Here is a 113,569-nt window from a genome sequence, read left to right as displayed (position 1 = left end):
TCGACGCGCTGGAACTCCTTGAGGTCGGAGTATCCGGTGGTGGCCATCGATTTGCGCAGGGCGCCGATGAGGTTCGCGGTGCCGTCGGCCACGGGTGCCGGGCCGTACAGGATCTCTTCGAGCGTGGCGACCTGTTCGATCTGCACGCGACGCCCGCGAGGCAGCTGCGGGTGGTGGGCCTCGGGGCCCCAGTGGTGGCCGCGGCCCGGGGCGTCGGTGGCGCGGGCGAGCGCGACACCCAGCATGACGGCATCCGCCCCCATCGCCAGGGCCTTCACGACCTCGCCCGAGGTGCCCACGCCGCCGTCGGCGATAACGTGCACGTAGCGGCCGCCGGACTCGTCCATGTAGTCGCGGCGCGCGCCGGCGACGTCGGCGACGGCGGTGGCCATCGGCGCGTGGATGCCGAGGGTCGCGCGGGTGGTGGATGCCGCTCCCCCGCCGAATCCGACGAGCACACCCGCCGCGCCGGTGCGCATCAGGTGCAGCGCCGCGGTGTAGGTGGCGGCGCCGCCGACGATCACCGGGACGTCGAGGTCGTAGATGAACTTCTTGAGGTTCAACGGTTCGGCGACGGATGACACGTGCTCGGCCGAGACGGTGGTGCCGCGGATCACGAACAGGTCGACGCCGGCGGCCACGACCGTCTCGTACAGTTCCTGGGTGCGCTGCGGGGTGAGCGAGCCCGCGACGGTGACCCCGGCCTCGCGGATCTGGGCGAGTCGGTCGCGCACCAGCTCGGGCTTGATCGGCTCGGCGTACAGCTCCTGCATGCGGCGGGTGGCGTCGGCGTCGGCCAGGCCCGCGATCTCGACCAGCAGCGGCTCGGGGTCGTCGTACCGGGTCCACAGGCCCTCGAGGTCGAGTACGCCCAGGCCCCCGAGCTTTCCGAGCATGATGGCGGTGGCGGGGCTGACCACCGAGTCCATCGGCGCGCCGATCACGGGGATGTCGAACTGGTACGCGTCGATCGACCAGGCCGTCGAGACGTCCTCGGGGTTGCGGGTGCGCCGCGAGGGCACCACCGCGATGTCGTCGAACGTGTACGCGCGGCGCGCGCGCTTCGCGCGCCCCAGCTCGATGTCCATGCTCACCCCTCCACCCTACCCGGGCGCCCGGACGCGGCATCCTGCGCCGGCGGCGCCCCGGCCGCCCGCGCACGACGGACCGCGGCCGAGGCTCGGTCGTCATGGGCCTGCGGCCCTGCCCGGCCGCCCGCGCCGTCCGCGCACTGCGCGGCAGGCGGACCCGATGGCGACTGCTCAAGCCACTCACAGGGTTCGGAGGATCACGCCTACCTCGGACGATTCCGCCCAGATCATCCGAAGAAGCAGGGATGCTCCGAACCCTGGGAACCGATCAGCGCTCACGCCGGGGGGCTTCTCGGGCTGCTGGCGCACCACGCGGCATCCCGAGCCGTCCGCGCACTGCGCGGCAGGCGGACCCGATGGCGACTGCTCGAGCCACTCACAGGGTTCGGAGGATCACGCGTACCTCGGACGATTCCGCCCGGATCATCCGAAGAAGCAGGGATGCTCCGAACCCTGGGAACCGATCAGCGCTCACGCCGCGCGGTGCAGACCGGCCGCGACAGCACGCCGGATGACGCGCTCCACGCCGGGCCAGTCGTGCACGACCTGGGCGTAGCTGAAGCGAAGCACGGTGTATCCGCGCAGCTGCAGCTCGGCATCGTGGGCGATGTCCTTCGTGCGCTGTGCGCTCGAGGAGTGGAACTCGTATCCGTCGATCTGCACGACGAGGCGCTCACCCACAAGCATGTCGACCGGCCGCCCGGCGAGCATCACCTGCTGCCGCACGCGCAGGCCCCACCGGCGCAGCGGCTCCACCACGAGGGTCTCGAGACCCGAGTCCGACAGCCCCATCACACGCCCGGCCAGGTCGCGGGCGGCCACCGTCGTCCACGGCAGGCTGCACAGGTACTCTGCGGCGAGCCGCTCGATGCGGGCCGCCGACTCCCACAATACGAGCGCCGTGTCGAACGGCTCACACATCGCGATGTGCGCGAGGGCATCTTCGACACTGCCCAGCAGGCTGCGCCCGCCCATCGGCATCATGGGCTTGGCCCAGTGCAGCACGCCTGGCCAGTCCGCGCCGAGCCTCGCCGACCCTGCGCGAGGATGCAAATGGAGGTGGATGGCGCTGCCCACACCTTCGGGCATCCACCACCCACGTCGCCGCGCCAGCGTGGTGCACGTGATTCTGCCCCCGGCGCGGGCGGCGGTGACCAGCTGCTCATCGGCGTCTGGCAACGCGAGCCATGCGCGGCGGATCAGCTGCGCACACCCCGCGCGCACGAATGCGCGCAGCAGAGCGAGCGCGAAGCCCGCGCGCAGCAGCTCGTCGCGGTGAGCGACGCCGCCGCGGGAGCGCAGCCATCCGGCGAGTTCGTGAAAGGTCTGCATGCGTGCAGTCTGCTCGTGCGCAGCACCCACCATGGCCGCGGAGAGCACATCCGTGGACAACTTGTGCGAGAGGTGCGCTGTGGAGGCGGCGAGTGTCCCCATCTCCACGCGCAGACTTCGGAGCATCCCACGAACTTCGGATGCCACAGCCCACAACGGTCCGAGATCCGCGCGATCCTCCGAACCCTGTGAGCCCCGGGCGCGATGCGCCCCGGGCGCGATGCGCCCCCGCACCCGGTGTGCCCCGGGCGCGGTGTGCCCCGTACGCGGTGAGCCCGGGGCGGCGAGTGTCCCCATCTCCACGCACAGACTTCGGAGCATCCCACGAACTTCGGATGCCACAGACCACAACGGTCCGAAATCCGCGCGATCCTCCGAACCCTGTGAGCCCCGGACCGGTGTGCCGCGGGCGCGGTGATCCAGGGGCCCAGGGGCGGGGTGCGCCCCGGGCGCCCCGCGCACGACGGACCGCGACCGGGGCTCGGTCGTCATGGGCCTACGGCCCTGCCCGGGTGCCTAACGCTTGTAGTTGGGTGCCTCGACCACGATCTGCACATCGTGGGGGTGCGACTCTTTGAGCCCTGCGGCCGTGATCCGCACGAACTTGCCGCGCTGCTTGAGCTCGTCGACGGTGCGGGCGCCGACGTAGAACATCGACTGCCGCAGCCCGCCGATCAGCTGGTAGACCACTGCGGCCAGCGGGCCGCGGTACGCGACCTGGCCCTCGATCCCCTCGGGGATGAGCTTGTCGTCGCTGGGCACGTCGGCCTGGAAGTAGCGGTCCTTGGAATACGAGGTCTTCTTGCCGCGGGTCTGCAGCGCACCCAGCGACCCCATACCGCGGTACTGCTTGAACTGCTTGCCGCCCTGGAACACGATCTCGCCGGGGGCCTCGTCGGTGCCGGCGAACAGCGACCCGATCATCACCGAGTCCGCACCGGCGACCAGCGCCTTCGCGATGTCGCCGGAGTACTGCAGCCCGCCGTCGGCGACCACCGGCACGCCGGCCTCGCGCGCGGCGAGGGATGCCTCGTACACAGCGGTCACCTGGGGGACGCCGACGCCCGCCACGATGCGGGTCGTGCAGATGGATCCCGGGCCCACGCCGACCTTGACGGCATCCACCCCCGCGTCGATGAGCGCCTGCGCGCCCTCACGGGTGGCGACGTTGCCGCCGATCACGTCGACGTCGGCGAACGACGGGTCGGCCTTCAGGCGCGTGACGATGTCGATGACTCCCGCCGACTGTCCGTTCGCGGTGTCGACCACGATGACGTCGACGCCGGCGTCGCGCAGCGCCTCGGCCCGCTCCCACGCGTCACCGAAGAACCCGATCGCGGCGCCCACGCGCAGCCGCCCCTGCTCGTCCTTGGTGGCCAGCGGGTACTTCTCGCTCTTGTCGAAGTCCTTGATCGTGATGAGCCCGGCGAGCTTGCCGTCGTCGTCGATCAGCGGCAGCTTCTCGACGCGGTGCTTCGCGAACGTCGCGATGACCTCGCCGGCGCTGATGCCGACCGGCCCGGTGATCAGCCCCTCGCTGGTCATCACGTCGCGCACCTTGGTGGTCTGTCGTTCGAAGCCCGACACGAACCGCATGTCGCGGTTGGTGATGATGCCGACCAGGCGTCCCTCGTCGTCGACCACGGGCAGGCCCGAGATGCGGTATTGCGCGCACAGCGCGTCGACCTCTTCGATCGTCGCATCGGGGGTCGTCGTGATCGGGTCGGTGATCATGCCGGATTCGCTGCGCTTGACCTGGTCGACCATGCCGGCCTGCTCGGCGATCGACATGTTGCGGTGCAGGATGCCGATGCCGCCCTGGCGCGCGATGGCGATCGCCATGCGTGCCTCGGTCACCGTGTCCATCGCCGCCGACAGCAGCGGCGTGGCGACGGTGATGCGCCGGGTCACCCGTGAGGACGTGTCGGCCTCGCTGGGGATGACGTCGGTGTGCCCCGGAAGCAGCAGCACGTCGTCGTAGGTGAGACCGACGAAGCCGAACGGGTCGGGCTGTTCCATGAAGGCTCCTCTCGCGCCCGGCGGCGCGCTCTGACGCGATGAGCGGCGAAAGCCCCGGGCGCAGACAAGCCGGGCACGCCGCCGTCCTCAATTGTAAACGCGACGCGCCCGGGCGAATTCCCGGCATCCACGCGTTCGCAGGCCCCGCGATCGCACGCCGTGACGGGGCCGCCCTGGTCACGAACTGTGCACGTTCGTGACCCGGATGTAGGAGAACGACCCCTCGGGGGGCTACGCTCGGACCGTCACGCTGGGCGGCGCCGGATCCCGACGGCACCGCGACGGACTCAATGTGGAGGTTGCGTGAGACACAGGACAGCGGCGCTTCGCCGACCCCGAAGATGGCGCGTCCCCCTGCTGGGAACGGCGGCTGCGGCACTGATCGTGCTGGCCGTACCGGTGGGGGCGGCGATGGCACAGCAGACGCCGGGCGCGACGGCGGGCACGGCCGTGCATGCGGCACCGGCCGTGGTGACGCAGGTCGCGGCGGCGACGGATGCCTCGAGAGCGGCGACGATCACGCACCGGGCACCGACGGACGAGAACGCGCCCAAGACCGACTTCTACTTCGCCGGCAGCATCAAGTTCGACGACAAGCCGCTTGAGGGCGTCGTCGTGAAGATCAGTGGCAACGGGTTCGAGTCCGAGACCAAGACCGACGCGAACGGCCGCTGGAAGCTGTATGTGCCCGAGAAGGCGAAGTACACCCTGACCGTCGACGAGTCCACCCTGCCCAAGGGCGTCATCGTGGCGGGCGAGTCGGCGTCGCAGGAGGTCGAGTTCGGACTGACGAGCACCAAGATCGTCAACCTGTTCCTCGGCAAGGGCGAACGCGTCACCGAGTCGATCTGGGCGCAGCTGCTCTCGCGCGGGGTGCAGGGGCTGAACTTCGGCCTGCTGCTGGGCCTGGCGTCGATGGGCGCGGCCCTGATCTACGGCACCACGAAGCTGGCGAACTTCGCACACGCCGAAATGGTGACCTGGGGCGGCCTTGTCGCCTTCATGGCCACCGGGATGTGGGGCCTGCCGCTGTGGCTGGGCCTGGTGCTCGCGGTCGGCGGCGGTGGGCTGCTGGGTCTGGGCATGGATGCCGGCCTCTGGCGGCCGCTGCGGCACAAGGGCCTGGGCACCGTGCAGGTGATGATCGTCAGCATCGGCCTCTCGCTGGCGCTGCGGTACTTCTTCCAGTTCCTGGTCGGCGGCGGCACCATGCAGCTGCCCGGTGCGAGCCCCGAGCCGTTGCACTTCGGTCCCATCTCGCTGTCGTACATCGACCTGATCAGCATGGGGGTGAGCCTGGTCGCGATCCTCGCGGTCGCCTACTTCCTCACCCGCACCCGCATCGGCAAGGCGACCCGGGCCATCTCCGACAACCCGCAGCTGGCCGCGGCATCCGGCATCGACGTCGACGGAGTGATCCGCATCGTCTGGGTGCTGGCCGGTGTGCTGGCGGCGACCTCGGGCATCCTGTGGGCCTACTACCGTCCCGGGGTGAAGTGGGACATGGGCGTCCAGATGCTGCTGCTGATCTTCTCGGCGATGACCCTCGGCGGACTGGGCACCGCGTTCGGCGCCCTGGTCGGCTCGATCATCGTCGGGGTCGCGATCGAGGTGTCGACGCTGTGGATCCCGTCGGATCTGAAGTACGCGAGCGCACTGATCGTGCTGATCATCATCCTCCTGGTACGACCGCAGGGTCTGCTCGGGCGCAGGGAAAGGCTGGGCTGAGTCATGGATTGGGGAAGCATCTTCGGCAACACCGCCGTCTATCTGGTCAGCCCGGTCACGATCGCATACGCGCTGGCGGCGACGGGCCTGGCCGTGCACTTCGGCTACGGCGGTCTGCTCAACTTCGGTATGGCCGCGTTCATGGCCGTCGGCGGATACGGCTATGCGATCTCGGTGCTCTCGTTCGGCCTGCCCTGGTGGCTGGGCATGCTCATCGGTCTTGCCGCCGGGGCGCTGTTCGCCCTGATCCTGGGCATCCCGACCCTGCGGCTGCGCGCCGACTACCTCGCCATCGCGACGATCGCGGCGGCCGAGATCGTGCGACTGCTGCTGCTCACGCAGGTGTTCGAGAAGTGGACGGGCGGTTCGGCGGGCCTGGCCGGCTACCACGCCGGGTTCCGTTCGGCGAACCCGTTCCCGCCCGGCACGTACGGGTTCGGCCCGTGGACGTTCAACCAGAACGAGCTGTGGGAGCGGGTGTTCGGCGTGATCCTGCTGGCCCTGGCGATCCTGCTGGTGTGGGCGCTGATGCGCAGCCCGTGGGGCCGGGTGCTCAAGGGCATCCGCGAAGACGAAGACGCGGTGCGCTCGCTCGGCAAGAACGTGTTCGCCTACAAGATGCAGTCGCTGGTGGTCGGCGGTGTCATCGGCGCGGCCGGCGGCATCGTGTTCGTGCTGCCGTCGGCGGCGGTGCCGGGCAGCTACTCGACGTCGCTGACGTTCTTCCTGTGGACGATCCTGCTGCTGGGCGGTGCCGCGACGATCTTCGGGCCGACGCTGGGCACCCTCATCTTCTGGGTGGTGTTCGCGTTCCTGGGCAACCTGCTGCCCGACCTGGCCAGTGCCGGTTGGCTGCCCATCTCGTCGTTCCAAGCCGCCACGATCCGCTTCATCCTGGTGGGCATCGCGCTCATGCTGCTGGTGATCTTCCGGCCGCAGGGCATCCTCGGTGACAAGAGGGAGATGACCTTTGTCAAGTAACGAGCCACGCAACGAGCCACGTGACGAGCAGAACGTCGAGCGCTCGAACGACGAGCCGACCGGCCTACCCGCCGACGACGTACCGGCCGCGACCGAACCGGCCCCGGCCGAACCGGCCGCGACCGAGCCGGCGGCCACGACCAGTGGCATCCACCGTCCCAAGTCGACGGGACTGGCCACCGGCGAAGCCGCACCCGGTGTGCCGAAGAAGGACCCGATCCTCGTCATCGACGGCGTCACCCGCCGCTTCGGCGGACTCAACGCCGTCGACGTCGAGCACCTCGAGATCCCGCGCGGCGCCATCACCGCCCTCATCGGCCCCAACGGTGCCGGAAAGACGACGCTGTTCAACCTGCTGTGCGGGTTCGACCGGCCGAACTCCGGAAACTGGTCGTACGACGGCCGTCAGCTGGCGGGCGTCCCGTCGTTCAAGGTCGCCCGCATGGGCCAGGTGCGCACGTTCCAGCTGACGAAGGCGCTGTCGCTCTTGACCGTGCTCGAGAACATGAAGCTCGGCGCCCGCGACCAGACCGGCGAGCGGTTCTGGACGTCGCTGCTGCCGTTCGTCTGGCGCGGCCGGGAGCGCGAGATCGAGCAGAAGGCGCGGGAGCTGCTGGCGCGGTTCAAGCTCGACACCAAAGAGAAGGACTTCGCCGCATCCCTCTCGGGCGGGCAGCGCAAGCTGCTCGAGATGGCACGTGCGCTCATGTGCGACCCCCAGCTGGTGATGCTCGACGAGCCGATGGCGGGGGTCAACCCGGCGCTGACCCAGTCGCTGCTCGGTCACATCCTCGAGTTGAAGGATGCCGGCACCACGGTGCTGTTCGTCGAGCACGACATGCACATGGTGCGGCACATCGCCGACTGGGTGGTGGTGATGGCCGAAGGGCGCGTGGTGGCCGAGGGTCCGCCCGACGAGGTGATGACCGATCCGGCCGTCGTGGACGCCTACCTGGGCAGCCACCAGGACGTCGACCTGGGCGTGGTCACCGGCCGTATCGAGGGTGAGTTGAACACGTCGGCGATCAACCTGCTCGAAGAGATCGAAGAGGTGCGCGAAGAGTCGGCCGAGGGTGGGGATGCCACGGCCGGCGCGGATGCGCGCGATGAGGCATCCGACACCGGGCCCGAGGCATCCGGAACCGACGCGAAGGGGGGCCGGTCATGAGCGACGCACAGCCGGTGGTGGAACTGAGCGACGTGCACGCCGGGTACCTGCCGGGCGTGAACATCCTGAACGGCGCGAACCTGGTGGCGCATCAGGGCGAGCTGGTCGGCATCATCGGCCCGAACGGCGCCGGCAAGTCGACGCTGCTGAAGGCGATCTTCGGGCTCGTGCAGGTGCGCTCGGGCGACATCCGGGTCAACGGCGAGAGCATCGTCGGGCTGAAGGCCGACAAGCTGGTCGCCCGCGGGGTGGCGTTCGTCCCGCAGACCAACAACGTGTTCCCGTCGCTGACGATCGCCGAGAACCTGCAGATGGGCCTGTTCCAGAAGCCGAAGGTCTACGCCGAGCGGCTGGAGTTCGTGACCGGCATCTTCGCCGAGCTGGGCGGGCGGTTGAACCAGCGCGCTGGCTCGCTGTCGGGCGGCGAGCGGCAGATGGTCGCCATGTGCCGCGCGCTGATGATGGACCCGTCGGTGCTGCTGCTGGACGAGCCGTCGGCGGGTCTGTCGCCGGTGCGCCAGGACGACGCGTTCATCCGGGTCTCGGACATCAACAAGGCCGGGGTGACCACGATCATGGTGGAGCAGAACGCGCGCCGCTGCCTGCAGATCTGCGACCGCGGCTATGTGCTCGACCAGGGCCGCGACGCCTACGAGGGCACCGGCCGCGAGCTGCTGAACGACCCCAAGGTCATCGGCCTGTACCTGGGCACGCTGGGGGCGGACGCCGCCTGAGCCGGTCTCGGCCACGAACGAGGGATGCCGCGGGCCCGCGGCATCCCTCGTCGCTTGTCCGTCGCCGCCCGCCGCCCGCCCTCGTCATCTTTGTGTTGTCGTGCCGCTCGTGCCGACGTGCCGACGCCACCGGGCGCCCCGCTACGTGTGGGAGTCCCCCGCGCGAGAGCGCACCGGGAACGCGCCGCCACGCGTGCGACTCCCCCGCGCGCGCGACCCGGGTCCGCGTTCCCCGCGCCACCCGACGCAAAGGGCCCCGGGTCGCCCCGGGGCCCTCGCGTGTGCGGTCAGATCAGTTCTGCCGCGTGTAGGTGTTGTCGGCGTTGTACTTGAAGATGCCGATCACGGCGCCGTGAGGGTCGCCCTTGTCGTCGAACTTGCTCTCACCGGAGTATCCGACGTAGGCCGGGGTTCCGCCGTCGGCGAGGATCTTCGCGCATTCGCTGAAGCTCTTGCACTCCTTGCCGTCACCGGTGCCGCCCGAGACCTCCTGCATCTTCGCGGCCATGTCCTTGCCGACCGTGGACTTCGCGTCCAGCGCCGACAGGGCCATCAGCACGACCGCGTCGTAGGCCTCGGCCGCGTAGGTGAAGTCCTTCAGCTCCGAGTTGCCCTCGCCCTTCCAGAACGTCTGCAGACGCTGCTGGAAGTCGTCCGACAGCGCCGGTCCGGGGCGGGTGCCCTGGGCGCCTTCGAGCGAGACCGGCATGTCCTTCTTGTTCGAGTAGTCCACGGTGTTGCCGTCGACCAGGTAGAAGCTCGACGCCTTCAGACCGGCGTTCACCAGCAGCGGGCCGATCGTCTTGAACTGGTCGAACGAGACCACCGCGACCGCGTCGGGGTTGGCCGCCTTGATCGTGGACACCTGCGAGTCGAACTGCGCGTCACCGACGTTGAACGACGCCTCGGCGACGACCTTGCCGCCCGAGCCCTCGAACGTGGTCTTGATCGCGTCGGCCAGACCGGTGCCGTACGGGTCGTTCTGGTAGATGATGCCCAGCGACTCGTGACCGTCTTCGGCGATGAGGTTGCCGAGCGTCTCGCCCTGCAGCAGGTCGCTCGGTGCGGTGCGGAAGAACAGGCCGTTCTTGCCGGGGAAGTCGGTGAAGTCCGGCGACGTGTTCGACGGCGACACGGTGAGGATGCCGGCCGCGACGTTCCCGTCCAGGATCAGCTTGGTGACGCCGGATGCCGCGGCCCCGACCATGCCGGTGATGCCGGCGCTGCGCAGCTTGGTCACCGACGTCTCGTACGCCTTGGTGTCGGTGTCGCCCTCATCGGCCGAGGTGTAGTCGATCGTGATGCCGGCCTTGGCGTCGTTGACCTCCTTGACCGCCAGTCCGACACCGGCCTCCATGGGCGGGCCGAGGAACGCCAGCGAGCCGGTCTGCGGCAGCAGCGACCCCATCTTCAGGGTGAGTTCGGTGGCCGGCCCCTTGTTGCCGCTGTTCGTGTCGCTCGGGTTCGACGAACCGCTGCACCCCGCCAACACGACGGCCGCAGCGCCTGCAAGCGCGATCGCGGCGATCGCCTTGCCGCGGCGGAAGCCATTCAATCCGTTCATGGTGCTCCTTTGCTTGAACGTGGTTGTGCCACAGTGGGTGATCCCACCTTATGGGAGGTGGCGCGGATCATCACCGAACCCGTATATCGGTGCGCTAACGATCACCGCGGGCGGGAACCCACGGTCACAATCGCCGCGTCGGGTGCGTGCCCGCGGCGCGCGTTCGGCGCGCACCGAGGCAACGGATGCCACCGGCCGCGCGCTCACGCGCAGGCTGCGGCATCCGTCACCGCACGTCGCGCGCTCACGCGAGCTCGGCGACATCCGTCACGCCGCGGGCACGGCGTGCGTGCCGCAACGAGTCGACGGTGAGCACGACCAGCGCCACCCACACCAGGCCGAAGCCGATCCACCGTTCCAGGGGCATGTCTTCGTGCAGGATCGCGGCGCCGGTGATGAACTGCAGGATCGGTGTGAGGAACTGCAGCAGCCCGACCAGACTCAACGGAGCCCGGCGGGTCGCCGCGGCGAACAGCAGCAGCGGGATCGCCGTCACGATCCCGGCCAGGGCCAGCAGCACACCGTGCAGCGGACCGTATGCCGCGAGGGTGATGCCCGAGGTGGCCGACACCCAGACGAGCACAGCCACCGCGACCGGGGTCAGCCACGCGGTTTCGAGGGTCAGCCCACTGACCGCGTCGACCGAGGAGCCGACCCGGTTCTTCGCGAGACCGTAGAGCCCGAACGAGAAGGCGAGGGCCAACGCGATCCACGGCACGTGGCCGTAGCCGACGACGATGACCACGACGGCGATCAGCGCGATGCCGATGGCCGCCCACTGCGCGGGGCGCAGACGCTCGCGCAGCACCAGCACGCCCAGCAGCACCGTCACGATCGGGTTGATGAAGTAGCCCAGGCTCGCCTCGATCACGTGGCCGGTGAGCGTGCCGATGAGGTAGACCGTCCAGTTGACGAAGATCAGCACACCGGCAGCGGCCGTCCAGCCCAGCAGCCGCGGCTGTCGGACGATGCGTGCGAGCGCTGCCCACCCGCGGGTCACGGTGAGGGCGACGATGCAGAAGACCAGCGACAGCAGCACCCGCCAGGCGACGATCTCCCACGGGCCCGACGGCAGCAGTGCGAGGAAGTAGAGCGGGAACAGCCCCCAGAGCAGGTAGGCGACGAACGCGTAGACCCCGCCCGTCACCGTCTCGTTGCGCTGCGTCACCGCACCAGCCTAGTTGCGCCCTCCCCCGCCCATCCGCGCGTGTGACGCTGCACGGTTCAGCACGATCCGGGCGGTCGCCTGCTGCCCGTCCGCGCCTGGAAGGCGTGGCCCACACCGGCCATGCCATCTCGGGCGGGCGCCCGCGCGGGCACGACGCGTGACCGAATCCACGGGCCAGTCATCGAGACCGGGCAGGCGCCCACGCGGGCACGACACGGCCCGGGCATGACGAAGGGCCCGGATGCCAGGCATCCGGGCCCTGTCACACGATGGGTTCAGCGAACCACGACCGCCAGCACGTCGCGGGCCGAGAGGACGAGGAACTCGTCCGCGCCGAACTTCACCTCGGTCCCACCGTACTTGCTGTACAGCACCCGGTCGCCGACGGCGACGTCGAGCGGAACACGGTTGCCGTTGTCGTCGATGCGACCCGGGCCCACCGCGACGACCTCGCCCTCCTGGGGCTTCTCCTTCGCGGTGTCGGGGATGACCAGGCCACTGGCCGTGGTCTGCTCGGCCTCGACCTGCTTGATGACGATGCGGTCCTCGAGCGGCTTGATGGAAACCGACACGGTCTACCTCTTCCTTGTTGAGACTGAAGACTCGTTAGCACTCTGACGTGCCGAGTGCTGATCCCAGTTTAGGCATGCGTTGGCACTCACGCAACGCGAGTGCCAATCCGTGCGCCGCCCGTACCCTGGACTGATGGAGATGCGCGAGCTGACCGCCCTGCTCACCGCCGACGGACTGCGGCTGCTCGACGAGCTCGGGCCGGTCACGAGCACCACCGACGCCGCACGCGCGGTGTCGCGGCTGCGCGCGGCCGGGCACTCCCCCGACCTGGTGTCGGCCGTGGTCTCACAGGCGCGTCTGCGCGTGAAGGCCGCCGCGAAGTTCGGGGACTTCACCGACCGGATGCTGTTCACCCGGGCCGGCCTCGAGCAGGCGACCCGGCTGGTGGTGGGTGCGCACCACGCGCACCGGATGCGTGCCGCCGGCATCGGGCGGGTCGCCGACCTGGGGTGCGGGATCGGCGGCGACGCCCTCGCGTTCGCGGCGGCCGGGCTGCAGGTCGACGCCGTCGATGCCGACGAGGTCACCGCGGCGATCGCCGCGTACAACCTGGCGCCGTTCGCCGACACCGTGACCGTACGCCAGGGAACCGCGCAGGCGCTGCTGCCGGTGCCGCGGCCGCAGACGGCGACGGGTGCGCGCGGCGCGCACGCGTTCGGGGGCGACGAGCGGGGGCAGACTGAGGCATCCGCTCTCTCGGACGTCGACGCGATCTGGCTCGACCCCGCCCGCCGCACCGCCGGTCACAGCGAGACGGCGCGGGTGGGCGCCGACGACTACACGCCGCCGCTGGACTGGGTGTTCGCGGCGGCGGCGCAGTATGCCGCCGGCATCAAGCTCGGCCCGGGCCACGACCGCGACGCGCTGCCCGAGCACGCCGAGACGCAGTGGGTGAGCGCGGACGGCTCGGTCACGGAGCTCGTCGTGTGGACGGGCCGGCTCGCGCGCCCGGGAGTGCGTCGGGCGGCGCTGGTGCTGCGCGGCGACACGGCGCACGAGCTGACCGCATCGGACGACGCCGCCGACGCCGACGTGCGCGAGCTCGGCGCCTACCTGCACGAACCGGACGGGGCGGTGATCCGTGCCCGGCTCATCGGCGAGGTGGCGCGGCAGCTGCAGGGCGGGATGCTGGATCCGCACATCGCGTACATCACCGGCGACACCGCGGTGACGAGCCCGTTCGTGCAGTCGTTCCGCGTGCGCGAGACGCTGCCGGTCGGGGCGAAGGCCCTGTCGGCAGCGCTGCGGGCCCGTGGCATCGGCACGCTGGAGATCAAGAAGCGTGGCGTCGACGTCGACCCGGCGGCGTTGCGCCGCACGCTCTCGCTGCGCGGTGACGAGGCGGCCACGCTCATCCTCACGCGCGTCGGCACCACGCGTGTGGCCGTGCTCGCCGACCGTGTGGGCTGAGCGCGCGGGCTGACCGTGTGGGCTGAGCGCGTGGGCTGACCGTGTGGGCTGAGCGCGTGGTCTGACCGCGGGGTCGGCAGTTCTGTGACCGGCGCTGCGGCTGAGCCGGCTCACTCGAACGTGCTGAGCCGGCTGGTTTGCGCGGGCCGAGCGCGCGGCCCCGAATGGGCTGAGCGCGCCGCCTCGAACGTGCTGGGCCGGCTCACTCGAACGTGCTGAGCCGGCTCACTCGAACGCGCTGAGCGCGCCGTCTCGAACGTGCTGAGCGCGATGACTCGAGGGATACCGAGCCGGCTCACTCGAACGTGCTGAGTTGGCTCGCCGTCCAGAGCAGCCAGCCGGCGCTGTAGACCAGCGACAGCAGCGACAGCGCGAGCGCCCAGCCGGCCACGGCGCGACTGTCGAGCGGGCGGCGCAGCGCGATGATCGAGAGCACCACCCCGACGATGCCCACCGGAAAGCCCCATCCCACGAAGAACGACGCGGCCAGGGCGACGACCGCGGCGGCCAGTGCCCAGCCCGACAGCACGTGCCGCGGTTGCGGCTCGGGCTCGGCCCAGACGACCTCGCGCAGCGGTTCGGGCTCTTCGGACGGCCCGAGATCCACCTCGGGCAGGTTGAGGGGCGCCGTGGGCAGCCGCTGGAACCCGCCGCGGTGCTCCCCCGGGATCGCCGGGGCGGCCACCCCCAGGTCCACGTCGGGCGACGGCGGTGCGGTGTCGACACGAGGGGCGGATGCCACCGGCCCGGGCTCCGCCGTCGCGCGCGGCGGGTCGGCAGGTGCCGCACCTCGCGACGAGCCGGCGGCTGCGCCGTCGCGCGACGAGGCGGCAGGTGCGGAATCGCGCGACGAGGCGGCAGGTGCGGAATCGCGCGACGAGACGGCAGGTGCGGCATCACGCGGCGAGGCGGTGGGTGCGGCATCGTGCGACGAGCCGGCATCCGGTGCCGCCTCGTCCGGCACCGGTGTACCCCGCACGGTCTCGTCGCGCGCGCTCATGCGGCGGCTCCGGCATCCTGCCCCGCCACCTGGATCTCGGTGACGGGCAACGTGGAATCGGCGCCGAAGGCGAGCGTCGACGGGGCACGCCCCGAGGTGATCAACTGTGCGGCGAGTGCGGCGATCATCGCGCCGTTGTCGGTGCACAGGCTCAGCGGCGGGATCCGCACGGCCACGCCGGCGGCCGCCGCGCGCTCGAGCGCCACCTCGCGCAGCCGCCGGTTGGCGATCACGCCCCCGCCCAGCAGCAGCCGCGGCACGCCGAACCGCGCACAGGCGTCGAGCGCCTTGGTGACCAGCACGTCGACCACCGCGTCACGGAAGCTCGCCGCGACGTCGGCGACCGGCACCGGCTCACCGGCGGCCTCGCGCTGCTCGATCCAGCGCGCGACCGCGGTCTTCAGCCCCGAGAACGAGAAGTCGTAACGGTGCGCCGCCATGTCGGACGCACGCGAGAGCCCGCGCGGGAACCGGATGGCGGTGGCATCGCCCGACGCAGCCGCGCGGTCGATCTCGGGACCGCCGGGGTACGGCAGGCCGAGGATGCGCGCGACCTTGTCGAACGCCTCACCGGCCGCGTCGTCCATCGTCTCGCCGAGCAGTTCGACGTCGGTGGTCAGGTCACGCACCAGCAGCAGCGAGGTGTGCCCGCCCGAGACCAGCAACGCCACGGTCGGGTACTCGATCCGATCGCCGGTGAGCACATCGGCAGCGATGTGTCCGACCAGGTGGTTGACCGCGTACAGCGGCGTGCCGAGCGACACGGCGAGGGCCTTCGCGGCGCCGACGCCGACCATGAGCGCGCCGGCCAGGCCGGGGCCGGATGTCACGGCCACCGCGTCGAGGTCGGCCAGCGGGAGCGGGCCGTCGAGGCCGAGCGCCGAGCCCGCCTCGGCGAGTGCCGTCTCGATCGCCGGCTGCAGCGCCTCGAGGTGGGCGCGCGCCGCGACCTCGGGGATCACGCCGCCGTAGCGGGCGTGCTGCTCCATGCTGCTGGAGATGGTGTTCGACAGCAGGGTTCGGCCGCGCACGATGCCGATGCCGGTCTCGTCGCAGCTGGTCTCGATGCCCAGCACCAGCGGTTCACGCATCGCCCGTCACCTCCGTCTGTGCGCCTGCGGGCCGCGGCGCGCGGTCCGTGGCATCCCGCACCCCACAGACTTCGGAGGATCGCGCCATGTTCGGATCCTTCTGCCCGGACCGTCCGAGGTTCCCGGGATCCGTGGCATCCCGCACCTCACAGGCTTCGGACGATCGCGCCATGTGCGGATCATTCTGCCCGGATCGTCCGAGGTTCGCGGGGTCCTCCGAACCCTGTGCGTCGTCGGGGGCCGCGGAGGCCGCGGGACCCGCCGAGGCCGCAGAACTCGCCAGGTCCGGGGGAACCGCGGGACTCGCCGAGGCCGCAGACCCCGCAGACCCCACCGTGGCAACGAAACGCGCGGCTTCGGCGCGTGCGCGCAGGTCGGCCTGCATGACGATCGCGTCGACGTCGTCGGGCTGGTAATAGCGCGGGCGGCGCCCGACCTCGCGGAACCCCTCGGAGGTGTACAGGGCCTGCGCCACCGAGTTGTCGGCACGCACCTCGAGGAACAGGTCGCGCACCCCGCGGCGCGCGGCCTCGTCCATGAGCGCGGTCACGAGCATCCGCCCCCAGCCGCGGCCACGGGATGCCTCGGCCACCGCGATCGTCTGGATGTCGCCGTCGCGGGAGCCTGACACGGCCCGCAGGCCGGCGTATCCGACGAGTTCACCGGCATGGTCGACGACGAAGTAGTGGCCGTGCGGCGACGCGAGCTCGTCGCGCATCATGCGCTCGCTCCAGGCGTCGGTGGGGAACGACGCGTGCTCGAGTGCCATGATCGCGTCGAGATCGTCGGGCGTGGCGGCGCGCAGGCGGGCACGCTCGTGGGGGTCGGGCATCCGTGCGACCACCGGATCGGCGGCGTCGTTGCTGGGCGCTGTCGCGGAGCTCGCCTCGCCCGCGTCGCTGTCGGGCATCCGTGCAGCAGCCTGGTCGTCGATGCCGCTGTCGGGCATGCTTGCGGACCTCGGCTCGCCGGCGGTCATGAGGCGACCCGCTTGGGTGCGGACGGCACGGCGACATCCGGCGAGCGCAGGTACAGGGCGTCACGGGGTCCGATCTCGCGGCCGGCCGCCCGTGCGCGCGCGGCGACGAGCGCGAGCATCGCGGCCGAGGCCGTACGCGCGTCGTGCCGGCGGGCGCCGAGACCGGCCAGCACCTCGTCGATCTCGTCGCGCGGGGCGAGGGCGGGTCCTGTGACGCGGACGGGCAGGCCGTCGTCGTCGAGCCCGTCGTACACCGAGTATGCGTCCTCGCGGCGGCGCGCGTCGGTGACCACCGCGAACCGGGTGGCATCCGTCGTCTGCGTGAGCGCGTCGTGCAGCAGCGTCTCGAGCGCGATCGCGTCGTGGCTGACGACCGAGACGACCGGGATGCCGCGGCCCAGAGCGAACGCCCGCGCCGCGGCGATGCCGATCCGCAGCCCGGTGAACAGGCCCGGGCCCATGCCCGCAGCGACACAGGTCAGCTCGTCGGATTCGGGCACCTCGGCACACACCTGCTGCAGGAGGGTTCCGACGACCTCGGCGTGGCCGAGCGGGTCGGTGCTGTCGGCCTGCGCACGGATCACACCGTCGTCATCGATGATCGCGACGCTGGTGCCGAGCGAGGTGTCGATGCCGAGGATCACACATGACAGGGTAGTCGGCGGCGCCGCAGCCTCGGGCGCGGGCCGGACCGTCGGCTCGGGTCATGCCCCGTGGCGGGTGATCGTCACGGTCCGCGGGTCGGGCGCGTCCTGATCCTCGGGATCCCAGTCCGGCAGCGCACACGCCGAGTCTGCGCCGTGCCCACCGGTGGCCCGCTCGATCTCGACCTCCCACCAGAGCTCGCGCAGACCCTCGGCCATGCCGCGGCCCCACTCGACCACGACGACCGAGCCGTCCACGTCGATGTCGAGGTCGTCCAGCTCGGCGGCCGATCCCAGCCGGTACGCGTCGACGTGTACGAGCGGCGCACCGCCCACGAGCGACGGGTGGGTCCGCGCGATCACGAACGTGGGGCTCTGCACCGGGCCGCGCACCCCGAGCCCCTCGGCGATGCCGCGGGTCAGTGTGGTCTTGCCCGCCCCGAGCGGGCCCGTGAGCACGACGAGGTCCCCGGCCGACAGCATCCCGCCCATCGTGCGGCCCAGTCGCTCCATGTCAGACGCCGACGCGACCTCGTGCCGCCCGGCCAGGGTGTCCAGGCCGCTCACGTCCGTCCCTCCCGGCCGCTCACCGTGCGCCCTCCGGGCCGCTCACTGGGCACCCTCGGTGCACGAAACTCCTCCACATCGCATGCGCGATGCGCGAAAACGCCTCGATCCCGCGCTCCGGGCACCGGATCGGAGGAGTTCTGCACGCGCCGGCCCAGAGCCCCGGCGACGCTCACGCCGAGCCCAGAGCCGCCCACACCGCGACCGGCGCGACTCACGACGCCGCCTCGCGGCGCGGCACGCGCGGTCCGATCCGGGTGACGATCTCGTAGTTGATGGTGCCCGCGGCATCCGCCCACTCTTCGGCCCCCGGCACACCGAGCGTGGCGTCGCCGAACAGCACCGCCTCGTCGCCGATCTCGACCGGAGTGTCGCCGACGTCGACGATGAACTGGTCCATCGCGATGCGGCCCGATACCCGGAACCGCCGCCCCCGGATCACGACCGGGCCCGCGCCCGACGCCTGCCGCGGCACGCCGTCGGCGTATCCGATCGGCACGAGCGCGAGGGTGGTCTCGCGCGCGGTGCGGTAGGTGTAGCCGTACGACACGCCCTGCCCGGCGGGCACGCGCCGCACCGCGGCGACCGCGGCGCGCACCGTCATCGCGGGCCGCAGGCCGAGGTCGGCCGAGGTGCGGTCGTCGAACGGCGACAGTCCGTAGACGCCGATGCCGAGGCGCACACAGTCCAGACGGGTGTCGGGCAGGTCGATGGCGGCCGCGGTCGCGGCGATGTGGTGCAGGCGCGGCGCCAGTCCGGCGGCGGATGCCGCGGCCATCCCCTCACGGAACCGCGCCAGCGCGGCGAGGTCGTCGGCGTGCGAGGTGTTCGACAGATGGCTGAAGAGGCCCTGCACGCGCAGCCGGCCGATGCGTTCGAGCCGCGCGGCCTCGGCGAGGACGGCCGGCGCGTCGGCGGGTGCGATGCCGTTGCGCCCGAGCCCGGTCTCGAGCTTGAGGTGCACGGTGACGGGCCGGTCGGCGGATGCCGCAGCCGCCGCGCGCTGCAGTTGGTCCATGTTCGAGATGCCGAGCTCGATGCCGTGGGCGGCCGCCTCGTCGAACGCCGTCCCGGGTGCGTGCAGCCACGCGAGGATGGGAGCGTCGATGCCGCCGCGACGCAACTGCAGCGCCTCGTCGATGTCGGTGACGCCCAGCCGCGACGCCCCGCCGGCGAGCGCGGCGGCGGCCGAGCGCACGGCGCCGTGCCCGTACCCGTCGGCCTTGACGACGGCCATCACCTCGACTCCGAGCATCCGGCGCAGGTGCCGCACATTCGCGGTGATCGCGGCGGTGTCGATGACCGCTTCGCGCAGCACGCCGGGTGCGAGCCGGCTCATGCGTGCCTCCCGACGTCGGAGGATCGCGCGAAGTCCGGAGCATTCCGTTCAGATCGTCCGAGGTTCGCGACATCCTCCGAACCCTGTGAAGCCGTGCCAGCCGCGGCGGCCGCGCCGGGGCGGTCCGCCATTGTGCCGGCGGCGCCGGCGGCATCCGCCGCACCCGCGGCATCCGCGGGATTCACGGCACCGTCGGCATTCACGGCAGCCGCAGCATTCACGGCACCCGCGCCTGCCGCACCCGTCGCCTCGGCGACCACGTAGGCGATCGCCAGGCCGGCATCGTGCGACATCGACAGGTGCAGGATGTCGATGCCGCGCGAGGCGACGACGTCGGACGTCGTCCCGCACAGGGTGAAGCCCGGCTTGCCCTCGGGGTCCGACACGATCTCGATCTCGGTCCAATGCACGCCGTCCGAGCCGCCGAGCGCCTTGATCAGCGCCTCCTTCGCGGCGTACCGGGCGGCGAGCGAGCGGGCGGCGAGCGGGCGCTCGCCCGGCGCGAACAGGCGCGTGAGCAACCGCGGAGTGCGTGCGAGGGTGCACTCGAACCGCGCGATGTCGACCAGGTCGACCCCGGTGCCCACGATCATCCGGACTCCCCTCGCGCCGCGGCCGCGGCATCCTCGATCTTACGTGCCGGGATGCCACGCACCCGGCGCGCGCGGCGAGACCGATGCGGGCGTGCACGGCCGCGCGAGACCGCAACCGGTGAGTCTCCACGGCCGCGCGGGACCGAGACCGATGCGAGCGCGCACGGCCGCACGGGACCGTGACCGGCGGGTCTCCGCTGCAGCGCGAGACCGCGACCGGCGAGCCTCCACGGTCGCGCGAGCGTGACGCGGGCCGGCTCCCATGACCTTGCAGAGCCCGTGCCCGATGACCCTGCGGAGCGCGTTACCGGGCAGTCGCGCGCCGTCCCCGCACGGAACCGTGGCCGGCGAGTCTCCATGGCCGCGCAAGACCGAGACCGACGAGTCTCCACGGCCGCGCGAACCCGACGCCGGTCGTCCCCATGACCCTGCGGAGCCCGTTACCGACCCTGCCGAGCCCGGCACCGGGCAGTCGCACGCCGGCCCCCGGCAGTCGCACGCCGGTCCGGCCGGTCGGACTACTCGACGGTGACCGACTTGGCGAGGTTGCGCGGCTGGTCGACGTCCAGGCCCTTCGCGGTGGCCAGGCCCATGGCGAAGATGTGCAGCGGCACGACGGCCAGCAGCGGCTCGAACAGGGGACCTGCCAGGGGGATGTGCAGCACCTCGTCGGCGAACGGCAGCACCGCGGCATCCCCCTCTTCGGCGACCACGATCACCCGGGCGCCACGGGCGCGGATCTCTTGGATGTTCGAGACCACCTTGTCGTGCAACTGCGCCGAGAACACCGGTGAGGGCACGATCACGAACACCGGCTGCCCCGGCTCGATCAGTGCGATCGGTCCGTGCTTGAGCTCGCCGGCGGCGAAGCCCTCGGCGTGGATGTACGAGATCTCCTTGAGCTTGAGTGCGCCCTCGAGCGCGATCGGAAACCCGACATGGCGGCCGAGGAACAGCACCGAACGGGTGTCGGCCATCCAGCGGGCGAGCTGGGTGACCCGCTCCTGCTCGCGCTCGAGGATCCACGAGATCTTGCCCGGCACCGCCTCGAGCTCGGCCACCTGCTGCGCCTGCACGTCGGCCGGCAACGTGCCCCGCACGCGCCCGACATGCAACGCGAGCAGGTAGAGCGCGGTGATCTGCGCGACGAACGCCTTGGTCGAGGCCACGGCGACCTCAGGTCCGGCGTGCGTGTAGACGATCGCGTCGGACTCGCGCGGGATGGTCGCGCCCTGCGTGTTGCAGATCGACAGCGTCTTGGCGCCGCGCTCGCGCGCGTACTTCACGGCCATGAGGGTGTCCATGGTCTCGCCGGACTGGCTGATCGAGACCACGAGCGTGCCGGCGTCGAGCACCGGGTCGCGGTAGCGGAACTCGTGCGCCAGTTCGACGTCGACGGGCACCCGCGCCCACTGCTCGAGGGCGTACTTGCCGACCTGACCCGCGTAGGCGGCGGTGCCGCAGGCGATGACCACGATGCGATGGATGCCTCGGAACAGCTCGTCGAGGCCGTCCAGCTCGGGGATCGCCACGGTGTTCTCGCGCAGGCGTCCGCGCAGGGTGTTGGCGACGGCATCCGGCTCTTCGGACACCTCTTTGGCCATGAACGACGGCCAGCCGCCCTTCTCGGCGGCGGCGGCGTCCCAGGTCACCTCGAACGGTTCGACCTCGACCTCGCCGCCGTCGAAGTCGGTGACACGGACGCCGTCCGGGGTGATCGCGACGATCTGGTCCTGCCCGATCGCCAGGGCGCTGCGGGTGTGCTCGACGAATGCGGCGACGTCCGAACCGAGGAAGTTCTCGCCTTCACCCAGGCCGATCACCAGCGGCGAGTTTCGGCGGGCGCCGACCACCAGCCCGGGGTGGTCCTCGTGCATGGCCAGCAGCGTGAACGCGCCGTCGAGGCGGTTCACGGTCGCGCGGAAGGCGGCCTCGAGGTCGTCGCCGTTGCGGTGGTACTCGCGGGCCAGCAGCTGCGCGGCGACCTCGGTGTCGGTCTCGCTGGCGAAGACGGCACCGTCGGATTCGAGTTCGGCCTTGAGCTCGGCGAAGTTCTCGATGATGCCGTTGTGGATGACGGCGAGCTTGCCGTCGTCGGCCAGGTGCGGGTGCGCGTTGCGGTCGGTGGGGCCACCGTGCGTGGCCCAGCGGGTGTGCCCGATGCCCGTGGTGCCGTCGGGCAGCGGCGTGCGCGCCAGGTCGTCACGCAGCACGCTGAGCTTGCCGGCGCGCTTGCGCATGCCGAGGGTGCCGTCCTCGCCGATCACGGCGATGCCGGCCGAGTCGTAGCCGCGGTATTCGAGGCGGGCCAGCCCCGACATCAGGATGTTCTGGCTCGGGCGCGAGCCGACGTAGCCGACGATTCCACACATGGGCTCAATGCTACGGAGCGCCGATTGCGAGGGAACTGAACAAACGGATGCCGCGGGCCTGCGCCCGCGCCGGAGGTATGACCACGGGTTGGAGCACGAGCCGACGCCCGAAGAAGAAGCGGGGTCCTTGGAGAAGAGCCGTCGGGGACGGACCGGACTCACAAGGACCCCTGCCCACGCTCTCTGACGGGAACCGGTTGGGGTCGGTCCAGGTCATGCGCTGCTTGGGACAGCCGAGGACTGCGGGCACTTCATCTTATCCGACGACACATGACGCATCGGACGCCGAGATGATCACTTTTGGGGCTACCGCCCGCGCGCAGGATGTGCCATACTGCACCAAAGTCAGCTGTCTTCGGACGGTGTGGACCTCGCTCGTCGGGGTCTTCGGGACGGAAACCACCCGATTATTGGGAGTCGGTGTGGGGGTCTCTGACTGATCGTTGGGGACGCGGGACGCGAGTTCCGCGATGATCGGCGGATATCCGCTGCTTGGGGAACTGGGGACATGTTCAAGAGACGCTTCGTCGTTTCGCGCGTTCGCGCACGCATCAGCCGCACGACAGGTCGCAGGGCGCACAGATGAGCTCCGCGGCGCTCGACCTGAACGGATCGAGCGCCGCCGGCGCCCCTCGCACGATGCCGTTGCTCGCACAGCGGCTGACGCGGGAGCGTCGACACCGTGTCGGCATGGGGGCGACGGATGCCGTCGTCATCGCATGCGCGGCCGGTGCGGCGGCGTTCGTGTCGACGACCGACCCGGCGGCGATGCCGCCGGACGGTCGGCTTGTGGCGGCGGTGCTCGCCTGCGCCGCCTGGTGGGGCGCGCTCGTCCTGTTGCGCGGGCGTGCCCACCGGCGGGGAGCGGGTGAACGGTTCGAGACCGTCCCGATCGTGCACGCCACGATCATCGGCATCGCCGTGTTGGCGGTGGCGCAGCAGTTCACGCCGGAGCCGCTGTTGCGCCCGCACCTGCTGGTCACCGTGCCGGTGGGCGTGGCCCTGCTGCTGGCCACCCGCGCCGTGCGGGTGCTCGTCGAGCACACCCGTCAGGATGCGGCACTGGCCCCGCGGGCACTGGTCACCGGGCCTGCCGGGTGCGTCGCCGACACCGTGCGTGCCCTGCATGCCGATGCCCGGTTCGCCTTCAAGATCGTCGGCGTCGCCGTCGACGGCGCCGGTGCCGAGCTGGTGGTCGACGGCCACCGCCTGGCGGTGCTGGGGGGAACCGGGGCGGTCGCCGACCTGGCCCGGCGCCTGAGCGTGGACACGGTGATCGTGGCCGGCGGCATCGACGACGCCGAGCGGTTGCGCCGGCTGCGGTGGAGCCTCGAGGGCGCGGCGGCCGACCTGGTGCTGGCCACCCGCCTGGCCGACGTCGACCGCAAGCGCATCGACTTCGACCGCACACATTCGCTGGCCCTCACCCACGTGGCCCTGCCGACCTACGACCGGTCGACCCGGCGCGCCAAGCGCGTGCTCGACGTGGTCGTCGCCGCGATCGCGCTGGTACCGGTCGCACTGCTCACGCCGGTGATCGCCCTGTGCATCACCCTCGACAGCCCGGGCGGGGTGTTCTTCCGCCAGAAGCGCATCGGGCGTGACGGCGTGGCGTTCGACATCCTGAAGTTCCGCACCATGACGGCCGATGCCGAGCGTGACCGGACGCGGCTGCTCGAACGCAACGAGGGCGCCGGCCCCCTGTTCAAGCTCAGGGACGACCCGCGCATCACCCGCGTGGGTGCGGTGCTGCGCCGGTTCTCGCTCGACGAGCTGCCGCAGTTCTGGAACGTGCTGCGCGGCGACATGAGCGTCGTGGGGCCGCGGCCGCCGCTGCCCGACGAGGTGGCCGCGTACGACCCGGACGTGTTCCGTCGGCTGTACGTGCAGCCGGGCATCACCGGGCTCTGGCAGATCTCGGGCCGCAGCGACCTGTCGTGGGAGCAGAGCGTGCGGCTGGACCTGCAGTACGTCGAGAACTGGTCGCTGGCGACCGACCTGACGATCATCGCCCGTACGGCCGCCGCCATGGTCCGTCCGAGGGGGGCGTACTGATGTCGCGCACGACGATCACCCGCAACCCGCTGTACCACCGGCGCCACCCACTGCCCGCTCCCCCGGCGCCACGGTCCGACCCGGCGGCTCTCGACGAGCTGCCGCGCATCCTCATCGGCGGCACCCCGGTGCATCTGGTCGACGAGCGGGGTGCCCGCCGCGTCATCGCCCGCGCCATGCACGACGTCGACGGCCCACCGCTGGGCGTGTGCTCGGTCAACCTCGACCACGTGCACCACTTCGCGCACACCGCCGACCGGTTCGACGGTGCCGGGCCGGTGCGCTGGCTCGACCTCATCGACGGTGCCCCGGTCGCCGCGCAGGCGCGCCGCATGACCGGCACCGCGTATCCGCGGCTGGCCGGCAGCGACATCATCACCGGCATCCTCGACGACCTGGCGGTCGCCGGACTGTCGCTCGGGGTCGTGGGCGGCGGCGCCGAGGTGACCGGCCCGTTGCGCGAGCGGCTCGCCGCCGGCTGGCCCGGGCTGCGCTTCGCCGGCCACTGGACCCCACCTCGCGCCCAGCTCGAGTCGGCGGCGGGATGCCACGACCTCGCCGCCGACGTGCGTGCCGCGCGCGCGAACGCCGTGCTGGTGTGCCTGGGCAAGCCCCGGCAGGAACGCTGGATCGCCGAGTACGGCGCACTCACCGGCGCCCGGGGGCTGTTCGCGTTCGGGGCGGTGGTCGATTTTCTGGCAGGACGGATGTCACACGCGCCGCGGTGGGTGGCCGCCGCGCACGCGGAGTGGTTGTGGCGGCTCGCGCTCGAGCCTCGTCGTCTCGCACGGCGGTACCTCGTCGAGGGACCGCCCGCCTATCTGGCCGTGCGGGCGTCAGGCGCCTCCCCCAGCGAGCGCGGGCCGTCCACATGACGGTGTGTCCGCCCCACCCCCCAGTCTCGGGGCGGGCACATCGGGGGGTCCGGACCCGGACCCCCATGGGCGGGGGTCGGGTGTGGGGACGCCGGACCTCCCGCCCCGGGGGACAAGTCCCCGGCAGAAGGAAGACAGGGTGATCATGGACGGCACGGCAGCCAACACGGCGACCTTTCTGCTCGAGAACGCCGACCTCGACGCACCGGCGTGGATCGAGCACGGTCGCACCTGGACATATCGCGACGTGCATGCGGCCGCGGCCGACATCGCCGCCCGGTTGCGGGGTCGGCGCCTTCGACCGGGCACACCGGTGGGGCTGTATGCCGGCAACGGCCTGTTCTGGATCGCCGCCTATCTTGCGGTGTTCGCCGAGGGGCTGGTGGCGGTGCCGCTGGCCACGACGCTGGGTGCCGACGAGGCCGTGCGGCGTGCGGTGTGGGCGGGATGCCGCGTGCTGGCCTGTGGGCGGACGCAGCGCTCGGGCCTGGCCCGGCTCGCCGACGCCGCGGGACTGAGCGTGCTCGGCGAGCCCGACGCGTTCCCCGCCCGGCATGAGCCCGACCCGATCGACACGCGGGGCCTGCCCGAGCCGGCCGATGTGGGGGGTCTGCCGGCTGCGGCGGATGCGGCATCCGCTCGCCTGCACCCGGTGCCGGTGGATCAGGACGCCGACGCCGCCTATCTGTTCACGTCGGGCACGACCGGCACGCCGCGGGCGGTGCGCATCACGCATGCGAACCTGCGGGCGAACACCGAGTCGATCCTCGCGTACCTGCCGCTGACCGCGGCCGATCGCACCCTGGTGGTGCTGCCGTTCAGCTATGTGTTCGGCGCGTCGCTGCTGCACACGCACCTGCGCGCCGGGGCGGCACTGGCCCACCAGGCCTCGGCGGCGTACCCCGAGACCGTGGTCGACAGCCTGGCCGACTTGCAGTGCACCGGCTTCGCGGGCGTGCCCGCGGTGTTCCACGCGCTGGTGCGCAACAGCACGTTCACCACCCGGTCGCTGCCGGCACTGCACATCGTGCAGCAGGCGGGCGGGGCGCTCGCCCCGGCGGTGGCCGATGAGCTGGTGCAGGCGCACCCGCAGGCACAGCTGTTCGTCATGTACGGCCAGACCGAGGCGACCGCGCGGCTGTCGTATCTGCCGCCCGCCGAGCGCACGGCGCGCCGCGGATCGATCGGTCGTGGCATCCCGGGCGTGCAGCTGCGGGTGGTGGATGCCGGCGGCCACGACGTGCGGCCGGGTCAGATCGGCGAGATCATCGCGCGGGGGCGCAACATCTCGCCCGGCTACCTGCGCGACCCGGAGGCGTCGGCCCGCAAGATGGGCGACGGCGTGCTGCGCACGGGCGATCTGGCCACGGTGGACGACGACGGCTACATCTATGTGGTCGACCGGGTGGAGGACTTCATCAAGTCGTGGGGGCACCGCGTGGCCAGCACCGATGTGGAGGCCGCGGCGATGGAGCTGGCCGAGGTGGTCTCGGCCGTCGCCGTCGGGGTGCCCGACGAGCTCGCCGGCGAGCGCATCGAACTGGTGGCGGTGCTGCGGGACGGGTCGCAGCTGGACGAGCAGACGGTGCTCGCGCACTGCCGCCGCAGGCTGCCGCGGCACATGGTGCCCACGCGCGTGCGGCTGGTCGCCGAACTGCCGCTGAACGCCAACGGCAAGGTGCTCAAGCGCGCGGTGCGCGAACTGTGCCTGGTGCCGGGCCCGTCCGGCGCAGCGGTGACTGCCCTGGATGTGTCTGCCGTGGGGGGATCATGACGACCGTCATGCGGCGTCGTTCACGTCGGTGGCCGGTGGTCGCTGCGGCGGCGGTCGTGGCCGCAGCCGCCGCATTCTGGATGCTGGAGAACCCGCCCATGGACACCGTGTCGCCCGATCCTGCCCCCGTCGGCGAGCTGACCGTCGTGTCGGGCCAGCGCGTCTTCTTCGGCCATCAGTCGGTCGGCGCCGGCATCGTCGCGGGGCTGGCGCAGCTGTCGGCCGGCGCCGACCCGGCACCGGTGCTGGTCGAGACCGAGTCGGTGCCGCCGGTCGGCGACGGGTTCTTCGCACACGCGTACATCGGCCGCAACGGCGACCCGCTGGGCAAGATCGACGCGTTCCGCCGGGTGATCGAGGGCCCGCTGGGCGCGCGACTGGATGCCGCGGTGCTGAAGTTCTGCTACGTCGACATCACCGCCGACACCGACGTGCAGGCACTGTTCGATGCGTACGCCGAGGCGATGGCCCAGCTGCAGGCGGCCCACCCGCACATCCGGTTCGTGTACACGACGGTGCCCCTGACCACCGATCGCTCGTTCACCGCGAAACTCAAGGCCGCGCTCGGTCGTGACGACCAGGCCGGCCCCCGCGACAATCAGGCGCGGGAGCGGTACAACGCGCTGGTGCGGCAGCGGTACGGCTCGACCGGGGCGCTGTTCGACATCGCCGCCGTCGAGGCGACGCTCTCGACGCACCCGGCGGTGCGCACCGATGCCGCCGACGACTACGCCGTGCTCAACCGCGCACTGGCTGCGGACAACGGCCACCTCAACGAGTTGGGCGCCCAGCTGGCGGCGGCCGAACTGGTGCGGGTGCTGGCCCGGGGCTGACCGTGCCGGATGTCACAGGAGTTCGGGCGGTGCCGGCCACGGCCGTCACGGGGGTGCGGGCGACACCGGCCATGGCCGTCGCCGGAGCGCGCTCGACACCGGCCATGGCCGACACCGGAGCGCGCGCGACGCCGGCCGCGATCATCGCCGGGGTGGGCGTCGACCTGGTCGCGGTGGACCGGTGGCGCCGGCTGGTGGGCGGCGGAATCGTGCGGCGCTGGTTCGATGCGGTCGAACGGGACCGGTGCCGGGCCGCGCCCGACCCGGCGCGGGCGTTCGCCGAGGTGTTCGCGGCCAAAGAGGCGGTGTTCAAGGCGCTGCCGCTGAGCGGCTGGACCGGCGCGGTGCCGTGGCGCGACATCCACATCGCCCCGGCGGGCGTGCGCGTCGACGGCGCGCTGGCCGCCGCCTGTGCGCCGGCGCATGTGCAGGTGCGGGTGGCCACCACCGCCGGCGTCGCACACGCGTTCGCGATCGCGGTCTCCCCCTGAGATCGACGGCCTGGGCGCCCAGGCTCCCCTACAGCGGCGACGATGACCCGGCGCGAGCAGGAGCCGCATCGACGCGCACGTCGGCGACGCTGCACCCGGCTGACCCGGCGCGACCGGCGCCGCGGCCGCCGCTCACCCGGCAGACACCGGTTCCGCCGCCACGCCCGCCACGGCGCCGGCCAGCACGGGCGGGGTGTGCAGGTAGGCGGTGGTGCGCCGCTTCTGCCGGATGTCGCGCAGCACCCGTTCCACCTGCACGTCGGTCAGCCCGGTCGCCGCGGCGATCTCGGGCACCGGCACGTCGTGGTTCAGTCCGTACAGGCACAGGTCCATGCGCGGGTACGGCAGCGAGAAGTAGAACTCCTCCTGCGACTGCGGCAGTGAATACGTGTCGGTGGTCGAGGGCCGGGCCCGGATCGCCTCGGGCACGCCGAGGTGGGCGGCCAGTGCGTACACCTGCGTCTTGTACAGGTGGGCGATCGGCTTGACGTCGGCGGCGCCGTCGCCGAGCTTGACGAAGAACCCCTGGTCGTATTCGAGCAGGTTGGGCGTGCCGGCCACGAACCGGTTGAGCCGGTCGGCATGGCTGTACTCGAGCATCTTGCGCACCCGTTGCTTGAAGTTCGTGGCGGCGACGATCTCGAGGTATGCCGCGGTGGTCAGCCGGTGCGTCGACTGGGTGCCGTCGGGCGCCTGGATGACCACCGAGAAGATCCGGTAGGCATCCGAATCGGCCACCGGAGGCAGCACGATCTTCGACGCATACCCCGCTGCGTATTCAGGCGCGACCTGCCGGATGGCATCATCACGGCGACGGTATGCCCCGCAGGCTTCGAGGATGCCGGTGATGTCTTCGATGGCCGATTCCACGCCGAGCCAGTCGGTCAGGCTCGTGCTGTAGCCGAGCGTGTCGTCCGAAGATTCCCGTTCCGGCATATGCAGGCAGAACACCCCGTCCGGCCCGAACGCGCGCACGCACAGCGCGGCCACCACGCTGGAGTCGATGCCGCCCGAGACGCCGAGGACGGCGCCCTTGCGCTTGAACCGGCGCGCGCTCGAGCGCAGCACGTCGACGATGCGCGCGGTCTCGGCCTCGCAGTCGATGGCCAAGACGTCTGGACCGAAGGTCATGTCGGCTTTCCTTCCGTCGGGATCCGTTCAGATCCGTTCCGAGGTCCCCGCGCCCACCAGGTCGTGGACCACGAGCGGCTCCGGCGGCGCCGGTGCCCGGTACGGCGCGTCCAGCAGCTCGGTCGCGAGCAGCTGCGCCGAGGCGACCGCGACCATCCTCATGTTGTCGGTGTTGCTCAGGCCCCGGCCGCCCGACCGGCGGCACTTGGCCACCAGCGCCGCGACGACCTCGGGGCGGAACACGCCCACCCGTCGCAGCGCGGCCTCATCGAGCAAGTCGGCGAACCACCCCGCACCGCCGCCGAAGAAGCTGCTCGCGTCGGGCGCCCGGTACGGCTGCTTGGGCCGATCCCTGATCTCATCGGGGACGAGGTCGGCGAACGCCTGTTTCAGCACGTGCTTCTCGTGAAGGCCGAGCATCTTCTGCCGTGCGGGTATCCGCGCCGCCGCCTCGACGACACGGTGGTCGAGGAACGGGAACCGACCCTCGACCGAGTGCGCCATCAGCATCCGGTCGCCCTGCGCGGCCAGGATGTAGCCGGGCAGCAGCGTCGTCATCTCGAGCCACTGCGCCTGCGCGAGCGGGTCCCACCCGGCACCGCGGGCCGCCAGGCGCGCGGCGACCTCGTCGGTGCCGGCGACGGATGTCACCGCCTGCGCGGCGACGTCGGCGGTGAGCATCGACTGCAGCACCGCGGTCGAGCGCCATCGTGGCCGGTGCGAGCGCGCCGGGTCGGCGGGGTCGTGCCCCTGCCCGAAGAACGCCTGGGCGAACGCCGGGGCGGCGGCGGGGTTGCGTACCATCCACGGGTAGAGCAGGCCGAGCGCCGTGGCCCGGGCCGGCGAGCCCGGGTCGCGGGCGACGAAGTCGCGCACCCGCGCCTCGCGGAAGATGTCATACCCGGCGAGCACCTCGTCGGCGCCCTCACCGGTGACGACGACCTTGTACCCGGCGCCGTGCACCAACTGCGACAACAGGTACATGGGTGCCGGCGCCGTGCGCAGTAGCACGGTCTCGGCATGCCGCACCACGTCGGGGAACACCTCGCCGATCTGGTCCGCGGTCACCGTCACCGACTCGTGCACCGTCCCCAGCCGCCGGGCGATGCGCTCCTGGTGGGGGCCCTCGTCGAACTCGGCATCGGCGAACCGCAGCGAGAAGGTGTGCAGGTCCACTCCCGACATGCCGGCGATCACCGATGCGGTGACGGCCGAGTCGATGCCGCCCGACAGATATGCCCCGACCGGCACATCGGAACGCGCGAAGCGCAGGCCGGTGGCATCCGTCACCGCCTGGCGCAGCCGGTCGATGTTCTCGTGCAGGTCCTGGTCGGGCTCGGTGCCGCGGTCGGGAAAGTCCGGCGACCACCATTCCTCGACGTGCATACCGTGCTCGTCGAGGCGCGCCCAGCAGCCGGGGGGCAGCTGGTGCACGCCGTCGAACACGGTGCGCGGGGCCAGCGGGGCCCACAGCGAGAGCACGTCGCAGATGCCGGCGGCGTCGAAGCCGCGGGGCACGTCCGGGTCGGTGAACAGCGCCTTGACCTCTGAGGCGAACAGCACCCGCGCACCGGCACGGGTCCAATACAGCGGGCGCACCCCGAGCCGGTCGCGCGAGAGCACCAGCGCGCCGGCCGGGCGGTCCCACAGCGCGATCGCCCACTGCCCGTTGAACCGGGCGAAACACCCCGATCCCCACTGCTCCCAGGCGTGCACGATGACCTCGGTGTCGCTGCGGGTGCGGAACACGTGCCCGTGCGCGGCGAGTTCGGCGGCCAGCTCGACGTGGTTGAAGATCTCGCCGTTGAACGCCACCCACACCGTGCCGTCTTCGTTGCACAGCGGTTGCGCGCCGCCGCCGGTGTCGACGATCGCCAGCCGCGTGTGACCGAGCAGCACCCGCTCGTCGCGGTAGCATCCCGACCCGTCGGGGCCGCGGTGTGCCAGGGCGCCGACCATGGCGAGCCCGGCCGCCAGGTCGGGCACCGCGTCGGGCGAGTAGACGCCCGCGATGCCGCACATCAGCCCGCGCCCACCTCGGCCACCGCGCGGGCGAGCGTGTCTGCGACCCTCTCGCGCGTGCCCAGGTGCGCCGCATCCAGGCACCGCTCGTCGAGCGTGATGCCCAGTGCGTCTTCGACGAAGACCGCGACCTGCACGGCCGCGGCGTCGGCGTCCGCGGTGCCCGGTGGGCACAGCAGGGCAGCCTCGTCGACGATGATCCCCAACTCCGGTGACACGATTCCCCTCTCGCATCAACGATCGATGATGAGTACATTAGGCCCTTGACCGGGTTTTCACACCTGGTTCTGGCAACCGCGCTGAAAAGGGGACACATCGTGGGTGCAGACGTTTCGCAGCGCATCGAGGGCTTCATCCTCGATTCGCTGCTGTTGGGGGACACGTCACGGATGCCGGGATCCGGCGATTCGCTCATCGAGAGCGGCGTGATCGATTCGACGGGAGTGCTCGAGCTGATCGAGTTCCTGGAGCAGGAGTTCGACATCGCGGTCGACGATGCCGAGACCGTTCCGGCGAACCTGGACTCGGTCGACAACCTCGTCGCCTTCGTGCAGCGCAAGTCGGGCTGACGTGTGCGGGCAGCGCGCGCGGCTGCCGGTGACGGTGCCGTCGGCGCCGGGATGAGTGCGCCGTGCACACCGCAGGGTTCAGCCCGACGGGCGCGGTCGACGTGGCCGCGATCGTGGTCACGTACGACAGCGCCCGGCACATCGATGAGCTGATCGGGTCGCTGCGCGACCAGGTCGGCGTGCGCATGCGGGTGATCGTGGTCGACAACGCCTCACGCGACGACACCGTGGCCCGGGTGCGCCGACACGCCGACGTGGTGTGTCTGGACTCGGGTGGCAACCTCGGGTACGCGGCGGGCGTCAACATCGGCATGAGCGCCGCAGGCGACGCCCGCGCGGTGTTCGTGGTCAACCCCGACGCCGTCGTGCGGCCGGGCGCGGTGCGCACGCTGCTCGACGCGCTCGACGCGGATGCCGGGCTCGGCCTGGCGGCACCGCGGCTCGAGGATGCCACCGGCCGCACCACGATCTCACTGTTCCACGAGCCGACCCCGGGCCGGGCGCTGGCCGACGCGCTGCTCGGGCCGGTGTGGCAGGCCAGGCCGCCGGCGTGCACCGAGTGGGAGCGCCGTGCGGCCGCCTATGACCGGGCGCACGACGTGGACTGGGCGTCGGGGGCGGCGCTGATGGTGCGCGCCGCGGCGGCCCGGTCGGTCGGCGAGTGGGACGAGGGGTTCTTCCTGTACAGCGAAGAGACCGACTTCTGCCGTCGGCTGCGCGACCAGGGCTGGCGCATCGGATACGTGCCCGACGCGAGGGTGCGGCACGACCAGGGCGGCTCGGGCTCATCGCCCGATCTCGACGCGCTGATGGCGGTGAACCGGGTGCGCTACCTGCAACGGCACGCACCGGGACGCGCCGCCCTGTACCGGCGCATCGCCCGGCTGGGTGCGCTGCTGCGCGGGCGCAACCCGGTGCAGCGGCATGTGGCGGCGGTGCTGCGCGACCCCGCCGGCTGGGCGCAGCTGCCCGCGGCGACATGGCACCCGGCGGCGCCCGGCCCGGTGGCGACGGCGAGCGACGCGGCAGCGCACGACACGGCGGCGGCCGCGGCGCACGACACGGGGTCGGCGACGGCAGACGACACGGCGGCGGCGCATGACACGTCGTCCTCGGACGGGCTCGCGGCGTCGGCCGCGCCCGGCCACGACACCGCGGCGCCGGGCTCGCGGCCCGGGCCGGTGGCATCCGTCATCGTGCCGGCACACGACGAGGCCGACGTCGTGGGCACCGGGCTCGCCGCACTCGCCGGTGCGGTCGCGCACGGCGCGCTCGAGGTGCACGTGGTGTGCAACGGGTGCACGGATGCCACCGCCGACGCCGCACGCGCGGTGCCCGGCGTGATCGTGCACGAGCTGGCCCAGGCGTCGAAGACCGCCGCACTGAACGCCGGCGACGCCGCAGCCGTCGCGTGGCCGCGCATCTACCTCGACGCCGACGTCGTGCTGCCGGCGGCGGCGGTGCCGGCGTTGGTGCGGGCACTGAACCGGCCCGGCGTGCACGCGGGCCGGCCGCGGTTCGAGTACGACACGACGTCATCCACCTCGCTCGTGCGCGCGTACCATCGGGCGCGGATGCGGGTGCCCGCGCTGTCGCAGGCGCTGTGGGGCGCGGGGGTGTACGCGGTGACCGCGCACGGCCACGCACGCATCGCGCCGTTCCCGCCGGTGATCGCCGACGACGTGCACGTCGACCGGGCGTTCGCACCGGGCGAGAAGGCGATCGTGGCGACGGCGCCGGTGCGGGTGAGCGCGCCGCGCACGCCGGCGGCGCTGCTGGCGGTACTGGCGCGGGCGCGCCGCGGCCCGAGCCAGCAGGGCGTCGACACCGGGCGGGCCACGCTCTCGGCGCTGCTGCGCACGGTGCGCGGTCCGGTCAGCGGGTGGGATGCCGCGGTGTACGCGGCGTTCACGCTGCTCGCGCGCCGTCGTGCCCGGCGCACCGCCGGCACGGTGTGGGAGCGCGACGACACCACCCGGATCGCGCGATGACCGGGCCCGTGCCGGGCGCTCGACCGGCCCGGCGCGGGGTGCGGCGCACGGGGCGGGGCACAGCGCGGCGCACCGTGCGGCACGGGATGCGGCGCACGGTGCGACGCACCGTGCTGATGCTCGCGGTCGCGCTGGCGCTGCCGGCGTGCACGGCCTCGCCGCCGACGCCGGCGCCCTCCGTCACGTCGCCGCGCGTGCCGGGTACCGGCCCGCCCGACACCGGTGGCACGTCCGGGCCCCCGGCATCCGGCCCCGCCCCCTCGGTGGCCGACCTGCCCACGCTGCCGTGGTGGGGAGGTCCCGCGTACTATGCGGCGTTCCCGAAGGCGGTGGCTGCGGGCTGGACGGCGCCGTCGTTCTTTCCGATCGCGGTGTTCTACGGGCGGCCGTCGCATTCGGCGCAGCTCGCGGCCGTCGGCATCAACACGTTCCTCGGCGCCGAGCACGAGCCGGCGGCCCTGGCCGACGCCGAGGCCGCCGGCGTCTCGATCATCGCGCCGCTGGAGTGGACGGCCGCCGAGATCGGCGACAGCCGTGCCGTCGTCGGCTGGCACGTCAGCGACGAGTGCGAGATGGGGCTGAGCGACTGCACCCCCGACTGGACACACGACAACGGTGAGCAGGGCCGGCTGGCCGCGCAGCGCCGCTACGTCGAAAACGCGCGCGGACGGCACGACGGACGGTTTGTGCAGGCGAACTTCGGCGCGGGGGTGCTCGGCACGTTCTGGGCGCCCACCACGATGGCCGACCACGTCGGGCTGGTGGATGTCACCAGCGTCGACGAGTACGCGTTCACCAGCCCGCACGTGCGCGAGCTGGTGGCCGGCTCGCCGTACTGGCCGACGGGCGTGCCGCCCGGATCGGCGCGGGCGTACGGCTGGATGCAGGACCGTATGGAGCTGTTCGCCACCCCGCCGGCGTCGAAGCCGAACTGGGTGCTCGTCGAGACCGCACGCCCCCTGCTGCGCGAAGCGGATGCGGTGACCATCCGCCCCGCGCAGATCTCGGGCGCGGTGTGGAACGCGCTCATCCACGGCGCGGCCGGGGTCGCGTACTTCCAGCACAACGACGACCCGCGCTGCGGCATGTATTCGCTGATCGAGTGTGGCGCGCAGCTGCGCCAGGCGGTGGCGGCGATCGACCGCGAGGTCACCGGGCTTGCGCCCGTGTTGAACTCACCGTCGTACGAATGGACCTTCGGCGAGGGCCTGGACACCGCGCTCAAACATCACGACGGGTACGCCTACGTGCTGGCGATGGCCACCGCAGGTGGCGGGCAGCGCACGTTCCGGTTGCCGCCGGGGGTGGTGGGCACCACGGTCGAGGTTGTCGGCGAGCACCGCACCGTGCCGGTGCGTGACGGGGTGTTCCGCGACCGGTTCGCGACGGCCGACACGCATCACGTCTATCGGGTCGCGGCGCGCTGACCGGCGGGCACCGCGCCGGGCAGCCGGTGCGTGCCGCGGGGTGGGCGGTCGGCGTCGACGATCGAGGCCCGCACCGTCGTCATCCAGTGGTCGGCACCGGCGATGGCGCGCAACGACCCGGCCGCACCCAGCACCAGGAACAGCACTCCGGCCGAGATCGGGAACGAGAGGCCGTCGAACCCGGCGAGCATCACCGCGGCGGTGGTGCACGCGGCGAACAGGCCCTGCCCGATCACCCGCACGTCGGCCTGGTCGCTGATCCGGCGGGCGCGCAGCGCGCTCCACGCGCCGCCGATCACGAGCCCGGCGAACGCGATCAACCCGAGAAAGCCGCTGTCGACCGTGGTCAGCACCCACTGGTCGTCGAAGATGTAGTACCGGGGCAGGAACGTGCCGAAACCCGACCCGACGATCGGTGAGACCGCGATGAATCCGGGCACCCGTTCGAGCCCGTTGGTGCGTGAGAGGGCGCTGGGATCGGTGGCCACCCCGGTGAACATGGCGAGCATCGTGCGCACCAGCCCCGGCCGGGCCAGGACGGCGCCGACGGCGAGCACGGCGATGCCGGCGACGAGCCGGTGGCGCACGCGCCGGTCGAGCCCCGGCAGCACGGCCAGCAGCGCGGCGGCGAATCCGAGCAGGGCGGTGCGGGATGCCGACACCAGCGTGGCCACCGAGATCACGGCCGCACACGTCCAGGCCGTGACCCGGCCGCGTGCGGTGTGCAACGCGGCCAGGGTGAGCGCGATCGGCACGGTGACCCCCAGCAGCATCGCGTATTCGAGGGGGTGCGTGGCGGTGCCGGCCGCACGGGTCAGCGCCCCGCGGCTCTGCACGCCGCCCTCTTCGCTGGGCGAGAACCCGGGCAGGCTGAGCTGGTCGATCCACGACCGACCGGTGAAGGTCTGCACCAGCCCGAGCAGCGCGACCACGGTCACCGCGACGACCAGCCGGTGCAGCAGGGCGCGCAGGTCGCGCATCGTGCGGATGCCGTCCATCGCGACGAACATCACCCCGCCCCACGAGACCAGCTTGACCAGCGCGGTGGTCGCGGGGCTGATCTGGTCGGCGGGTTGCCCGCGCAGCACCGCGGCGGCGTAGCTGATCAGAGCCACGACGACGAACGCACCGAAGGCGAGCCGCAGCGGCTGCCATGGTGAAGGCACCGGCCGCGGTGCGGCCTGCAGTTGGTGCACGGTCCACCACAGCGCGAGGAACAGGCCCCACAGCTGTGCGGGGCGTCCGAGTGAGCCGAGCGGAGTGATCACCAGGTTCGACGGGATCGCGCACAACAGCACGAGGTACACGGTCAACCCGCTCAGCGCGTCGAACCCGCGGCGCGTCGCCGGCGCCGCCTCGATGACCGAGCGCGGGGCAAACACCGTCTCGGTCATCTCAGGCCCCGGACTGAACCCGGTCGCGCGCGGGCTGGTCTTCGTGCGGCGTGTCGTGCTCGGTCTCGCTGCCCTCGCGCCTGGTCTCGCTGGTCGCGGGCTTCGTCTCGTGCGTGCTCCCGCGCTTCGTCTCATGCGCGGTCTCGCGCTTCGTCGCCGGCTGCGTGGCCCCGCGCTTCGTTGCCGCAGGCGTGGTCCCGCGCTTCGCATCGCGCGTGGTCGCCCGCTTCGCATCGCGCGCGGTCGCCCGCTTCGCCTCGCGCGTGGTCGCCCGCTTCGTCTCGCGCGTGGTCGCCTGCTTCGCCTCCGGCGTCGTCTCGCCCTTCGTGTCATGCCTCGTGTCGCGCTTTGTGCGGCGCGGAGCATGCGGCGCGGCCGACTCGTCACCCGCGGGCGCCGTCTCATCGGCCGCGGCACCGCTTTCGGCATCCCCCGCGGGCGCCGCCCCGTCCGCCGACGCCGTCTGTTCGGCGGGCGCAGGCCCGTCCGCCGATGCCGGCTCATCCGCGGACGCATCGGTCTCGTTGACGGATCCGTGCGCGTCGTGCGGTGCGGTCCCCTCCCCCGCCACGTCAGGGGCCGAGGCCCCGTCGACGGGTTCGGCAGCGGGCTCGGCTAAGGCGACCGTATCCACAGCTCCGCCCGAGGCCGTGGCATCCGTCGCCTGGTCGGCATCGTCGGTCACCACAACAGGCACACTCGCCGTCGCGTCGGCGTCACCGGTCACCGCAGCCGACACACTCACCGTCGTGCCGGGACCACCGGTCACCGGCGACGCGGCATCCGTCGCCGCGTCGGCGTCACCGTCCCAGGCCACCACGAGTTCGTCCTCGGCCGCGACCACCGTGCCCGGCCCGGCGATGCCCTCGCGCCGTGGGCGGCGTCGGCGCCGCCTGCTCAGTCCTTCGACCGCGGTCGGCACCACGACCGCGAGCACGACGCCGGCCACCCCCACGACACCGGCGATCAGCAGCCGGGTGCGCTGGACGGCGGTGCCCTTGACATCGACCGAGAGGGTGGCGGCGGTGATGCGCCGGTCGACACCGAGCCCCTCGTCGGCCTGCAGCCGTTCGAGCGTCTCGCTCACATGGTCGACGGCCTGCGTGAGCATCGATGCGGCCACCGCATCCGACGGCGACGACACGGTCACGACGATGACCGGGCTGGATGTCGTCGGGTCGCGGTCGATGGTCACCTCGGTGCCCGGTGCGGCGTCGCCGACCGCATCGAGGAACGACTGCGATGCCGACGCCCGGGTGAGCACGTCGGCGACGCTGCTCAGACCCGACAGGTACAGGTACGGATTGCCCTCGTCGGGCACGCTCACCTTGTCAGGCAGCAGCACCACGGTGGCGGTGCGCTCCCAGGTCGGATGCACCGTGACGAACGCCCCCAGCGCCAGGCCCACGGCGACGGCCAGCAGCGGAACGGTCAGGTACCAGCGGCGCACCAGCGTGTGCACGACGTCCATGAGCTTCACGAGATCACCGCCCCGGTCGGGCGTTCGGCACCCGGGTCCATCCCCGTCGCGGCCCCGCGTCCGCCGCCCGACCCCGTCCGGCGCTCAGCCACGCTCAGCACCGGACGCTCCGCCGCACTCCGCACCGGGCGCTCCGCCGCGCCCCGATCGCCGCCGTCCACCCCGCGCCGCGCCGACAGGGCACGGGCCGCGCGGTCCCACGTCACCGCGGCCCACCCGGCGACGAGCGCGGTCGCCGCCGCCAGCGCGCCGAGCGCGAGCAGTCGCTGCGTGCCGCCGGCGCCGATGTACTCGATGCGCGTCGACAGCGGCAGCACGCTGGGTGTGATGCGCCGGTTCGCGGGCACGCCGTGCAGGTCCTGTTCGCGGGCGGCGACCGCGAACACGTTCTGGATGGTCTCGTCCTGGGTCTGCTGCACCCACTCGCGGGTGTGTCCCACGATCGAGACGACGATCTCGGCGCGGGTGTAGCTGATGCCCCACTGCCCGCCCGCGTTCGGCACGCTCACCTGCACCTGCTGCCGGGCACCGGCCCCGTACAGCGGGGCATCGGCGGCGGCGTACCGCTCGACCGGACGCCCGTTGTTGACCGCCTCGCCCACGGCGAGCGCGAACGCGATCACGTCCTCGTCGGCGACCCCGTTGTCGGGTTCGATGATCCGGGCGCCGGGGAACGCGAACGCGATCACCGGCTCACTCGAATACACCCCGCCCGATGCCGACAGCCAGGCGAACAGCATCCCGCCCGACGCACACACCACCACCACGACGTACCATCGCCGCGCCAGCGCCCCCAACAGATCAGCCAGCGTCATCGCCTGCACCTCCGGACCCCCAACAACCGTTTCGGTGACTGCGCTCACGTTACCGCGACTTCGGCCCCTGCACACCGGGGGGTCGCTGAGAGTGCGCTGGTGTGCCATGATGGGCCGCACACCGGTATGCACTGGGGACGAGCATGACCTGGGATCTGTTGGGGACCTGGCGCGCGCTCACGGCGAAGCCGCCGCGCGAGCTGTTGCGCCGTGCCGTGGCGCGCCTCGGCGAGCGGCTGGACGTCGCCGGGCTGGGCATGCCGCTGCGCAGCGACGACATCGCCGACTCGGCCGCCGTGCCGGCCGGTCGCGGCGAATGGATGCCACACCCTGCCGGCGCGGCCCCCCGGGCGGCCTGGGTGGTGATCCCGCCCGGCCCGGGCTCGGGCGGGCACACCACACTGTTCCGGATGATGCGTGCGGCGCAGGCGGCGGGTTTCGCGAACACGCTCGTGTTCTACGACCCGTTCGGGTCGGACTTCGCCGCACGGGCGGCGATCGTGCGCCGGGCATGGCCGTGGCTGCAGTGCGAGATCCGCCCGATCGGTGCCGACCTTTCCGGCTACGACGTGGTGGTGGCGTCGTCGTGGCCGACCGCGCACGTGGTGGCCACGCGGCGCCTGCGCGGCCAGCCGGCGGTGTATTTCGTGCAGGACTTCGAGCCGTACTTCTCGCCGCGCGGCACCGAGTACGCGCTGGCCGAAGACAGCTATCGGCTGGGTCTGCGGATCATCGCGCTCGGCGACATGGTCGCCGGATGCCTGCGCGACCAGACCGGTGCGAACTGTGACGTCGTTCCGTTCGGATGCGACCGCGACGTGTACCGGGTGCTGCGCCCCGGTGCGCCCCGGCGCGGCGTGGTGCTGTATGCACGCCGGGGCACCGATCGGCGTGGATACCCGCTGGCGGTGCGTGCGCTCGAACGGTTCCACCGGCTGCGGCCCGACGAGCCCATCCACGTGTACGGCGATGCGCCACGCGACCTGCCGTTCCCGGTGATCGCGCACGGCGGGCTGACCCCGGCAGAGCTGAACACCCTGTACAACCACGCGGTTGCGGGCATCGCCCTGTCGTTCACGAACATCTCGCTGGTGGCCGAAGAGATGCTCGCGGCCGGCACGATCCCGGTCGTCAACGACTCGCCGCTTGCCCGCGCCGACCTGCACCACCCGCACGTGGCGTGGGCGCGACCCACCGCGGCGGCGATCGCGACGGCCCTCGCCGACGTCGTCGACCGGGCGCGCGCCGACCCGGCTCTGGCCGACACGGTGGCCGCGCAGGTGACCACTGCATCGTGGGATGCCACCGGCGCCCGCGTCGCCGAGATCCTGTGCGACGAACTCGCCCGGGCCGGACGGGCGGCGCGACCGTGACCGTCGACGAGCCGACCCTCACCAGGCGGGCCGTGCAGGGTGCGGCGTGGAGCGGGCTGAGTTCGATCGTGCTGAGACTGGGCAGCCTGGTGGTCGGCATCGTGGTCGCTCGCATCCTCACCCCCGACCAGTTCGGGGTGTTCGCGGTCGCCCTCACAGTGCAGTCGATCCTGATGACGCTCGCCGACCTGGGGCTGTCGGCCGATCTGGTGCGCACCGACGAGCCCGCCCGGCTGGGTCCCACGATCGCCACCCTGGGCCTGGTGACCGGGGCGATGACGACGGCGCTGGCCGTGGGCACGGCGCCGCTGTTGGCCTCGGCGCTGGGCAGCCCCGAGGCATCCGGCGCCATCGCCCTGCTGTCGGTGACGCTGCTGCTGGCCGGGGCCGGGGTGGTGCCGTATGCGCTGCTGCTGCGCCGGTTTCAGCAGCGCGAACTGTTCGCGATCGGTGCGGCCGATTTCGTCGTCTACACGGCGGTGACACTGCTGCTGGTCAGCGTCGGGTGGGGGGCGCTGGGCCTGGCGGCCGGGCGGGTCTGCGCGCAGGTGGTGGCGCTGGTGCTGCAGTTCGTGATCGCCCGCGAGCGGCCGAGGTTCGGCATCGACCGTGCGCTGGTGCGCCCGATCCTCGCCTTCGGCGTGCCGATCGCGGTGGCGAACCTGATCGGCTGGGGCCTTCTGAACGTCGACAACATCGTGCTGGCGCGCATGGTGGGCGTGACCGCGCTGGGCTACTACGTGCTCGCGTTCAACGTGTCGAGCTGGCCGATGAGCGCGCTGTCGCAGGTGGTGCGGTCGATCGCGCTGCCGTACTTCTCGCGCACCGACGACGGTGGGGCGGGACTGGCGCGGGTGACGGCGGCGGGCTGGGCGCTGGCGCTGCCGGCCGGGGCGGTGCTGGCCGCGCTGAGCGGCCCGGTGATCGCGGTGCTGTACGGCGAGAAGTGGATGCCGGCGGCCGCGGTGCTCGCGGCCCTCGGGCTGCACGGGTCGTTGCGGGTCGTGTTCGACATCGCGACCGGGTACCTCTACGCCCGCGGCCGGTCGCGGGCGGTGCTGTGGATCCAGTTGCTCTGGCTGGGGGTGCTGTTGGCGGCCCTGATCGTCGCGGTGCCGCGGTGGGGCATCGCCGGGGCCGGGTGGGCGCAGGTCGCCGTGGCGGCGGTGGTCGTGCTGCCGGCGCACCTGATCGCGCTGCGCGCGGCGGGCGTGCGCCTGGGTCCGTTGCTGGCTGAGGCCGGGCGGCCGACGCTGGCCGCGGCGGTCGGAGCGAGCGCGGCGGCCGTGCTGTGCACAGTGCTGCCGCACACCACGGGTGCGCTGATCGGGGCGGTCGCGGTGGGCGCGGCGGTCTATGCCGCGGCCATGGCGCCGTGGGCACGGCGGCAGGCACACACGCTGCGGGGTGCGCGATGAGCGCCCGGGCCACCCGACGAGGCGCGCGATGAGCGCCCGGGCCACACGACGAGGTGCACCATGAGTGCCCGGGCCACACGACGAGGTGCACCATGAGCGCCCGGGCGACGCTGCGCTGGGCGCCGTGGGCGGTGCTGACCGCGGTGACCGACGCCCTGCCGCCGCGCTGGCGGTTCGGGCATTGGACCCGGCTGCTCGGCCTGCTCACCCCGCGCGGCGGCCTGCCCACGGTGCCGCGGGCGACGGCCGAGCACGCCGATGCCGCCACGGTCCAGAGTGCGCCCGCGGGCGCCGTCGCCCGGGCCGGTGACATCCCTGGATGCCTGCTGGTCGCCGGCGCGCTCGACACAGGCGGCGTCGAAACGGTGGTCGCCGCCCTCGCGCGCGGCCTGCCCGCGCACGGCGTGCCGGCCGACGTCGTCTGCACGACCGGCGGGCGGGTGGCCGACGACCTGCGGGCGGCCGGAGTGCGCGTCGACGAGCTCTCCGTCGCCGAGCTGGCACGGCGGCTGAGCCGGCATCCGCCCGCCGCCGTGCAGCTGCACCGCATCGACGAGGCGCACCTGCAGGCGCTGGCACCGCTGGCCGAACGCACCGTGCTGGTGCTGCACGCGGTCGAGTCGTATTTCCACGACGAGATGTGGGCGCAGCTGTGCGCGTTCGCCGCGCGGGCGGCGGGCGTGGTCGCGGTCAGCGACACCGTGCGCGAGTTCTTCGCCCCGCGCCTGGGGTCGGCGTCGATCGAGGTCGTCGTCAACGGGGTGGCCGAGACGGGCCGACGGATGCCGCGGGCCCCCGCCCGCGCGCGCATCACCGCGGCCACCGGCATCCGGTTCGCACCCGATGACATCGTGGTGGTGGGTCTGCAACGGTACAGCGACCAGAAGAACCCTGCCGGGCTCGTCGATGCGTTCCTCGCGGCGGCCGAGCAGGAGCCGCGGCTGCGGCTGCTGCTGGCGGGGGCACCCGACAGCGGGCTCGAGGTGCGCCGCGCCGAGGCGGTGCGCCGTGGTCATCCCGCCGGCGCCCGCGTGCACCTGCTCGGCGACAGCGACCCGGATCTGCTGCTGGCGGCCGGGTCGCTGTATGCGCTGGACTCGTTCGCCGAAGGCGGCCCGGTGTCGGCGATCGAGGCGGTCGCCGCCGGCCTGCCGGTCGTGCTCTCGGACGTCGGGCTGGCGCGGCGGCTGGTGACCGACCCGCGGCTGGGCCGGGTGGTGCCCCGCGCGAACACCGGGTTCTCGCAACGCGACATGGCGCGGCAGCGGCGGCGACGGCACCAGTCCAACCGCGACGCGTTCGCCCGCGGCATCCTCACCGTCGCCCGGGAATGCCCCAGCCCGCACGGTCTCGCACTCGCCGCGCAGTTCACGCGCGAGCGCATGATCGCCGCGCACGCCGCCGTGCTGACCGCGGCCGCACGGAGGCGGGATGCCGAGCCCTCGCGCTCGGGTCGGGACTGACCATCGCGGGCCGGGCCCGTGGCATCCGGAATCTGCCCCTGTTGCCGGCGACGGATCAGGACTACGATGCGTGCATGCCGTGTGTGGGGCACGGCGGTTGGGGATCGGCCGCGAGAGCGCGCCGCTGAGAAGCACTGGTTGGGGACGCCGTGTTCGCTTCACGATTCATCATGCGGGTGCTCGCCGTTCTGGCGCCGCTCGCGCTGGGCACTGCGGTGCTCGCGGCGCCGCAGCCGGCCGCTGCGGCACCGTTCTGCCTGCACCGGTCGGTCACGATCGTCGCGCACGAAGACGACGATCTGCTGTTCGCCAATCCCGACATCCGGCACGACCTGGACGGCTGGGCCTGCGAGACCACGGTCTATCTGACCGCCGGCGACGCCGGCGAGCAGGCGGCGTACTGGCAAGAGCGCGAGCTGGGGCCGGTGGCCGCGTACTCGTCGATGCTCGGCGTGTCGGAGTCGGCGTGGACCACCGGGGCGGCGACGTACGCCGGGCACACCGTGACCACGCGCACCAGCCCGGACGGCCGGGTGACAACCGTGTATCTGCGGCTGCCCGACGGCGGCATCTCGGGCGCCGGGTTCGACAGCACCGGCGATGTGTCGCTGATGAAGCTGTGGGACGGCCGGATCGGCTCGATCGCGCCGCTGGACGGACGCGCCGCCTACACGTCGGCGTCGCTCAGCGCCACGCTGCGGGCGATCGTCGACGGGGTGCAGGCGCGCATCGTGCGCATCCAGGATGCCCGCGACGGGCAGAACGAGCACTCCGACCACACCGCCGCCGGCTGGTTCGCGTTGCAGGCGTTGAGCGGGTACACCGGAACGGTCATCTCCTACCGCGGGTACGGGGCCGAGTCCGAGGCGGCGAACGTGTCGGGCCTGGACCTGACGCGCAAGGTGCAGGCCGTGCAACGGTACGCGACACACGATCCGCTGCTGTGCGACGAGCCGGCCACGTGCGACACCGGCATCGTCGCCACCTGGACCCGCCGTCAGTACACCGCGCCGCTGCCGGTGCCGCTGCAGCCGGTGCCCGGCCCGGCACCGTACAACGGGCCCGACCTGGCCCGCAACGCGCGGGTGACGGCGTCGTCGCAGGCGCCCGGGCAGGCGGCGACCGCGGCGATCGACGGGGTCGCCGCCGGGTGGCCCGTCAACGGCGGTGCGGAATGGTCCTCCGCCGGCCAGCGGGCCGGCGCCTGGCTGCAACTGACCTGGGCCGGCCCGCAGACCATCGACCGGGTGTACCTGTACGACCGGCCCAACGGCTCCGACCGCGTGACGGGCGCGATGCTGACGTTCTCGGACGGGTCGACCATCAGCGTGCCGGCACTGAACGACAACGGCGACGCGACGATCGTCACGTTCCCGGCGCGCAGCGTCACGACGCTGCGGATGACGGTGACCTCGGTCAGCGCGAGCACGCAGAACATCGGTCTGTCCGAGATCGAGGCGTATCACGGCGACCCGACCCCGGTGGTGCCCGAGCCCGACCCGGTGCCCGGCCCGGCACCGTACGACGGGCCGGACGTGGCCCGCAACGCGCTGGTCGCGGCATCCAGCGAAGCACCAGGACAAGGCGCCACCCGCGCGATCGACGCGGTCATCTCGGGATGGCCCGCCAACGGCGGCGCGGAATGGTCCTCCAACGGCCAGCGCGCCGGCGCCTGGCTGCAACTGACCTGGACCAGCCCGCAGACCATCGACCGGGTGTACCTGTACGACCGGCCCAACGGCAACGACCGCATCACCGCCGGCACCCTCACCTTCTCCGACGGGTCCACCGTGCCGGTACCGGCGCTGAACAACGACGGGTCGGCCACGATCATCACGTTCACCTCGCGCACGGTCACGACACTGCGACTGTCGATCACCGGCACCAGCAGCACCACCGAGAACATCGGCCTGTCCGAGATCGAGGCGTATCACGGCGACCCGACCCCGGTCGTGCCCGAGCCCGACCCGGTGCCCGGCCCGGCACCGTACGACGGGCCCGACGTGGCGCGCAACGCGCTGGTCGCGGCATCCAGTGAAGCACCCGGACAAGGTGCCACCCGCGCGATCGACGCCGTCATCTCGGGATGGCCCGCCAACGGCGGTGCGGAATGGTCCTCTGCCGGCCAGCGCGCCGGCGCCTGGCTGCAACTGACCTGGACCAGCCCGCAGACCATCGACCGGGTCTACCTGTACGACAGGCCCAACGGCAACGACCGCATCACCGCCGGCACGCTCACCTTCTCCGACGGGACCACCGTGCCCGTACCCGCCCTGAACAACGACGGGTCCGCCACGATCATCACATTCCCGGCGCGCACGGTCACAACGCTGCGACTGTCGATCACCGGCACCAGCACCACCACCGAGAACATCGGCCTGTCCGAGATCGAGGCGTATCACGGCGACCCGAGCGGGACGGCGGCCGCCCAGTCCCGCAGCGCCGGGTCGGCGACGGGGGCAGGGACAACGAGAGCAGGGACGGCGGGGACGGGTGGGGACGAGTCCGGAACGGGGGGCGTGGGCGATGCGCCCGCTCCGTCGAGGTCTCCCGTCCCCGTCGTTCCGGTCACGCCACCGGCCGAGCCCGCGCCGACCGTCACGCCGACCGCGCCGACCGTGTCGGCTCAGGGCCGCACCCCGGACGATGTCACGCCGACCCCCGGCACAGCAGCGGGCACGGCCCCGGGCGGCACCCCCGCGCCGGCCCCGGGCACCGGCGGCTGAGTGACATGGCCGAGTTCTGGTTCGACCACGTCGGCGTGCAGGTGCGTGACCTCGAGGCGGCGGCGAGTGCGCTCGAGACGCTGTTCGGCTACCGGCGGGCGACCCGGCCGGTGACGAACACGCGTCATGGCGTGCGCGGCATGTTCCTCGAAAAGCCCGGCGCGATGCCGATCAAGCTGATCACGCCGGTCGATCCGGAACGCGCGGACGGGCGTTACGGCACACACCACCTCGCGTTCCGCACCGACGACATCGACGCGGCCGTCGCAGCGCTGCGCCAGGGCGGGGCGCGTCTGCTCAGCCCGCCGCAGCCGGGCGAGATGTTCGACGACGAGCCCATCGCGTTCCTGTATGCGGCCGGCACGAACGTCGAGCTGGTGACCACCCGCGACTGGCGCGACCGGGTCGGCGCGGACGAGGACTGATCGTGCGCCGCCGGCTGCCCGTGGTCGTGCTCGCGCTGATCGCGGCGAGCCTCGCCGGCTGCGCGCCGGCCGCCACCGCGCCCGACCCGCCGACGCCGTCGGCCACACCGGCCACCGCCACGCCGGCGCCGCCGACCGATGCCGAGCTGGACGCACTGGTGCGGGTGCGGGTGCTGTTCGGTCACCAGTCGATCGGCATGAGCATCCTCGATGCGGTGCCGGCCCTGTTCGCCAGGGCGGGCATGCCCGCACCGCAGATCGCCGACGTCGCGTGGCCGCAGGTGCGCGACACCGCCGATCCTGCGTTCGCCCACGCCTGGATCGGGGCCAACGGCGACCCGCTCGGCAAGATCGACGACTTCGCGAGCATCTTCGACCGGCCGCTTGCCGACTCGGTCGACATCGCGCTGATGAAGCTCGGCGCCGTCGACATCACCGCGACCACCGACATCCGGGCCGTCTTCGAGGCGTACAGCACCACGATGGACCGGCTCGCCCGCGAGCACCCGGGCACCGTCTTCGTGTATGCCACGGTGACCCTCACCACGCAGGGCGACGAGGGCCGCCCGGTCGCCGCGTCCGAGGTGGGCGCGCCACCGGCGACGCCGCCGGGAACGGGCACCGACAACGCCCGGCGCGAGCAGTACAACGCGCTGGTGCGCGAGCGGTACGGCGACACCGGGCGGCTGTTCGACATCGCCGATCTCGAGTCGCGCCTGCCCGACGGGCGCGTGCTCGCGGCCGAGCAGGACGGCGTGCGCTACCGGGTGATGAACCCGGCGGTCTCGTCCGACGGCCTGCATCTGAACGCGGCGGGGGCAAGCGCCCTGGCCACCGCGCTGCTCGACCTGCTCGGCCCGGTCGCCGAGCGGCTGGTCGCCGCGCGCTGACATCGCGCTGCCGCGGGTCGGGGTGCGGTGACGGATGCCGCGGGCCCGGGCGTCATCGCGGTGACCCGGCGCTGCCGCGGGTCAGGCTGGGGTGACGGATGCCGCGGGCCCGGGCGTCATCGCGGTGGCATCCGGAACCCGAGCATCTCGCTGTTGTCGTAGTTCTGCGCGATCACCCGGCCGGGGTTGCCGGCGACGAGGCTGCCGGCATCCACGTCGCGCGAGAGCACGGTGCCCGCCGAGATCGTCACCCCGTCGCCGACGGTGATGCCGCCGGTGATGATCGCGCCGGGGCCGATCCAGACGTTGTCGCCGATGGTGGGCACGGTGTTGTCACCGCCGGCGACACCCTGCCCGATCGTGACGTTCTGATGCACGGTGCAGTTCGCGCCGATGACCCCCTCGCCGATGACGATGCCGGTCTGGTGCATCACCAAGAAGCCGGGCCCGATCTGCGCGTTGCGGCTGATGTGCGCGCTGTCGATGTGGCTGACCCAGCGGTCCCACAGCCGGTGGACGATGACGGCGAGGGTGCCGAGCATCCGGCGCCGCATGCGCAGCCGGCGCGCCCACTGCCCGAAGCGGTGGCAGGCCACGCAGTGCAGCTCGGAGCTCAGCGCCGTCAGCCGCAGGCGCGCGAGCCGCGACGGGTGCGGGCCGAGCCGGATGGCGAAGGCCTTGTGCAAGTCGAATGCGAAGTCCCCCACGACTCCCCCTTCATCCGGCGACATGCGCCGAGATGCGATCGATGAGTGCCGCCCGCTCGGCGAGCGTGAACGATTCGGTGGACTGGATCGCGACGGCGACCTGCCCGGGGCGGAACCCGTCGGCGAAGGCCGCGACCCCGGCGGCGGTCGACAGGTCGTAGAACCAGCCGGCGTGGGCGAGATCGTCGTCGGTGGCGGTGTGACCGGATGCCTCGGGCCCGACCACATGGTCGACATACGCGCCGTAGAGGATGTACTCCGACAGCGCCGGGCATCGCGCGACGGCGAGGTCCCAGCGCGCTCGCGCGTGCAGGCAGATCCGGCCGTGCAGGCCGATCACCGCCGAACGACGCCAGGTGATGAGGTTGCCGATGTAGTCGGCACCGAGGTAGCCGCCGCCGGTCGGCTCGGCACCGAGGTAGCCGCCGTCGGTCGGCGACGCCGTCGGGCCCAGGCCGAGCAGGGCGGCGGCGGCGCGGTGCCAGCGCAGGTGCATCGCACTGTCAGCGGTGGCGCCGGGCACCCGGTACAGGCGGGTGCGGCCGCCGGGAGCGAGCCGTTCGAGGGTCAACGGGGCGACCAGTTCGATGTCGCTGTCGGCGAAGACGATCGTCTCGGCACGCACGTATCCCGGGACGGCGAGCTTGGCGATCTGCTGCACGATCCACCCGCGGGCGGGGCCGGCGGGTGTCCACCACATCTCGCGGATGCGTCGCTGCCATGGTCCAACGTGGATGCGCTGCGGCAGTGGCATCCGTCGGTACCCCGGCGGCAGCACGTCTTCGAGAGCGACGATGCGGCGCCGGTCGGTGACCAGCGGCGTGAAGCGCGGCACGTCGACGCGCGGCAGCACGAGCACATGCTCGATGCGGTCGTCGAGATACCGGTCGGCGCTGCGGCACAGCGCCGTGGCCAGGGCGAGATCGCCCCGATAACTGATGGTCACCATCGACGCCTGCGGCGTCCCCAGATCAACCACGCGTCACCTCGTCCCCAACTGTGACTGCGTCTTCCCCAACGGCACCGTCCCACGGGTGCTTGCGTCCAGCGTGGCACAGGACCACCCGGCGGTCAACGGGTGCGGGCCCGCAGCATCCGGCCCGCGTCAACGGGTGCGGGCCCGCGGCAACCGGCCCACGTCAATGGGTGCGAACCCGCGGCATCGCGACCCCAGCGCGAGCCTGCAGCATCCGACCCACGTCAACGCCTACGAGGCCCAGACCCGCCTCACAGCGCGGGCCGCGGCATCCGGCCCGCGTCAGAGTTTGCGCAACTGCACGTGTTCGACCGCGTGGTCGGGCCCCTTGCGCAGCACGAGCGTTGCGCGGTGGCGGGTGGGCAGCACGTTCTCTTCGAGGTTGGGCAGGTTGATCTCGTTCCAGAACCGCAGCGCGCGGGCGACGGCTTCGTCGTCGCTGATGTCGGCGAAGACCTTGAAGAACGAGTTCGGGTTGCTGAACGCGCCATGACGCAGGGCGAGAAAGCGGTCGACGTACCAGCGCTCGATGTGCGCGGCATCCGCGTCGACATAGATCGAGAAGTCGAACAGGTCGCTGACCGCGACGTCGTTGGGGGTGGGCGGCGGCTGCAGCACGTTGAGCCCCTCGACGATGAGCACGTCGGGGCGGCGCACGGTCACGCGCGCGTCGGGCACGATGTCGTAGCGCATGTGCGAGTAGAACGGGGCACGCGCCTCGGCGGCGCCGCTCTTGATGTCGATGAGGAAGTCGACGAGGGCGCGGCGGTCGTAGGACTCGGGAAAGCCCTTGCGGTCCATGAGGCCGCGCCGTTCGAGTTCGGCGTTCGGATAGAGAAAGCCGTCGGTGGTGACCAGCTCGACGCGCGGCGTGTCGGACCATCGGCTCATCAGCTCGCGCAGCAGGCGCGCGATGGTGGACTTGCCGACCGCGACCGATCCGGCCACGCCCACGACGAACGGGGTGGTCGAGTCGTCGTCCTGCAGAAAGTGCGCGGTGTCGGCGCCGAGCCGCTTGGTGGCCGTGGCGTACAGGCTCAGCAGGCGGCTCAGCGGAAGGTAGACGTCGCGCACCTCGGCCAGGTCGAGTCGGTCGCCGAGCCCGCGGATCTGCACGACCTCGGTCTCGGTCAGGGGCTGGGCCATCCCCGCCGCCAGGCGCGCCCATTCGGCGCGCGGGATCTGGCGGTACAGCTCCGGCGCCTCGGTGTCGGTGCTCATCTCGGGAGGCATCGCGATCATCGTAGCGGTCCGCGGCTTTCGTGCCCGCGCCGGGTTCTCGGCGGTGGAGACGGATCAGGCCGGACCGGTTCACCGCCCGAGGAATGCCGGCGTCTCGCGAGCGATGCTCGCCGCGATGCCGATCTTGCTGTCCTCGGTCTGCCAGAGCAGAGCCTGCTGCTGGAGCTCATGCTCGAGAACCGATGCCAGCTCGTCGCGGATCCGTGCGCGCAACGTGGCCTTGATCGCCCGTACCGCCAGTGGAGCCTGCGCGGCGATGGCCGCCGCGAACGCGATCGCCTCATCCAGCACGTCGTCTTCGGCGACCACACGGTCGGCCAGGCCGAGAACGTACGCGCGCCGACCATCGATGCGTTCTGCCGCCAGGAGGAGTTCCGCGCCGTGCTGCGCACCGACGATGTGAGGAAGCGTGACGCTCAGCGCGAAGCCCGGGTGGAAACCCAGCGCGGCGAAGTTCGCGTGCAGCCGTGCGTTCTCGGCGACGACCCGGAAGTCGGCGGCGCAGGCCAGCCCCAGTCCCCCTCCCACCGCGGCACCTCTGACCGCAGCGACAAGCGGCACAGGGATGTCGAAGATCCTCTTCGCCTGACCGTAGAACGCCCTCGCGCCCGCCACCCGCTCGGCACCCAAACCCTCTGCCGCGAAATCCACCCCTGCACAGAAGTGCTTGCCGCCACTGTGCAGCACGATCGCCCGTACCGCCCCATCCGTGCTCAGCTCGACCAGCGTCTGCGCGAGATCTTCGAGCGTCGCCGGATCGACGAAGTTGGCCGGTGGCACATCCATCTCGACGACGGCGACATGTCCGCGACGGAACGTCGTGATGGCGGGGCTCATCGTCCACCCTCCCGTGCGATGAGGCGGGCGACATGTCCGACGGCGTCCCAACCGATGTGCTGTGCCGAAACGGAGTGGCCACGGGTGAGAGCCCGCCAGGAGTGGATGAGTCGCGCATAGTGGGCGAGCGGGTACTCCATGGTCATGCCGATCGCACCATGGGCCTGGTGGGCCGCGGCCAGCGCGAGAGCGGCATGATGATCGACGACGAGATGGGTGGCGCCGATCTCGAATGTGGCACCGCGGTGGCCGCCGGCGGACGCGAGTCCGGCAGCTCGCTCGACGGCGATGCGGGTGGCGACGGCGGCCTGTTCCACGGTGACCAGGTGCTGTGTGACCGCCTGGAAAGCGGCGATGGGCTTGCCGAACTGTGTGCGCTCACGGGTGTAGCGGTGAGTCAGCGCGGCGATGGCTTCGAGCGCGCCAGCGATCTGTGCGGAGCGCAGCAGAGAGTGACTCAAGCGCGCCGGCCAGTCGGTGTTCACCGCGGTGGCATGATGTACCGCCACAGTGCTGATCGGCTGGCCGGCAAGATCGGCGTCCGCCCCAGAGGTGCCGACCGTGAACTCGCCTGGCGCAGCGACGATGATGGTCGGTTCGGACCCCGTGGTCACGACGCCCACGAACCCTGCAGCGTCCTGGGCCCACGGCACGTCGTGGAACAGGCCGTCCGCGTGGCCGTCGACGACGCGTACGTCATCGCGCCGGTCTCCCGGCGAGAAGGCGAGCGGATGCGCCGTGACATCCAGCCCACAGGCGGCGAGTGCGCTCGAGGCCAGAATCGTCTCAACGATCGGTGCGCGCACCTTGTGCTTGCCGACGGCGAACGCGATGGCCGCCTGGTCGGCGACCGTTCCACCCGCGCCGCCACACGCCTCGTCGATCCCGACTCCCAGCAGGCCCATCTGTCGGGTGAGGTCCCACACCGCGTCCGGCGTGCCCGAGAAGGCATCGTCCAGAGCGTCTGTCAGGTCCGCGTCAGCCACGATCATTCTTCAAGTCCTTTCCGATGATGCTGCGCAGGATCTCGTTCGTCCCGCCGCGGATCGTCCATGAGGGCGAGACGAGAATCGCCTCGGCGAGCAGAGCCTCCCGAGCATCCTCGCTGTGGAGCCGCGGCATGCCGGGGAAGTGCGCGGCCATACGTGCAACGCATTCCTGCTCGAATCGCGTGGCCATCTCTTTGACCAGCGCGGCCTCGGCAACAGGGCTCTGCCCGTGATCGACCATTCGCGCGATGGAGAGCGCCATCTGGCGGAACGACCATGCTCGGGCCACGATCGAGCCGAGCATCTCCTGCTGGGCGAAGGCGGAATGGCCGTCGTCGCCGTCGACGCCGAGGCGACGGGCCCAGTCCTCCAGCAGCGGCATGACCGACATCCACCGATCCACGCCGCCGCGCTCGAGGGCGAGCTCTGCCGTGTTCTGACTCCAGCCTCGCCCCTCCGCCCCGAGAAGCCGATCGGCTGGGACGAAGACGTCGACGAACGACACTTCACAGAAGTCGGCTGACCCATCGATGAACTCGATCGGGCTGATCGTGATCCCGGGCGAGCCGGCATCGATGATGAACTGCGTGAGCCCCTCATGCCGATCCGGACTGGTGCGCAGCAAGGCGATGATGTGGGTTGCGTGCGTCGCACCGGTCGTCCAGATCTTCGTCCCGTTGACGAGCCAGCCGCCGTCCACGCGTTCGGCCCGGCTGCGTACCGAGGCGAGGTCGGATCCGGAATCGGGTTCGCTCATGCCGATCGCGAAGCTCAATTCGCCCCGAGCGATACCGGGCAAGAACTCGCTCTTCTGGGCCTCGGTGCCGAAAGCCGCGATGTTCGGGCCGGACTGTCGGTCCGCGATCCAGTGGTACCCGACAGGGGCTCCGCGTGCCAACAGCTCTTCGACGACGATCAGCCGCTCCACGGCGGAACGGCCCCCGCCGCCGTACTCGACCGGTAGCGACATCCCCAGCCAACCGCGCGCCCCAAGGTCGCGCGAGAATGCGGGGTCGCTGTCGCCGGCGAGCCCGAGACCCACGCGATAGGTGCCCGGAACGAGCCGCTCGTCGAGGAACGCACGCACGTCGGCGCGCAGGCCCAGCTCTGCCTCGCTGAGTTGAGTGGGAACGAGACGCATGATGATCCTAACAATATTTTTTCACTTCGTTGCTATATTCTTACCGCAACGTACATTATTTGCAAGGAGCACATGCCGATGCCCGCAGCAAGCGACGACCGCACCTACGCCGACCTCATCCATGCGGCCCTGACGCGTTTCGATGACCGCATCGCCTTCATCGCCGACAGCGATCGCCTGCGGTACCAGGACGTGCGCCGCCTGATCGAGCGACAGCGAATCGCCCTGCGCGATGCCGGTGTCACGCCGGGGATGGGTGTCGCGCTGCTCGCCGGCAACCACCCCGAGACGTTCATCACGTTCGCCGCGATCATCCTCGAGGGCGCGAGATACACCGCACTGCATCCGGAGTCGTCGCTGGAGGACCACGTGCGATGCCTGGAGTTCGGTGAGATCGACGTCGTCTGCATCGAGACACCACGCTTCTGCGACACCGCACGGCAGATCACCCAGCGCTGGAACGGCGTGGTCTGCCCGATCGAACCCGCCGGGCGTGCGACGGCACTGCGCGACTCCGCAGGCTTGCGGCTGAGCAGGCCCCATCCGGCGCTGATGACCGACATCTGTCATCTGGGCTTCTCGGGCGGCACCACCGGCCTTCCCAAGGGCATCGCTCGTTCCCACCGCGTGTTCGTCACCAACGCGCTCTACAGCGCGATCGAGTGGGAGTGGCCGGAGGAGCTACGGTTCCTGGCCTGCACGCCGATGTCGCACGCAGCCGGCGCCATGATGGTGCCCATCTTCCTTCGCGGCGGCACCGTCGTGACCATGGAGAGGTTCACTCCCGACGGCTTCTTGCACACCGTGCGCCGCCATGCGGTGACCTCGACGTTCATCGTGCCGACGATGCTGTACCGCATCCTCGATCATGAGACGTTCTCACCGGTGGATCTCGACAGCGTGACGACCATCATGTACGGCGCATCGCGCATCTCACCACAACGGCTCGCCCAAGCCGTCGAGCTCTGCGGCCCACGGTTCATGCAACTGTACGGGCAGTCGGAAGCGCCCAACCTCATCTCCGTCCTGCGCCGGGAGGATCACACCACGGAGCGGCTCGCAAGCTGCGGTAGACCGACCGCGTGCGCGGACGTCCGCATCTTCGGACCCGATGGCAGCGAGGCCGCACCCGACGAGGTGGGCGAGATCTGCGTGCGCGGCCCCATCGTGATGGACGGCTACTACCACATGCCGGAACTGACCGCGGAAACCCTGGCCGGAGGGTGGCTGCACACGGGCGACCTGGGCCGCTTCGATGAGGACGGTTTCCTGTACATCGTCGACCGCAAGAAGGACATGGTGGTCACCGGCGGCCTCAACGTGTACGCCTCCGAGGTGGAGGACGTGCTCAACGAGCATCCGCACGTGCAGATCGCCTCGGTCGTGGGCGCGCCCGACGACGACTGGGGCGAAGCGGTCGTCGCTTTCGTCGTGGTCACCCCGGGCGAGCACGTGGAGGCCCAGGAACTCATCGAGCTCGTCAAGACGCGACGCGGGTCGGTTCAGGCGCCCAAACGGGTCTACGCGGTCGACACACTGCCGCTGACCCCGTTGGGCAAACCCGACAAGAAGGCACTGCGCCAGCTGGCTACAACCCTCGCGCAACCGTGATCGGCGGGATGCCGTAGTCGCGGAACTCCGCGGGGATGTACACGCCCCAACGGTTGTACCAGCGACCATCCTCGGTCGGCCAGGTGTTGGCCGGCCGGTGAGGGTCGTAGATGTGCTCCATGTCTGTATAGAGTTCGACGACCGAGCCACCAGGTTCGGCGAAGTAGGTCGCGATGTTGTGACCGGCGCCGTGACGCACCGGCCCCCACAATGCGCGCCTGCGCGCGGCATCCAGCCGGTCGTTGAGCTTGCCGAGTTCGACGATGCTCTGGGCCTGCCACGCGTGATGGTGCATCACACCACGGCCCTTGCCGAGCGCGATCCCATGATGCTCGGCATTGCACCGCAGAAAGTACAGCTCTCCGTCACCGATGACGTCCGACACCATGAAGCCGAGCACGCCCACCAGAAAGTCGCGCATACCGACGATGTCGGCGGCATGCAGATTGATGTGCCCGTAGCGGTCCGGCCCGAAGCCCAGTGCGGGCTCGACCGACTGCGGCATGTCGAGGTAGATCTCGAAGACGAATCCATCGGGGCCCACGAACGTGAATCCACGCCCGAGGCCCGCTTCAATCGGCTCGTCCGCAACGATCGGAAAGCCTGCCTGCGCAACCCGATGGCGTGCTTCGTCAAGGGCGTCTTCATCGGCGGCGACCAGCCCGAAGCGGTCGACACCGTTGCGATCGTCCTCGATGTAGATGAGTTCATGGTGGTTGCGGTTGGCCGAGAGGAACGTCGTGCCGGCGTCCTCCCCCGTGACCCGAAGACCCAGCATCCGGGTGGCCACGTCGATGGATGCCTGCGCGTCACTCGAGCGCAGTGCGACATGACCCATCTGTCCGATCAGACAGCGATTCATGGTGTCACCTTCCGTCAGAGTCGTTCCAGAACCATGGCGTTGGCCATTCCGCCCGCCTCGCAGATGGCCTGCAGCCCGTATCGATGCCCTTCCCGCTGCATCCGGTGCACCAGCGAGACCGCCAGTCGCGCACCCGAGCAGCCCAAGGGATGCCCCAGGGCGACGGCGCCGCCTGATGGATTGACGCGGTCCAGGTCGGCGCCGGTCTCGGCCTGCCATGCCAGCACGACCGAGGCGAACGCCTCGTTCACCTCGAAGGTGTCGATCTCGCCCAGGCTCAGGCCCGCGCGACGCAGCACCGCGTACGTGGCGGAGATGGGCCCGGTCAGCATCAGCACCGGGTCCACGGCGGTCACGGCCGACGAGTGCACGCGCGCGAGCGGCTTCCACCCCTTCCGGGCGGCGATCTCGCCGGTGGTCACGAGCAGCGCAGCAGCGGCGTCGGAGATCTGGGAGGAGTTCCCGGCGGTCGTCACCCCGCCGTCGCTGAAGACAGGGGTCAGCTTCGCGAGGGCTTCCATGCTGCTGGAACGGCGGACGCCTTCATCGGCCACGACGCTCTGCCCGCCGGTGCTGATCGGCACGATCTCGTCGGCGAAGTCTCCGACGTCTTGGGCACGTGCCGCGAGGTTGTGCGAGCGCAGCGCGTACTCGTCGATCGCCGACCGCTCCAGATGCCAACGTGCGGCGATCATGTCCGACGCCTCTCCCTGCGAGAAGGATGCCCCGGGGTAGCGCTGCGCGACCCGGTCCCCCCGGGCCTGCCCCGGACCGCGGTCGCGCGTCGACCCCATGGGAACGCGGCTCATCGATTCGACCCCACCCGCGACCGCGATGTCATACTGGCCCGCGATCACCCCGGCGGCGGCGAACGCGAGCGCCTGCTGGGATGAACCGCACGCCCGGTCAATGGTCACTGCCGGGATCGAATCGGGCCAGCCCGCCGCCAGCACGCTCTGTCGACCGACATTCGAAGACTGCTCACCGACGGTGGTGACACAGCCCCAGACGACGTCGTCGATCGTGACCGGGTCCAGGTCCACGCGCTGCGCAAGCTCTGTCAGCACGTCTGCTCCGAGGTCGACGGGATGCATGCCCGAGAGCGCACCGTTCCGCTTGCCGATCGGGCTGCGGACGGCCGCGACGATGACGGCTTCACGCTGCATGCTGACCACGCTCCTGTTCATCGTCGACGAACCATGTGCCGATCTTCTTGCTGACTGCTTCCGCCTCTGCGGCGGTGAACACCGCCGCGACGAAGCGGTCCGGGCGAACGAGGACCCAAACCGCGACTTCGCCCGCCGGCACCGGCGGCAGCGGATCGGAGACGACGATGTCCCCGTCGTGCACCGCACGCGAGGTCTCAGCGCGCAACCGCAGATACGTCGCGCCGAGCATGTGCACGAGGTCGGTGATCGTCGGTGGCACGTCGACACGCGCCGCGCTGCTGATCTCCAGCAGCGACCACCCGACGCTCAGCGCATCGTCGAAGCGCGCGTCGGGGCTGGCGAGCGCGTACTGCGAGACAGGAAGGCCGAGCATTCCGGCGTAGGGCGGGCGTCTGGCTGTCGTGGTGGCTACCACGCATCCCTCGATCAGCCGCGGTGGTTTCATGAACCTCATCTGCGTGACCCAGATCCACAGTGGCGGAACGATCTTGAGTGATCGCAATGCGATGTCGCGGAGTCGTGCGACGGTCGGGTTGACCACCATGACGACCTTGCCGATGCGCACGGATGTGGCGATCATCTGCTTCACGTGTCGACGGCGCTCCACCTCATACGTGTCGAGCAGGCTCTCATCGGCTGCCCCCGTCACGACCGCCGCGAGCTTCCACGCGAGGTTCGCGGAGTCGCGCAGCCCGGAGTTGAGCCCTTGCCCTGCGAACGGCGGCATGAGGTGGTAGGCGTCGCCGCTGAGCAGCACGCGCGCCACGCGCAGATGTCGGGCGATGCGCTGCTGCGCCACGTACACGCGGGCACGGCGGACCTGGTCTTGCTTCAGATCACGGAACGGCGCGAGCAGAGCCTTGATCGTGGCGAACTCGAGGAATCGCTCGTCGTCTTCGCCTTCGTGCAGCATGACCTCGTAGCGGCAGCGGCCGTGTACACCCGGGGCGACGACGACCGGCCGCACACCATTGCAGTGAAGCTCGGCGAACTGCTCGTCGTGCGGATCGTCGACGACGTCGTAGCACACCCAGCGTTCCTTCTGCGTGCTGCCGTCGAGCGAGATGCCGAGGGCCTTTCTGATGCCGCTGCGACCGCCGTCGCAGCCGACGACCCATGACGCACGAATGAGCTCGTCGCCACCTGGGCCCGCCAGCGCCAGGCGAACGCCGTGGGCGTCTTGATCGCGCAACGTCGCCTCGGTGCCGAATCTGATGTCGATACCGAGTTCTTGTGCGCGCGCAGCGAGCAACTGCTCCAACTGGGGCTGATCGAACACCGACTTTGCCGGGAAGCCATCGGGAGTGGGTTGCGGCAGGATTTCGGTCAGAACACGCTCATCGACACCGAAATACCGGTGTCCGACATCCATCCGCAGCTCCGGGACCAGACGGTCCAGTATCCCGAGCTGCTGACAGATGCGCAGCGACTCGCCGGAGATTCCGACGGCCCGCGGCTCGTCGTACGTGGAGTGGTTGCGCTCGACGATCAGCGTGCGCACACCGTACTGGTGCAGCAGGATCGCCAGCACCAGGCCGGTCGGTCCCGCGCCGACGACGGCGACGGCGACGTCGACGTCGACGTCTCGATCGGTCGCCATCATTCGTCGGCTTTCGCAACCGTGTTGCAGAGGAGCCCGATCCCGCCCAGTTCGACCTCCACGACATCGCCGACAGCGAGCAATGCAGGCGGGTCCATGAATAGGCCGACACCGCCCGGGGTGCCGGTGACGATGACGTCACCGGGGCGCAGGGTGGTGAACCGCGAGACGTATTCGATGATCTCGGGAATCGAGAAGACGAGGTCGCCCAGCACGGCGCTCTGCCGCACCTCGCCGTTGACGCGGGTCTCGAGCGTGATGGCGTCGATGTCCTCGATGTCCTCAATGTCCACCATGTACGGCCCCATCGCTCCGGTCGCATCGAAGTTCTTGCCCGCGGTCCACTGGGTGCTGTGCCGTTGCCAGTCCCTGACGCTGAAGTCGTTGTACGGTGTGACACCGACGATGTGGTCCCACGCCTCTGATGCCGGGATGTGCTTTCCCGTCTTCTTGATCACGACGGCCAGCTCCCCCTCGTAGTCGAACATCGTGGTGTTCTCAGGCAGCCGAGCGTCGACCTTGTGACCGATCTGCGACTCCGCGAAGCGAGTGAACAGCGGCGGCCAGGTCGGCTTGATCCCGGCTTCGGCCTGATGATCTCGGTAGTTCGCGCCGACACAGATGATCTTGTCAGGATTCGGGATCGTCGGGTCGAAGTCCACCTCGTCCACACGCACGTTGGGCGCGTCGTCGGGGATGGAGCCCAGAAGACCCTGCTCGATGGCGGCGCGCAGCGAAGGCGCAACCCCGGCACCCGCCGGCCCGAGCACCCGCAGTTCGTCCCCGGCGAGGGCGCCCCAGGTCTGCACACCCGAGGGGATCGTGAACGTGGCGTATTTCATGCTTCTCCAATCGTGGCCATACTACATTTTAGCACTCAAAATGCACTATCAAGCGTTTGATATACTACTTGTTATGAAGAGCGAAACGTCGAACCGCGGCGTCAGGGCCCGGGAAGAGCTGCGCAACCGGATCCTTGATGGCGAGTGGCCGCCGGGCACCCGCCTGCAGCCGGCGGCCCTGGCAGCCGAGACGGGATGGAGCACGACCATCGTGCGGGAATCCCTGACCCACCTGGCAGGCGAAGGACTGCTCGCCGTCCGGCCGAACCGCGGCTTCTTCGTCACCGATCTGTCGTTCGACGAGCTCAAGTGGATCACCGAGCTGCGCTGCCGCACCGAAGACATCGCGATCACCCTGGCCGTGGAACGCGGCGACATCGCGTGGGAGTCGCAGCTGATCGCCATCCATCACCAACTCGAGCGCACGCCCACCCATGGTCCCGGTGAAGCCGGCCTCAGTCTGGAATGGCAGAACGCCCACCGCGCGTTTCACGCTGCTCTTCTGAGCGCGTGCGAGGTCGACAAACTGTGCGAGGTGGCCTCGAGCCTGCGTGACTCCACGATGCTCTACCGGCGATGGTCCGCGCCCACCGAATCGCGAAGGGATGTGGGTGCCGAGCATCGGGAGATCCTCGCCGCGGTGCTCGACCGCGACGCACCGCGCGCCAGTCGCCTGCTTCGCGAGCACTACGAAGCGACGCTGGCACAGATGCGCGACGCCGCCGTGACGCAGCATGCGACGCGTCACGGCGAGGCCTGAGAGCCGAGGTACGCCTCAATCACCTCGGGATGGGTGCTGACCTGCGCAGGTGTGCCCTGTGTGAGCAGCGTGCCGAAGTCCAGCACGACGATCTGATCTGCCACGGACATGATCAGCTTCATGTCGTGCTCGATGATGACTTGAGTGCAGGTGCCGGTGTCGCGGATGAGCCGCATCGTGTCAGCCATCTCAGCCGTCTCTTCGTCGTTGAGGCCCGCGACCGGCTCGTCGAGGAGGAGCAGACGTGGATCGGTGACCAGCGCCCGGGCGAGTTCCACCCGCTTCTGAACCCCGTACGGCAGTCCGTGTACTTCCTGGTGCGCGACATCGCCGATGCCGAGAAAGTCGAGTGTGTCCAGGCACACCCGGCGGTGCGCCCGCTCTTCTCGCATCGCTCCGGGGGTGCGGAGCATCGATCGGATCTGCGCGGCCCGAAAACGCAGGTGTCGTCCGACGAGCACGTTCTCGAGCACGGTCATGTGCGCGACGAGCTCGAGATTCTGGAACGTGCGCGCGACCCCGTGACGCAGCAGCTCGTAGGGCTTCAGTGCCAGGACATCCACCTCTGCGGACCGTCCCCGGATGGTGACATCGCCGGCATCCGGCGTGTACACGCCGGTGATCACGTTCAGCAACGATGACTTGCCCGCACCGTTCGGCCCGATGATGGCGGTGATGCTGCCGGCACCGACCGAGAACGAGACATCCTTGAGGACCCGGTTTCCGCCGAACGAGAGACAGACGCCGTCGATGTCGAGGCCGACGGCGGTCATTGCATCCATGGCAGCCTCTTTCCGTCGTGCGCCGTCGCGGGGGTGGTGCCGGCCTTCAGCAGGTCTTCTTCACGCTGTGCGAAGTAGAGGTCGGTGAGGATGCCGCTGTCCGCGATTTGGCGCGACTCCCCCTCCGCGCGGATCCGTCCCCTCTGCAGCACGTACATGTAGTCGGTGATCTCGACGGCGACCGCGGCGTTCTGCTCGACGAGCAGCATCGACAGACCCTCTTCGCGCAGTCCCGCAAGCACGGCCTTCACCCCGTCGATGGCGACCGGAGCGAGGCCTAGGCTCGGCTCGTCGAGCACGAGCAGCTTGGGTTTGCTGGCGACCGCGCGTGCGATCGCCACCATCTGCTGCTGGCCGCCCGAGAGAAGCCCCACCGGCGTCGACAGGCGCTCGGCGAGCATCGGAAAGTGCGCGATCGCGTTCGAGATCGCGGACTTGCGCTCGCTGCGGGCAAGCGTGGCGGCGCCGGTGGCGATGTTCTCCAGGACCGAGAGCTTCGTGAAGAGCCTCCGGCCCTCCATCACCTGGGCCAGTCCCGAGCGCACGACCTGCGTCGGCTTGCCCACCACGGTTCGCCCGAAGACCGTGATCGCACCACGGATGAGGCGACCCCGGTGGATCGGGAGCAGGCCGGTGACGGCGCGCAACAGGCTCGTCTTTCCCGCGCCGTTCGGCCCGAGCAGTGCGACCGCCTGCCCGGACCGAACGCGCAGCGACACATCGTCCAATGCGCGGATCGACGTCCCGTATCTGACCGAGATGTCATCGACGACCAATGCCGACTCGCTCATGGTGGGTCAGCGCTTCGCTTCGGCGTTGTACTTGTCGACCAGGGGTGACTGCGTCCAGTCCTGGACCACCTTCAGCCCACCGAGCGTGTCGGCGTCGGCCTTCACGATCAGATCGGCCTGATCCGGCTCGGTGGGGATCGCGCTGGACGGGTCGAATGCGTACTTCGCGGGTCCGAGGCCCTGCGGGTCGATGCTGAGCGAGGCGATCGCGTCACGGATGCCGCCACGGGTCAGGTGGTCGCTCTTGATCGCATCGATCATCGCGTTGGTGAAGAGGTAGGCCGCCTGCCAGCCCAGAAGTGCCGGCGGATTCTCAACCTGGTCGGGGAAGTCCTTCTTCAGCTGATCGGCCGCTGCTGTGAGGTTCGCTCCGCTCTGCGAGAGCACCGGTCCCCCATAGACCATGGTGACCTTCTGCTGGAACGCATCACCGATGGGCAGCGAGAACACGGCGGGGATGAAGGTGGGCTGAAGACCGAGCCATTCCCAGTCCGCACCGGCTGCCTCGGCGGCCCCGAAGATGCTGAATGTCGACGCTCCGGACGAGGCCATCAGCACCACGTCGGGGGCGGCCTTCCGGATGGCGGCGAGTTGGCCGCTGAAGTCTTTGTCCGTCGGCGCGAACGACTGAGCGGCCACGACGTCGTATCCGAGCTGGGAGGCACCCCACTTCAGCGCGGCGAGCGCTCCTTCGCCATACCCGCCGACCTGGTAGATGATGCCGATCTTGAAGTCCTTGTGGCCGAGCTCGTTGACGTAGTAGTCCATGAGGTTGATCACGCTGACGTCGTATGTGGCACCCGTGTAGTAGACGCCGGGACGGGCGTCCTGGCGGCTGCCCGGGTTGGCGACGACCAACAGGCAATCCGACTGGGCCTGCTCGGCGATGGCGCCGGTGGTCAGACCTCCGAAGCTGAGCGGGATGCCGGCGACCTCCGAGTTGAGCTCACGGTAGGCCGAGATGGCCTTCTGCGGGTCGTATTGGGTGTCTTTGACCGTCACGCTCAGCTTGCGGCCGCCCAGCTGTTCGGTCAGGTTGTCGTTCGCCCAGTCGATGTACGCCTGCGCACCTTGCGCAAAGGGCACGCCTCCCGCGGCGAGGGGGCCGGACAGGTCGGACAGCACGCCGAGCTTGATCTCGCTGTCGGAGATTCCGACGGTGCTCGCGCATTCTGCCGACGTCGATTCGCCGCCTGCAGGGCCGGCGTCGACGTCGGTGACGCTACCGCACGCGGTGAGGAGAAGTGCAGCGACGCCCACGAGTGCGGCGAGCTTCACGGTCTTCGTGGGGTTCATTGCATGGTCCTTTCCGGGACGGTCTGGTGACGGGCGAGAGCGCGAGTCGCGCGGCGGACGAGGCCGGCGAAGCCGCCGGGTTCCACGATCATGACCAGGACCAGCGCGAACCCGTAGATCACCGAGGTCAGCTGTTCGGGTGACAGGCCGTCGCTCGACGGGCCCTGCGACACGAACGGGATCCATTCGGCGAACAGGTCGACGATCTTGGGGAGGACGTACAGAATGGTCGTCGCGACCACGACCGCGTACACCGAGCCCAAGCCGCCGAGCACCGCGACGGCGAGCAGGTTCACCGACATCAGCAGGTCGAACTGCTCCCATGACACGTACGAGGTGGTCACGGCGAGGAGTCCGCCCGCCAGTCCGGCCAGCGCGCTGGAGTAGATGATGGCGACCGAGCGGTAGAGCTCGGGATGGATGCCGAACGAGCGCGCCATCAGCGGCGACTCTCCAATGGTGCGCCAGGCGCGCCCGGTGCGCGACTGAAGGATGTTGACGGCCGACCAGGCGACGAGCAGCAGCACGACGGCGGTCACGATGAAGAACAGCTGCGTGGATGAGAGGGTCACGACTCCGATGCGCAGCGGACGCATCAGTTCGAGGCCGAACAGCGACACCGACCGCAGTTGCACGCCTGCCGTTCCCCCCGTCCAGGGGGTGGCGATGCGGAAGATGTGTTGAGCGAGGAATGCCAGGCCCACCGTGATGATGGCCATGTAGATGCCCGTGAGACGACTCGCGATCGGCGCGACGATCAGCCCGACCGCCATGCACGCACCCGCGGACAACAGCAGCGACAGCGAGAGGTCGAGACGGGCGACATTGTTGAAATACGCCGTCGTGAACGCTCCGACGCCGATGAAGGCGGAAGCACCGATGTTGACGATCTTCAGCGGCCCACCCAGGATGGAAAGTCCGATGGCGGCGATTCCGAAGACCATCGCCGTGGTGACGGCGGTGAGGATGGATGCGCCGGCGACGGCCAAGACGACGGCAAGCGCAAGCGCGCACACGAGCAGCATGCCGTTGTGGTTGGCGATCGGTTTGAACACGCGTGTTGCTCGATTCACACCCGCACCAGATCCTTACTTCCGAAGAGGCCGGCAGGGCGCAGCAGCAGCAGAACGAGCATGAGTGCGTAGGGCAGCACGAGCTGATAGCCCTCACCGAGCCACGCGACCTGGGTGGTCGCCGCCAGCGCCTCAATCAGCCCAATGGCCAGACCACCGATCACCGCACCCTTCAGTGAGTCCATCCCACCCAGAACGACGGCCGGCAGGGCGCGGAGCGCCCAGCTGAAGTTCGACGGGTCGATGGTGCGCGGCGATGCTCCCACCAGCACTCCGGCGATCGCCGCCAGCACCGCAGCGATGATCCATGCCAGCGCGAGGTTCCGCTTGGACGAGATCCCCTGCGCCTGTGCAGCCTCCGGATCCTCGGCACAGGCGCGCATGTGCAGACCGAAGCTGGTGCGACTGATCAGCACGCCGAGAACGATGAGGACTGCTGCCGTGATCCCGATGATCCACAGGTCAGCCTGCGCGATGCTCACCCCGGCGATGCCGACCGGCGCCGACCAGGGCGCTCCGACATCGTGCGTCGTGAGCACCCACTTGTGGTTGGCTTGGATCAGCGAACGGATCGCCAGGTCAAGCCCGATGGTCGCCACCACCAGCGCATCGGGAGACGCCCCCACAAGAGGCAGCCCGACGAACCGGAACGCCAACCACCCCAGCAACCCGATGGCGGCGGCAGCCAGGAAGAACGCCGCCCAGAACGGCAGCCCCAGTCCTGTCGCCCCCAGCTCGAGGGCGATGTAACTGCTGAGCAGCATGAACGCGCCGAGCGCGAGATTGATCGTATGGGACGCCTTGAACACGAGCGCGTACCCGTACGCGAGCAGCGCGTAGACGCTGCCGATGGCGAGACCGGCGACAAGGACGCTGATAACGAAGCTCATGTCGTTCGCACCCTCCCGCGAATGTCCTCATCGACCGTCGATCCCTCGACCTGAAAGTACGTTACCTGCATGGTAATGCATTCGTCAAGTCAGAATATATTGCGATTATCTGGCCGCTCCGCCCACTCATCGCGGCGCCGGTGTCGATGTGTCCTCGGCAGGCCACAGCGGTTGCCGGCAGCCGACGACTCGCGGGATGCCCGCCCCGAGCCACACGCCCTGCCGCCCCGCATCCGGCCCGTCGCCGACGCCCCTAAGCTGTGCGCATGCCCACGCGCGCGTTCCACGACGGCGATGCCGCCATCCCGCCCGCCGCGCCCGGCACACCCGAGCGGGTGATCGTCGTCGGTGCCGGCATCGCCGGCCTGACCGCGGCCAATGCGCTGCGCACCGCCGGCATCGACTGCGTCGTCGTCGAAGCGCGCGATCGCATCGGCGGCCGCCTGCACACCGTCGACGTGGGCGCCGGCATCGCCGATCTCGGCGGCTCGTGGATCCACCATCCCGGCGGCAACGTCATCTCGGACTGGGTCGATTTCGCGGCAGTGCCGTGGGTGCCCGACACGACGGCATCCGCGTTCGCCGGATACGACATGGCCGATCGCCGGCCGCTCACCGCCGACGAGCTCGAGCTGGCGTCGTATGCCGCGCTTGATCCGGTCGCGGCGCTGGTCGAGATGGATGCCGCAGCCGCACGCCCCGACCGTTCGGTCGCCGCCGTGCTCGACGAGTACCTGGCCGGCCGCCCCGATGCGCCCCGGCTGCGTCAGATCATGGCCGGCCTGATCGAGCAGGACGGTGCGGCGCCGCTGGACGACATCTCGGCGCGCTGGGCGTTCTCGACGAGCGCCCTGGTCGGCGATGTGGTCGACAACGTGCCCACCGGCGGCTATCGCAGCGTGCTCGCCCCGCTCGCCGCCGGGGCACCGGCGATCCGGCTGCGCTCCCCCGTCCGCCGCATCGCGCAGAGCGCCGACGGCGTCGAGGTCACCGGCGACGGCTGGGCCGAGCACGGCTCGCACGTGATCGTCACCGTTCCGCTGGGCGTGCTGCGCGCGAAAGCCGTGGAGTTCTCTCCGCCGCTGCCGCTCGCCCACCGCCGGGCGATCGAGAGCACCGGGTTCTCGAGCATGGAGAAGGTGGTGCTCGCGTTCGACGAGCCGTTCTGGCGCGGCCGTGGCATCCGTCACGCCGTTGTGCTGCCGGCCGACCGGCGCGAGGCATCCGCCTGGGCGTGGGATTTCGGCCTCGGGCCGACGATGATGTTCCTCGTCGCGCAGAGCGCGACCGCCTCGGCCTGGCGCGATCCGCGCGGCTGGGCGCTCGCGCAGCTCGAGGCGCTGTGCGGGATGCCGGTGCCCGACCCCGTCGAGGTGGTCGCGACCGATTGGCTGCACGACGAGTTCGCGCGCGGCAGCTACGCGCACATCCGGCCGGACCGCACCGACGCCGACATCGACATACTCGCCATGCCCGCCGGGCGCGTGCTGTTCGCGGGTGAGCACACCAGCCGCGCCCGCCTCGGCTATGCCGACGGCGCGATGTCGAGCGCGCTGCGCGAAGCCACACGTCTGCTCCGGATGCCTCAGGTCGAGCTGACCGCGCCGTAGCCGGGCGCCGCCGCATTACGCTCTATCCGTGCGCCTCGGAGTCCTCGACGTCGGATCCAACACCGTCCACCTGCTGCTGGCCGATGTGCGCCCGGGCGGCCGCCCACTGGCCACCACGAGCGAACGTTCGATCGTGCGGCTGATGCGGTTTCTCACTCCTGAGGGTGCGATCAGCGACGAGGGTGTGCGGGCGCTGACGGATGCCGTCACCCGGGCACGCGCGGTCATCGAAGACGACGACGTGGACGAGCTGCTGGCCACGGCGACCTCGGCGCTGCGCGACGCGGCCAACGGCCCCGAGGTGATCGCCCGGCTCGAGGGCATCCTCGGGCAACCGCTGCAGGTGCTCGACGGCGAGTCCGAGGCCCGCCTGACGTTCCTGGCCGTGCGGCGCTGGTTCGGCTGGGCGTCGGGGCGCATCCAGCTGTTCGACATCGGCGGCGGCTCGCTCGAACTCGCGGCCGGGCCCGACGAACTGCCCGAGTTGGCGGCATCCGTCCCGCTCGGCGCAGGCCGCATGACGGTCCGGTTCCTGCCGCACGACCCACCGGGAGAGGATGCGGTGGCCGCCCTGACCGCGCATGCCCGCACGACGCTCGCGCCGGTGGCCGAACGGTTCGCGGCCCTGGGCCGCCCGGATCACATCGTCGGCTCGTCGAAGGCGATCCGGTCGCTGGCGCGGCTGGCCGGCGCCCCGATGCCGGGCTGGAGCGGCACCGAGCGGATGGTGCTGCCGCGGACCGCGCTGGGCGCGTGGATTCCGCGGCTCGCGCGGATCCCGGCATCCGCCCGCCAAGAACTGCCGGGAATCACACCCGAGCGCACCTTCCAGATCGTGGCGGGCGCGGTCGTGTTGCACACCGCGATGCAGATGCTCGGCGCCGAGGCGCTCGAGGTCTCGCCGTGGGCGCTGCGCGAGGGCGTGCTGCTGCGCTACATCGAATCGCTCAGCTGGACCCCGCCCACGCGCTGACCCCGCCGGGTGCCCGTGCACAGTGCTCGTGCACAGTGCTCGTGCACAATGGCGGGGATTCTGGACGACACGCCGTGACAGCCGCGCCGCGCTCGGCGTGTCGCCGGAAATCCCCGCAGTTGTGTACGCGGTGGATGTCGACACGGACACTGCGATGACTGCCCGGCGGCCCGCGCCCCGGCGCCCCTACGCCGGAAGGGCCAGGTGCTCGCGCACCACGTCGGCGAGTTCCCCGGCCACCGCGGCGGCCACGTCGGGGTCGGATGCCTCGACCATGACGCGCACGAGAGGTTCGGTGCCCGAGGCGCGCAGCAGCACCCGGCCGCTGTCGCCCAGCCGCGCGGTGGCGGCGGCGACGGCGGCCGCCACGGCGACGTGCCCGACCTGGGTGCGGTCGACGTCGCGCACGTTCACCAGAACCTGCGGATACACCGTCATCACCGACGCGAGCTCGGCCAGCGAGCGCCCGGTCTCGGCCATGCGCGCCAGCAGGTGCAGCCCGGTCAGCAGCCCGTCGCCGGTGGTGGCGAACTCACTCATGATGACGTGGCCGCTCTGCTCACCGCCGAGCGAGAACCCGCCCTCGGTCATCCGCTCGAGCACGTAGCGGTCGCCGACGGCGGTCTGCTCGACGCGGATGCCCTGCGCGGCCATCGCGCGGTGCAGTCCGAGGTTGCTCATCACCGTGGCCACGAGCGTGTCGTCGGCGAGCGCCCCGCGCTCCTTCATGGCCACCGCCAGGATCGCCATGATCTGGTCGCCGTCGACGATGGCGCCCGAGGCATCCACCGCCAGGCACCGGTCGGCGTCGCCGTCGTGCGCGATGCCGACGTCGGCACCCAGCCGCACGACCGCTTCGGCGAGCGAGTCGAGGTGGGTGGATCCGACGCCGTCGTTGATGTTGATGCCGTCGGGGTCGGCGCCGATGACGGTGACCTGTGCGCCGGCGTCGCGGAACGTCTCGGGCGAGACGCCCGAGGCGGCGCCGTTGGCGCAGTCGAGCACGACATGGATGCCGTCGAGCCGGTGCGGCAGCGACTGCAACAGGTGCACGACGTAGCGGTCTTCGGCGTCGGCGAAGCGACGGATGCGCCCGACGTCGGCACCGGTGGGCAGCAGTTTGGGCCCCGACAGCGCGGCCTCGATGCGCTGCTCGACGATGTCGGGCAGCTTGACGCCGCCGCGGGCGAAGATCTTGATGCCGTTGTCGGGCGCCGGGTTGTGCGAGGCCGAGACCATGACGCCGAAGTCGGCGTCGATCGAGCCGACCAGGTATGCGGCGGCGGGGGTCGGGATGACGCCCGCGTCGAGCACGTCGACTCCGGATGCCGCGAGCCCGGCTGCGACCGCAGCCGAAAGGAACTCACCCGAGACCCGCGGGTCGCGGGCGACCACGGCGCTCAGCCGCCGGCCCTCGGCCCGACGCGCCTCGGCGGTACGGCCCTGGCCCAGGACGACAGCGGTCGCCTGGGCCAGGGACAGTGCGAGATCGGCGGTGAGGGGGCCGTTGGCCAGCCCCCGCACCCCGTCCGTGCCAAACAGCGGCATCGAGACGGATCCGATCAGCGCTTCGAGTACTGCGGGGCCTTGCGGGCCTTCTTGAGACCGGCCTTCTTGCGCTCCTTGACGCGGGCGTCGCGCGAGAGGAAGCCGGCCTTCTTCAGGGTCGGGCGGTTGTTCTCGACGTCGATCTCGTTGAGCGCGCGGGCGATGCCCAGGCGCAGCGCACCGGCCTGGCCCGAGGGGCCGCCGCCGTGGATGCGGGCGATGACGTCGTAGGCGCCGGTGAGGTTCAGCACCGTGAACGGGTCGGTGACCAGCTGCTGGTGCAGCTTGTTCGGGAAGTAGTCCTCGAACGTGCGGCCGTTGATGGTGATGGTGCCGGTGCCGGGCACGAGTCGCACGCGGGCGATGGCCTGCTTGCGGCGGCCGACGGCCGAGCCGGGCACGGTGAGCACGGGGCGGGGCGCCGCGGCCTCGGCGGCGGCGTCGGGGGTGCTCTCGGTCGAGTAGGTGGTCAGTTCGGTGTCGTTGTTCGCCACGAGTGTGTCCTTAGTGTCTGCGGCGCTTACTGGGCGACCTGGTCGAAGATGTACGGCTTGGGCTGCTGCGCGGCGTGCGGGTGCTCGGCACCGGCGTACACCTTGAGCTTCGACAGCTGCTGGCGGCCCAGGCTGTTCTTGGGGAGCATGCCCCGAACGGCCTTCTCGACCGCGCGGACGGGGTTCTTCTCGAGCAGCTCTTCGTACGAGACCGACTTGAGTCCGCCCGGGTAGCCCGAGTGGCGGTAGGCGATCTTCTTCTGCAGCTTCTGGCCGGTCAGGGCGACCTTGTCTGCGTTGACGATGACGACGAAGTCGCCGGTGTCGATGTGGTTCGCGAAGGTCGGCTTGTGCTTGCCACGCAGAAGTGCGGCGGCGTGCGAGGCCAGGCGGCCGAGCACGACGTCAGTGGCGTCGATGACCAGCCATTCGCGCTGGATCTCGCCAGCCTTGGGGGTGAAAGTGCGCGTCACGTTAGTGCTGCTTTCTGATCGAACGGAGACGTTCGTGAATCCCGCTCCGGGGTGGTTCTGCGGTAGTCCGCCGAACACGCCAGTGGAGGGCTCACGTTCGCAGTGCGCCGGCAGGGCGACGCACCAACAGCCCAGTCTACGACACGGGGATGCCACGACCAAACGGCGAACGCCGGACCGCGCTGGCCCGGCGTTCAGCAGGTGAGGATCAGGGAAGCTCGCTGCTCTTGTGCTCGTGGCGCGAGCGGTGCATCGGAATGCCGATGGCAATCGAGCACAGCAGGATCCCGGCGACGAAGATCAGCGACTGCCAGCCGTCGACGAACGGCGCGTAGCCGAAGCATGCGAAGCCCGCCACGAAGAGCACGAAGCAGAGGATGAACATGCGGATCCTTCCCAGGAAGTCTGTGCGACCCTCCCAGGCTACCGCGTCCGACCACCCCACGCGAACGACGTGGGTGTCAGGATGCCGTCGCCATGCCGCCGTCGTCGGCCCCGGCTTCGTCGTGGCCGGGGTGCACCATCCGTGCGGTGATGAGGATCGGCAGGTGATCGGACTGCCCCTGCGGCAGGGTGCGGATGCGCTCGATGTCGAACCCGACCGACGTCGCGAAGTCGTAGTGACCGCGAAAGTAGCGGTACCGGGTGTACGTGCGGGTGTCGCTGAGGGTGAGCTCGTACCCCTGCTCGCGCACCTTCTGCCCGAGGTTCTCTTTGAACACCGGGTAGTTGTAGTCCCCCACCATCAGGGCGGGAAGGCCCGGTCCGATTTCCCGCAGTTCGGTCAACGCGGTGCGGATCTGGTGCCGGCGCAGTCGGTTCAGTGCGGTCAACGGGGCGGCGTGGAACGAGGCCACGATCAGATCGCGGCCCTGGTCGATGTCGTGCAGCCGCACCCCGAGCATCCGTTCTTCGGCGGGTTTGAGCACCCGGTCGTGCAGCGACTTCTTCAACGAGATCGAGCGCACCTCGAGGGGGCGGTACATCTCCATGCGAAAGTAGACCGCCAGCCCCAGCCGGTTGCGATGTGTCACGTCGGCCAGCCGCAGACCCGCGATCTGCCCGGGGATGTCAGAGGTGTCGCACTCCTGCAGACACAGCAGATCGGCGCCGTGCCCGTCGACCAGATCGGCCAACTCGGTCGCGGCGCGATGCTTGCGTAGGTTGTACGAGATGAGCTTCATCCTGCCAACCAGGGTAGACCGCAGCGGTTATGGTCGGGCTGAGCGCGACGGTCGCGGTCACGCGCGGATACGACGGCGCCCGTGTCGCAGCCCCGCTACGGGTGGGGCATCCGTCGCCGGCTGTGCAGCCACTCGATGAGGGCGACCAGCAGCATGCCGACGCACGCGCCGGTGAGGTTCGCGACGATGTCGAGGATGCTCGGCGTGCGCCGCCCGTCCATCAGCGACTGCACCGCCTCGATCGTCACCGTGGCCGTCAGCACGATCGGCACGATCAGGTAGCGGTGCGTCATGATGAGCATCAGCAGCACCCCGAACGGCACGAACAGCGCGATGTTCGCCGAGAACTCGATGCGCCCGTACGTCAGCCATGGCACGTGCCGGGTGATCCACCGCAGCAGCGGCCCCTTGCCGCCGTCGACATGTGTCGGCCAGAACGCGACCAGCGCCAGCGCGACGATGTACACGACCAGCCAGGTGTGCGCGTCGCGCACCCGCCGGCGACCGGATGCCACGCCACGAGCCACGATCGTCAGCCTATCGAGCGGGTCGTCGAGCCGAACGCCCGGGTTCTAGGCGGAAGCGCAACACCTCGTAGGTTGTGGTTGTTCACGCCGACGACCGGAGGGTTGCGCTTCCTTGACCACACATTACCGTCAGCTGACTCTTGAAGACCGGATCGAGATGCAGCAGCTGCACGATCGAGGTTCCTCCAGCGGAGATCAAACGGTGGCGCAGCCGTGCTCGTCGGGGCAGACGCCTCAGCGGGAAATGCGCAGGGTGCGCACCTCGAACGGGCGCAACGTGAGCGGCACCTCGCACGATGCGTCCGAGCCCGACCACGCGCCGGAACCCGCGGCATCCGCCACGGCGGCAGCTGCGCCCGCACCAGCACCCGGCGCACCAGCAGCCGCGCCCGCCCCGGCACCCAGCGCGCCCACGGCCGCGCCGGCCGCCGAGCCCGTTTCGGGCAGGTCGTCCTCGATGAGTGAGACCTCGCGCACGCCGGTGCACGCCATGTGCACCGTCAGGACCCCCGCGGCACGCCGGCCGAGCGCCTCGTACACGCGCACGATGACATCGCCCGATCGGTCGGCGGCGAGCTTCACCGACGATACGACGAGCCCGTCTCCGGCCACATGAACCAGTGGTGTCACCTCGTGTGCGCCGCGCACCACGGTCGACGGCGTGTTCAGGCGCAGCCCCTCCTCGGTCGCGAGCGCCACGTCGGCGCCGACCACCAGACCCGCGGTGATCTCGTGCACGCCGTGGTCGGTCTCGGGATCGGGAAAACGCGGCGCCCGCAGCAGCGACAGCCGCACCGTCGTGGTCACCCCGTCGTCGGTGGCATCCCGTGTCGTGTCGTACCCGTACACCGAGTCGTTCACCAGCGCGACGCCGAAGCCCGGCTCCTGCACGAGCACATACCGGTGCATCGACGTCTCGAACTTGGCCGCCTCCCAGCTGGTGTTCACGTGCGTCACCCGCGACTGGTGCCCGAACTGCGTCTCGGCCACGGTCGCCGCCGCGAACACGTCGAGCGGGAACGCGAGCTTGAGCAGCTTCTCGGTCTCGTGCCAGTCCACCCGCGTGCGCAGCACCACGGTGCGCGCATCGGGTGCCAGCTCGATCGTCTGCCGCACCGTCGACTGCGAGAACGCCCGGTCGACCTGCACCCGCGCCACGCCGTCGTCCACGCTCGCGCGCATCTCGGCGACCTCGTCGAGGTCGGTGACGCGGTTGCGGTAGAAGCGGTCGATGTCCCAGGCATCCCACATGTTCGGAAAGTCCTGGTGCAGCTGCAGCAGGTTCGCCGCCTGCCCCGGCGCGATCGCCTCGCGCCCGCTGGCCACGTCGACCGCCGAGGTGATGAGCCCTTGCCCCGAAACCGTCACCCGCACGTGCGCGTTCTCGAGCACCCAGCCGTCCCCGACGGGGGTGAGGGATGCCACGCCCTGCGGCGCGGTCACCCGCCGGGCGCCGAGCGCGCCCGACGCGTCTGCCGTCGCCTCCTGGCCGCCGCTCAGCGCGGCACGCGCGGCCGGACCGTCCGCCCCGGCCGACTCGCCGCCGGCCCGACCGTCGTTCAGCGCGGCCCGCGCGCCCGCCCAGCCCAGCCCGGTCGGCACGAACTCGAGCGCGACATCGCCCTCGCCGGCAAGGGCCCGTCGTGCGGTGTCGGCGAGCGCCCACGCGTCGGCCAGCACCTGCGACAGCACCGCCACCGCCTCGCGATGCACCCACGCGATCGAGGTGCCCGGCAGGATGTCGTGGAACTCGTGCAGCAGCACCTGCTCCCACAGCCGGTCGAGTTCGTCGTACGGGTACTGCGCACCCTCGCGCACGGCCGCGGTCGCGCACCACAGCTCCGCCTCGACCAGCGCGTGCTCGGCGCGGCGGTGCAGCGCCTTGGTCTGGTGCTGGCTGGTCAGCGTGCCGCGGTGCAGCTCGAGGTACAGCTCCCCCACCCACACCGGCGCGTCGGGAAGCTCGGCGCGGGCCCTCTCGAAGAAGTCGTCGGGCTTCTCCCAGGTGACCGTGGCGCTGCCCTCGAGGTCGCGCACCCGCTTGGCCCGCGCGGTCATCTCGCGGGTCGTGCCGCCGCCGCCGTCGCCCCACCCCACGGGTGCGATCGAGCCCGATGCGGTGCGCGACTCGGCGAACTGCCGCGTCGCCAGCGCCAGTTCGGCACCCGACAGTTGCGAGTTGTAGGTGTCCATCGGCGGAAAGTGCGTGAACACGCGCGACCCGTCGATGCCCTCCCACTCGAACGTGTGGTGCGGAAAGCGGTTGCGCTGGTTCCACGAGATCTTCTGCGTGAAGAACCACTCGAACCCGGCGCGGCGCATCAGCTGCGGCAGCGCCGGCGAATACCCGAAGCTGTCAGGCAGCCACACGCCCCGGCAGCGCATGCCGAACTCGCGCTGGAAGAACCGCTGCCCGTACAAGAACTGCCGCACCAGCGACTCGCCGGTGGGCATCACGGTGTCCGATTCCACCCACATGCCGCCCAGCGGCACGAAGCGGCCGGATGCCACGGCCTGGCGCACGCGCTCGTACACCTCGGGTCGATGCTGCTTGATCCAGGCGTACTGCTGGGCGCTCGACATCCCGTACACGAACTCGGGTTCGTCGTCGATGAGCGACGCCATCGACGAGGTGGTGCGCGCGACCTTGCGGATCGTCTCGCGCACCGGCCACAGCCACGCCGAGTCGATGTGGGCGTGGCCGATCGCGCTGACGTGGTGTGCGCTGTGCTCGGCGGGCGCGGCCAGAACGTCGACCAGGCACGCCCGGGCGGCAGAGGCGGTCTCGGCGATGCGCTGCAGGTCGAGTTCGTCGAGTGCGTCATCGAGGGCCTGCAGAATGCGCATGCGCCGCGGCCCGGTCTCGGGCAGCTGCGCCTGCAGTTCGAGCAGCACGTCGAGATCGGCGGCCAGCTCGAACACCTCGGGGTCGAACACCGCCAGGTCCATATGCCGCACCCGGTACAGCGGCTCGCGCGACGCGGTGAGCACGTCGCCCTGCTGGGTGGGCAGGAAGGGGTGGTAGTCCAGCAGCACCGGGTTGGCGGCCGCCTCGAGGTACAGGTCGACGAGTTCGCCGCCGTCGGCGGCATCGGTCACCGGCAGCCACTGGTTGCGCGGGTTGAGGCTCTTGATCGGGGTGCCGTCGGGACGGTACGCCAGCGCCTCGCACTGGAACCCGGTCATGTTCACGTCGAAGCCCAGGTCGACCAGCGCTTCCACCCGCCGGCCCGCCCACTCCGCCGGCACCTGCCCGGTCAGCCGGAACCAGGTGGTGCTCCAGGCCGGCCCCCACGGCGTGCCGACCTCGAACGGGCGGTACTCGGCCGCCAGCGCCTCGGCGGGCGGGATCGGCTCGCCGTCGACGTCGTGCGCGCTCACATACAGCGGCACCCGTGCGGGGTGGACGGCGGGGCGGACCCGCTCGTTCAGGACGCGGGTGACGCGTCCCACGGTCAGCGCGGCGTCGTCGTGCATGGCACTTCCTTCGGCGGATCGGGGGCCACCGCCCTCATGGGCGGCGGCGGATCGGGCCCGGGGTCGCTAAAGCGGTATAGCGGCCGGTACGGTGAGTCTATGCCACGAGCCAAACGCGTCACCATCGCCGACATCGCGCGGCTGGCCGGCGTGTCGCCGGGTGCGGTGTCGTTCGCGCTGAACGGGCGGCCGGGCGTGAGCGAGCAGACCCGGCAGCGCATCCTCGAGATCGCCGCCGCGCAGAACTTCCAGCCCAGCGCCGCCGCCCGCGCCCTGGTGGGCTCGCGCACCGACGTGATCGGGTTCGTGGTGAACCGCCCGGCCCGCACCCTGGGGTCGGAGGCGTTCTTCGCCGACCTGATCGCGGGTGTGCAGCAGGCCCTGGCCGCGCACCGGGTCGCGCTGCAGCTGGTCGTGGTCTCGTCGCTGGCCGACGAGATCGCCACCTACCGGCGCTGGCACAGCGCGCGCCAGGTCGACGGGGTCATCGTCATCGACCCCCGTGACGACGATCCGCGGCTGCCGGTGCTGACCGGGCTGGGGCTGCGCAGCGTGGTGATCGGCTCACGACCGGCGCTTTCGGGCGAGCCGCCGGCGATCTGGCTCGACGACAAGCAGGCCGCGCATGCCCTGTTCGATTACCTGGTCGCGCTCGGTCACCGCGACATCGCGTACGTGTGCGGCCCCGAGGACTTTCAGCACACCCGGCTGCGCATCGACGTGCTGGCCGGTCTCGCCGCCCGCGGGGTGCGGGCGCGCACCCGGCCGACCGACTATTCGCCGGCCGCGGCCACCGGCGCCACCCGCGCACTGCTGAGCGATGCCGAGCCCCCCGCGGTGATCGTGTTCGACAACGACGTGATGGCGATCGCGGGGCTGCGCGTGGCCCAAGAGATGGCGGTGCGGGTGCCGCAACGCCTGTCGGTGGCATCCTTCGACGACTCGGTCGTCGCCGCACTCGTGCGGCCCGCGCTGACGTGCCTGACCCGCGACACGTTCGGCCTCGGCGAGCAGGCGGCGACGTTCCTGCTCGAGCAGATCGAGTCGGGCACGGCCCTGCTCGACCGCGCCGGGCCGACCCCCCAGCTCACCGTGCGCGAGAGCACCGCCGCGCCGGGCTGAGCAGCACCTGCTCAGCCGTCGACGACGGTGTTCACCGAGCGGTACGCGAATCCGCCCGAGACGTCGGGCCGCACCAGCTCGTTGATGCCGCGTGCGGCGAGGGATGCCTCATCCTCGGCCGTGCGCGAGGTGACCAGGGCCGGGTCCACGCCCGCCGTGCACGCGTCGACCCAGGCCTGGAACACCGGGCCGCCGGGTGAGAGCGCCCCGCGGCTGATCGGAACATCGTCGGCGTCGACGGGCACGACGATGCCGAGCGTGCGCGCCGGCGCCGGCTGCGGCGTGCGCAGCTCGGGCACGATCTGGGCGAACCGTCGCCCGATCGGCTTGACCGAGCGGTCCGCGCCCAGAAGGCCCAGGGTGTGCTCGAGCTCGGGAAAGTCGGCGAGGTCGCGGCTGACGTCGTGCGAGCACCACCAGGTCACACCCCACAGGTTCTCGGTGCGGCACGCGGCGCGCACCGTCGCCTCGAGGAAGTCGGGCGCCTCGTCGGCGGTCAGACAGTTGGCCGGCGCCCCGACCTCTTGCAGCCAGACCGGGCGGTGCGGGTCGGTCGCGAACGCGCGCGACAGCTCGATCAGGTACTCGGCGTGCCGGTCGGATGCCACCGACCGGCCGCCGTAGCGTGCCGCGGTGCCGTTGAACACCCACGAGTGCACCGTGGTGGCATCCCCCAGCCGGGCCGCGTGGGTCGGGGTGAACCCGTGCCCGTCGAGGTACCAGACCGCGTCGTATTCGCTGTGCACGTGCAGACGTCCGGGCGCGGCCCGGCCGGCGGCATCCAGCAGCGTCACCAGCCACCGCGCCGCCTCGTCGGGCGTGACCGGCCAGGGCGAGGGGTGCGTGCGGGCCGAGAACTGGTCGAGCTCGTTGCCGAGGGTGAGCCCCAGGAACGTGGGCGCGTCGGCCAGCCGCGTGCCGAGGCGATGCACGAGCTCGGCCTGGGCGGCGAGCGCGGCCGGGTCGGTGAACATGTTGGTGTCGTGCCAGCTGCCCAGCCACGCCGGCACGAAGTCGAAGCTCGACAGGTGCCCCTGGATGACGTCGACGGTGGCGTCGAGGCCGAACTCCGCAGCCACGTCGACCACGCGGCGCACGTCGTCGAGCGCGCGGTCGCGGATGAGGGTGCGGTTCGGCTGCAGCAGCGGCCACAGCGGGAACAGCCGCACATGGTCGAGGCCGAGCGCCGCGAGCGGCTCGAAGTCGCGGCGCACGTCGTCGAGGTCCAGATCGAGCCAGGCGTGCATCCAGTTCGTCGCCGGGGTGTAGTTGGCGCCGAACCTGACCTGCCGGATTCGGGGTGTTGCGGGCGAGACGGCGTGTGGCATAGTAGGAGCACTATAGCGTTTTAGTCAGCCCTGACGTCAACGCCCTGGTACTTCGAAGGAGAATGTCCATGAAGATCCGATCGACGCTCGCCGTGGGGATCGCGGCCGCCGCGGCCCTCGCCCTGACCGCCTGCACCGGCGGCACGGCACCGGGCCCCGCCGACAGCGGACCCGTCGACACCTCGGCAAAGCTCAGCGGAAAGGTCAGCTTCCAGACCTGGTCGCTGAAGAACGAGAAGTTCACCCCGTACTTCGAGAAGCTGATCGACCAGTTCGAGAAGGACCACCCCGGCGTGACGATCGACTGGATCGATCAGCCCGGCGACGGCTACCAGGACAAGATCCTCAGCCAGGCCAACTCGAACACGCTGCCCGACGTGCTGAACCTGCCGCCCGACATCGCCTACCCGCTGGTGGCGGCCGGCAAGCTGCTCGACCTGAACGCCGCCGACCCCGACCTGAAGAAGGTCTACAACCCCGGCGCCTGGGACGCCTACAGCAACTTCACCGGCGTGAAGGGCACCTACGGACTGCCCTGGTACCTCGGCAGTGACGAGTCGTGGTGGAACCTGCAGCAGCTGGCCCCGTACGGGGTGACCAAGGACTCGCTGCCCGACACCACCGACGGCTGGCTCGACCTGGCCAAGAAGGTCGCCACCGAGTCGAAGGGCAAGGTGCAGCTGGTCTCGTCGATGCCCGGGCTCGACACGTTCGTGTCGGCCGGCATCCCGATCATGGACAAGGACGGCGCGTTCGTGTTCAACACGCCCGAGGCCGAGCAGATCGTGCAGAAGTACGCCGACGCGTACAAGGCCGGCGCCATGCCGCCCGAGGCGCTGACCGGCAGCTACGCCGGCAACGCCGAGATGTACCTGCAGGGCAAGGTCGCCTACACCAGCGGCGGCTCCGGCTTCGCCGGCGACCTGCGCACCAAGGCCCCGTCGCTGCTCGAGCACACCGTGGCCACCGCGCGTCCCGGCATCCCGCCCCTGTTCGTGCAGGGTGTGAACGTGGCGGCCGACTCGAAGAACAAGGCCGCGGCGCTGGCGTTCGCCGAGTACGTGACCAACGAGCAGAACCAGGTCGACTTCGTCAAGATCGCCGTCGGCTTCGCCCCCGGCACCGCGCAGGGCACCGACCAGGTGGTCGCCGAGGTCGGCAAGGACCTCGACCCGGCTCAGGCCGACGCGATGAAGATCATGTTCGACGCGCTCGACAAGGCCCAGGCCACCCCGTACCAGTGGACCGGCGCGATGACCGACTATCTGAACCAGCAGATGGCGCTCGCGATCCGCGGCGACGTCACGCCCAAGGCAGCGCTCGACAAGATCGTCGCCTACGCGAACCAGAACCGCATCGACAAGTGAGCATGAGAACACCAGCACCCGAAGGAGGCGATCGATGAGATCACACCGCTGGTTCACCCCCTGGCTGCTGCTGGCTCCGGCCGTGCTCTGGGTGCTGGTGTTCTCGCTCTGGCCGTTCATCAACACGGTCGCGCTGAGCTTCACCGATGCGCGGCCGCTGCGACCGGCCACCCCGGTCGGATTCGCCCAGTACGAGCGGCTGCTCGGCGACGAGCAGTTCCGCTACGCGCTGATCACGTGCCTGGTCTACGTCGTGGTGTGCGTGCCGCTGCTGACGATCCTGCCGCTGCTGCTGGCGCTGCTGGTCGAGAAGAACATCCCCGGCATCGCGCTGTTCCGCACCACCTACTACTTTCCGGTGATCGCCTCGGCCGTGGTCGTCGCGCTGATCTGGAGCTGGATGTTCGACTCCAAGGGCATCATCAACGAGACCCTGCAATGGATGGGCATCGTCGACAAGCCGATCGCGTTCCTCGTCGATCGCTGGTGGCTGCTGGGCTGCGCCATCCTGCTGACCGTGTGGAAGGGCCTGGGCTACTACATGGTGGTGTACCTGGCGGCCCTGGGCAACGTGAGCAAAGACCTGCACGAGGCGGCGATGCTCGACGGCGCCGGCGGTGTGCGGCGCTTCTTCAACGTGACCATCCCCGGGGTGCGCCCGGCGATGCTGCTGATCTCGGTGCTCGTGGCCGTCTCGGCGATGCGCGTGTTCACCGAACTCGACATCCTCACCCACGGCACCGGTGGCCCCGGCGGTTACGACATGTCCATCGTCATGCTGATCCGCCAGGTGGGGGCGGGTCTGAACGGCAACCTCGGCTACGCGGGGGCGATCAGCGTGGCACTGTTCCTGCTCACGCTCGTGCCGCTGGTCGCGATCGCCCTGCTCAACCGTGAGAAGAAGGCGAAGGTGCCGGCATGACCGCCGTGACCGAGCAACCCGTGCAGCCCGTCCGGCGCGACCGCCGCATCCGCCGCAAGGGCTCGGGCGATTTCAGCAAGCCGACGCTCGGCGGTCTGATCGTGCGGTACGCGCTGCTGCTGGTGATGCTGCTGATCGTGATCGGCCCGTTCGTCTGGCAGCTGTCGACGTCGTTCAAGGGCCCGGCCGACGACCTGTACATCTTTCCGCCGAACCTGATCCCGACCGACCCGACCATCCAGAACTACAAGACCGTCAACGACGTCATCCCCGTCTACCAGTACGCGTGGCACTCGCTGCTGGTCGCGGTGGGGTCGGTCATCACGAACGTCGTCCTCTCGGTGTTCGCCGGGTATGCACTGGCGTGCATGCGGTTCCGCGGAAAGTTCATCGCCCTGGGCATCCTGGTCTCGACCATGCTGCTGCCCGGTGAGGTGACCATCACCGCGAACCTGCTCACCATCAACGCCCTGGGCCTGGCCAACAGCCTGTGGGGCGTGTTCCTGCCGGGTGCGATCGCCGCGATGAACGTGCTGCTGATCGCCACCGCGTGCCGCATGATCCCGCGCGACGTGCTGGATGCCGCGACCGTCGACGGCGCCAGCACCTGGCAGCGCATCCGGCACATCGTGTGGCCGAACGTGCGCGGCATGGCCAGCGTCGTGGCCATCTTCACGTTCATCGGCCAGTGGGACGACTACCTGTGGCCGCTGATGGTGCTCACCGACCCGAGCAAGTACACGCTCACCGTCGGCATGGCCTACCTCAACAGCAACTTCTCGCCCGACCCCCGCCTCATCGCGGCCGGCACCATGGTGGCGCTGATCCCGATCATCGTGTTGTTCTCGGTGCTGCAGCGCTACTTCTTCCGCGGCGTGCAAGAGGGTGCCGTCAAGGGATGACCCCCGAGCGCCCGGCCGTGCTCCGGCCCGCCTCCGGCCCGGCCGACCCGCCGTCGTCACGGCCGGGCGCCGGGGTGCTGGGCGGGCAGGTGTTCGCGTTCCGGTTCGATCCGTCAGCCGGCGTGCAGCGGATGCCCGTGCCCGGTCTCGAGCACATCACGGTCGCATCCGACACGGTGCTGCACTGGGCGTTCTACGCCGACGGGCCGGCGGCAGTGCACGCGCCGTACGCGGGCCTGGCCGTCACGATCGACGTCGAGTTCGACGACGGGTCGTACCTGTCGGCCGACGACCGGGTGCGCGACCGGTACGGGTTCGCCATGGGCGCCGCGGCGCAGTTCGACGCGGCGTGGGCGCTGCCCGAGCAGTGGAACGCCGACACGGTCTCGCTTCAGCCGTGGGCCGGGCGCACCGGTCGGGTCATGGCGGTGCTCGGCGCGCCCGGACTCGCCGTGGCCGCGGGCGTTGAGGTGGCGGGCGCGCGGGCGAGGGGCGCTGAGGCTGAGTCAGACGCGGGCGCCGAGGCGACGGGTGCTGAGGCGACGGGCGCTGAGGCCAGGGGCGCTGAGGCCAGGGGCGCTGAGGCCAGGGGCGCTGAGGCCGCGGGCGCGGAGGCTGAGCCAGACGCGGGCGCTGAGGCGGACGAGGACGCTGAGGCGGACGGGGCCGGCGCCGTCGAGGGTTTCGTCGAGGTCGTCGTCGGCCGCCGCGCCGACACCGCGCAGCTGACCCCGGCCGAGCGGGTCGACGCCCGGCGCGGCACCCATGCCGGGCCGCGCTTCTCGCGCGGCAACACGATCCCGGCCGTCGCCGCACCGCACGGCTTCTGCTTTCTCACACCGGCGACCGACGCGTCCGACACCCGGTGGCCATACCGCTGGTCGGTGCACGACGACGACCGCGGCCGGCGGTTGGAGGCCCTGCAGTTCTCGCACCAGCCGAGCCCGTGGATCGGCGACCGGGGCGTGCTGCAGCTGCGCCCGTTCACGCCGTCGGACGCGTCCGACGCACTGCCCGTCGAGGCCGCCGCGTCGGGCGCAGAACGGCCCGTCCTCGGCCCGCCCCACGCGGTCGATGCGCCACGGATCGTTCCCGGCACAGAACGGGCGCATCCCTTCGTCTACCAGGCCCACCTGCGCGGCGGCGTGCGGGTGCGGATGACCGCGACCACGCACGCCGGAGCCTTCGAGGCCGCGGCGGCTGCGGCATCCACCCCCGTCGGATTCACCGTCACGACGCCCGACGGTGCCGGTGGCTTCACCGCACGTGACGGCCGGCACTTCGACGGCTGGGTGCCCGAGGGCCCGGCCGACTGGGGTGCGGCGCCGCGCACGTTCTTCGCCGGCGTCGTGCACGGCGGCACCGTCGACGCCGACGGGCGGATCCGCGGCACCGGCCGCGTCGAGGTGCGCATCGCACAGTCGTTCCTGTCGATCGCGCAGGCCCGGCAAACGCTGGCGCAGCAGATGCCGGATGCCGCGGGCTTCGACGCACTGCGCGACGGACTCCACGCGCAGTGGGATGCGCTGTTGGGCGCGGTGACCCTGCCGCCGCTGGAGGCGGCCGCCCGGCCGTGGCGGCAGCTCGCCGACGACGAGGCGCGCGCCCAGCTCGCGAGCGCGCTCTACCGGCTGCACCTGTACCCGAACACGATGTCGGAGAACACCGGCACGGCCGCCGCCGGGCGGCTGCGCTTCGCCGACCCGATGGTGCCCGCAGCCGGGCACCACGGCGAGCGCACCGGCGCCCCGGTCGCCGACGGCGAGCTGTACGTCAACAACGGGTACTGGGACACCTACCGCACCGCGTGGCCGGCGCTCGTGCTGCTCGATGCGGCCGGCGCCGGCCGCATGCTCGACGGCGTGCTGACGCAGTGGCGCCGCGGCGGCTGGATGGCCCGGTGGAGCGCTCCGGGATACGTCGACTCGATGGTCGGCACCTCGAGCGACCAGATCTTCGCCGACGCCGAGCGCTGGTCGGTGGCGTTCGACCACGACGCCGCATTCGCCGGCGCCTGGCGCAACGCCTGCGAGCCCGCCGACGACCCCCGCCGTGGGCGCAAGGGCATCGCCCGGGCGCGGTTCACCGGGTACGTCGCCCGCGACGTGCCCGAAGGCATGAGCTGGAGCCTCGAGAACGCGATCTCGGACGCCGCCATCGCCCGCTTCGCCCGGCGACTGGCCGACCGTGGCGGCGCCGACGCGGCACGGTACGACGCGTTCGCCCGCTACTTCGACAATCGGGCCCGCTCGTACCGGCTGCTGTTCGACCACGTGCACGGGTTCTTCCGGGGGCGGGATGCCGCGGGCCGGTTCGGCGATGCACCGTTCGACCCGCGGGTGTGGGGCGGCGACAACGTCGAGACCAACGCGTGGGGCATGTCGGTCGCGGCCGTGCACGACGGCGCCGGCCTCGCCGCACTGTACGGCGGTGCCACCGGTCTGCGTGCGCATCTGGACCGGCTGTTCGCCGAGCCCGAGACCGCCGATGCGGCGTTCGCCGGCGGCTATGGCACGGTCATCCACGAGCAACGCGAGGCGCGGGCGCTGCGCAGCGGCATGTGTGCGATCTCGAACCAGCCCGCCCACCACATCCCGTGGATACACGTGCACGGTGACCGGCCGTGGCAGGCCGGGCAGACCGTGCACGCGCTGGCACGCCGGCTGTTCACGGGCGCGATGATCGGTCAGGGCTTTCCCGGCGACGAAGACAACGGCGAGATGAGCGCCTGGTGGCTGTGGGCGGCGCTCGGCCTCTACCCGCTCGAGCTCGCCTCGGGCGAGCTGCGCATCGGCAGTCCGCTGTTCGACGACATCACCGTCCGTCGCGCGGGCGGCGGCAGCCTGCGGGTGCGTGCGCACCGGGCCGGCCCCGACGCACACCTGCTGGTTCGGGCCGCGCTCGACGGCCGGGACTGCGACCGGCCGGTGCTGCAGGTCGACGCGCTCACCGGTGCGGCCGGTGGTGACGACGCGGCTGGCGATGACGCGGGTGCGGCGGGCGACGCGCCCGGCCCCGATCACGTGCTCGAGCTGTGGTTCTCATCCGACCCCGACGAGGTGGCCGCGAGCCCGCTGTGGGCTGCGGCGGACGAGCCGGTCACGGCGTGGCATCCCGACCTCACCGGCACCGGCGGGCATCCGCTCGACCTCGCGCACACCGTGCTCTTCGACGACGGCGCCGCACCCGATTCCGGGCCGGGTTCGGCCGTGTCGCTGCAGCCCGGCGACACGGCCGGCTGGCGGTTCGCCGCGCCGCGCACCGTCACCGACGTCACCGTGACGGCGGCGGCGGATGCCACGGCCGACGCGCTCACGTGGCAGGCCGAGGCATCCGACGGCCACTGGCGCGACATCGCCACCACCCACCGTGAGCTGCTGATCCCCGGCCGCACCACCCCGTTCCGCCTCGCCGAGCCGGTCACCGCGCACGCCGTGCGCGTGCGTGCGACCACGGCGGTGACGCTGCGGCAGCTCGAGGTGTTCGCCCTCGACGAGCCCTCCCCCACGACCCCCCACCCCACCTGCAACGACGCACGAAAGGAACAGTCCCCATGACCACCCTCCCCAGCCCGCAGCACCGGTGGCGGTTCGCCGCCGTGGCCGCAGTGAGCATCGCGGTCGCCGCACTCGGCGCTCCGGCCGCCGCCTCGGCCACCACCGATCCGGCCGCCGCCTCGACGGCCGGATCGGTCGCCGCGCACGGGCACCACGACCCGACCCCCGCGCCCGGATCGACCGACCCGAAGCGCGTCGTGTACGTCGAGGTGAACAGCAACGACATGGCGAACGTCGCCGACTACACGCTCGCCGGCACGACCCGGCCGGTGTTCGACATGGCGATGATCTTCGCCGCGAACATCAACTACGACACGACGACGCACGCGGCGTACCTCTCGTTCAACGACCGCGTCACCGAGACCCTGGACGACGCCGAGCACCAGATCCGGCCGCTGCAGAAGCACGGCACGAAGGTGCTGCTGTCGGTGCTGGGCAACCACCAGGGCGCGGGCTTTGCGAACTTCACCTCGCAGGCGGATGCTGCGGCGTTCGCCGACCAGCTCGCCGACGCCGTGCACACCTACGGGCTCGACGGCATCGACTTCGACGACGAGTGGGCCGAGTACGGCAAGAACGGCACGGCGCAGCCGAACGGCACGTCGTTCGCCTATCTGCTGGACGCGTTGCGCGACCGACTCGGGCCCGACAAGCTGATCACGCTGTACGACATCGGACCGGCGTACCAGACCACCGACTGGGCGGGCACCGGTGCCGCGGCAGACCTGGACTACGCGTGGAACCCGTACTACGGCGCGTGGCTGCCGCCGCAGCTGCCCGACATGAGCCGCGCCCAGTTCGGCGCTGCGGCCGTCGATCTCACCGCCACCCCGCAGAGCGCGTCGGCGGCGCTGGCGCAGCGCACGGTCGACGAGGGCTACGGCGTGTATGTCACCTACAACCTCACCGCCGGCGACCACTCCGACTACCTGTCGGCGATCACCGAGCCGCTGACCGGACACGCCACCGCCTACAAGGCGCCGTGGTACGACGTGTCGGTGTCGACGCAGGCGACCTGCACCGGCCACTCGGTGAAGCTCAAGACCCGCGTGGCCAGTGCCGAGCGGGCGAAGCTGGATGTCACGGTCACCTCGTCGTTGGGCAGCCGGTCGTTCCCGCACCTCGGTGCCGGCCAGAGCCGTGTTCTCGTGCAGCACGCCCGGCACGGCGCGACCGCCGACGGCACCGTGACCGTGCGGGTGGACGGGCCCGACGGCGTGCTCGACCTTCTCGAGCCGTACCGCGTGCCCGCCTGCCGCTGACCGGCCCCCGCGAAAGACGGCCGGTGGGCGAGAGCACGGGCATCCGCCCTGCCGTCGCCCACCGGCCGCGCCGTCAGCGCCGATCCGGGAGCCGGCGCAGGACCGCGGGCTGACGGCGGGCCAAGGCCCAACCGCCGCGACGCCGTGCACACCGCCACTACGGCGTACACAACTGCGGGGATTTTGCCCGACACGCCGCCGAAACCGCCGCGAACACGGCGTGTCGACGAAAATCTCCGCCGTTGTGCACGGGATGCCGCGGCCGCGCGCTGCTCCCGGGGCGGTGGGCGCGTCCCGGCTAGCCCCGGTCGCGGCGGGCGTGGGTCCGTCGCCGGTCTACGACGTCACGCGGCTTGGGCGAGACCCAGCAACTGCGGAATCGACTGCACGAAGCGCACGGCGGCGCCCCAGCATGCGCACGAGCGCACATGATCGCTGAGGGTTGGAATTACGCGCGTAACCCCATAGAATCAGACAGTCGCGTGCAGCGTGGGGGCGTTGTGCGCGCAGAGCGGGGACAGGAGTTGCTGGTGCGTACTGGTGTGAAAATCGGTGCTGGTGTTGTTTCGGCGGTGATCGGGGCCGCGGCATTCGCCATGCCCGCTGCGGCCATGGCCGACGAGCTTGCTCCACCATCGATCACGGTGACCGCCGACGGCACCGCACCGATCGCGGGCGACGGAAGCAGCACCGACACACAGCCGGCCATCGATCCTGCCGCGTCACGGCTGCTCACGATCTGGATCGCCGCCGGCGGCATCATGCTCACCGGTGGCGCGATCGCCGTCGCCGTGAGCGTGCATCGCAACCGCAAGCTCGCCACCGAGCAGGCCCGACTCTAGGCCCCCAGGCGTCCTCCCTCCCTTCGCGCACCGGCCGTGCCTGCGTGCCGAGAGCCGGCGCATGACCGCGGGTCGGGGCCCAGCCGCCGCTACGCCGTGCACAACTGCGGGGATTTTGCCCGACACGCCGCCGAAACCGCCGCGAACACGGCGTGTCGACGAAAATCTCCGCCGTTGTGCACGGGATGCCGCGAGCCGGCGCACGACCACGGGTTGACCGCGGGTCAGGGCCCAGCCGCCGCTACGGCGTTCACAACTGCGGGGATTTTGCTCGACACGCCGCCGAAACCGCCGCGAACACGGCGTGTCGACGAAAATCTCCGCCGTTGTGCACGGGATGCCACGGCCGCGCGCTGTTCGCGGGTGCGGTAGGCGCGCCCCGGCTAGCCCCGGTCGCGGCGGGCGCGGGTCTGCTCGGCGCGGGCGGCGAGCAGGTCGTCGGCGGGGTATCCCACCTCGACCAGCGTGAGCCCCCGCGCCGCGAGCACCGGGAAGGCGCTCGTGCGCCGGCCGGCGTCGCGCAGCGCGGCGACATCTTCCACCGCCAGCCGCCCTTCGCCGACCGCGACGCACGCGCCCACCAGTGCGCGCACCATGGAATGGCAGAACGCATCGGCCTGCACGGCGGCGACGAGCACGCCGTCGGCGTCGCGGTGCCACCCGAACTCGAGCAGCGTGCGGATCGTGGTCGCCTCGTCGCGCGGCTTGCAGTACGCGGCGAAGTCATGCAACCCGATCAACGACCGGGCCGCGGCATCCATCGTCTGAACGTCGAGCCGCGCATGCACCGTCGTGGTGTACGCCCGCGCGAGCGGGTCGTAGCCGGTCACCTGATCGGCGACGCGATACTCGTACCGGCGCCACACCGCCGAGAACCGGGCGTCGAACCCGGCCGGCGCGACGCAGGTGCGGTGCACGGTCACGTCGGCATAGGCGCCCAGCACCCCGCGCACCCGGTGCGCGAGCCGATCCACCGGGTCGGATGCCGCATCCCGGCGCGTGCGCGTGAACAGGCGCTCGCGCTGCCCGTCGTCCAGGTCGAGGTGCGCCACCTGACCACGCGCGTGCACACCGGCATCCGTGCGCCCGGCGACCACCAGCCGCGGTTCGCCGCCGAGGATGCGCCCCAACGCCTGCTCGAGGGTGCCCTGCACGGTGCGCAGCCCGGGCTGGCGCGCCCATCCGCGGAAGTGGGTTCCGTCGTAGGCGATGTCGAGGCGGATGCGCACGCCTTCACCCTACATTTCGCCCTCGCGCCGCCCGGAACACTCAGGCGTCCACCGTAGAATCGAACCCTGATCCCGCCTCACGGATCGCCCCGATCGGCTCGACCCGGATCAGCCCTGCCCCACCGATGACACCGCCTTCTTCCGCCACGCTCCCGCACTCCCGCTTCGCGGGTCTGGACGGGCTCCGAGCGGTCGCCGTCGTGCTCGTCGTGGTCTACCACCTGTTCCCCGGCTGGTGGCTGCACTCCGGTTTCATCGGCGTCGACGTGTTCTTCGTGATCAGCGGATTCCTGATCACCTCGCTGCTGCTGCGCGAGCGGGAGCGCACCGGGCGCATCGCGCTGGTCGACTTCTGGCGCCGCCGGGCGCGCCGACTGCTGCCCGCTCTCGCCCTGGTGGTCACCGTGTGCGCCACCTGGGCATGGCTCGTCGGCGGCGACGTGCTGGTGCGCCTGGGCTGGCAGGTGCTGGGCGCGGCCACGTTCAGCTACAACTGGATCTCGGTCGCCGGGGGCGGTGACTACTTCTCGGCCGACACCCCCGAGCTGCTGCGCAACCTGTGGTCGCTCGCCGTCGAAGAGCAGTTCTACTGGCTGTGGCCGCTCATCCTTCCGCTGCTGCTGCTCATCCCGCGCCGCTGGGGCCGGGCCGCTCTCGCCCTGGTCGCCGCGGTGGCATCGGCGCTCTGGATGGCACAGGTTGTCGCCGCCGGCGGCGGCCTGACCCGCGCCTACTTCGGCACCGACACGCATGCGTTCGGGCTGCTGCTGGGCGTGGCACTGGCGGTCGGGCTGCAGCGCGTGCTGGTGAGCCCGCCGGCCTGGCTGCGGCATCCGGGCGCCCGCATCGCCGGTGCGGTCACCGGATCGGTGGCGGTGCTCGCTCTGTTCGCGCTGGCGCTGCTGCCCGAGCACAACGACGTCGCGACGTTCCCGGGCACACTCGCCGCGGCCAGCGTCGCCTCTGCCGTGGCCATCGTCTGCGGCGTGCTGCCCGGTTCGTGGCTGGGGCCGGTGTTGGATGCCACGCCGTTGCGCTGGATCGGAGACCGCTCGTACGGCATCTACCTGTGGCACTGGCCGCTGCTCGTGCTCGTGTCGGCGATGGCGGGCGTGACGGCCGGTGCCGACACCATCCCGCCGTGGGTGGGGTCGGTGGCGCTGGTGCTCACCGCGATCTGCGCGACCGTGTCGTACCGGTTCGTCGAGCAGCCGGTGCGCCGGCTCGGCTTCCGAGGCGCGCTGGGCCGCTGCCGCGACCACCTGGTCGGGCCGCCGCGCACGTTCTTTCCGGCGCTCGGGGTGCTGCTGGCCTCGATCGTGGTGGTGGCCGGCACCACTGCGGGCATCGCGACGGCGCCCGCCACCTCGTCCGGGCAGGCCGTCGTGCAGCAGGGCCGCACGGCGCTGGCACAGCCCACGGGTCCGCGCCCCCCGCTGGTGGCCGAGGATGCCTCGTCGCCCGACTCTGCGCTCCCCCAGGCGCCGGCCGCGGTCGACGGTCGACAGATCGACGCCATCGGCGACTCGGTGATGCTGGCGTCGGCTCCCGCGCTGATGGAGAAGTATCCCGGCATCCGCATCGACGCGAAGGTGTCGCGGTCGATCTATGCCGCTCCCGGTATCGTCGACCGACTCGCCGCGCAGGGCACGCTGCGCCGCTATGTGGTGCTGGGCCTGGGTACGAACGGGTCGATCGACAAGCGCTCACTCGATCTGGTCGTCGACCGGCTCGGGCCGCACCGCCGGCTGGTGCTGGTCACCGCGTTCGCACCGCGGTCGTGGATCCCGGGCGTGAACAAGGCGCTGCACGCGTATGCCGCCGGGCATCCCACCGTCATCGTCGCCGACTGGGCCGGCGCCATCGCACCGCACGTCGACCTGCTGGCCGGCGACCAGATCCACCCGGGCGGCGCCGGGGGCCGGATCTACGCGCAGACCGTCGCCGACGCGATCACCCAGGCGCAGCGGCAGCAGGCCGCCGCGCGCGAGCAGATGACGCTGCGGGCATACGACCTGGCCGAGCCCCGAGCATCCCACCGCTAACGCGGCGCGCGCAGCCCACCGCCAGCGCGGCCCGCGGCCGGCGCATCCCACCGCCAGCGCGGCCCGCGCGTCCCACCGCCAGCGCGGCCCGCGCCTCCCACCGCCAGCGCGCCCCGCGCATCACCCCGCCAGCGCGACCCGCGGCTCCCACCGCTCGCACATCGCACCGCTCACACAGCCCGCGCATCCCACCGCCAGCGCGGCCCGCGCATCCCACCGCCAGCGCGGCGCGCGCATCCCCCGCCAGCGCGGCCCGCGGCCGGCGCGATGCTCATCCGACCGGTGGCCGTACCGGTGCGTCCCGCGTGGAGGTCTCCAGCTGGGCGACCGTCTGCTGCAGCATCTCGCGGATCTCGCCGGCAAGCGCCTCGGTCGAGATCCGCGACGACGGCACGCTCACGGTCGCGGCCGCGACAACGCTGCCATCGCGCCCGTGCACCGGCACCGACACCGACCGCACACCGTCCTCGAGCTCCTGATCGACCACGCACCACCCGCGCTCGCGGGCCGCCCGCACCCGCGTGAGCACGGCATCGACATCCCACACCGTGGTCGCGGTGTGCGCCCGCATCCCGCTTGCGGTCAACACCTCGCGCACGGCATCGTCGCCGAGCCCCGACAGCAGCGCACGGCCCGCGGCCGTGCAGTACGCCGGCAGCCGGTTTCCCACGGTCAGCGTGATCGACAGTCCCCGGACCGCGTTCGCCACGGCCACATACGCGATCTCGGTGCCGTCGAGCACGGTGAGAGAACAAGATTCCTCACAGCGTGTGGCCAGATCGACCAGGAACGGCTGCGCCAGTCGCGGCAGCGACAGGGACGACAGGTACGAGTACCCCAGCTCGAGGATGCGGGGGCGCAGATGGAATCGCGAACCCCGCTTGCCGACATAGCCCAGCCGCTCCAGCGTGAGCAGATAGCGTCTTGCCGCCGCACGGTCGAGCCGGGCGTGCTCGGCCACCTCGCCGAGGGTCGGCTCGGGCGTCTCGAGGCTGAAGCAGCGAAGCACCGCGAACGCACGATCGATCGACTGGATGAAGTCCCGGCCGCCCCCGCCTTCCGGCTCCCCGCTCATGGCGCACCTCTCCCGATCGCGCGATCCGCGCAAGGAACACTTGACGATTCGATCCTACGGTGTGACACTGTGTGCACGCAGCGCACATTCTGTGCGCTATGCGCACAACTCGAAAGGCACCGCAATGAAGCGCTCTCTGGTCGGCATCGCCGCCGCCTCGGCAACCCTCCTTCTTCTCACCGCCTGTAGCAGCACCGCGCCGGCACCCGCCACCACCGGCGGTGCGTCCGGGGATCTTCCGGCGTCGATCGCATCGGCCGGCAAGATCGACTTCGGCGCTGAGCTGACCGTGCCGCCGATGACCTTCTTCGAATCGGACGGCACCACGCAGACCGGGGTCAACCACGACCTCGGTCAGGCCATGGCCGAACACCTGGGCGTGAAGGCGGAGTTCACCCAGTACGCGTTCCCCGGCCTCCAGCCGGCCCTGAAGGCCGGCAAGATCGACGCGATCTTCGACGTCATCAACGACACGAAAGAGCGCGAGGCCCAGTTCGACTTCATCGACTACCTCGCCTCCGGCGACACCCTGCTGGTCCAGCACGGCAATCCGCATCACCTGGCCGCCCTGTCGGACATGTGCGGTCTGAGCATGTCGACGGTCGCCGGATCGGTGCAGATCAAGCTGGTCGAGGCCGCCTCGCAGAAGTGCACGGATGACGGTGACAAACCGATCACCATCCAGCAGTTCCCGTCGGCCGCCGACGCGCGCCTGCAGGTGCAGAACGGCAAGTACGACGCGTTCATCGGCAACACCCCGGTGCTGCTGTACCTGGCGAAGACCGCAGACTCCGGCAACGCGTTCTCGGCGGTGCCGTTGCAGGGCGACACCTCGTACTACGGCATCGCCGTCGACAAGTCCGACACCCAGTTGCGTGACGCCCTGGTCACCGCATTGACCGCGGTCATCGCCGACGGCACGTACGGCAAGGTCTTGGCCAAGTACGGGCTCGAAGACCTCGCACTCGACAAGCCCCTCGTGAACGCCGCCGGTTCGTGATCGAGATGATGACCCGACCACGTACCGTGGGCGAGGCGACGCACGTCGATGTGCCCGACCTGATCGCGCCGCGACTTCACCTGGGCCGCTGGGTGTCGGGCCTGCTCGTCGCCGCACTCGCGGTCGGTGTGGGCGTCTCGGTGTTCACGAACCCGAACATCGACCATGCGACCGTCAAGGACTTCTTCTTCAGCCCCGCGATCCTCACCGGACTCGGCACGACGATCCTGCTCGCGGTGGTCGCACAGGCGCTGGGCATCGTCATCGGTCTGCTCGTCGCGCTGCTGCGCATGTCACGCAATCCGGTCGCCGCCGTCGTCGGATGGGTCTACGTGTGGCTGTTCCGCGGCATCCCGCTGCTAGTGCAGGTGCTCATCTGGGGCAACTTCGCGCTGTTCTACCGGCGCATCGACATCGGCATCCCCGGAACCGACGTGTTGTGGGCATCGTGGGACACCAACGCGGTGCTCACACCGTTCGTCGCGTCGCTGTTGGCGTTGAGCCTGAACGAGGCCGCGTACATGGCCGAGATCATCCGCGGGGGGATGCTGTCGGTCGCGACCGGCCAGCACGAAGCCGCACGTGCGCTCGGCCTGTCGCGGTCGCAGGCGCTGGTCAAGGTCATCCTGCCCCAGGTGCTGCGCGTGATCATCCCGCCGACCGGCAACCAGTTCATCAATATGCTGAAGATGACCTCGCTGGTGTCGGTGATCGCCGGCGGTGATCTGCTGACGCAGGCCCAGAACATCGCGGCGGGCAACTTGCAGACCATGGAACTGCTGTTCGTGGCCAGCGGCTGGTATCTGGTGTGCACGACGATCGCGTCGATCGCCCAGTCCATCCTCGAGCGCCGCTTCGATCGGGGCCACCGCCGCGCCGGCTGGTGGGCCCGGATGCTCGGATCCCGGAGGACCGCATGAACACGATGGTGCTGGCGGAGCGAGTCCGCAAGAGCTTCGGACACGTCGACGTGCTCAAGGGCATCGACATCGAGGTGCACACCGGCGAGGTGCTGTGCCTGATCGGCCCGTCCGGGTCGGGCAAGAGCACGTTCCTGCGCTGCGTGAACAACCTCGAGACCATCGATTCGGGTCACATCTGGGTGGACGGGGACCTCATCGGCTATGACGTGCGAGGTCGCCGCCTGCACCACCTGAAGGAGTCGGCGGCGCGGCGGCAACGGCGCGACATCGGCATGGTCTTCCAGCATTTTGAGTTGTTCCCGCATATGACCGCGCTCGAGAACATCGTGCTCAGCCCGATCGCCGTGCGTGGCGTGCCCCGCGCGGCCGCCGTCGAGCGGGCCCGGCACCTGCTCGGCAAGGTCGGACTCGCCGACCGCGCGGACTTCTATCCGAGCCAGCTGTCGGGCGGTCAGCAGCAGCGTGTCGCGATCGCACGTGCCCTGGCGATGGAACCCAAGCTCATGCTGTTCGACGAACCGACGTCGGGGCTCGATCCGGAGCTCGTCGACGAGGTGCTCGCCGTCATGGGCGAACTGGCCGCGGACGGCATGACGATGATCGTGGTGACCCATGAGCTCGGTTTCGCCCGGGACGTCGCCGATACGATCACCTTCATGGCCGACGGCGTGATCGTCGAGTCGGGTCCGCCCGAGCAGGTGATCGCGAACCCGCAGCACGAACGCACGCGCAGCTTTCTGCGTCGCGTGCGCGCGGAGACCGGTGCACAGGCGACGGAAGGACGGAGCGTATGACGACCCGGTTGATCCTTCTCGGAACCGCCGGCGGGCCGACGCCCAAGGTGTCACGGAGCGCTCCCGCACAGGCGGTCGTGGTCGACGGCCATACGTACCTGGTGGATGCCGGCAATGGAGTGGCACGGCAGATGGCGCTGGCCGGCCTGCCGCACGGGTCGCTCGACACGGTACTGCTGACCCACCACCACTCCGATCACAACGCCGACATCGGCACCGTGCTGCTTCTGAGTTGGGCTGCCGAGCTCGACCGACCGGTCGCCGTGTACGGGCCGCCGCCGCTGTCGGCGGTGATGGCGGCGTTCTTCGCACAGAGCCGTGTCGACATCGACACGCGCGTCGACGACGAAGGTCGCCGCGCGCTCGACGACCTCGTCACGGTCGCCGAGGTCGCACAGCCGGGCGTCGTGCACGAAGACGATCGTGTGCGCATCACGGCGGCGCTCGTCGACCATCCGCCGTTCGGTGTCGCGCTCGGCTACCGCATCGACACCGACGACCGTTCCATCGTGATCTCGGGCGACACCACACCGTGCCCGGCCCTGATCGAGCTGGCACGGGGTGCCGACATCCTGGTGCACGAGGTGCTGTACGAACCGGCGCTGGACTGGATCACCGCCGGGTCGAACGGCACGCGACTGCGCGAACACCTCGTGAACAGCCACACCATGGCCACCGACGTCGGAGACGTGGCGGCCCGGGCCGGGGTGGGCACGTTGGTCCTCTCCCATCTCGTGCCCTCCGACGGCGGCGTCAGCGACGAGCAGTGGCTGGCCGCCGCATCCCGCGGCTTCGACGGGACGATCATCGTCGGACGCGACCTCATGGAGCTGTGAGCACCACCGCCACACAGACGACGAGACCCGCGAGCCGAACGGCTCGCGGGTCTCGTCGTGTCTCGCTCGGGTCTTACTCGGCCTTCTCGGCGTCGGCCTTCTCGGCGTCGGCGGGCGCGTCGGCCGCGGCATCCGTCGCCTCGGCTGCCGGCGCGTCGACCGCAGCCTCGGCCTCGGCGGCCTCTTCAGCCGCAGCCCCCTCAGCCGGAGCGTCCTCAGCCGGAGCCTCTTCGGCCGGAGCCTCGGCGGCAGCGGCCTTGGGCGCGGCGGCCTTCTTGGCAGCCGGAGCGGCCTTCTTCTTCTGCACCGGCTCGAGCACGAGCTCGATCACGGCCATCGGCGCGTTGTCGCCCTTGCGGTTGCCGACCTTGGTGATGCGGGTGTAGCCGCCGTCACGGTCGGCGACCAGCGGCGCGATCTCGGTGAACAGCTCGTGCACCACGCCCTTGTCGCCGATGACCGACAGCACCCGGCGACGCGCGTGCAGGTCGCCGCGCTTGGCGAACGTGATCAGCCGCTCGGCCAGCGGACGCAGGCGCTTGGCCTTGGTCTCGGTGGTCTTGATCGACTTGTGCGTGAACAGCGCGGCAGCCAGGTTCGCCAGCAGCAGACGCTCGTGGGCGGGGCCGCCTCCGAGGCGGGGACCCTTGGTGGGCTTAGGCATTCTCAGTTACTCCAGTGTGAAAGAAATCAGACGGTCTCGGTGTCGTCGTCGTATCCGCCGTAGAAGTGGGCGCCGTCGAAACCGGGCACCGAGTCCTTCAGCGACAGACCGAGCGAGACGAGCTTGTCGCGCACCTCGTCGACCGACTTCTGACCGAAGTTGCGGATGTTCATCAGCTGCGTCTCAGACAGGGCGACCAGCTCTGAGACGGTGTTGATGCCCTCGCGCTTGAGGCAGTTGTACGACCGCACCGACAGGTCGAGGTCTTCGATCGGCATCGACAGCTCGGTCGAGACCGCGGTCTCCACCGGCGCCGCGCCGATCTCGATGCCCTCGGCGTCGACGTTCAGCTCGCGCGCCAGGCCGAACAGCTCGGTGAGGGTACGACCGGCCGAGGCGACCGCGTCGCGCGGCGAGATCGCCGGCTTGGTCTCCACGTCCAGCACGAGCTTGTCGAAGTCGGTGCGCTCCCCGGCACGGGTCGCGTCGACACGGTAGCTGACCTTCAGCACCGGCGAGTAGATCGAGTCGATCGGGATCTGCCCGGCCTCGGCGTACTCGTTGCGGTTCTGCGTGGCCGACACGTAGCCGCGGCCGCGCTCGATGGTGAGCTCCAGCTCGAAGCGGGCGGTGTCGTTCAGGGTCGCGATGACCAGCTCGGGGTTGTGCACCTCGACGCCGGCGGGGGCCGAGATGTCGGCCGCGGTGACCTCACCGGCGCCGGTCTTGCGCAGGTAGGCGGTGATCGGCTCGTCGCGCTCGCTCGAGACGACCAGCTGCTTGATGTTCAGGATGATCTCGGTGACGTCCTCTTTGACACCGGGGATGGTGCTGAACTCGTGGAGGACTCCGTCGATGCGGATGCTGGTGACCGCTGCCCCCGGGATCGAGGAGAGCAGGCTGCGGCGCAGGGCGTTGCCGATCGTGTAGCCGAAGCCGGGCTCCAGCGGCTCGATGACGAAACGGCTGCGGAACTCCCCGATCTTCTCCTCGGTCAGGGTGGGACGCTGTGCAATGAGCACTATGTGTTCCTTTCGTGCGACGTGCCCGCTATATGACACGTGCAGTGGGTGAGGTGTTGAGTTTTCTCCGAGGGATGCCTCGGGCCCGAGGCATCCGGTAGCGCAGGGGTGCCGGATGCCTCACAAGAAGACATCCGGCACCGAGATCTCAGACCCGGCGGCGCTTGGGCGGGCGGCAGCCGTTGTGCGCCTGCGGCGTGACGTCCTGGATCGAGCCCACCTCCAGGCCCGCGGCCTGCAGCGAGCGGATCGCGGTCTCGCGACCCGAGCCGGGGCCCTTCACGAAGACGTCGACCTTCTTGACGCCGTGCTCGGCGGCCTGGCGGGCGGCCGACTCGGCGGCCATGCCGGCCGCGTACGGGGTCGACTTGCGCGAGCCCTTGAAGCCCACGCCACCCGACGACGCCCAGCTGATGACGGCGCCCGACGGGTCGGTGATCGAGACGATCGTGTTGTTGAACGTCGACTTGATGTGGGCCTGGCCCAGCGCGATGTTCTTCTTCTCTTTGCGGCGCGGCTTGCGCGCGGCGGTCTTGGCCTGTGCCATGTGCTGTTCTCCTGAATCCTGTCAGCGAAGGCGGGGGCCTAGCGCGCCTTCTTCTTGCCGGCGACGGTACGCTTCGGGCCCTTGCGGGTGCGGGCGTTGGTCTTGGTGCGCTGACCGCGCACGGGCAGGCCACGGCGGTGGCGGATGCCCTCGTAAGAGCCGATCTCGACCTTGCGGCGGATGTCGGCGGCGACCTCGCGGCGCAGGTCACCCTCCACCTTGTAGTTGCCTTCGATGTGGTCGCGCAGCGCGACGAGCTGGTCGTCGGTGAGGTCCTTGACGCGGATGTTCTCGTCGATCCCGGTCGCGGCGAGGATCTCGTTCGAGCGGGTGCGGCCGATGCCGTAGATGTAGGTGAGTGCGATCACCACGCGCTTGTCGCGCGGGATGTCGACGCCGGCAAGACGTGCCATGCGGGTCTCCTGGGAGTGTGGTGGAGGTGTGGAGCAGGATCGGTGCCCGGGCCTCCGCCCCGGGGTGTCCCCCTCGCGGGTTCTGATCCTGCCTGGTGTGATGTTGAGTTGTTCGACACGGATGCCACCGCCGGCGGCATCCGTCGTCTCAACCCTGACGCTGCTTGTGGCGCGGGTTGGACTTGCAGATGACCATGACGCGCCCGTGACGGCGGATCACCTTGCAGTGATCGCAGATGGGCTTGACGCTCGGCTGAACCTTCATGATGTTCCTGTTCGCTGTCTTCGCCGGGCGGGCACGGGTGTGCCCGGGGCGTTACTTCTCGACCGGTCTAGCGGTAGCGATAGACGATTCGGCCGCGGGTGAGGTCGTAGGGGCTGAGCTCCACGACCACGCGGTCCTGCGGGATGATGCGGATGTAGTTCTGCCGCATCTTTCCCGAGATGGTGGCGAGCACCTTGTGTCCGTTGGTCAGCTCCACGCGGAACATCGCGTTCGGCAGAGCCTCGGAGATCACGCCCTCGATCTCGATGACGCCGTCTTTCTTCGCCATAGCCTCGCTATCGATTCTGCAGACCGGTCGGTCTGCGTGGATGGGATGGTGGTGCAAAGATCGCGCGCTCGGACACGCCGAAACAGGCGCAAGGCACCAAAGAATTAGTGTACGTCACCCGCCCGCAACCGGCAACTTCGCGGTCGGCGGCCCCCGGCACCGACCGGCGCGGTGGCCCGGCCGCGGACGGATGCCGTCACTTCAGGTGCGGCAGGATGTCGGTGTTCGGGTCCATCTGCTGTGAGATCGGCGCGATCTCGCCGTTGATCACGAGCGTCGGGGTGCCGCGCATGCCTTCGGCCAGCCCGTGCGCCTGCACGTACTTCTGGTACCGGTTCGAGGTGATCGCCTTCTCGAGGTCCGCGGTCACGTTCACCCCGGCGTCTTTGGCGATCTGCACGATCTGCTCGTCGGTCAGACCCGCCGAGTTCTCGCCCGGCTGGTTCTCGTACATCGCCTGCATGAACGCGTAGGCCTTGTCGGGGTCGGCGGCGGCCACGGCGTAGAACGCGCTGGCGGCACGACTGGAGTAGCCCTTCGGCGAGGTGTACTCGTCGAGGATCGCGACCGGGTGCACCTTCAGCGTCGCCTTGCCCCCGTCGACCAGCTGCTTGATCGCCGGTCCCTCGGCCTTCTCGAACTCGTGGCAGATCGGGCACAGGAAGTCGACGTAGGTCTCGATGACGTTGTCGCCGTCGCCGAAGGTCACCGCCCCGGCATCCGTGTCGATGATCTTGCCCTTGGGGTCGGCGCCGGGGCCGGATGCCGCGGTGTTGATGTTGATGACGACCGCGGTCACCACGACCAGCGCGACCACCGCGGCCACACTGACCCAGATGGCGAACCAGTTCGTCTTGCGCACAGTGCTGGCCATGGATGTCCTCGCTCTACTTGATCGGGGATGGTTCGATGCCGAACGGGGCGAGCCCCGCGGCCCCGCCGTCGGGCGCGGTCAGCACCCAGATACCCTCATCATGCACGGCGACGCTATGTTCCCAGTGTGAACCGGCCGTGCCGTCCACGGTCGAGACGGTCCAGCCGTCGTCGCCGACGAACGTGGCCTCGCTGCCGGCGACGACCATCGGCTCGATCGCCACGACCAGACCCGGCCGCACGACCGGGCCGGGGTCGGGCACGCGGTAGTTGAACACCGACGGCGACTCGTGCATGCGACGTCCGATGCCGTGGCCGACATAGTCGCGCAGGATGCCGTAGTCATGACCGGATGCCTCGACGTACGCCTGCACCGCCTGGCCCACCTCGCCCAGGTGCGAGGCACCGGCCAGGGCGGCGATGCCGGCCCACAGCGAACCCTCGGTCACACGCGAGAGTTCCCGCCGCTCGGCCACCAGCTCGGGACGGTCGGGGTCGCCGATCACGACGGTGATGGCGGAGTCACCGTTCCAGCCGCGGTACTGCGCCCCGGCGTCGACCGAGACGATGTCACCGGGCGCGAGCACCCGGTCGCCGGGGATGCCGTGCACGACCTCGTCGTTCACCGACACGCACACGGTGTGCCGGTAGCCGCGCACCATCTGGAAGTTCGACACGGCGCCGCGCGAGGTGAGTACGGCGGCGGCTGCGGCATCCAGTTGCAGCGTCGTGGTGCCGGGGACGATCAGCGGCCGCACCGCGTCGAGCATGGCGGCGGTGATGCGGCCGGGCTCGACCATCGCCCGCAGCTGCGCGGGCGACTTGTAGATGCCGCGACGAAGGCCCACGTCAGACGGCCGCGGGTCGGGCGATCCCGCGCGCGGCCAGCGCCGCCATGATGCGCTCGGTGATCTCGTCGAGCGTGCCGACGCCGTCGATGCGGTCGACGATGCCGCGCCCGCGGTACACGTCGAGGATCGGCGCGGTCTCGTTCTCGTAGATGGCCAGGCGCTTGGCGATCACCTCGTCGGTGTCGTCGGTGCGCCCCTGCTCGGCGGCGCGCAGCGCCAGCCGGGCGATGCTCTCGTCACGGGGCACGCTCAGTTCGATCACCGCGTCCAGCTGCCGGCCGTGCTCGGCGAGGAACCCGTCGAGGTCGCGCACCTGCTGCAGGTTGCGGGGGTACCCGTCGAGCAGAAAGCCCTCGGCGGCGTCGGGCTGTGCGAGCCGGTCGCGCACGATCTGCCCGGTCAGCTCGTCGGAGACGAGGTTGCCCGCCGCCGTGATCGCCTTGACCTGTTCACCCAGCGGGGTGCCGGCGGCGATGTTCGCACGGAACACGTCGCCTGTGGAGACGGCCGGGATGCCGAAGGCGTCGGCGATGCGCGCGCCCTGGGTGCCCTTGCCCGAGCCCTGAGGGCCGACGATCAGCAGGCGTGCGGTCTGGGTCATCGCAGGAGTCCTTCGTAGTGGCGTTGCTGCAGCTGCGCGTCGATCTGCTTGACGGTCTCAAGACCCACACCGACCATGATGAGGATCGAGGTGCCGCCGAACGGGAAGTTCTGGTTGGCGCTGACCGTGGCCAGGGCGATCAGCGGGATCAGCGCGACCAGACCCAGGTAGATCGAGCCGGGCAGGGTGATGCGCGTGAGCACGTAGTCGAGGTACTCGGCGGTGGGGCGACCGGCCCGGATGCCGGGGATGAAGCCGCCGTACTTCTTCATGTTGTCGGCGACCTCGGTCGGGTTGAACGTGATCGCGACGTAGAAGTAGGTGAAGCCGATGGTCAGCAGGAAATACAGCAGCCAGTAGATCGGGTGGTCGCCCTTGACCAGGTAGTTGTTGATCCACACCGTCCACGCGGCCGGCTCCTGGCCGGGCGCGGGCTGGTTGAACTGGGCGATCAGTGCGGGGATGTACAACAGCGACGACGAGAAGATCACCGGGATCACGCCGGCCATGTTGACCTTGATCGGAATGTACGTGTTGGTGCCGCCGTATGTGCGACGGCCCACCATCCGTTTCGCGTACTGCACCGGGATGCGCCGCTGCGACTGTTCCACGAACACGATCAGCGCGATGATCACCACGCCCACCAGCAGCACGAGCAGGAACACCTCGAAGCCGCGCGACTGCTCGATCTGCCACATCGCGGCGGGGAAGGTGGCGGCGATCGAGGTGAAGATCAGGATCGACATGCCGTTGCCGATGCCCTTCTCGGTCACCAGCTCGGCGAACCACATGATCAGGCCGGTGCCGGCGGTCATGGTGAGGATCATCAGCAGCTGCGCCCACCAGGCGTCGTTGGTGAGCAGCTGCTGGCAGCTGGTCGCGGCCGACGAGCCGAACAGCTGACCGCTGCGGGCCACGGTCACCAGCGTGGTGGACTGCAGCAGCGCGAGCGCGATCGTCAGGTACCGGGTGTACTGGGTCAGCTTGGTCTGACCTGACTGACCCTCTTGGTACAGCGTCTCGAAGTGCGGGATCACCACGCGCAGCAGCTGCACGATGATCGTCGCGGTGATGTACGGCATCACGCCCAGCGCGAAGATCGACAGCTGCAGCAGCGCCCCACCCGAGAACAGGTTCACCATCGACAGCAGGCCCTGTGTGCCGGCACTGTCTTGCAGACACTGCTGCACATTGCCGAAGTCGACGAACGGCGTCGGAATGTGCGCGCCCAGACGGTACAGGACGATGATCGCCAGGGTGAAGCCGATCTTCCGACGCAGGTCAGGGGTGCGAAAGACCCGCACGATGGCGCTGAACAAGTGGATTCCTCCAGAAAGGGTTCCGGCGCACGCAGGGTGCACACAGACAACCAGGGTAACCCAGCGCGCGGCCTGCGCGTGCCGCGGGTGTCGCCGGATGCAGAACGGGGCCGGAGGATCCTCCGGCCCCGTTCTCAGGGATTACTGGGCGCCGGTGACCGCGACCGTGCCGCCGGCGGCGACGATCTTCTGCTCCGCAGAGCTCGAGATCTTGTCGACCGTCACGTTCAGCTTGACCGCGATGTCGCCGGTGCCGAGCACCTTGACCTTCTCGTTCTTGCGCACCGCACCCTTGGCCACCAGGTCGCCGACGGTCACGTCGCCGCCGGTCGGGTACAGCTCGGCGAGCTTGGCCAGGTTCACGACCTGGTACTCGACGCGGAACGGGTTCTTGAAGCCGCGCAGCTTGGGTGCACGCATGTGCAGCGGCAGCTGCCCGCCCTGGAACCCGGGGCGCACCTGGTAGCGCGCCTTCGTGCCCTTGGTGCCGCGACCGGCGGTCTTGCCCTTGGAGCCCTCACCGCGACCCACGCGGGTCTTCGGGGTGTTGGCGCCGGGGACCGGACGCAGGTGGTGCACCTTCAACACGGCCGGGCGCGAGGCAGTGGCATCCGTCGCCTGCGACTTGGTGGCGGCCGCCTTGGCGGGAGCCTTCTTCGCGGGCGCCTTCTTCTCGGCCTCGGCGGCCGCGGTGGTGTTCTCGGCCTTGTCAGCCATCAGTCGATCTCCTCAACCTTCACGAGGTGGGCGACGGTCTTGACGTACCCGCGCGTCTGCGCGTCGTCCGGACGGACGACACAGTCGCCGATCCGCTTCAGACCGAGGCTGCGCAGCGTGTCACGCTGGTTCTGCTTCTCGCTCACCTTGGACTTGATCTGCGTGACCTTCAGTCGGCTGGCCATCAGGCACCTACCTTCTGCTCACGTGCGGCGGCGGCCTCGGCGGCCTCGGCGCGCACCAGGCGGGCCGGCGCGACCTGGTCGAAGTCCAGGCCACGACGGGCGGCGACCGCGCGCGGCTCCTCGAGCGACTTCAGCGCCTCGACGGTCGCGTGCACGATGTTGATCGTGTTCGACGAGCCCAGCGACTTCGAGAGCACGTCGTGGATGCCGGCGCACTCGAGCACAGCACGCACCGGGCCACCGGCGATCACACCGGTACCGGCGGCGGCCGGACGCAGCAGCACGACACCGGCGGCGGCCTCACCCTGCACCGGGTGCGGGATGGTCTTGCCCACGCGCGGCACGCGGAAGAAGTTGCGCTTGGCCTCTTCGACGCCCTTCGAGATGGCCAGCGGCACCTCGCGGGCCTTGCCGTAGCCGACACCGACCACGCCGTTGCCGTCGCCGACGACCACGAGTGCGGTGAAGCTGAACCGGCGACCGCCCTTGACGACCTTCGAGACGCGGTTGATGGTCACCACGCGCTCGAGGAACTGGCTGTCGCCCCGGTCACGCGAGCCACGGCCGCCGCGGTCGCCGCGGGAGTTGCGGTCGCGGCCGCCGCGACGGGGCTCGCGCTCCGTCGCGGTCTCGGCCGTGGCCTGGGCACCCTGCTCGGGCGCTGCCTGGTCGGCGGTCACTTCGGTCTCCTTGTTGTCACTCACAGGTTCAGCCCTCCTTCGCGGGCGCCGGTGGCGACGGCGGCGACGCGACCGGCGTACCGGTTGCCACCGCGGTCGAACACGGCCTCGGCGATGCCGGCGGTCTTGGCGCGCTCGGCGACCAGCTCGCCCACCTTGCGGGCCTTGGCGGTCTTGTCACCGTCGAACGCACGCAGGTCGGCTTCGAGGGTGGATGCACTGGCCAGGGTGTGGCCCTTGCTGTCGTCGACGAGCTGCACGAACACGTGACGCGACGAACGGGTCACGACCAGCCGCGGCCGCTCGGCGGTGCCGACGATCTTCTTGCGAAGACGGGCGTGGCGACGCGCACGGGCGTCGGACTTCGAGATCACAGCCATGCTTACTTACCAGCCTTTCCGGCCTTGCGCCGAACGACCTCGCCGGCGTAGCGCACGCCCTTGCCCTTGTACGGCTCGGGCTTGCGGATCTTGCGGATGTTCGCAGCCGCCTCGCCGACGGCCTGCTTGTCGATGCCGCTCACGGTGAGCTTGTTGTTGCCCTCGACCGTGAAGGTGATCCCGGTCGGCGGCTCGACCAGCACCGGGTGCGAGAAGCCGAGCGCGAACTCGACGGCCGCACCCTTCTGCTGCACGCGGTAGCCGGTGCCGACGACTTCGAGGCCCTTGGAGTAGCCCTGGGTGACACCGATGATGTTGTTGTTGATGAGCGTGCGGGTCAGTCCGTGCAGCGAACGCGAGGCGCGCTCGTCGTCGGGACGGGAGACCAGCACCTGGCCCTGTTCGACGGTGACCTCGATGGGCTGCGCCACGGTGAGCTCCAGCTCACCCTTGGGGCCGGTGACCTGCACCCGCTGCCCGGTGACCTCGACGGTCACACCGGCCGGGATGTCGATGGGAAGACGTCCGATTCGCGACATCGTCGATCACCACACGTAGGCGAGGACTTCCCCACCCACGCCCTTCTGCTCGGCCTGGCGGTCCGTGAGGAGGCCAGAGGAGGTGGACAGGATGGCCACGCCCAGGCCGCCGAGGACGGTGGGCAGTTCGGTCGAGCGTGCGTACACGCGCAGACCGGGCTTGGAGACGCGCTTGATGCCGGCGATCGACCGCTCGCGGTTCGGGCCGTACTTCAGCGTCAGGGTCAGCGTCTCGCCGACGCGGGCGGACTCGACGGTCCAGCCGGCGATGTAGCCCTCCTGCTTGAGGATCTCGGCGATGTTCTTCTTCAGCTTCGAGCTCGGCAGCGACACCGTGTCGTGGTGCGCCGCGTTCGCGTTGCGCAGCCGGGTCAGCATGTCTGCGACCGGGTCTGTCATTGTCATGGATTGTTTCCTTTGTTCATAAGGTTTCGGACGCGGGTCCACCCACGGCCGACCTTCTATGACGGCTGTTCAGTTGTGGGGTCTCACGCCGCCGCGTCGGCCGCACGGAACGGGAAGCCCAGGTGGCGCAGCAGCGCCCGGCCCTCGTCGTCGGTGGAGGCCGAGGTGACGATCGTGATGTCGAAACCACGCACGCGGTCGATGCGGTCCTGGTCGATCTCGTGGAACACCGACTGCTCCTGCAGACCGAAGGTGTAGTTGCCGTGACCGTCGAACTGCTTCGCGCTCAGCCCGCGGAAGTCGCGGATGCGCGGCAGCGCCAGGTTGATCAGTCGGTCCAGGAACTCCCACGCCCGGTCGCCGCGCAGCGTGACGTGCGCACCGATGGGCTGACCCTCACGCAGCTTGAACTGCGCGATGGACTTGCGGGCCTTGGTCACGACCGGCTTCTGACCGGTGATCTTGGTGAGGTCGTCGACCGCACCCTCGATCACCTTGCTGTCACGAGCGGCCTCGCCGACACCGGTGTTGATGACGACCTTGACCAGGCCCGGGATCTGCATGACGTTGCGGTACCCGAACTCGTCCTGCAGCTTCTGCTGGATCTCGGCCTTGTACTTCTGCTTCAGGCGGGGCTGGATCTTGCCAGCCTCCGCGGCAGCGGTGGTGCTCATATTCAGAGGTCCTTGCCTGACTTCTTCGCGTAGCGCACGCGGACCGTGCGCTTCACGCCGTCCTTGACCTTCTCTTCGACCCGGTGGCCGACACGGGTCGGCTTCTTGGTCGAAGGGTCGACGATGGCGACGTTGGAGATGTGGATCGGGGCTTCCATCGTCTCGATGCCGCCCGTCTTCGTGCCGCGCTGGGTCTGACCCATGCGGGTGTGCTTGGTGACGTAGTTCACGCCCTCGACGATGACGCGGTTCTGCTCGGGCAGGACCTGGAGGACCTTGCCCTGCTTGCCGCGGTCGGTGCCGGAGAGGACCTGGACCAGGTCGTCCTTCTTGATGTTCGCCATGATCAGATGACCTCCGGGGCCAGCGAGACGATCTTCATGAACTTCTTGTCGCGAAGCTCACGGCCGACCGGCCCGAAGATGCGGGTGCCGCGGGGCTCCCCGTCGTTCTTCAGGATCACGGCGGCGTTCTCGTCGAACTTGATGTACGAGCCGTCGGCACGACGGGTCTGCTTGACGGTGCGCACGACCACGGCCTTGACGACGTCGCCCTTCTTGACGTTGCCGCCGGGAATGGCGTCCTTCACCGTCGCGACGATCACGTCGCCCAGGCCCGCGTAGCGCCGGTTGGAGCCGCCGAGCACCCGGATGGTGAGCAGCTCCTTGGCGCCGGTGTTGTCGGCGACCTTGAGTCGGGATTCGTTCTGAATCATTTACTTGGCCTTCTCGAGGATCTCGACCAGCCGCCAGCGCTTGGTGGCGCTCAGGGGCCGGGTCTCGTGGATGAGGACGAGGTCGCCGATGCCGGCCGTGTTGCCCTCGTCGTGCGCCTTCACCTTCGAGGTGCGACGCATGACCTTGCCGTAGAGGGGGTGCTTCACGCGGTCCTCGACCTCGACGACGATCGTCTTGTCCATCTTGTCGCTGACGACGTAGCCACGGCGGGCCTTGCGGTAGCCGCGCGCGTCCGCGTCGCGGACGTCGTGCTCAGCGTGCTCGTGGCCGGCGGCCTCGACCGCAGCCTCGGCCTTCTTCGCAGTGGCCATCACTCAGCCTCTTCCTTCACCTCGGCGCTTTCGGCGGGAGCATCCGCCTTCTTCGCCTTCTTCTTCGTCTTGCCCGTCTCGACCGGAGCCGGAGTGGCACGGATGCCGAGCTCGCGCTCGCGGATCACGGTGTACAGCCGCGCGATGTCACGCTTGACGGCACGGATGCGACCGTGGCTCTCGAGCTGGCCGGTGGCCGACTGGAAGCGCAGGTTGAACAGCTCTTCCTTGGCCTTGCGCAGCTCCTCGACAAGGCGCTGGTCTTCGAACGTGTCGAGCTCGCTGGTGGCGAGCTCCTTGGTGCCGATCGCCATTACGCGTCGCCCTCCTCGCGCTTGATGATGCGTGCCTTCAGCGGCAGCTTGTGGATGGCACGGGTCAGCGCCTCACGAGCGAGCTGCTCGTTGACGCCCGCGACCTCGAACAGGACGCGGCCCGGCTTGACGTTCGCGACCCACCACTCGGGCGAGCCCTTACCCGAACCCATGCGGGTTTCGGCGGGCTTCTTGGTCAGCGGACGGTCGGGGTAGATGTTGATCCACACCTTGCCACCGCGCTTGATGTGACGGGTCATCGCGATACGAGCGGACTCGATCTGACGGTTGGTCACGTACGCGGGGGTCAGCGCCTGGATGCCGAACTCGCCGAAGGAGACCTTCGTGCCGCCGGTCGCCTGGCCGCTGCGGCCCGGGTGGTGCTGCTTGCGGTACTTGACTTTGCGGGGAATAAGCATTACGCCGGTGCTCCTTCTGCGACGGGCGCCTCGCTGCGCGGGGCACGACGCGGGCGGTCGCCGCGGGCGGGCTTCTGGTTGGCCTGCTCGCGGGCGAGCTCCTTGTTGGTCAGATCGCCCTTGTAGATCCACACCTTCACGCCGATGCGGCCGAAGGTGGTGCGGGCCTCGTAGAAGCCGTAGTCGATGTTCGCGCGCAGCGTGTGCAGCGGCACCCGGCCCTCGCGGTAGAACTCCGACCGGCTCATCTCGGCACCGCCGAGACGCCCCGACACCTGGATGCGGACACCCTTGGCGCCGGCGCGCTGCGCGCCCTGCAGTCCCTTGCGCATCGCGCGACGGAACGCCACGCGGGCGCTCAGCTGCTCGGCGACGCCCTGGGCGACCAGCTGCGCGTCGGCTTCGGGGTTCTTCACCTCGAGGATGTTCAGCTGGATCTGCTTGCCGGTCAGCTTCTCGAGCTCACCGCGGATGCGCTCGGCCTCGGCGCCGCGGCGACCGATCACGATGCCCGGGCGGGCGGTGTGGATGTCGACGCGGACGCGGTCACGGGTGCGCTCGATCTCGACGTTCGAGACGCCGGCGCGGTCGAGCTGCTTGGTCAGCAGCTGACGGATCTTGATGTCCTCGGCAAGGTAGTCGGCGTAGCGCTGACCCGGCTTCGTCGAGTCGGAGAACCACCGCGACACGTGGTCGGTGGTGATGCCGAGGCGGAAGCCGTACGGGTTGACCTTCTGTCCCATTACTTGCTCGCCTTCTTCGTTGCTGCGCCGGCCTCGGCGACCTCGGGGGTCGCCAGCACGACGGTGATGTGGCTGGTGCGCTTCTTGATCTGGAACGCGCGGCCCTGGGCGCGGGGCTGGAAGCGCTTGAGCGTCGTCCCCTCGTCCACGAAGGCGTTCTTCACGAACAGGTCGCGCTCATCCAGGAACTCGCCTGTCTGATCGGCCTTCACGCGGGCGTTCGCCACGGCCGAGGCCACGAGCTTGTAGATCGGCTCGCTGGCGCCCTGCTGCGCGAACTTCAGGATGGCAAGGGCCTCTTCGGCCTGCTTGCCCTTGATGAGAGCGACGACACGACGAGCCTTCTGAGGGGTCACGCGGATGTGTCGCACGCGTGCGATGGACTCCACCATTTCTTCTCCTCTGCCGGCGCCTCAGCGACGGCGGCCCTTCTTGTCGTCCTTCTCGTGGCCGCGGAAGGTGCGGGTGGGCGCGAACTCGCCCAGCTTGTGACCCACCATGCTCTCGCTGACGAACACGGGGATGTGCTTGCGGCCGTCGTGCACCGCGATCGTGTGGCCGAGCATGGCCGGCACGATCATGGAGCGACGCGACCACGTCTTGATGACGTTCTTGGTACCCGCCTCGTTCTGCGACACGACCTTGCGAAGCAGGTGCTCGTCGACGAAGGGGCCCTTCTTGAGACTGCGTGGCATCTTCTGTTCCTACCTACTTGCGCTTCTTGCCGGCGGTGCGACGGCGAACGATGTACTTGTCGCTTTCCTTGTTCGCGTGGCGGGTGCGGCCCTCGGGCTTGCCCCACGGCGTGACAGGATGACGACCACCGGAGGTGCGACCCTCACCACCACCGTGCGGGTGGTCGACGGGGTTCATCACGACACCGCGGACGGTCGGGCGCACGCCCTTCCAGCGCTTGCGGCCGGCCTTGCCCCAGTTGATGTTCGACTGCTCGGCGTTGCCGACCTCGCCGATGGTGGCGCGGCAGCGCACGTCGACGTTGCGGATCTCGCCCGAGGGCAGACGCAGCTGGGCGTACGGGCCGTCCTTGGCGACCAGGCGCACGCCGGCACCGGCCGAGCGGGCCAGCTTGGCACCGCCGCCGGGGCGCAGCTCGATCGCGTGGATCACGGTACCGGTGGGGATGTTGCGCAGCGGCAGGTTGTTGCCGGGCTTGATGTCGGCCGCCGGACCGGACTCGACGACATCGCCCTGGCGCAGCTTCTCGGGCGCCAGGATGTAGCGCTTCGTGCCGTCCACGTAGTGCAGCAGCGCGATGCGCGCGGTGCGGTTCGGGTCGTACTCGATGTGCGCGACCTTGGCGTCGATGCCGTCCTTGTCATTGCGGCGGAAGTCGATCACCCGGTACTGGCGCTTGTGGCCGCCGCCGATGTGGCGGGTGGTGATGCGACCCTGGTTGTTGCGACCGCCGGTCTTCGACAGCGGCTTCAGCAGGGACTTCTCAGGCGTCGATCGGGTGATCTCGGCGAAGTCCGCCACCGACGAGCCGCGGCGACCCGGGGTCGTGGGCTTGTACTTGCGAATAGCCATAGTTGTCTGTCCTTCGTCCCGACCGTCAGCCGACTGCCGTGAAGATGTCGATGGTGCCCGACTTCAGGGTGACCACGGCGCGCTTGGTGTCCTTGCGCTTGCCGGTGCCGAAGCGGGTGCGGCGGGCCTTGCCGACGCGGTTGAGCGTGTTCACCGACGCGACCTTCACGCCGAAGATCTTCTCGATGGCGAGCTTGATCTCGGTCTTGTTGGCGCGGGGGTCCACGTAGAACGTGTACTTGCCCTCGTCGATCAGACCGTAGCTCTTCTCGGAGACGACCGGCTTCAGGATGATGTCGCGCGGGTCTTTGTTGACGGCGGTCATGCCGAGACCTCCTCGGTGGCGGCGGTCTTGGACGCCACGAAGGCGTCGAAGGCGGCCTTGGTGAAGACGATGTCGTCCGAGACGACCACGTCGTAGGCGTTCAGCTGGTCGTAGCTGAGCACGTGCACGAACTCGAGGTTGCGCACGCTCTTGAGCGTCAGCTCGTCGTCACGCTCGATGACCACGAGCACGTTCTTGACGGCGCCCAGCCCGCCCAGGACCGTCTTGGCGGTCTTGGTCGAGGGCACACCGTCGAGCCCGAAGGTCTCGACCACGTGCAGGCGCTCGCCACGGGCGCGGTCGCTGAGCACGCCGAGCAGGGCCGCGGCGATCATCTTCTTGGGCGTGCGCTGCGAGTAGTCGCGGGGCTTGGGCCCGTGGACGATGCCACCGCCGGTGTGCTCGGGGGCGCGGATCGAACCCTGACGCGAGTTGCCGGTGCCCTTCTGCTTGAACGGCTTGCGACCCGAGCCCGAGACCTCACCGCGACGCTTGGTCGAGTGGGTGCCCTGGCGCGCGGCCGCCAGCTGGGCGACGACCACCTGGTGGATCAGGGGGATGTTGGTGTTGACGTCGAAGATGGCGGCGGGCAGCTCGACGGCGCCTGCCTTCTTGCCATCCGCCTTGCGGACGTCGAGGGTCTTCTCAGCCATGGACTCAGGCACCCTTCACTGCGTTGCGGACGTAGACGATGCGACCGCGCGCGCCGGGGACGGCGCCCTTGACGAGCAGCAGACCCTTCTCGGCGTCGACGGCGTGCACCGTGAGGTTGAGGACGGTGACGCGCTCGCCACCCATGCGACCGGCCATGCGCATGCCCTTGAACACGCGGCTCGGGGTGGCCGAGGCGCCGATCGAACCGGGCTTGCGGTGGTTGCGGTGTGCACCGTGCGAGGCCGAGACGCCCTTGAAGTTGTGGCGCTTCATGACACCCGCGGTGCCCTTACCCTTGCTGGTGCCGACGACGTCGACCAGCTGGCCGGCCTCGAAGGTGCCGTCCACGGTGAGCTCCTGACCGAGTGAGTAGTCAGCGGCATCCGCGGTGCGCACCTCGGCGACGTGGCGGCGCGGGGTGACCCCGGCGGCCTCGAAGTGGCCGGCGAGCGGCTTGGTCACCTTGCGGGGGTCGATCTGGCCGGCGGCGATCTGCACCGCGGCGTAGCCGTCCTTGTCGGTCGTGCGAACCTGGGTGACCACGTTCGGAGCGACCTGGATGACGGTGACGGGCACGAGCTTGCCCTGCTCGTTCCACACCTGGGTCATGCCGAGCTTGGTGCCCAGCAGGCCCTTCGAAGTCTTGTTGTCGATGTCAGCCATGTCGAACCTCAGAGCTTGATCTCGATGTTGACGTCGGCCGGCAGGTCAAGGCGCATCAGCGAGTCGACGGCCTTGGGCGTCGGGTCGATGATGTCGATCAGACGCTTGTGGGTGCGCATCTCGAAGTGCTCGCGGCTGTCCTTGTACTTGTGCGGCGACCGGATGACGCACACGACGTTCTTCTCGGTCGGCAGCGGCACCGGGCCCACGACGGAGGCGCCGGCTCGGGTCACCGTGTCGACGATCTTGCGGGCCGAGGAGTCCAGGCCGGCGTGATCGTACGACTTCAGGCGAATGCGGATCTTCTGTCCCGCCATTGTCTGCTCACTCTCTTTCTCGCGTCGTACGCTCTCGCGCATTGGACGCACGGCGGCGCGGATTGCGCCGGGGCACTCGCACCGGCTCGCGCCGGCGATGCTGCACCGCTGTTCTGCTGTCAGTCCGGATGCTGGCATCCGGCCCCGCACGCACGTCTGCCCGGGGAACCGGGCATCGGGTGCGGGAGGTGTCGCGCAGCGTGACGGGGGTGTCCCCGTGCTGCACTCGTTCTGCTGCCCGCGGCCTAGGATCTGGCGCTGATGCGCTGCCTATGCACTGCCCTGGCAGTGATCCGCATGCACGCCGAAGCGCACACCGGAATATGGAACCTCAACAGTCTACGTGTATCCCGGGCGTGTCGCAAACCGAGAGCGGTCCGCCACCCGTGGGTTTGCTGCAGATGGATGCCACGGCCCTGTTGCGATGTCCCCGGCCCGGGGTGCCGCTGACGCGCCGACCGCGCTACAGGGACACCGCCGAGAGACGAGCTCCACCGAGTCAGAACGTGTGTCACGACACGAAGGCCGGTAACACCAGCCGTTCCGGTCAGGCTGACCTCCACCGATCCGGGTGGCCTGCGCGCGACGGCCGCAGCCGCCGGCGGTCACGCGATGCCGGCCGAGCCGCACCGACAGCGCGCGCAGCGCGACAGGCGGGCCGCACAAAAAAAGAGGCCGCCCCGGAGGGCGGCCTCTTGAAGAGGTGTTCGGCGGTGTCCTACTCTCCCACAGGGTCGCCCCTGCAGTACCATCGGCGCTGAGAGGCTTAGCTTCCGGGTTCGGTATGGGACCGGGCGTTTCCCTCTCGCTATGGCCGCCGAAACAATGTTGACGTTTACGGTGCCGTTCACGGGATGAACGGTTCATGTTCCCGACCGTACGTCGAGAACCACAAAGTGGACGCGGGCATCACAGAATGGATGGGTGTTATCAAGTCATCGGCTTATTAGTACCGGTCAGCTCCACGCATTGCTGCGCTTCCACATCCGGCCTATCAACCCAGTAGTCTAGCTGGGAGCCTCTCGGGCCGTAGCCCATGGAAGTCTCATCTCGAGGCCGGCTTCCCGCTTAGATGCTTTCAGCGGTTATCCATCCCGAACGTAGCTAATCAGCGGTGCTCCTGGCGGAACAACTGACACACCAGAGGTTCGTCCAACCCGGTCCTCTCGTACTAGGGTCAGATCCTCTCAAACTTCCTACGCGCGCAGCGGATAGGGACCGAACTGTCTCACGACGTTCTAAACCCAGCTCGCGTACCGCTTTAATGGGCGAACAGCCCAACCCTTGGGACCTACTCCAGCCCCAGGATGCGACGAGCCGACATCGAGGTGCCAAACCATGCCGTCGATATGGACTCTTGGGCAAGATCAGCCTGTTATCCCCGAGGTACCTTTTATCCGTTGAGCGACAGCGCTTCCACAAGCCACTGCCGGATCACTAGTCCCGACTTTCGTCCCTGCTCGACCTGTCAGTCTCACAGTCAAGCTCCCTTGTGCACTTACACTCGACACCTGATTGCCAACCAGGTTGAGGGAACCTTTGGGCGCCTCCGTTACTCTTTGGGAGGCAACCGCCCCAGTTAAACTACCCACCAGGCACTGTCCCTGAACCGGATCACGGTCCGAAGTTAGGCATCCAGAGTGACCAGAGTGGTATTTCAACAATGACTCCACCCGAACTGGCGTCCGGGCTTCACAGTCTCCCACCTATCCTACACAAGCCACACCGAATACCAATACCAAGCTGTAGTAAAGGTCACGGGGTCTTTCCGTCCTGCTGCGCGTAACGAGCATCTTTACTCGTAATGCAATTTCGCCGAGTTCGCGGTTGAGACAGTTGGGAAGTCGTTACGCCATTCGTGCAGGTCGGAACTTACCCGACAAGGAATTTCGCTACCTTAGGATGGTTATAGTTACCACCGCCGTTTACTGGGGCTTAAATTCGCAGCTTCGCCTCACGGCTAACCGCTCCTCTTAACCTTCCAGCACCGGGCAGGCGTCAGTCCGTATACATCGTCTTGCGACTTGGCACGGACCTGTGTTTTTAGTAAACAGTCGCTACCCACTGGTCTCTGCGGCCACCACACCCTTTTCCCAGCATGTGGGTATAAGTGGATGGCCCCCCTTCTCCCGAAGTTACGGGGGTATTTTGCCGAGTTCCTTAACCACGATTCTCTCGATCTCCTTGGTATTCTCTACCTGACCACCTGAGTCGGTTTGGGGTACGGGCGGCTTGAACCTCGCGTCGATGCTTTTCTCGGCAGCATAGGATCACCCACTTTTCATCCGCATCGTGTCTCACCCTTGATGACTCCCGGATTTGCCTAGGAGTCGGGCTACGCACTTGCACCAGGACAACCATCGCCTGGCTTGGGCTACCTTCCTGCGTCACACCTGTTAATACGCTAGCCGCACCAGCATGGGGTCGAGCGTTCACACGAGACCACCATCACCCCGAAGGGATCCGGCATGTCCCGGCTAGGACTCTTAGCACCACTGGATTGACTGGGGCGGTTCTTCGCCGGTACGGGAATATCAACCCGTTGTCCATC

The 113,569-nt window shown here is 70.2% G+C and carries 109 protein-coding genes, 2 rRNA genes and 1 pseudogene (1 of these 112 cut by a window edge); 35 read left to right on the top strand and 77 right to left on the bottom strand.

Translation table 11 applies throughout. From position 1 onward, the window contains the following. From H577_RS0110675 to guaB, 3 genes are all read right to left on the bottom strand, one after another. A protein-coding gene (locus H577_RS0110675) for a GuaB3 family IMP dehydrogenase-related protein (protein WP_029145938.1) crosses the window boundary here: on the bottom strand, window positions 1–1,088 show its 5' portion. Its footprint begins 31 nt before the window's first position; only the first 1,088 of its 1,119 coding nucleotides appear in the window; the start codon lies at window positions 1,086–1,088; its stop codon lies beyond the left edge, outside the window. A 474-nt stretch (window positions 1,089–1,562) separates the two neighbouring features. Beyond that, complete coding sequence (locus tag H577_RS0110670) at window positions 1,563–2,423, bottom strand: endonuclease domain-containing protein (protein WP_036284643.1); 861 nt, start codon at window positions 2,421–2,423, stop codon at window positions 1,563–1,565. 516 nt (window positions 2,424–2,939) lie between these two features. Then, window positions 2,940–4,442 carry an IMP dehydrogenase gene (guaB, locus tag H577_RS0110665; protein WP_029145936.1) on the bottom strand — a complete coding sequence of 501 codons (1,503 nt, stop codon included), beginning with the start codon at window positions 4,440–4,442 and terminating at the stop codon, window positions 2,940–2,942. A gap of 411 nt (window positions 4,443–4,853) precedes the next feature. On the opposite strand from guaB, the gene H577_RS0110660 reads away from it, so the two are divergent. The 4 genes from H577_RS0110660 to H577_RS0110645 all read left to right on the top strand — a co-directional run bounded on the left by H577_RS0110660 (window position 4,854) and on the right by H577_RS0110645 (window position 9,053). Beyond that, window positions 4,854–6,170 (top strand): branched-chain amino acid ABC transporter permease, encoded by a 1,317-nt coding sequence (locus tag H577_RS0110660; protein ID WP_084516119.1) that lies wholly within the window; start codon window positions 4,854–4,856, stop codon window positions 6,168–6,170. 3 nt (window positions 6,171–6,173) lie between these two features. Further along, on the top strand, window positions 6,174–7,151 hold the full coding sequence (locus tag H577_RS0110655) for a branched-chain amino acid ABC transporter permease (RefSeq protein WP_029145934.1): 978 nt from the start codon (window positions 6,174–6,176) through the stop codon (window positions 7,149–7,151). 148 nt (window positions 7,152–7,299) lie between these two features. Next, window positions 7,300–8,319, top strand: coding sequence for an ABC transporter ATP-binding protein (locus H577_RS0110650; RefSeq protein WP_051191965.1), 1,020 nt, complete (start codon window positions 7,300–7,302; stop codon window positions 8,317–8,319). Further along, window positions 8,316–9,053: an ABC transporter ATP-binding protein gene (locus H577_RS0110645; RefSeq protein WP_029145932.1), complete on the top strand. Its 738-nt coding sequence runs from the start codon at window positions 8,316–8,318 to the stop codon at window positions 9,051–9,053. The genes H577_RS0110650 and H577_RS0110645 overlap by 4 nt, the downstream gene beginning before the upstream one ends. 292 nt (window positions 9,054–9,345) lie before the next feature. On the opposite strand, the gene H577_RS0110640 is transcribed toward H577_RS0110645, so the two are convergent. From H577_RS0110640 to groES, 3 genes are all read right to left on the bottom strand, one after another. Continuing rightward, window positions 9,346–10,617 carry an ABC transporter substrate-binding protein gene (locus H577_RS0110640; RefSeq protein ID WP_029145931.1) on the bottom strand — a complete coding sequence of 424 codons (1,272 nt, stop codon included), beginning with the start codon at window positions 10,615–10,617 and terminating at the stop codon, window positions 9,346–9,348. A gap of 244 nt (window positions 10,618–10,861) precedes the next feature. Next, on the bottom strand, window positions 10,862–11,785 hold the full coding sequence (gene rarD / locus H577_RS0110635; RefSeq protein ID WP_036284640.1) for an EamA family transporter RarD: 924 nt from the start codon (window positions 11,783–11,785) through the stop codon (window positions 10,862–10,864). 275 nt (window positions 11,786–12,060) lie between these two features. Beyond that, the gene (groES, locus tag H577_RS0110630) at window positions 12,061–12,357 is read right to left on the bottom strand and encodes a co-chaperone GroES (RefSeq protein WP_017203655.1); all 297 of its coding nucleotides are present in this window, start codon (window positions 12,355–12,357) and stop codon (window positions 12,061–12,063) included. 133 nt (window positions 12,358–12,490) lie between these two features. On the opposite strand from groES, the gene H577_RS0110625 reads away from it, so the two are divergent. Beyond that, a complete protein-coding gene (locus H577_RS0110625; protein ID WP_029145929.1) occupies window positions 12,491–13,768 on the top strand; it encodes a class I SAM-dependent methyltransferase in 1,278 nt (425 codons plus the stop codon). A 295-nt stretch (window positions 13,769–14,063) separates the two neighbouring features. Here H577_RS0110625 and H577_RS18120 read toward each other — a convergent pair whose 3' ends face one another. The 8 genes and pseudogenes from H577_RS18120 to glmS all read right to left on the bottom strand — a co-directional run bounded on the left by H577_RS18120 (window position 14,064) and on the right by glmS (window position 22,353). After that, the gene (locus H577_RS18120) at window positions 14,064–14,768 is read right to left on the bottom strand and encodes a hypothetical protein (protein WP_245570383.1); all 705 of its coding nucleotides are present in this window, start codon (window positions 14,766–14,768) and stop codon (window positions 14,064–14,066) included. Beyond that, entirely contained in the window at window positions 14,765–15,859 is a 1,095-nt protein-coding gene (tsaD, locus tag H577_RS0110615; RefSeq protein WP_029145927.1) for a tRNA (adenosine(37)-N6)-threonylcarbamoyltransferase complex transferase subunit TsaD, read from the bottom strand. Before tsaD ends, H577_RS18120 begins: the two co-directional genes overlap by 4 nt. After that, window positions 15,852–16,808 carry a ribosomal protein S18-alanine N-acetyltransferase gene (rimI, locus tag H577_RS18225; protein ID WP_342664748.1) on the bottom strand — a complete coding sequence of 319 codons (957 nt, stop codon included), beginning with the start codon at window positions 16,806–16,808 and terminating at the stop codon, window positions 15,852–15,854. Before rimI ends, tsaD begins: the two co-directional genes overlap by 8 nt. Before the next feature lie 26 nt (window positions 16,809–16,834). Continuing rightward, entirely contained in the window at window positions 16,835–17,482 is a 648-nt protein-coding gene (tsaB, locus tag H577_RS0110605) for a tRNA (adenosine(37)-N6)-threonylcarbamoyltransferase complex dimerization subunit type 1 TsaB (protein ID WP_029145926.1), read from the bottom strand. A gap of 60 nt (window positions 17,483–17,542) precedes the next feature. Next, on the bottom strand, window positions 17,543–18,049 hold the full coding sequence (tsaE, locus tag H577_RS0110600; RefSeq protein WP_029145925.1) for a tRNA (adenosine(37)-N6)-threonylcarbamoyltransferase complex ATPase subunit type 1 TsaE: 507 nt from the start codon (window positions 18,047–18,049) through the stop codon (window positions 17,543–17,545). A 214-nt stretch (window positions 18,050–18,263) separates the two neighbouring features. Continuing rightward, the gene (alr, locus tag H577_RS0110595) at window positions 18,264–19,388 is read right to left on the bottom strand and encodes an alanine racemase (protein ID WP_029145924.1); all 1,125 of its coding nucleotides are present in this window, start codon (window positions 19,386–19,388) and stop codon (window positions 18,264–18,266) included. 245 nt (window positions 19,389–19,633) lie between these two features. Next, a pseudogene (locus H577_RS18110) lies at window positions 19,634–19,981 on the bottom strand (holo-ACP synthase); the annotation flags it as partial. Window positions 19,982–20,499: 518 nt separating this feature from the next. Further along, complete coding sequence (glmS, locus tag H577_RS0110585) at window positions 20,500–22,353, bottom strand: glutamine--fructose-6-phosphate transaminase (isomerizing) (RefSeq protein ID WP_029145923.1); 1,854 nt, start codon at window positions 22,351–22,353, stop codon at window positions 20,500–20,502. A gap of 582 nt (window positions 22,354–22,935) precedes the next feature. Here glmS and H577_RS0110580 point away from each other — a divergent pair. From H577_RS0110580 to H577_RS16160, 5 genes are all read left to right on the top strand, one after another. Further along, on the top strand, window positions 22,936–24,408 hold the full coding sequence (locus tag H577_RS0110580; protein WP_036284633.1) for a sugar transferase: 1,473 nt from the start codon (window positions 22,936–22,938) through the stop codon (window positions 24,406–24,408). Beyond that, the gene (locus H577_RS0110575) at window positions 24,408–25,283 is read left to right on the top strand and encodes a WecB/TagA/CpsF family glycosyltransferase (protein ID WP_029145921.1); all 876 of its coding nucleotides are present in this window, start codon (window positions 24,408–24,410) and stop codon (window positions 25,281–25,283) included. The genes H577_RS0110580 and H577_RS0110575 overlap by 1 nt, the downstream gene beginning before the upstream one ends. 145 nt (window positions 25,284–25,428) lie before the next feature. Continuing rightward, the gene (locus H577_RS16170) at window positions 25,429–27,057 is read left to right on the top strand and encodes a class I adenylate-forming enzyme family protein (protein ID WP_084516132.1); all 1,629 of its coding nucleotides are present in this window, start codon (window positions 25,429–25,431) and stop codon (window positions 27,055–27,057) included. After that, window positions 27,054–27,890, top strand: coding sequence for an SGNH/GDSL hydrolase family protein (locus H577_RS16165; protein WP_156876625.1), 837 nt, complete (start codon window positions 27,054–27,056; stop codon window positions 27,888–27,890). The genes H577_RS16170 and H577_RS16165 overlap by 4 nt, the downstream gene beginning before the upstream one ends. Before the next feature lie 104 nt (window positions 27,891–27,994). Continuing rightward, window positions 27,995–28,381, top strand: coding sequence for a holo-ACP synthase (locus tag H577_RS16160; protein WP_169566289.1), 387 nt, complete (start codon window positions 27,995–27,997; stop codon window positions 28,379–28,381). A gap of 132 nt (window positions 28,382–28,513) precedes the next feature. On the opposite strand, the gene nadE is transcribed toward H577_RS16160, so the two are convergent. The 3 genes from nadE to H577_RS0110545 are packed head-to-tail and all read right to left on the bottom strand — an operon-like array spanning window position 28,514 to window position 31,752. After that, window positions 28,514–29,512: an NAD(+) synthase gene (nadE, locus tag H577_RS0110555; RefSeq protein ID WP_029145920.1), complete on the bottom strand. Its 999-nt coding sequence runs from the start codon at window positions 29,510–29,512 to the stop codon at window positions 28,514–28,516. A gap of 27 nt (window positions 29,513–29,539) precedes the next feature. Continuing rightward, window positions 29,540–31,534 carry an asparagine synthase (glutamine-hydrolyzing) gene (gene asnB, locus H577_RS0110550; RefSeq protein WP_029145919.1) on the bottom strand — a complete coding sequence of 665 codons (1,995 nt, stop codon included), beginning with the start codon at window positions 31,532–31,534 and terminating at the stop codon, window positions 29,540–29,542. Next, window positions 31,534–31,752, bottom strand: coding sequence for a hypothetical protein (locus H577_RS0110545; protein WP_029145918.1), 219 nt, complete (start codon window positions 31,750–31,752; stop codon window positions 31,534–31,536). Before H577_RS0110545 ends, asnB begins: the two co-directional genes overlap by 1 nt. Before the next feature lie 99 nt (window positions 31,753–31,851). On the opposite strand from H577_RS0110545, the gene H577_RS0110540 reads away from it, so the two are divergent. The 3 genes from H577_RS0110540 to H577_RS16150 all read left to right on the top strand — a co-directional run bounded on the left by H577_RS0110540 (window position 31,852) and on the right by H577_RS16150 (window position 35,521). Beyond that, entirely contained in the window at window positions 31,852–32,103 is a 252-nt protein-coding gene (locus H577_RS0110540; protein WP_029145917.1) for an acyl carrier protein, read from the top strand. A gap of 62 nt (window positions 32,104–32,165) precedes the next feature. After that, the gene (locus H577_RS17385; protein ID WP_084516116.1) at window positions 32,166–34,094 is read left to right on the top strand and encodes a glycosyltransferase family 2 protein; all 1,929 of its coding nucleotides are present in this window, start codon (window positions 32,166–32,168) and stop codon (window positions 34,092–34,094) included. Continuing rightward, entirely contained in the window at window positions 34,091–35,521 is a 1,431-nt protein-coding gene (locus H577_RS16150) for a hypothetical protein (RefSeq protein WP_156876623.1), read from the top strand. The genes H577_RS17385 and H577_RS16150 overlap by 4 nt, the downstream gene beginning before the upstream one ends. On the opposite strand, the gene H577_RS16145 is transcribed toward H577_RS16150, so the two are convergent. From H577_RS16145 to H577_RS0110515, 3 genes are read right to left on the bottom strand one after another with little or no spacing between them, the layout of a single operon-like run. Continuing rightward, a complete protein-coding gene (locus tag H577_RS16145; protein WP_051191958.1) occupies window positions 35,500–36,915 on the bottom strand; it encodes an O-antigen ligase family protein in 1,416 nt (471 codons plus the stop codon). The two genes, H577_RS16150 and H577_RS16145, sit on opposite strands and share 22 nt — an antisense overlap. A 1-nt stretch (window position 36,916) precedes the next feature. Then, window positions 36,917–38,395 (bottom strand): hypothetical protein, encoded by a 1,479-nt coding sequence (locus H577_RS0110520; RefSeq protein WP_156876622.1) that lies wholly within the window; start codon window positions 38,393–38,395, stop codon window positions 36,917–36,919. Next, the gene (locus H577_RS0110515; RefSeq protein WP_029145914.1) at window positions 38,392–39,210 is read right to left on the bottom strand and encodes a hypothetical protein; all 819 of its coding nucleotides are present in this window, start codon (window positions 39,208–39,210) and stop codon (window positions 38,392–38,394) included. Before H577_RS0110515 ends, H577_RS0110520 begins: the two co-directional genes overlap by 4 nt. A 143-nt stretch (window positions 39,211–39,353) precedes the next feature. On the opposite strand from H577_RS0110515, the gene H577_RS17840 reads away from it, so the two are divergent. The 6 genes from H577_RS17840 to H577_RS16115 all read left to right on the top strand — a co-directional run bounded on the left by H577_RS17840 (window position 39,354) and on the right by H577_RS16115 (window position 47,505). Further along, window positions 39,354–40,583 carry a rhamnosyltransferase WsaF family glycosyltransferase gene (locus H577_RS17840; RefSeq protein ID WP_051191957.1) on the top strand — a complete coding sequence of 410 codons (1,230 nt, stop codon included), beginning with the start codon at window positions 39,354–39,356 and terminating at the stop codon, window positions 40,581–40,583. Beyond that, the gene (locus tag H577_RS16135) at window positions 40,580–42,001 is read left to right on the top strand and encodes an oligosaccharide flippase family protein (protein ID WP_051191956.1); all 1,422 of its coding nucleotides are present in this window, start codon (window positions 40,580–40,582) and stop codon (window positions 41,999–42,001) included. Before H577_RS17840 ends, H577_RS16135 begins: the two co-directional genes overlap by 4 nt. A gap of 92 nt (window positions 42,002–42,093) precedes the next feature. Then, complete coding sequence (locus H577_RS17060; RefSeq protein WP_029145912.1) at window positions 42,094–43,464, top strand: glycosyltransferase; 1,371 nt, start codon at window positions 42,094–42,096, stop codon at window positions 43,462–43,464. Between the two features lie 149 nt (window positions 43,465–43,613). Beyond that, window positions 43,614–46,190: a DUF7402 domain-containing protein gene (locus H577_RS17055; RefSeq protein WP_156876621.1), complete on the top strand. Its 2,577-nt coding sequence runs from the start codon at window positions 43,614–43,616 to the stop codon at window positions 46,188–46,190. A 5-nt stretch (window positions 46,191–46,195) separates the two neighbouring features. Then, window positions 46,196–46,615, top strand: coding sequence for a VOC family protein (locus tag H577_RS16120; RefSeq protein ID WP_051191954.1), 420 nt, complete (start codon window positions 46,196–46,198; stop codon window positions 46,613–46,615). Window positions 46,616–46,617: 2 nt separating this feature from the next. Beyond that, window positions 46,618–47,505, top strand: coding sequence for an SGNH/GDSL hydrolase family protein (locus H577_RS16115; protein WP_051191953.1), 888 nt, complete (start codon window positions 46,618–46,620; stop codon window positions 47,503–47,505). Between the two features lie 116 nt (window positions 47,506–47,621). Here H577_RS16115 and H577_RS18105 read toward each other — a convergent pair whose 3' ends face one another. The 6 genes from H577_RS18105 to H577_RS0110455 form a co-directional block, all read right to left on the bottom strand. Further along, window positions 47,622–48,212 (bottom strand): serine O-acetyltransferase, encoded by a 591-nt coding sequence (locus H577_RS18105; protein WP_156876620.1) that lies wholly within the window; start codon window positions 48,210–48,212, stop codon window positions 47,622–47,624. 10 nt (window positions 48,213–48,222) lie between these two features. After that, a complete protein-coding gene (locus H577_RS16110; protein WP_051191952.1) occupies window positions 48,223–49,191 on the bottom strand; it encodes a DUF6492 family protein in 969 nt (322 codons plus the stop codon). Window positions 49,192–49,470: 279 nt separating this feature from the next. Continuing rightward, window positions 49,471–50,409, bottom strand: a complete 939-nt coding sequence (gene coaA, locus H577_RS0110470) for a type I pantothenate kinase (protein WP_029145910.1) — start codon at window positions 50,407–50,409, stop codon at window positions 49,471–49,473. A 90-nt stretch (window positions 50,410–50,499) separates the two neighbouring features. Continuing rightward, window positions 50,500–51,267, bottom strand: coding sequence for an enoyl-CoA hydratase/isomerase family protein (locus H577_RS0110465; RefSeq protein WP_029145909.1), 768 nt, complete (start codon window positions 51,265–51,267; stop codon window positions 50,500–50,502). Continuing rightward, a complete protein-coding gene (locus H577_RS16105) occupies window positions 51,264–52,253 on the bottom strand; it encodes an acyl-CoA dehydrogenase family protein (RefSeq protein WP_169566287.1) in 990 nt (329 codons plus the stop codon). Before H577_RS16105 ends, H577_RS0110465 begins: the two co-directional genes overlap by 4 nt. Beyond that, complete coding sequence (locus H577_RS0110455) at window positions 52,246–53,397, bottom strand: acyl-CoA dehydrogenase family protein (protein ID WP_029145908.1); 1,152 nt, start codon at window positions 53,395–53,397, stop codon at window positions 52,246–52,248. The genes H577_RS16105 and H577_RS0110455 overlap by 8 nt, the downstream gene beginning before the upstream one ends. A gap of 78 nt (window positions 53,398–53,475) precedes the next feature. Here H577_RS0110455 and H577_RS0110450 point away from each other — a divergent pair, with 78 nt between their 5' ends. Next, window positions 53,476–55,008 (top strand): AMP-binding protein, encoded by a 1,533-nt coding sequence (locus tag H577_RS0110450; protein WP_029145907.1) that lies wholly within the window; start codon window positions 53,476–53,478, stop codon window positions 55,006–55,008. On the opposite strand, the gene H577_RS0110445 is transcribed toward H577_RS0110450, so the two are convergent. From H577_RS0110445 to H577_RS0110430, 4 genes are read right to left on the bottom strand one after another with little or no spacing between them, the layout of a single operon-like run. Then, on the bottom strand, window positions 54,986–55,846 hold the full coding sequence (locus tag H577_RS0110445; protein WP_029145906.1) for a VOC family protein: 861 nt from the start codon (window positions 55,844–55,846) through the stop codon (window positions 54,986–54,988). The genes H577_RS0110450 and H577_RS0110445 overlap by 23 nt on opposite strands. A 38-nt stretch (window positions 55,847–55,884) precedes the next feature. After that, window positions 55,885–57,036 (bottom strand): thiolase family protein, encoded by a 1,152-nt coding sequence (locus tag H577_RS0110440; RefSeq protein ID WP_036284689.1) that lies wholly within the window; start codon window positions 57,034–57,036, stop codon window positions 55,885–55,887. Then, window positions 57,026–58,639, bottom strand: coding sequence for an FAD-dependent monooxygenase (locus H577_RS16100; RefSeq protein ID WP_051191948.1), 1,614 nt, complete (start codon window positions 58,637–58,639; stop codon window positions 57,026–57,028). The genes H577_RS0110440 and H577_RS16100 overlap by 11 nt, the downstream gene beginning before the upstream one ends. Next, window positions 58,639–59,481, bottom strand: a complete 843-nt coding sequence (locus H577_RS0110430) for a fumarylacetoacetate hydrolase family protein (RefSeq protein ID WP_029145904.1) — start codon at window positions 59,479–59,481, stop codon at window positions 58,639–58,641. The genes H577_RS16100 and H577_RS0110430 overlap by 1 nt, the downstream gene beginning before the upstream one ends. Here H577_RS0110430 and H577_RS16095 point away from each other — a divergent pair. Further along, window positions 59,468–60,241 (top strand): GntR family transcriptional regulator, encoded by a 774-nt coding sequence (locus H577_RS16095; RefSeq protein WP_156876619.1) that lies wholly within the window; start codon window positions 59,468–59,470, stop codon window positions 60,239–60,241. The two genes, H577_RS0110430 and H577_RS16095, sit on opposite strands and share 14 nt — an antisense overlap. Here H577_RS16095 and H577_RS0110420 read toward each other — a convergent pair. Genes H577_RS0110420 through H577_RS0110400 form a run of 5 tightly spaced genes read right to left on the bottom strand, consistent with a single transcriptional unit; the run spans window position 60,226 to window position 65,073 of the window. Beyond that, complete coding sequence (locus tag H577_RS0110420; RefSeq protein ID WP_084516106.1) at window positions 60,226–61,023, bottom strand: ABC transporter ATP-binding protein; 798 nt, start codon at window positions 61,021–61,023, stop codon at window positions 60,226–60,228. The two genes, H577_RS16095 and H577_RS0110420, sit on opposite strands and share 16 nt — an antisense overlap. Then, window positions 61,011–61,814, bottom strand: a complete 804-nt coding sequence (locus H577_RS16090) for an ABC transporter ATP-binding protein (protein ID WP_051191947.1) — start codon at window positions 61,812–61,814, stop codon at window positions 61,011–61,013. The genes H577_RS0110420 and H577_RS16090 overlap by 13 nt, the downstream gene beginning before the upstream one ends. Before the next feature lie 6 nt (window positions 61,815–61,820). Further along, window positions 61,821–63,110, bottom strand: a complete 1,290-nt coding sequence (locus tag H577_RS0110410) for an ABC transporter substrate-binding protein (RefSeq protein WP_029145902.1) — start codon at window positions 63,108–63,110, stop codon at window positions 61,821–61,823. Beyond that, window positions 63,107–64,165, bottom strand: a complete 1,059-nt coding sequence (locus H577_RS0110405) for a branched-chain amino acid ABC transporter permease (protein WP_029145901.1) — start codon at window positions 64,163–64,165, stop codon at window positions 63,107–63,109. Before H577_RS0110405 ends, H577_RS0110410 begins: the two co-directional genes overlap by 4 nt. 14 nt (window positions 64,166–64,179) lie before the next feature. Further along, window positions 64,180–65,073: a branched-chain amino acid ABC transporter permease gene (locus H577_RS0110400; protein ID WP_029145900.1), complete on the bottom strand. Its 894-nt coding sequence runs from the start codon at window positions 65,071–65,073 to the stop codon at window positions 64,180–64,182. A 266-nt stretch (window positions 65,074–65,339) separates the two neighbouring features. On the opposite strand from H577_RS0110400, the gene H577_RS0110395 reads away from it, so the two are divergent. Together H577_RS0110395 and H577_RS0110390 are read left to right on the top strand one after the other, a co-directional pair. Beyond that, on the top strand, window positions 65,340–66,683 hold the full coding sequence (locus H577_RS0110395; protein ID WP_029145899.1) for a flavin monoamine oxidase family protein: 1,344 nt from the start codon (window positions 65,340–65,342) through the stop codon (window positions 66,681–66,683). A 28-nt stretch (window positions 66,684–66,711) separates the two neighbouring features. Continuing rightward, entirely contained in the window at window positions 66,712–67,656 is a 945-nt protein-coding gene (locus tag H577_RS0110390) for a Ppx/GppA phosphatase family protein (protein WP_029145898.1), read from the top strand. A 186-nt stretch (window positions 67,657–67,842) separates the two neighbouring features. On the opposite strand, the gene glmM is transcribed toward H577_RS0110390, so the two are convergent. The 7 genes from glmM to H577_RS16075 form a co-directional block, all read right to left on the bottom strand. Further along, on the bottom strand, window positions 67,843–69,204 hold the full coding sequence (gene glmM / locus H577_RS0110385) for a phosphoglucosamine mutase (protein WP_029145897.1): 1,362 nt from the start codon (window positions 69,202–69,204) through the stop codon (window positions 67,843–67,845). A gap of 14 nt (window positions 69,205–69,218) precedes the next feature. Beyond that, on the bottom strand, window positions 69,219–69,698 hold the full coding sequence (rpsI, locus tag H577_RS0110380) for a 30S ribosomal protein S9 (protein ID WP_029145896.1): 480 nt from the start codon (window positions 69,696–69,698) through the stop codon (window positions 69,219–69,221). A 26-nt stretch (window positions 69,699–69,724) separates the two neighbouring features. Then, on the bottom strand, window positions 69,725–70,171 hold the full coding sequence (gene rplM, locus H577_RS0110375; RefSeq protein WP_029145895.1) for a 50S ribosomal protein L13: 447 nt from the start codon (window positions 70,169–70,171) through the stop codon (window positions 69,725–69,727). A gap of 208 nt (window positions 70,172–70,379) precedes the next feature. Beyond that, window positions 70,380–70,556 carry a hypothetical protein gene (locus H577_RS17650; protein ID WP_156876618.1) on the bottom strand — a complete coding sequence of 59 codons (177 nt, stop codon included), beginning with the start codon at window positions 70,554–70,556 and terminating at the stop codon, window positions 70,380–70,382. 76 nt (window positions 70,557–70,632) lie between these two features. Further along, on the bottom strand, window positions 70,633–71,355 hold the full coding sequence (locus H577_RS16085; protein WP_051191946.1) for an endonuclease/exonuclease/phosphatase family protein: 723 nt from the start codon (window positions 71,353–71,355) through the stop codon (window positions 70,633–70,635). A gap of 95 nt (window positions 71,356–71,450) precedes the next feature. After that, window positions 71,451–71,882 (bottom strand): VanZ family protein, encoded by a 432-nt coding sequence (locus tag H577_RS16080; protein WP_169566285.1) that lies wholly within the window; start codon window positions 71,880–71,882, stop codon window positions 71,451–71,453. A gap of 234 nt (window positions 71,883–72,116) precedes the next feature. Then, on the bottom strand, window positions 72,117–75,359 hold the full coding sequence (locus tag H577_RS16075; protein WP_084516100.1) for an alpha-mannosidase: 3,243 nt from the start codon (window positions 75,357–75,359) through the stop codon (window positions 72,117–72,119). Window positions 75,360–75,458: 99 nt separating this feature from the next. Here H577_RS16075 and H577_RS0110350 point away from each other — a divergent pair, with 99 nt between their 5' ends. Further along, on the top strand, window positions 75,459–76,481 hold the full coding sequence (locus tag H577_RS0110350; RefSeq protein ID WP_029145894.1) for a LacI family DNA-binding transcriptional regulator: 1,023 nt from the start codon (window positions 75,459–75,461) through the stop codon (window positions 76,479–76,481). Between the two features lie 11 nt (window positions 76,482–76,492). Here H577_RS0110350 and H577_RS16070 read toward each other — a convergent pair whose 3' ends face one another. Beyond that, a complete protein-coding gene (locus H577_RS16070) occupies window positions 76,493–77,809 on the bottom strand; it encodes a glycoside hydrolase 5 family protein (protein WP_051191944.1) in 1,317 nt (438 codons plus the stop codon). A gap of 68 nt (window positions 77,810–77,877) precedes the next feature. Here H577_RS16070 and H577_RS0110340 point away from each other — a divergent pair, with 68 nt between their 5' ends. The 6 genes from H577_RS0110340 to H577_RS0110315 all read left to right on the top strand — a co-directional run bounded on the left by H577_RS0110340 (window position 77,878) and on the right by H577_RS0110315 (window position 86,661). Then, window positions 77,878–79,176: an ABC transporter substrate-binding protein gene (locus H577_RS0110340; RefSeq protein WP_029145893.1), complete on the top strand. Its 1,299-nt coding sequence runs from the start codon at window positions 77,878–77,880 to the stop codon at window positions 79,174–79,176. A 34-nt stretch (window positions 79,177–79,210) separates the two neighbouring features. Then, the gene (locus tag H577_RS0110335; protein WP_029145892.1) at window positions 79,211–80,098 is read left to right on the top strand and encodes a carbohydrate ABC transporter permease; all 888 of its coding nucleotides are present in this window, start codon (window positions 79,211–79,213) and stop codon (window positions 80,096–80,098) included. Beyond that, the gene (locus H577_RS0110330) at window positions 80,095–81,000 is read left to right on the top strand and encodes a carbohydrate ABC transporter permease (RefSeq protein ID WP_084516096.1); all 906 of its coding nucleotides are present in this window, start codon (window positions 80,095–80,097) and stop codon (window positions 80,998–81,000) included. Before H577_RS0110335 ends, H577_RS0110330 begins: the two co-directional genes overlap by 4 nt. Beyond that, window positions 80,997–84,557 (top strand): glycoside hydrolase domain-containing protein, encoded by a 3,561-nt coding sequence (locus tag H577_RS16065; RefSeq protein WP_051191943.1) that lies wholly within the window; start codon window positions 80,997–80,999, stop codon window positions 84,555–84,557. The genes H577_RS0110330 and H577_RS16065 overlap by 4 nt, the downstream gene beginning before the upstream one ends. Continuing rightward, complete coding sequence (locus tag H577_RS16060; RefSeq protein ID WP_084516094.1) at window positions 84,554–85,819, top strand: endo-beta-N-acetylglucosaminidase H; 1,266 nt, start codon at window positions 84,554–84,556, stop codon at window positions 85,817–85,819. The genes H577_RS16065 and H577_RS16060 overlap by 4 nt, the downstream gene beginning before the upstream one ends. Before the next feature lie 428 nt (window positions 85,820–86,247). Then, complete coding sequence (locus H577_RS0110315; RefSeq protein WP_156876617.1) at window positions 86,248–86,661, top strand: hypothetical protein; 414 nt, start codon at window positions 86,248–86,250, stop codon at window positions 86,659–86,661. Window positions 86,662–87,044: 383 nt separating this feature from the next. Here the strand turns inward: H577_RS0110315 and truA are convergent, their stop codons facing one another. Continuing rightward, a complete protein-coding gene (gene truA / locus H577_RS0110310) occupies window positions 87,045–87,890 on the bottom strand; it encodes a tRNA pseudouridine(38-40) synthase TruA (protein WP_029145889.1) in 846 nt (281 codons plus the stop codon). Between the two features lie 125 nt (window positions 87,891–88,015). Between truA and H577_RS16055 the strand changes: the two genes are divergently transcribed. After that, window positions 88,016–89,935 (top strand): acyltransferase family protein, encoded by a 1,920-nt coding sequence (locus H577_RS16055; RefSeq protein WP_051191942.1) that lies wholly within the window; start codon window positions 88,016–88,018, stop codon window positions 89,933–89,935. 271 nt (window positions 89,936–90,206) lie between these two features. Here the strand turns inward: H577_RS16055 and H577_RS16050 are convergent, their stop codons facing one another. Beyond that, window positions 90,207–91,010 carry an IclR family transcriptional regulator domain-containing protein gene (locus tag H577_RS16050; protein ID WP_051191941.1) on the bottom strand — a complete coding sequence of 268 codons (804 nt, stop codon included), beginning with the start codon at window positions 91,008–91,010 and terminating at the stop codon, window positions 90,207–90,209. A 124-nt stretch (window positions 91,011–91,134) separates the two neighbouring features. Here H577_RS16050 and H577_RS0110295 point away from each other — a divergent pair, with 124 nt between their 5' ends. From H577_RS0110295 to H577_RS0110280, 4 genes are read left to right on the top strand one after another with little or no spacing between them, the layout of a single operon-like run. Beyond that, window positions 91,135–92,010 (top strand): ABC transporter substrate-binding protein, encoded by an 876-nt coding sequence (locus tag H577_RS0110295; RefSeq protein WP_169566283.1) that lies wholly within the window; start codon window positions 91,135–91,137, stop codon window positions 92,008–92,010. Window positions 92,011–92,018: 8 nt separating this feature from the next. After that, the gene (locus tag H577_RS0110290; protein WP_169566281.1) at window positions 92,019–92,930 is read left to right on the top strand and encodes an amino acid ABC transporter permease; all 912 of its coding nucleotides are present in this window, start codon (window positions 92,019–92,021) and stop codon (window positions 92,928–92,930) included. Between the two features lie 5 nt (window positions 92,931–92,935). Continuing rightward, the gene (locus tag H577_RS16045) at window positions 92,936–93,727 is read left to right on the top strand and encodes an amino acid ABC transporter ATP-binding protein (RefSeq protein WP_084516124.1); all 792 of its coding nucleotides are present in this window, start codon (window positions 92,936–92,938) and stop codon (window positions 93,725–93,727) included. Continuing rightward, window positions 93,724–94,563, top strand: coding sequence for an MBL fold metallo-hydrolase (locus tag H577_RS0110280; protein ID WP_029145886.1), 840 nt, complete (start codon window positions 93,724–93,726; stop codon window positions 94,561–94,563). The genes H577_RS16045 and H577_RS0110280 overlap by 4 nt, the downstream gene beginning before the upstream one ends. 73 nt (window positions 94,564–94,636) lie before the next feature. Here H577_RS0110280 and rplQ read toward each other — a convergent pair whose 3' ends face one another. From rplQ to H577_RS0110125, 32 genes are all read right to left on the bottom strand, one after another. Further along, entirely contained in the window at window positions 94,637–95,227 is a 591-nt protein-coding gene (gene rplQ, locus H577_RS0110275; RefSeq protein ID WP_029145885.1) for a 50S ribosomal protein L17, read from the bottom strand. Window positions 95,228–95,253: 26 nt separating this feature from the next. After that, window positions 95,254–96,249 (bottom strand): DNA-directed RNA polymerase subunit alpha, encoded by a 996-nt coding sequence (locus H577_RS0110270; protein ID WP_029145884.1) that lies wholly within the window; start codon window positions 96,247–96,249, stop codon window positions 95,254–95,256. Between the two features lie 148 nt (window positions 96,250–96,397). Continuing rightward, a complete protein-coding gene (gene rpsK, locus H577_RS0110265; protein ID WP_029145883.1) occupies window positions 96,398–96,796 on the bottom strand; it encodes a 30S ribosomal protein S11 in 399 nt (132 codons plus the stop codon). A 38-nt stretch (window positions 96,797–96,834) separates the two neighbouring features. Next, a complete protein-coding gene (rpsM, locus tag H577_RS0110260; protein WP_029145882.1) occupies window positions 96,835–97,209 on the bottom strand; it encodes a 30S ribosomal protein S13 in 375 nt (124 codons plus the stop codon). A 148-nt stretch (window positions 97,210–97,357) separates the two neighbouring features. Further along, window positions 97,358–97,474 (bottom strand): 50S ribosomal protein L36, encoded by a 117-nt coding sequence (gene rpmJ, locus H577_RS17380; protein ID WP_084516090.1) that lies wholly within the window; start codon window positions 97,472–97,474, stop codon window positions 97,358–97,360. 67 nt (window positions 97,475–97,541) lie between these two features. After that, entirely contained in the window at window positions 97,542–97,763 is a 222-nt protein-coding gene (infA, locus tag H577_RS0110255) for a translation initiation factor IF-1 (RefSeq protein WP_029145881.1), read from the bottom strand. Between the two features lie 196 nt (window positions 97,764–97,959). Further along, window positions 97,960–98,637 carry a DsbA family protein gene (locus H577_RS0110250; RefSeq protein ID WP_029145880.1) on the bottom strand — a complete coding sequence of 226 codons (678 nt, stop codon included), beginning with the start codon at window positions 98,635–98,637 and terminating at the stop codon, window positions 97,960–97,962. Window positions 98,638–98,650: 13 nt separating this feature from the next. Next, the gene (map, locus tag H577_RS0110245; protein ID WP_029145879.1) at window positions 98,651–99,484 is read right to left on the bottom strand and encodes a type I methionyl aminopeptidase; all 834 of its coding nucleotides are present in this window, start codon (window positions 99,482–99,484) and stop codon (window positions 98,651–98,653) included. A 1-nt stretch (window position 99,485) separates the two neighbouring features. Further along, window positions 99,486–100,088, bottom strand: coding sequence for an adenylate kinase (locus H577_RS0110240; protein ID WP_029145878.1), 603 nt, complete (start codon window positions 100,086–100,088; stop codon window positions 99,486–99,488). Beyond that, window positions 100,085–101,407 (bottom strand): preprotein translocase subunit SecY, encoded by a 1,323-nt coding sequence (gene secY / locus H577_RS0110235; RefSeq protein ID WP_029145877.1) that lies wholly within the window; start codon window positions 101,405–101,407, stop codon window positions 100,085–100,087. The genes H577_RS0110240 and secY overlap by 4 nt, the downstream gene beginning before the upstream one ends. 141 nt (window positions 101,408–101,548) lie before the next feature. Next, window positions 101,549–102,124 carry a 50S ribosomal protein L15 gene (gene rplO / locus H577_RS0110230; protein WP_084516088.1) on the bottom strand — a complete coding sequence of 192 codons (576 nt, stop codon included), beginning with the start codon at window positions 102,122–102,124 and terminating at the stop codon, window positions 101,549–101,551. Then, the gene (rpmD, locus tag H577_RS0110225) at window positions 102,124–102,309 is read right to left on the bottom strand and encodes a 50S ribosomal protein L30 (protein WP_029145875.1); all 186 of its coding nucleotides are present in this window, start codon (window positions 102,307–102,309) and stop codon (window positions 102,124–102,126) included. Before rpmD ends, rplO begins: the two co-directional genes overlap by 1 nt. Beyond that, window positions 102,309–103,013, bottom strand: a complete 705-nt coding sequence (rpsE, locus tag H577_RS0110220; protein ID WP_029145874.1) for a 30S ribosomal protein S5 — start codon at window positions 103,011–103,013, stop codon at window positions 102,309–102,311. Before rpsE ends, rpmD begins: the two co-directional genes overlap by 1 nt. Continuing rightward, a complete protein-coding gene (gene rplR, locus H577_RS0110215; RefSeq protein WP_029145873.1) occupies window positions 103,010–103,369 on the bottom strand; it encodes a 50S ribosomal protein L18 in 360 nt (119 codons plus the stop codon). The genes rpsE and rplR overlap by 4 nt, the downstream gene beginning before the upstream one ends. Window positions 103,370–103,371: 2 nt before the next feature. After that, entirely contained in the window at window positions 103,372–103,908 is a 537-nt protein-coding gene (rplF, locus tag H577_RS0110210; RefSeq protein ID WP_029145872.1) for a 50S ribosomal protein L6, read from the bottom strand. A gap of 6 nt (window positions 103,909–103,914) precedes the next feature. After that, window positions 103,915–104,313, bottom strand: coding sequence for a 30S ribosomal protein S8 (gene rpsH, locus H577_RS0110205; protein ID WP_029145871.1), 399 nt, complete (start codon window positions 104,311–104,313; stop codon window positions 103,915–103,917). Window positions 104,314–104,396: 83 nt separating this feature from the next. Next, window positions 104,397–104,987, bottom strand: coding sequence for a 50S ribosomal protein L5 (gene rplE / locus H577_RS0110200; RefSeq protein WP_029145870.1), 591 nt, complete (start codon window positions 104,985–104,987; stop codon window positions 104,397–104,399). Between the two features lie 2 nt (window positions 104,988–104,989). Then, the gene (gene rplX / locus H577_RS0110195; RefSeq protein WP_029145869.1) at window positions 104,990–105,331 is read right to left on the bottom strand and encodes a 50S ribosomal protein L24; all 342 of its coding nucleotides are present in this window, start codon (window positions 105,329–105,331) and stop codon (window positions 104,990–104,992) included. Between the two features lie 2 nt (window positions 105,332–105,333). Beyond that, window positions 105,334–105,702 carry a 50S ribosomal protein L14 gene (gene rplN, locus H577_RS0110190; protein WP_029145868.1) on the bottom strand — a complete coding sequence of 123 codons (369 nt, stop codon included), beginning with the start codon at window positions 105,700–105,702 and terminating at the stop codon, window positions 105,334–105,336. Beyond that, window positions 105,703–106,035: a 30S ribosomal protein S17 gene (gene rpsQ, locus H577_RS0110185; protein ID WP_029145867.1), complete on the bottom strand. Its 333-nt coding sequence runs from the start codon at window positions 106,033–106,035 to the stop codon at window positions 105,703–105,705. Next, window positions 106,035–106,349: a 50S ribosomal protein L29 gene (gene rpmC, locus H577_RS0110180; RefSeq protein ID WP_029145866.1), complete on the bottom strand. Its 315-nt coding sequence runs from the start codon at window positions 106,347–106,349 to the stop codon at window positions 106,035–106,037. Before rpmC ends, rpsQ begins: the two co-directional genes overlap by 1 nt. Further along, complete coding sequence (rplP, locus tag H577_RS0110175; RefSeq protein WP_029145865.1) at window positions 106,349–106,768, bottom strand: 50S ribosomal protein L16; 420 nt, start codon at window positions 106,766–106,768, stop codon at window positions 106,349–106,351. Before rplP ends, rpmC begins: the two co-directional genes overlap by 1 nt. Then, complete coding sequence (gene rpsC / locus H577_RS0110170) at window positions 106,768–107,511, bottom strand: 30S ribosomal protein S3 (protein WP_029145864.1); 744 nt, start codon at window positions 107,509–107,511, stop codon at window positions 106,768–106,770. Before rpsC ends, rplP begins: the two co-directional genes overlap by 1 nt. Then, window positions 107,511–107,903 carry a 50S ribosomal protein L22 gene (gene rplV / locus H577_RS0110165; protein WP_036284620.1) on the bottom strand — a complete coding sequence of 131 codons (393 nt, stop codon included), beginning with the start codon at window positions 107,901–107,903 and terminating at the stop codon, window positions 107,511–107,513. Before rplV ends, rpsC begins: the two co-directional genes overlap by 1 nt. A gap of 21 nt (window positions 107,904–107,924) precedes the next feature. Further along, the gene (gene rpsS / locus H577_RS0110160) at window positions 107,925–108,206 is read right to left on the bottom strand and encodes a 30S ribosomal protein S19 (RefSeq protein WP_029145862.1); all 282 of its coding nucleotides are present in this window, start codon (window positions 108,204–108,206) and stop codon (window positions 107,925–107,927) included. Window positions 108,207–108,219: 13 nt separating this feature from the next. Further along, a complete protein-coding gene (gene rplB, locus H577_RS0110155; RefSeq protein WP_029145861.1) occupies window positions 108,220–109,059 on the bottom strand; it encodes a 50S ribosomal protein L2 in 840 nt (279 codons plus the stop codon). 25 nt (window positions 109,060–109,084) lie between these two features. Continuing rightward, on the bottom strand, window positions 109,085–109,384 hold the full coding sequence (gene rplW, locus H577_RS0110150; protein WP_029145860.1) for a 50S ribosomal protein L23: 300 nt from the start codon (window positions 109,382–109,384) through the stop codon (window positions 109,085–109,087). Next, window positions 109,381–110,037: a 50S ribosomal protein L4 gene (gene rplD / locus H577_RS0110145; RefSeq protein WP_029145859.1), complete on the bottom strand. Its 657-nt coding sequence runs from the start codon at window positions 110,035–110,037 to the stop codon at window positions 109,381–109,383. Before rplD ends, rplW begins: the two co-directional genes overlap by 4 nt. A 4-nt stretch (window positions 110,038–110,041) precedes the next feature. After that, entirely contained in the window at window positions 110,042–110,701 is a 660-nt protein-coding gene (gene rplC / locus H577_RS0110140) for a 50S ribosomal protein L3 (RefSeq protein ID WP_036284617.1), read from the bottom strand. A gap of 8 nt (window positions 110,702–110,709) precedes the next feature. After that, window positions 110,710–111,018, bottom strand: coding sequence for a 30S ribosomal protein S10 (rpsJ, locus tag H577_RS0110135; protein ID WP_029145857.1), 309 nt, complete (start codon window positions 111,016–111,018; stop codon window positions 110,710–110,712). Between the two features lie 705 nt (window positions 111,019–111,723). Then, window positions 111,724–111,840: ribosomal RNA gene (rrf, locus tag H577_RS0110130) — 5S ribosomal RNA — on the bottom strand. A gap of 104 nt (window positions 111,841–111,944) precedes the next feature. Then, window positions 111,945–113,569: ribosomal RNA gene (locus tag H577_RS0110125) — 23S ribosomal RNA — on the bottom strand; the annotation flags it as partial.

Source organism: Microbacterium luticocti DSM 19459 (assembly GCF_000422405.1).
Classification (GTDB): Bacteria; Actinomycetota; Actinomycetes; order Actinomycetales; family Microbacteriaceae; genus Microbacterium; species Microbacterium luticocti.
This window is presented reverse-complemented; position numbering and strand designations above follow the sequence as displayed.

Bases quoted from the DNA above. Each gene is read 5' to 3' on its own strand.
- H577_RS0110670 (WP_036284643.1), bottom strand. From the start codon at position 2,423: ATGCAGACCTTTCACGAACTCGCCGGATGGCTGCGCTCCCGCGGCGGC.
- guaB (WP_029145936.1), bottom strand. From the start codon at position 4,442: ATGGAACAGCCCGACCCGTTCGGCTTCGTCGGTCTCACCTACGACGAC.
- H577_RS0110660 (WP_084516119.1), top strand. From the start codon at position 4,854: ATGGCACAGCAGACGCCGGGCGCGACGGCGGGCACGGCCGTGCATGCG.
- H577_RS0110655 (WP_029145934.1), top strand. From the start codon at position 6,174: ATGGATTGGGGAAGCATCTTCGGCAACACCGCCGTCTATCTGGTCAGC.
- H577_RS0110645 (WP_029145932.1), top strand. From the start codon at position 8,316: ATGAGCGACGCACAGCCGGTGGTGGAACTGAGCGACGTGCACGCCGGG.
- H577_RS0110640 (WP_029145931.1), bottom strand. From the start codon at position 10,617: ATGAACGGATTGAATGGCTTCCGCCGCGGCAAGGCGATCGCCGCGATC.
- H577_RS0110625 (WP_029145929.1), top strand. From the start codon at position 12,491: ATGGAGATGCGCGAGCTGACCGCCCTGCTCACCGCCGACGGACTGCGG.
- H577_RS18120 (WP_245570383.1), bottom strand. From the start codon at position 14,768: ATGAGCGCGCGCGACGAGACCGTGCGGGGTACACCGGTGCCGGACGAG.
- tsaD (WP_029145927.1), bottom strand. From the start codon at position 15,859: ATGCGTGAACCGCTGGTGCTGGGCATCGAGACCAGCTGCGACGAGACC.
- rimI (WP_342664748.1), bottom strand. From the start codon at position 16,808: ATGCCCGACAGCGGCATCGACGACCAGGCTGCTGCACGGATGCCCGAC.
- alr (WP_029145924.1), bottom strand. From the start codon at position 19,388: ATGAGCCGGCTCGCACCCGGCGTGCTGCGCGAAGCGGTCATCGACACC.
- glmS (WP_029145923.1), bottom strand. From the start codon at position 22,353: ATGTGTGGAATCGTCGGCTACGTCGGCTCGCGCCCGAGCCAGAACATC.
- H577_RS0110580 (WP_036284633.1), top strand. From the start codon at position 22,936: ATGAGCTCCGCGGCGCTCGACCTGAACGGATCGAGCGCCGCCGGCGCC.
- H577_RS0110575 (WP_029145921.1), top strand. From the start codon at position 24,408: ATGTCGCGCACGACGATCACCCGCAACCCGCTGTACCACCGGCGCCAC.
- H577_RS16170 (WP_084516132.1), top strand. From the start codon at position 25,429: ATGGACGGCACGGCAGCCAACACGGCGACCTTTCTGCTCGAGAACGCC.
- H577_RS16165 (WP_156876625.1), top strand. From the start codon at position 27,054: ATGACGACCGTCATGCGGCGTCGTTCACGTCGGTGGCCGGTGGTCGCT.
- H577_RS16160 (WP_169566289.1), top strand. From the start codon at position 27,995: ATGGCCGACACCGGAGCGCGCGCGACGCCGGCCGCGATCATCGCCGGG.
- nadE (WP_029145920.1), bottom strand. From the start codon at position 29,512: ATGACCTTCGGTCCAGACGTCTTGGCCATCGACTGCGAGGCCGAGACC.
- asnB (WP_029145919.1), bottom strand. From the start codon at position 31,534: ATGTGCGGCATCGCGGGCGTCTACTCGCCCGACGCGGTGCCCGACCTG.
- H577_RS16150 (WP_156876623.1), top strand. From the start codon at position 34,091: ATGACCGGGCCCGTGCCGGGCGCTCGACCGGCCCGGCGCGGGGTGCGG.
- H577_RS16145 (WP_051191958.1), bottom strand. From the start codon at position 36,915: ATGACCGAGACGGTGTTTGCCCCGCGCTCGGTCATCGAGGCGGCGCCG.
- H577_RS0110515 (WP_029145914.1), bottom strand. From the start codon at position 39,210: ATGACGCTGGCTGATCTGTTGGGGGCGCTGGCGCGGCGATGGTACGTC.
- H577_RS17840 (WP_051191957.1), top strand. From the start codon at position 39,354: ATGACCTGGGATCTGTTGGGGACCTGGCGCGCGCTCACGGCGAAGCCG.
- H577_RS17060 (WP_029145912.1), top strand. From the start codon at position 42,094: ATGAGCGCCCGGGCGACGCTGCGCTGGGCGCCGTGGGCGGTGCTGACC.
- H577_RS16120 (WP_051191954.1), top strand. From the start codon at position 46,196: ATGGCCGAGTTCTGGTTCGACCACGTCGGCGTGCAGGTGCGTGACCTC.
- coaA (WP_029145910.1), bottom strand. From the start codon at position 50,409: ATGAGCACCGACACCGAGGCGCCGGAGCTGTACCGCCAGATCCCGCGC.
- H577_RS0110465 (WP_029145909.1), bottom strand. From the start codon at position 51,267: ATGAGCCCCGCCATCACGACGTTCCGTCGCGGACATGTCGCCGTCGTC.
- H577_RS0110455 (WP_029145908.1), bottom strand. From the start codon at position 53,397: ATGCGTCTCGTTCCCACTCAACTCAGCGAGGCAGAGCTGGGCCTGCGC.
- H577_RS0110450 (WP_029145907.1), top strand. From the start codon at position 53,476: ATGCCCGCAGCAAGCGACGACCGCACCTACGCCGACCTCATCCATGCG.
- H577_RS0110445 (WP_029145906.1), bottom strand. From the start codon at position 55,846: ATGGGTCATGTCGCACTGCGCTCGAGTGACGCGCAGGCATCCATCGAC.
- H577_RS0110440 (WP_036284689.1), bottom strand. From the start codon at position 57,036: ATGCAGCGTGAAGCCGTCATCGTCGCGGCCGTCCGCAGCCCGATCGGC.
- H577_RS16100 (WP_051191948.1), bottom strand. From the start codon at position 58,639: ATGGCGACCGATCGAGACGTCGACGTCGACGTCGCCGTCGCCGTCGTC.
- H577_RS0110430 (WP_029145904.1), bottom strand. From the start codon at position 59,481: ATGAAATACGCCACGTTCACGATCCCCTCGGGTGTGCAGACCTGGGGC.
- H577_RS0110420 (WP_084516106.1), bottom strand. From the start codon at position 61,023: ATGGATGCAATGACCGCCGTCGGCCTCGACATCGACGGCGTCTGTCTC.
- H577_RS16090 (WP_051191947.1), bottom strand. From the start codon at position 61,814: ATGAGCGAGTCGGCATTGGTCGTCGATGACATCTCGGTCAGATACGGG.
- H577_RS0110410 (WP_029145902.1), bottom strand. From the start codon at position 63,110: ATGAACCCCACGAAGACCGTGAAGCTCGCCGCACTCGTGGGCGTCGCT.
- H577_RS0110400 (WP_029145900.1), bottom strand. From the start codon at position 65,073: ATGAGCTTCGTTATCAGCGTCCTTGTCGCCGGTCTCGCCATCGGCAGC.
- H577_RS0110395 (WP_029145899.1), top strand. From the start codon at position 65,340: ATGCCCACGCGCGCGTTCCACGACGGCGATGCCGCCATCCCGCCCGCC.
- glmM (WP_029145897.1), bottom strand. From the start codon at position 69,204: ATGCCGCTGTTTGGCACGGACGGGGTGCGGGGGCTGGCCAACGGCCCC.
- H577_RS17650 (WP_156876618.1), bottom strand. From the start codon at position 70,556: ATGTTCATCCTCTGCTTCGTGCTCTTCGTGGCGGGCTTCGCATGCTTC.
- H577_RS16085 (WP_051191946.1), bottom strand. From the start codon at position 71,355: ATGAAGCTCATCTCGTACAACCTACGCAAGCATCGCGCCGCGACCGAG.
- H577_RS16075 (WP_084516100.1), bottom strand. From the start codon at position 75,359: ATGCACGACGACGCCGCGCTGACCGTGGGACGCGTCACCCGCGTCCTG.
- H577_RS0110350 (WP_029145894.1), top strand. From the start codon at position 75,459: ATGCCACGAGCCAAACGCGTCACCATCGCCGACATCGCGCGGCTGGCC.
- H577_RS16070 (WP_051191944.1), bottom strand. From the start codon at position 77,809: ATGCCACACGCCGTCTCGCCCGCAACACCCCGAATCCGGCAGGTCAGG.
- H577_RS0110340 (WP_029145893.1), top strand. From the start codon at position 77,878: ATGAAGATCCGATCGACGCTCGCCGTGGGGATCGCGGCCGCCGCGGCC.
- H577_RS0110335 (WP_029145892.1), top strand. From the start codon at position 79,211: ATGAGATCACACCGCTGGTTCACCCCCTGGCTGCTGCTGGCTCCGGCC.
- H577_RS0110330 (WP_084516096.1), top strand. From the start codon at position 80,095: ATGACCGCCGTGACCGAGCAACCCGTGCAGCCCGTCCGGCGCGACCGC.
- H577_RS16065 (WP_051191943.1), top strand. From the start codon at position 80,997: ATGACCCCCGAGCGCCCGGCCGTGCTCCGGCCCGCCTCCGGCCCGGCC.
- H577_RS16060 (WP_084516094.1), top strand. From the start codon at position 84,554: ATGACCACCCTCCCCAGCCCGCAGCACCGGTGGCGGTTCGCCGCCGTG.
- H577_RS0110315 (WP_156876617.1), top strand. From the start codon at position 86,248: ATGATCGCTGAGGGTTGGAATTACGCGCGTAACCCCATAGAATCAGAC.
- H577_RS16055 (WP_051191942.1), top strand. From the start codon at position 88,016: ATGACACCGCCTTCTTCCGCCACGCTCCCGCACTCCCGCTTCGCGGGT.
- H577_RS16050 (WP_051191941.1), bottom strand. From the start codon at position 91,010: ATGAGCGGGGAGCCGGAAGGCGGGGGCGGCCGGGACTTCATCCAGTCG.
- H577_RS0110295 (WP_169566283.1), top strand. From the start codon at position 91,135: ATGAAGCGCTCTCTGGTCGGCATCGCCGCCGCCTCGGCAACCCTCCTT.
- H577_RS0110290 (WP_169566281.1), top strand. From the start codon at position 92,019: ATGACCCGACCACGTACCGTGGGCGAGGCGACGCACGTCGATGTGCCC.
- H577_RS16045 (WP_084516124.1), top strand. From the start codon at position 92,936: ATGGTGCTGGCGGAGCGAGTCCGCAAGAGCTTCGGACACGTCGACGTG.
- H577_RS0110280 (WP_029145886.1), top strand. From the start codon at position 93,724: ATGACGACCCGGTTGATCCTTCTCGGAACCGCCGGCGGGCCGACGCCC.
- rplQ (WP_029145885.1), bottom strand. From the start codon at position 95,227: ATGCCTAAGCCCACCAAGGGTCCCCGCCTCGGAGGCGGCCCCGCCCAC.
- rpsK (WP_029145883.1), bottom strand. From the start codon at position 96,796: ATGGCACAGGCCAAGACCGCCGCGCGCAAGCCGCGCCGCAAAGAGAAG.
- rpsM (WP_029145882.1), bottom strand. From the start codon at position 97,209: ATGGCACGTCTTGCCGGCGTCGACATCCCGCGCGACAAGCGCGTGGTG.
- rpmJ (WP_084516090.1), bottom strand. From the start codon at position 97,474: ATGAAGGTTCAGCCGAGCGTCAAGCCCATCTGCGATCACTGCAAGGTG.
- infA (WP_029145881.1), bottom strand. From the start codon at position 97,763: ATGGCGAAGAAAGACGGCGTCATCGAGATCGAGGGCGTGATCTCCGAG.
- H577_RS0110250 (WP_029145880.1), bottom strand. From the start codon at position 98,637: ATGGCCAGCACTGTGCGCAAGACGAACTGGTTCGCCATCTGGGTCAGT.
- H577_RS0110240 (WP_029145878.1), bottom strand. From the start codon at position 100,088: ATGACCCAGACCGCACGCCTGCTGATCGTCGGCCCTCAGGGCTCGGGC.
- rplO (WP_084516088.1), bottom strand. From the start codon at position 102,124: ATGGCTGACAAGGCCGAGAACACCACCGCGGCCGCCGAGGCCGAGAAG.
- rpmD (WP_029145875.1), bottom strand. From the start codon at position 102,309: ATGGCCAGCCGACTGAAGGTCACGCAGATCAAGTCCAAGGTGAGCGAG.
- rplR (WP_029145873.1), bottom strand. From the start codon at position 103,369: ATGGCTGTGATCTCGAAGTCCGACGCCCGTGCGCGTCGCCACGCCCGT.
- rplF (WP_029145872.1), bottom strand. From the start codon at position 103,908: ATGTCGCGAATCGGACGTCTTCCCATCGACATCCCGGCCGGTGTGACC.
- rpsH (WP_029145871.1), bottom strand. From the start codon at position 104,313: ATGACAATGACAGACCCGGTCGCAGACATGCTGACCCGGCTGCGCAAC.
- rplE (WP_029145870.1), bottom strand. From the start codon at position 104,987: ATGAGCACCACCGCTGCCGCGGAGGCTGGCAAGATCCAGCCCCGCCTG.
- rplX (WP_029145869.1), bottom strand. From the start codon at position 105,331: ATGGCGAACATCAAGAAGGACGACCTGGTCCAGGTCCTCTCCGGCACC.
- rplN (WP_029145868.1), bottom strand. From the start codon at position 105,702: ATGATTCAGAACGAATCCCGACTCAAGGTCGCCGACAACACCGGCGCC.
- rpsQ (WP_029145867.1), bottom strand. From the start codon at position 106,035: ATGGCCACTGCGAAGAAGGCCGAGGCTGCGGTCGAGGCCGCCGGCCAC.
- rpmC (WP_029145866.1), bottom strand. From the start codon at position 106,349: ATGGCGATCGGCACCAAGGAGCTCGCCACCAGCGAGCTCGACACGTTC.
- rplP (WP_029145865.1), bottom strand. From the start codon at position 106,768: ATGCTTATTCCCCGCAAAGTCAAGTACCGCAAGCAGCACCACCCGGGC.
- rpsC (WP_029145864.1), bottom strand. From the start codon at position 107,511: ATGGGACAGAAGGTCAACCCGTACGGCTTCCGCCTCGGCATCACCACC.
- rplV (WP_036284620.1), bottom strand. From the start codon at position 107,903: ATGGTGGAGTCCATCGCACGCGTGCGACACATCCGCGTGACCCCTCAG.
- rpsS (WP_029145862.1), bottom strand. From the start codon at position 108,206: ATGCCACGCAGTCTCAAGAAGGGCCCCTTCGTCGACGAGCACCTGCTT.
- rplB (WP_029145861.1), bottom strand. From the start codon at position 109,059: ATGGCTATTCGCAAGTACAAGCCCACGACCCCGGGTCGCCGCGGCTCG.
- rplW (WP_029145860.1), bottom strand. From the start codon at position 109,384: ATGACCGCCGTCAACAAAGACCCGCGCGACATCATCCTGAAGCCGGTC.
- rplD (WP_029145859.1), bottom strand. From the start codon at position 110,037: ATGGCTGAGAAGACCCTCGACGTCCGCAAGGCGGATGGCAAGAAGGCA.
- rplC (WP_036284617.1), bottom strand. From the start codon at position 110,701: ATGGCTGACATCGACAACAAGACTTCGAAGGGCCTGCTGGGCACCAAG.
- rpsJ (WP_029145857.1), bottom strand. From the start codon at position 111,018: ATGGCGGGACAGAAGATCCGCATTCGCCTGAAGTCGTACGATCACGCC.